The 113,655-nt window shown below is 58.4% G+C and carries 112 protein-coding genes; 51 read left to right on the top strand and 61 right to left on the bottom strand.

The genetic code is table 11. The features are described 5' to 3' along the window. The first annotated feature begins 55 nt into the window (after positions 1–55). Both LU684_RS16150 and LU684_RS16145 read left to right on the top strand, forming a co-directional pair. On the top strand, positions 56–1,885 hold the full coding sequence (locus LU684_RS16150; RefSeq protein ID WP_016487968.1) for an SLC13 family permease: 1,830 nt from the start codon (positions 56–58) through the stop codon (positions 1,883–1,885). A 137-nt stretch (positions 1,886–2,022) separates the two neighbouring features. Beyond that, positions 2,023–3,474 carry a GGDEF domain-containing protein gene (locus LU684_RS16145; RefSeq protein ID WP_095115583.1) on the top strand — a complete coding sequence of 484 codons (1,452 nt, stop codon included), beginning with the start codon at positions 2,023–2,025 and terminating at the stop codon, positions 3,472–3,474. On the opposite strand, the gene LU684_RS16140 is transcribed toward LU684_RS16145, so the two are convergent. Then, complete coding sequence (locus LU684_RS16140; protein ID WP_060517156.1) at positions 3,448–4,209, bottom strand: sulfite exporter TauE/SafE family protein; 762 nt, start codon at positions 4,207–4,209, stop codon at positions 3,448–3,450. The two genes, LU684_RS16145 and LU684_RS16140, sit on opposite strands and share 27 nt — an antisense overlap. Positions 4,210–4,307: 98 nt before the next feature. On the opposite strand from LU684_RS16140, the gene LU684_RS16135 reads away from it, so the two are divergent. Beyond that, the gene (locus LU684_RS16135) at positions 4,308–5,213 is read left to right on the top strand and encodes a LysR family transcriptional regulator (RefSeq protein WP_070086358.1); all 906 of its coding nucleotides are present in this window, start codon (positions 4,308–4,310) and stop codon (positions 5,211–5,213) included. A 131-nt stretch (positions 5,214–5,344) separates the two neighbouring features. Here the strand turns inward: LU684_RS16135 and LU684_RS16130 are convergent, their stop codons facing one another. Beyond that, positions 5,345–5,539, bottom strand: a complete 195-nt coding sequence (locus LU684_RS16130) for a hypothetical protein (protein ID WP_016487972.1) — start codon at positions 5,537–5,539, stop codon at positions 5,345–5,347. Between the two features lie 777 nt (positions 5,540–6,316). On the opposite strand from LU684_RS16130, the gene LU684_RS16125 reads away from it, so the two are divergent. Continuing rightward, complete coding sequence (locus LU684_RS16125) at positions 6,317–6,502, top strand: hypothetical protein (RefSeq protein ID WP_016487973.1); 186 nt, start codon at positions 6,317–6,319, stop codon at positions 6,500–6,502. Between the two features lie 97 nt (positions 6,503–6,599). Here the strand turns inward: LU684_RS16125 and LU684_RS16120 are convergent, their stop codons facing one another. From LU684_RS16120 to nicC, 6 genes are all read right to left on the bottom strand, one after another. Beyond that, entirely contained in the window at positions 6,600–7,892 is a 1,293-nt protein-coding gene (locus LU684_RS16120) for an OprD family porin (RefSeq protein ID WP_016487974.1), read from the bottom strand. A 139-nt stretch (positions 7,893–8,031) separates the two neighbouring features. Beyond that, on the bottom strand, positions 8,032–9,345 hold the full coding sequence (locus tag LU684_RS16115; RefSeq protein WP_016487975.1) for an MFS transporter: 1,314 nt from the start codon (positions 9,343–9,345) through the stop codon (positions 8,032–8,034). 207 nt (positions 9,346–9,552) lie between these two features. After that, positions 9,553–10,194: an N-carbamoylsarcosine amidohydrolase gene (locus LU684_RS16110; RefSeq protein WP_232894819.1), complete on the bottom strand. Its 642-nt coding sequence runs from the start codon at positions 10,192–10,194 to the stop codon at positions 9,553–9,555. 15 nt (positions 10,195–10,209) lie between these two features. Further along, positions 10,210–10,962 carry a maleate cis-trans isomerase family protein gene (locus tag LU684_RS16105; RefSeq protein WP_016487977.1) on the bottom strand — a complete coding sequence of 251 codons (753 nt, stop codon included), beginning with the start codon at positions 10,960–10,962 and terminating at the stop codon, positions 10,210–10,212. A gap of 13 nt (positions 10,963–10,975) precedes the next feature. Beyond that, positions 10,976–11,782 (bottom strand): N-formylmaleamate deformylase, encoded by an 807-nt coding sequence (gene nicD / locus LU684_RS16100; protein WP_060517150.1) that lies wholly within the window; start codon positions 11,780–11,782, stop codon positions 10,976–10,978. Then, positions 11,779–12,927, bottom strand: a complete 1,149-nt coding sequence (gene nicC, locus LU684_RS16095) for a 6-hydroxynicotinate 3-monooxygenase (protein WP_016487979.1) — start codon at positions 12,925–12,927, stop codon at positions 11,779–11,781. The genes nicD and nicC overlap by 4 nt, the downstream gene beginning before the upstream one ends. Before the next feature lie 321 nt (positions 12,928–13,248). Between nicC and LU684_RS16090 the strand changes: the two genes are divergently transcribed. From LU684_RS16090 to LU684_RS16075, 4 genes are all read left to right on the top strand, one after another. Beyond that, entirely contained in the window at positions 13,249–14,301 is a 1,053-nt protein-coding gene (locus LU684_RS16090; protein ID WP_016487980.1) for a 2,5-dihydroxypyridine 5,6-dioxygenase, read from the top strand. Positions 14,302–14,370: 69 nt separating this feature from the next. Then, entirely contained in the window at positions 14,371–14,847 is a 477-nt protein-coding gene (locus LU684_RS16085) for a MarR family winged helix-turn-helix transcriptional regulator (protein WP_016487981.1), read from the top strand. 243 nt (positions 14,848–15,090) lie between these two features. Beyond that, positions 15,091–15,564: a (2Fe-2S)-binding protein gene (locus LU684_RS16080; protein WP_016487982.1), complete on the top strand. Its 474-nt coding sequence runs from the start codon at positions 15,091–15,093 to the stop codon at positions 15,562–15,564. After that, positions 15,561–19,118, top strand: a complete 3,558-nt coding sequence (locus LU684_RS16075; RefSeq protein ID WP_191086759.1) for a molybdopterin cofactor-binding domain-containing protein — start codon at positions 15,561–15,563, stop codon at positions 19,116–19,118. The genes LU684_RS16080 and LU684_RS16075 overlap by 4 nt, the downstream gene beginning before the upstream one ends. A 3-nt stretch (positions 19,119–19,121) precedes the next feature. Here LU684_RS16075 and LU684_RS16070 read toward each other — a convergent pair whose 3' ends face one another. After that, on the bottom strand, positions 19,122–19,760 hold the full coding sequence (locus LU684_RS16070; RefSeq protein ID WP_096426444.1) for a TetR family transcriptional regulator: 639 nt from the start codon (positions 19,758–19,760) through the stop codon (positions 19,122–19,124). A 171-nt stretch (positions 19,761–19,931) separates the two neighbouring features. Continuing rightward, positions 19,932–20,651 (bottom strand): FadR/GntR family transcriptional regulator, encoded by a 720-nt coding sequence (locus LU684_RS16065; protein ID WP_060517146.1) that lies wholly within the window; start codon positions 20,649–20,651, stop codon positions 19,932–19,934. Positions 20,652–20,747: 96 nt separating this feature from the next. Between LU684_RS16065 and LU684_RS16060 the strand changes: the two genes are divergently transcribed. After that, positions 20,748–21,494 carry a FadR/GntR family transcriptional regulator gene (locus LU684_RS16060; protein ID WP_016487986.1) on the top strand — a complete coding sequence of 249 codons (747 nt, stop codon included), beginning with the start codon at positions 20,748–20,750 and terminating at the stop codon, positions 21,492–21,494. A gap of 3 nt (positions 21,495–21,497) precedes the next feature. On the opposite strand, the gene LU684_RS16055 is transcribed toward LU684_RS16060, so the two are convergent. From LU684_RS16055 to LU684_RS16015, 9 genes are all read right to left on the bottom strand, one after another. Then, the gene (locus tag LU684_RS16055) at positions 21,498–23,312 is read right to left on the bottom strand and encodes a glycosyl hydrolase family 28 protein (RefSeq protein WP_232894818.1); all 1,815 of its coding nucleotides are present in this window, start codon (positions 23,310–23,312) and stop codon (positions 21,498–21,500) included. A 63-nt stretch (positions 23,313–23,375) separates the two neighbouring features. After that, entirely contained in the window at positions 23,376–23,744 is a 369-nt protein-coding gene (locus tag LU684_RS16050; protein ID WP_232894817.1) for a 5-carboxymethyl-2-hydroxymuconate Delta-isomerase, read from the bottom strand. A gap of 69 nt (positions 23,745–23,813) precedes the next feature. Continuing rightward, positions 23,814–24,590 (bottom strand): ABC transporter ATP-binding protein, encoded by a 777-nt coding sequence (locus LU684_RS16045; RefSeq protein WP_060517140.1) that lies wholly within the window; start codon positions 24,588–24,590, stop codon positions 23,814–23,816. Positions 24,591–24,600: 10 nt separating this feature from the next. Next, positions 24,601–25,440 carry an ABC transporter ATP-binding protein gene (locus LU684_RS16040; protein WP_031311759.1) on the bottom strand — a complete coding sequence of 280 codons (840 nt, stop codon included), beginning with the start codon at positions 25,438–25,440 and terminating at the stop codon, positions 24,601–24,603. Positions 25,441–25,451: 11 nt separating this feature from the next. Beyond that, the gene (locus LU684_RS16035; RefSeq protein WP_023047280.1) at positions 25,452–26,369 is read right to left on the bottom strand and encodes an ABC transporter permease; all 918 of its coding nucleotides are present in this window, start codon (positions 26,367–26,369) and stop codon (positions 25,452–25,454) included. A gap of 62 nt (positions 26,370–26,431) precedes the next feature. Further along, positions 26,432–28,042, bottom strand: a complete 1,611-nt coding sequence (locus LU684_RS16030; RefSeq protein WP_016487990.1) for an ABC transporter substrate-binding protein — start codon at positions 28,040–28,042, stop codon at positions 26,432–26,434. Between the two features lie 55 nt (positions 28,043–28,097). Continuing rightward, positions 28,098–29,135, bottom strand: coding sequence for an ABC transporter permease (locus tag LU684_RS16025; RefSeq protein ID WP_023047279.1), 1,038 nt, complete (start codon positions 29,133–29,135; stop codon positions 28,098–28,100). A gap of 66 nt (positions 29,136–29,201) precedes the next feature. Beyond that, on the bottom strand, positions 29,202–30,812 hold the full coding sequence (locus LU684_RS16020; RefSeq protein ID WP_019472022.1) for an ABC transporter substrate-binding protein: 1,611 nt from the start codon (positions 30,810–30,812) through the stop codon (positions 29,202–29,204). Between the two features lie 69 nt (positions 30,813–30,881). Continuing rightward, a complete protein-coding gene (locus LU684_RS16015) occupies positions 30,882–32,036 on the bottom strand; it encodes a mandelate racemase family protein (RefSeq protein WP_016487993.1) in 1,155 nt (384 codons plus the stop codon). A gap of 340 nt (positions 32,037–32,376) precedes the next feature. Between LU684_RS16015 and LU684_RS16010 the strand changes: the two genes are divergently transcribed. From LU684_RS16010 to LU684_RS16000, 3 genes are all read left to right on the top strand, one after another. Further along, the gene (locus LU684_RS16010; protein WP_095115599.1) at positions 32,377–33,102 is read left to right on the top strand and encodes an oligogalacturonate-specific porin KdgM family protein; all 726 of its coding nucleotides are present in this window, start codon (positions 32,377–32,379) and stop codon (positions 33,100–33,102) included. Positions 33,103–33,176: 74 nt separating this feature from the next. Continuing rightward, on the top strand, positions 33,177–33,995 hold the full coding sequence (locus tag LU684_RS16005; protein ID WP_232894816.1) for an NAD-dependent epimerase/dehydratase family protein: 819 nt from the start codon (positions 33,177–33,179) through the stop codon (positions 33,993–33,995). A 26-nt stretch (positions 33,996–34,021) separates the two neighbouring features. Continuing rightward, positions 34,022–34,915 (top strand): SMP-30/gluconolactonase/LRE family protein, encoded by an 894-nt coding sequence (locus LU684_RS16000; protein ID WP_060517130.1) that lies wholly within the window; start codon positions 34,022–34,024, stop codon positions 34,913–34,915. Positions 34,916–34,951: 36 nt separating this feature from the next. Here LU684_RS16000 and LU684_RS15995 read toward each other — a convergent pair whose 3' ends face one another. After that, a complete protein-coding gene (locus tag LU684_RS15995; RefSeq protein WP_070086362.1) occupies positions 34,952–36,106 on the bottom strand; it encodes an MFS transporter in 1,155 nt (384 codons plus the stop codon). Positions 36,107–36,387: 281 nt separating this feature from the next. Here LU684_RS15995 and LU684_RS15990 point away from each other — a divergent pair, with 281 nt between their 5' ends. Further along, the gene (locus LU684_RS15990) at positions 36,388–37,605 is read left to right on the top strand and encodes an amidohydrolase family protein (protein WP_023047272.1); all 1,218 of its coding nucleotides are present in this window, start codon (positions 36,388–36,390) and stop codon (positions 37,603–37,605) included. Positions 37,606–37,827: 222 nt separating this feature from the next. Here LU684_RS15990 and LU684_RS15985 read toward each other — a convergent pair whose 3' ends face one another. Together LU684_RS15985 and LU684_RS30745 are read right to left on the bottom strand one after the other, a co-directional pair. Beyond that, on the bottom strand, positions 37,828–38,706 hold the full coding sequence (locus tag LU684_RS15985; RefSeq protein ID WP_016487999.1) for a LysR substrate-binding domain-containing protein: 879 nt from the start codon (positions 38,704–38,706) through the stop codon (positions 37,828–37,830). A 129-nt stretch (positions 38,707–38,835) separates the two neighbouring features. After that, positions 38,836–39,486, bottom strand: a complete 651-nt coding sequence (locus LU684_RS30745; RefSeq protein ID WP_371262284.1) for a methyl-accepting chemotaxis protein — start codon at positions 39,484–39,486, stop codon at positions 38,836–38,838. A gap of 1,903 nt (positions 39,487–41,389) precedes the next feature. On the opposite strand from LU684_RS30745, the gene LU684_RS15975 reads away from it, so the two are divergent. Beyond that, the gene (locus tag LU684_RS15975; RefSeq protein ID WP_016488002.1) at positions 41,390–42,085 is read left to right on the top strand and encodes a 3-oxoacid CoA-transferase subunit A; all 696 of its coding nucleotides are present in this window, start codon (positions 41,390–41,392) and stop codon (positions 42,083–42,085) included. An 8-nt stretch (positions 42,086–42,093) separates the two neighbouring features. Further along, a complete protein-coding gene (locus tag LU684_RS15970) occupies positions 42,094–42,735 on the top strand; it encodes a 3-oxoacid CoA-transferase subunit B (RefSeq protein WP_016488003.1) in 642 nt (213 codons plus the stop codon). A gap of 175 nt (positions 42,736–42,910) precedes the next feature. Here LU684_RS15970 and arfB read toward each other — a convergent pair whose 3' ends face one another. Beyond that, entirely contained in the window at positions 42,911–43,324 is a 414-nt protein-coding gene (arfB, locus tag LU684_RS15965) for an alternative ribosome rescue aminoacyl-tRNA hydrolase ArfB (protein ID WP_023047269.1), read from the bottom strand. Between the two features lie 405 nt (positions 43,325–43,729). Here arfB and LU684_RS15960 point away from each other — a divergent pair, with 405 nt between their 5' ends. Next, complete coding sequence (locus LU684_RS15960) at positions 43,730–43,972, top strand: hypothetical protein (protein ID WP_016488005.1); 243 nt, start codon at positions 43,730–43,732, stop codon at positions 43,970–43,972. A gap of 21 nt (positions 43,973–43,993) precedes the next feature. Then, entirely contained in the window at positions 43,994–44,263 is a 270-nt protein-coding gene (locus tag LU684_RS15955; RefSeq protein WP_016488006.1) for a DUF3077 domain-containing protein, read from the top strand. 1,326 nt (positions 44,264–45,589) lie between these two features. On the opposite strand, the gene LU684_RS15950 is transcribed toward LU684_RS15955, so the two are convergent. After that, entirely contained in the window at positions 45,590–46,942 is a 1,353-nt protein-coding gene (locus LU684_RS15950) for a DUF6602 domain-containing protein (protein WP_190977295.1), read from the bottom strand. A gap of 110 nt (positions 46,943–47,052) precedes the next feature. Between LU684_RS15950 and LU684_RS15945 the strand changes: the two genes are divergently transcribed. Then, entirely contained in the window at positions 47,053–47,199 is a 147-nt protein-coding gene (locus LU684_RS15945; RefSeq protein ID WP_192576893.1) for a hypothetical protein, read from the top strand. A 5-nt stretch (positions 47,200–47,204) separates the two neighbouring features. On the opposite strand, the gene LU684_RS15940 is transcribed toward LU684_RS15945, so the two are convergent. From LU684_RS15940 to LU684_RS15925, 4 genes are all read right to left on the bottom strand, one after another. Beyond that, positions 47,205–49,307, bottom strand: a complete 2,103-nt coding sequence (locus LU684_RS15940; RefSeq protein ID WP_232862071.1) for a hypothetical protein — start codon at positions 49,305–49,307, stop codon at positions 47,205–47,207. A 42-nt stretch (positions 49,308–49,349) separates the two neighbouring features. Further along, a complete protein-coding gene (locus tag LU684_RS15935; RefSeq protein WP_104834363.1) occupies positions 49,350–49,529 on the bottom strand; it encodes a hypothetical protein in 180 nt (59 codons plus the stop codon). 442 nt (positions 49,530–49,971) lie between these two features. Next, the gene (locus LU684_RS15930) at positions 49,972–53,253 is read right to left on the bottom strand and encodes a UvrD-helicase domain-containing protein (RefSeq protein WP_104834362.1); all 3,282 of its coding nucleotides are present in this window, start codon (positions 53,251–53,253) and stop codon (positions 49,972–49,974) included. Continuing rightward, the gene (locus LU684_RS15925; RefSeq protein ID WP_104834361.1) at positions 53,240–54,241 is read right to left on the bottom strand and encodes a hypothetical protein; all 1,002 of its coding nucleotides are present in this window, start codon (positions 54,239–54,241) and stop codon (positions 53,240–53,242) included. The genes LU684_RS15930 and LU684_RS15925 overlap by 14 nt, the downstream gene beginning before the upstream one ends. Positions 54,242–54,438: 197 nt before the next feature. On the opposite strand from LU684_RS15925, the gene LU684_RS15920 reads away from it, so the two are divergent. Then, the gene (locus LU684_RS15920; RefSeq protein ID WP_223849225.1) at positions 54,439–55,479 is read left to right on the top strand and encodes a TauD/TfdA family dioxygenase; all 1,041 of its coding nucleotides are present in this window, start codon (positions 54,439–54,441) and stop codon (positions 55,477–55,479) included. Between the two features lie 141 nt (positions 55,480–55,620). Here the strand turns inward: LU684_RS15920 and LU684_RS15915 are convergent, their stop codons facing one another. The 3 genes from LU684_RS15915 to LU684_RS15905 all read right to left on the bottom strand — a co-directional run bounded on the left by LU684_RS15915 (position 55,621) and on the right by LU684_RS15905 (position 62,226). Further along, positions 55,621–59,148, bottom strand: coding sequence for an NACHT domain-containing protein (locus tag LU684_RS15915; protein WP_104834359.1), 3,528 nt, complete (start codon positions 59,146–59,148; stop codon positions 55,621–55,623). 417 nt (positions 59,149–59,565) lie between these two features. Then, positions 59,566–61,257, bottom strand: a complete 1,692-nt coding sequence (locus tag LU684_RS15910) for a DUF4041 domain-containing protein (protein WP_104834358.1) — start codon at positions 61,255–61,257, stop codon at positions 59,566–59,568. A gap of 186 nt (positions 61,258–61,443) precedes the next feature. Beyond that, positions 61,444–62,226 carry a pentapeptide repeat-containing protein gene (locus LU684_RS15905; protein ID WP_104834357.1) on the bottom strand — a complete coding sequence of 261 codons (783 nt, stop codon included), beginning with the start codon at positions 62,224–62,226 and terminating at the stop codon, positions 61,444–61,446. Positions 62,227–62,651: 425 nt separating this feature from the next. Between LU684_RS15905 and LU684_RS15900 the strand changes: the two genes are divergently transcribed. After that, positions 62,652–63,974, top strand: a complete 1,323-nt coding sequence (locus LU684_RS15900) for a hypothetical protein (RefSeq protein WP_104834356.1) — start codon at positions 62,652–62,654, stop codon at positions 63,972–63,974. Positions 63,975–64,057: 83 nt separating this feature from the next. Here the strand turns inward: LU684_RS15900 and LU684_RS15895 are convergent, their stop codons facing one another. Further along, a complete protein-coding gene (locus LU684_RS15895; RefSeq protein WP_104834355.1) occupies positions 64,058–64,267 on the bottom strand; it encodes a hypothetical protein in 210 nt (69 codons plus the stop codon). Positions 64,268–64,786: 519 nt separating this feature from the next. Here LU684_RS15895 and LU684_RS15890 point away from each other — a divergent pair. The 6 genes from LU684_RS15890 (at position 64,787) to LU684_RS15865 (ending at position 73,356) form a co-directional block, all read left to right on the top strand. After that, positions 64,787–65,182 carry a helix-turn-helix domain-containing protein gene (locus LU684_RS15890; protein WP_104834354.1) on the top strand — a complete coding sequence of 132 codons (396 nt, stop codon included), beginning with the start codon at positions 64,787–64,789 and terminating at the stop codon, positions 65,180–65,182. A gap of 1,738 nt (positions 65,183–66,920) precedes the next feature. Beyond that, the gene (locus tag LU684_RS15885; protein WP_223849224.1) at positions 66,921–68,117 is read left to right on the top strand and encodes a hypothetical protein; all 1,197 of its coding nucleotides are present in this window, start codon (positions 66,921–66,923) and stop codon (positions 68,115–68,117) included. Positions 68,118–68,279: 162 nt separating this feature from the next. Beyond that, complete coding sequence (locus tag LU684_RS15880) at positions 68,280–69,869, top strand: hypothetical protein (protein ID WP_104834352.1); 1,590 nt, start codon at positions 68,280–68,282, stop codon at positions 69,867–69,869. A 510-nt stretch (positions 69,870–70,379) separates the two neighbouring features. After that, the gene (locus LU684_RS15875; protein WP_009684101.1) at positions 70,380–71,867 is read left to right on the top strand and encodes a SulP family inorganic anion transporter; all 1,488 of its coding nucleotides are present in this window, start codon (positions 70,380–70,382) and stop codon (positions 71,865–71,867) included. An 11-nt stretch (positions 71,868–71,878) separates the two neighbouring features. Next, positions 71,879–72,730 (top strand): universal stress protein, encoded by an 852-nt coding sequence (locus LU684_RS15870; protein WP_012316922.1) that lies wholly within the window; start codon positions 71,879–71,881, stop codon positions 72,728–72,730. A gap of 92 nt (positions 72,731–72,822) precedes the next feature. Continuing rightward, positions 72,823–73,356 (top strand): NUDIX hydrolase, encoded by a 534-nt coding sequence (locus LU684_RS15865; protein WP_009684099.1) that lies wholly within the window; start codon positions 72,823–72,825, stop codon positions 73,354–73,356. A 33-nt stretch (positions 73,357–73,389) separates the two neighbouring features. Here the strand turns inward: LU684_RS15865 and tnpC are convergent, their stop codons facing one another. The 5 genes from tnpC to LU684_RS15845 form a co-directional block, all read right to left on the bottom strand. Beyond that, on the bottom strand, positions 73,390–74,925 hold the full coding sequence (gene tnpC, locus LU684_RS15860; protein WP_009684098.1) for an IS66 family transposase: 1,536 nt from the start codon (positions 74,923–74,925) through the stop codon (positions 73,390–73,392). Between the two features lie 61 nt (positions 74,926–74,986). Beyond that, positions 74,987–75,322: an IS66 family insertion sequence element accessory protein TnpB gene (tnpB, locus tag LU684_RS15855; RefSeq protein ID WP_009684097.1), complete on the bottom strand. Its 336-nt coding sequence runs from the start codon at positions 75,320–75,322 to the stop codon at positions 74,987–74,989. Further along, entirely contained in the window at positions 75,319–75,651 is a 333-nt protein-coding gene (gene tnpA / locus LU684_RS30740) for an IS66-like element accessory protein TnpA (protein ID WP_009684096.1), read from the bottom strand. Before tnpA ends, tnpB begins: the two co-directional genes overlap by 4 nt. Positions 75,652–76,072: 421 nt before the next feature. After that, positions 76,073–76,438, bottom strand: coding sequence for a histone-like nucleoid-structuring protein, MvaT/MvaU family (locus LU684_RS15850; RefSeq protein WP_104834351.1), 366 nt, complete (start codon positions 76,436–76,438; stop codon positions 76,073–76,075). A 169-nt stretch (positions 76,439–76,607) separates the two neighbouring features. Continuing rightward, a complete protein-coding gene (locus LU684_RS15845) occupies positions 76,608–77,615 on the bottom strand; it encodes a hypothetical protein (protein WP_054902841.1) in 1,008 nt (335 codons plus the stop codon). Between the two features lie 789 nt (positions 77,616–78,404). On the opposite strand from LU684_RS15845, the gene LU684_RS15840 reads away from it, so the two are divergent. The 5 genes from LU684_RS15840 to LU684_RS15820 all read left to right on the top strand — a co-directional run bounded on the left by LU684_RS15840 (position 78,405) and on the right by LU684_RS15820 (position 84,269). Continuing rightward, complete coding sequence (locus LU684_RS15840; RefSeq protein ID WP_312351934.1) at positions 78,405–79,163, top strand: toll/interleukin-1 receptor domain-containing protein; 759 nt, start codon at positions 78,405–78,407, stop codon at positions 79,161–79,163. 644 nt (positions 79,164–79,807) lie between these two features. Continuing rightward, positions 79,808–80,500, top strand: coding sequence for a DUF421 domain-containing protein (locus LU684_RS15835; protein WP_104834350.1), 693 nt, complete (start codon positions 79,808–79,810; stop codon positions 80,498–80,500). A 247-nt stretch (positions 80,501–80,747) separates the two neighbouring features. Continuing rightward, on the top strand, positions 80,748–81,542 hold the full coding sequence (locus tag LU684_RS15830) for an OBAP family protein (protein WP_104834349.1): 795 nt from the start codon (positions 80,748–80,750) through the stop codon (positions 81,540–81,542). A 675-nt stretch (positions 81,543–82,217) separates the two neighbouring features. Further along, positions 82,218–82,556, top strand: coding sequence for a stress-induced protein (locus tag LU684_RS15825; protein ID WP_104834347.1), 339 nt, complete (start codon positions 82,218–82,220; stop codon positions 82,554–82,556). 576 nt (positions 82,557–83,132) lie between these two features. Next, positions 83,133–84,269, top strand: a complete 1,137-nt coding sequence (locus LU684_RS15820; RefSeq protein ID WP_190977293.1) for a sensor histidine kinase — start codon at positions 83,133–83,135, stop codon at positions 84,267–84,269. A 196-nt stretch (positions 84,270–84,465) separates the two neighbouring features. Here the strand turns inward: LU684_RS15820 and LU684_RS15815 are convergent, their stop codons facing one another. Continuing rightward, complete coding sequence (locus tag LU684_RS15815) at positions 84,466–84,738, bottom strand: PepSY domain-containing protein (RefSeq protein ID WP_054902847.1); 273 nt, start codon at positions 84,736–84,738, stop codon at positions 84,466–84,468. A gap of 58 nt (positions 84,739–84,796) precedes the next feature. Continuing rightward, positions 84,797–85,231 carry an NUDIX domain-containing protein gene (locus LU684_RS15810; RefSeq protein WP_054902848.1) on the bottom strand — a complete coding sequence of 145 codons (435 nt, stop codon included), beginning with the start codon at positions 85,229–85,231 and terminating at the stop codon, positions 84,797–84,799. 257 nt (positions 85,232–85,488) lie between these two features. Between LU684_RS15810 and LU684_RS15805 the strand changes: the two genes are divergently transcribed. Together LU684_RS15805 and LU684_RS15800 are read left to right on the top strand one after the other, a co-directional pair. Then, the gene (locus tag LU684_RS15805) at positions 85,489–85,779 is read left to right on the top strand and encodes a hypothetical protein (RefSeq protein ID WP_054902849.1); all 291 of its coding nucleotides are present in this window, start codon (positions 85,489–85,491) and stop codon (positions 85,777–85,779) included. 12 nt (positions 85,780–85,791) lie between these two features. Further along, positions 85,792–86,019 (top strand): hypothetical protein, encoded by a 228-nt coding sequence (locus tag LU684_RS15800; protein WP_060513156.1) that lies wholly within the window; start codon positions 85,792–85,794, stop codon positions 86,017–86,019. A 35-nt stretch (positions 86,020–86,054) separates the two neighbouring features. Here the strand turns inward: LU684_RS15800 and LU684_RS15795 are convergent, their stop codons facing one another. Beyond that, the gene (locus LU684_RS15795; protein ID WP_054902851.1) at positions 86,055–86,345 is read right to left on the bottom strand and encodes a hypothetical protein; all 291 of its coding nucleotides are present in this window, start codon (positions 86,343–86,345) and stop codon (positions 86,055–86,057) included. A gap of 241 nt (positions 86,346–86,586) precedes the next feature. Here LU684_RS15795 and LU684_RS15790 point away from each other — a divergent pair, with 241 nt between their 5' ends. Together LU684_RS15790 and LU684_RS15785 are read left to right on the top strand one after the other, a co-directional pair. Next, positions 86,587–86,760 carry a hypothetical protein gene (locus tag LU684_RS15790; protein ID WP_156340949.1) on the top strand — a complete coding sequence of 58 codons (174 nt, stop codon included), beginning with the start codon at positions 86,587–86,589 and terminating at the stop codon, positions 86,758–86,760. A gap of 100 nt (positions 86,761–86,860) precedes the next feature. Continuing rightward, positions 86,861–87,700: a CHAD domain-containing protein gene (locus tag LU684_RS15785; protein ID WP_125474431.1), complete on the top strand. Its 840-nt coding sequence runs from the start codon at positions 86,861–86,863 to the stop codon at positions 87,698–87,700. Between the two features lie 10 nt (positions 87,701–87,710). Here the strand turns inward: LU684_RS15785 and LU684_RS15780 are convergent, their stop codons facing one another. Then, positions 87,711–88,100, bottom strand: coding sequence for an NUDIX hydrolase (locus LU684_RS15780; protein WP_104834343.1), 390 nt, complete (start codon positions 88,098–88,100; stop codon positions 87,711–87,713). 216 nt (positions 88,101–88,316) lie between these two features. Between LU684_RS15780 and LU684_RS15775 the strand changes: the two genes are divergently transcribed. Then, the gene (locus LU684_RS15775; RefSeq protein WP_190977292.1) at positions 88,317–88,700 is read left to right on the top strand and encodes an NUDIX domain-containing protein; all 384 of its coding nucleotides are present in this window, start codon (positions 88,317–88,319) and stop codon (positions 88,698–88,700) included. A 126-nt stretch (positions 88,701–88,826) separates the two neighbouring features. Here the strand turns inward: LU684_RS15775 and LU684_RS15770 are convergent, their stop codons facing one another. Then, positions 88,827–89,138: a hypothetical protein gene (locus tag LU684_RS15770; RefSeq protein WP_054902876.1), complete on the bottom strand. Its 312-nt coding sequence runs from the start codon at positions 89,136–89,138 to the stop codon at positions 88,827–88,829. A gap of 280 nt (positions 89,139–89,418) precedes the next feature. On the opposite strand from LU684_RS15770, the gene LU684_RS15765 reads away from it, so the two are divergent. The 3 genes from LU684_RS15765 to LU684_RS15755 are packed head-to-tail and all read left to right on the top strand — an operon-like array spanning position 89,419 to position 92,226. After that, entirely contained in the window at positions 89,419–90,621 is a 1,203-nt protein-coding gene (locus LU684_RS15765) for a zinc-dependent alcohol dehydrogenase (RefSeq protein ID WP_054902855.1), read from the top strand. Positions 90,622–90,634: 13 nt separating this feature from the next. Further along, entirely contained in the window at positions 90,635–90,868 is a 234-nt protein-coding gene (locus LU684_RS15760) for a PLD nuclease N-terminal domain-containing protein (RefSeq protein WP_054902856.1), read from the top strand. A gap of 32 nt (positions 90,869–90,900) precedes the next feature. Beyond that, positions 90,901–92,226 (top strand): SDR family oxidoreductase, encoded by a 1,326-nt coding sequence (locus LU684_RS15755; protein WP_104834341.1) that lies wholly within the window; start codon positions 90,901–90,903, stop codon positions 92,224–92,226. A 51-nt stretch (positions 92,227–92,277) separates the two neighbouring features. Here the strand turns inward: LU684_RS15755 and LU684_RS15750 are convergent, their stop codons facing one another. Then, on the bottom strand, positions 92,278–92,556 hold the full coding sequence (locus tag LU684_RS15750; RefSeq protein WP_104834340.1) for a hypothetical protein: 279 nt from the start codon (positions 92,554–92,556) through the stop codon (positions 92,278–92,280). Between the two features lie 267 nt (positions 92,557–92,823). On the opposite strand from LU684_RS15750, the gene LU684_RS15745 reads away from it, so the two are divergent. Continuing rightward, positions 92,824–93,276, top strand: coding sequence for a response regulator (locus LU684_RS15745; protein WP_104834339.1), 453 nt, complete (start codon positions 92,824–92,826; stop codon positions 93,274–93,276). Between the two features lie 136 nt (positions 93,277–93,412). After that, complete coding sequence (locus tag LU684_RS15740; protein WP_104834338.1) at positions 93,413–93,631, top strand: general stress protein; 219 nt, start codon at positions 93,413–93,415, stop codon at positions 93,629–93,631. Positions 93,632–93,690: 59 nt separating this feature from the next. On the opposite strand, the gene LU684_RS15735 is transcribed toward LU684_RS15740, so the two are convergent. Next, positions 93,691–95,034 (bottom strand): cation:proton antiporter, encoded by a 1,344-nt coding sequence (locus tag LU684_RS15735; RefSeq protein WP_060510444.1) that lies wholly within the window; start codon positions 95,032–95,034, stop codon positions 93,691–93,693. 166 nt (positions 95,035–95,200) lie between these two features. On the opposite strand from LU684_RS15735, the gene LU684_RS15730 reads away from it, so the two are divergent. Then, complete coding sequence (locus tag LU684_RS15730; protein WP_054902862.1) at positions 95,201–95,617, top strand: low affinity iron permease family protein; 417 nt, start codon at positions 95,201–95,203, stop codon at positions 95,615–95,617. Here the strand turns inward: LU684_RS15730 and LU684_RS15725 are convergent. From LU684_RS15725 to LU684_RS15685, 9 genes are all read right to left on the bottom strand, one after another. Further along, on the bottom strand, positions 95,614–96,048 hold the full coding sequence (locus tag LU684_RS15725) for a response regulator (protein WP_054902863.1): 435 nt from the start codon (positions 96,046–96,048) through the stop codon (positions 95,614–95,616). The genes LU684_RS15730 and LU684_RS15725 overlap by 4 nt on opposite strands. A gap of 82 nt (positions 96,049–96,130) precedes the next feature. Then, positions 96,131–96,565 carry a DNA methylase gene (locus LU684_RS15720; RefSeq protein WP_104834337.1) on the bottom strand — a complete coding sequence of 145 codons (435 nt, stop codon included), beginning with the start codon at positions 96,563–96,565 and terminating at the stop codon, positions 96,131–96,133. Beyond that, positions 96,562–96,786, bottom strand: a complete 225-nt coding sequence (locus LU684_RS15715) for a DUF2188 domain-containing protein (RefSeq protein WP_054902865.1) — start codon at positions 96,784–96,786, stop codon at positions 96,562–96,564. The genes LU684_RS15720 and LU684_RS15715 overlap by 4 nt, the downstream gene beginning before the upstream one ends. A gap of 16 nt (positions 96,787–96,802) precedes the next feature. Further along, a complete protein-coding gene (locus tag LU684_RS15710; protein WP_172455977.1) occupies positions 96,803–96,961 on the bottom strand; it encodes a hypothetical protein in 159 nt (52 codons plus the stop codon). Between the two features lie 38 nt (positions 96,962–96,999). Next, positions 97,000–97,293 (bottom strand): DUF6555 family protein, encoded by a 294-nt coding sequence (locus tag LU684_RS15705; RefSeq protein ID WP_060510441.1) that lies wholly within the window; start codon positions 97,291–97,293, stop codon positions 97,000–97,002. Between the two features lie 116 nt (positions 97,294–97,409). After that, on the bottom strand, positions 97,410–98,507 hold the full coding sequence (locus LU684_RS15700; RefSeq protein WP_104834336.1) for a catalase family protein: 1,098 nt from the start codon (positions 98,505–98,507) through the stop codon (positions 97,410–97,412). A gap of 55 nt (positions 98,508–98,562) precedes the next feature. Then, positions 98,563–99,510, bottom strand: coding sequence for an alpha/beta hydrolase (locus tag LU684_RS15695; RefSeq protein WP_223849223.1), 948 nt, complete (start codon positions 99,508–99,510; stop codon positions 98,563–98,565). A 216-nt stretch (positions 99,511–99,726) separates the two neighbouring features. Further along, the gene (locus LU684_RS15690; RefSeq protein ID WP_104834334.1) at positions 99,727–100,800 is read right to left on the bottom strand and encodes a peptidase M42; all 1,074 of its coding nucleotides are present in this window, start codon (positions 100,798–100,800) and stop codon (positions 99,727–99,729) included. A 32-nt stretch (positions 100,801–100,832) separates the two neighbouring features. Then, entirely contained in the window at positions 100,833–101,357 is a 525-nt protein-coding gene (locus LU684_RS15685; RefSeq protein ID WP_054902870.1) for a hypothetical protein, read from the bottom strand. Between the two features lie 196 nt (positions 101,358–101,553). On the opposite strand from LU684_RS15685, the gene LU684_RS15680 reads away from it, so the two are divergent. After that, entirely contained in the window at positions 101,554–102,411 is an 858-nt protein-coding gene (locus LU684_RS15680; RefSeq protein WP_054902871.1) for an SDR family oxidoreductase, read from the top strand. Positions 102,412–102,463: 52 nt separating this feature from the next. Here LU684_RS15680 and LU684_RS15675 read toward each other — a convergent pair whose 3' ends face one another. Next, entirely contained in the window at positions 102,464–102,625 is a 162-nt protein-coding gene (locus tag LU684_RS15675; RefSeq protein WP_172455974.1) for a hypothetical protein, read from the bottom strand. A gap of 153 nt (positions 102,626–102,778) precedes the next feature. On the opposite strand from LU684_RS15675, the gene LU684_RS15670 reads away from it, so the two are divergent. The 3 genes from LU684_RS15670 (at position 102,779) to LU684_RS15660 (ending at position 104,253) form a co-directional block, all read left to right on the top strand. Then, positions 102,779–103,282, top strand: coding sequence for a CinA family protein (locus LU684_RS15670; protein WP_054902872.1), 504 nt, complete (start codon positions 102,779–102,781; stop codon positions 103,280–103,282). Between the two features lie 65 nt (positions 103,283–103,347). Beyond that, positions 103,348–103,800, top strand: coding sequence for a hypothetical protein (locus LU684_RS15665; RefSeq protein ID WP_082422865.1), 453 nt, complete (start codon positions 103,348–103,350; stop codon positions 103,798–103,800). A 9-nt stretch (positions 103,801–103,809) separates the two neighbouring features. Continuing rightward, on the top strand, positions 103,810–104,253 hold the full coding sequence (locus LU684_RS15660) for a DUF421 domain-containing protein (protein ID WP_054902874.1): 444 nt from the start codon (positions 103,810–103,812) through the stop codon (positions 104,251–104,253). A gap of 35 nt (positions 104,254–104,288) precedes the next feature. Here the strand turns inward: LU684_RS15660 and LU684_RS15655 are convergent, their stop codons facing one another. Then, positions 104,289–104,522 carry a hypothetical protein gene (locus LU684_RS15655; RefSeq protein ID WP_232894815.1) on the bottom strand — a complete coding sequence of 78 codons (234 nt, stop codon included), beginning with the start codon at positions 104,520–104,522 and terminating at the stop codon, positions 104,289–104,291. A 248-nt stretch (positions 104,523–104,770) separates the two neighbouring features. Here LU684_RS15655 and LU684_RS15650 point away from each other — a divergent pair, with 248 nt between their 5' ends. The 3 genes from LU684_RS15650 (at position 104,771) to LU684_RS15640 (ending at position 107,410) form a co-directional block, all read left to right on the top strand. Then, complete coding sequence (locus tag LU684_RS15650; RefSeq protein ID WP_082432303.1) at positions 104,771–106,525, top strand: glycoside hydrolase family 15 protein; 1,755 nt, start codon at positions 104,771–104,773, stop codon at positions 106,523–106,525. A gap of 93 nt (positions 106,526–106,618) precedes the next feature. Beyond that, positions 106,619–107,083: a hemerythrin domain-containing protein gene (locus LU684_RS15645; RefSeq protein ID WP_054903765.1), complete on the top strand. Its 465-nt coding sequence runs from the start codon at positions 106,619–106,621 to the stop codon at positions 107,081–107,083. Between the two features lie 78 nt (positions 107,084–107,161). After that, positions 107,162–107,410 carry a hypothetical protein gene (locus LU684_RS15640; protein WP_016711391.1) on the top strand — a complete coding sequence of 83 codons (249 nt, stop codon included), beginning with the start codon at positions 107,162–107,164 and terminating at the stop codon, positions 107,408–107,410. A gap of 91 nt (positions 107,411–107,501) precedes the next feature. Here LU684_RS15640 and LU684_RS15635 read toward each other — a convergent pair whose 3' ends face one another. Then, entirely contained in the window at positions 107,502–108,641 is a 1,140-nt protein-coding gene (locus tag LU684_RS15635) for a glutathione-independent formaldehyde dehydrogenase (protein ID WP_104834333.1), read from the bottom strand. A gap of 178 nt (positions 108,642–108,819) precedes the next feature. Between LU684_RS15635 and LU684_RS15630 the strand changes: the two genes are divergently transcribed. Then, positions 108,820–109,110: a hypothetical protein gene (locus tag LU684_RS15630; protein ID WP_054903766.1), complete on the top strand. Its 291-nt coding sequence runs from the start codon at positions 108,820–108,822 to the stop codon at positions 109,108–109,110. A gap of 422 nt (positions 109,111–109,532) precedes the next feature. On the opposite strand, the gene LU684_RS15625 is transcribed toward LU684_RS15630, so the two are convergent. The 3 genes from LU684_RS15625 to LU684_RS15615 form a co-directional block, all read right to left on the bottom strand. Beyond that, positions 109,533–109,904, bottom strand: coding sequence for a hypothetical protein (locus LU684_RS15625; RefSeq protein WP_104834332.1), 372 nt, complete (start codon positions 109,902–109,904; stop codon positions 109,533–109,535). 86 nt (positions 109,905–109,990) lie between these two features. Further along, on the bottom strand, positions 109,991–110,317 hold the full coding sequence (locus LU684_RS15620) for a hypothetical protein (RefSeq protein WP_104834331.1): 327 nt from the start codon (positions 110,315–110,317) through the stop codon (positions 109,991–109,993). Between the two features lie 2 nt (positions 110,318–110,319). After that, positions 110,320–110,529 carry a hypothetical protein gene (locus LU684_RS15615; RefSeq protein WP_104834330.1) on the bottom strand — a complete coding sequence of 70 codons (210 nt, stop codon included), beginning with the start codon at positions 110,527–110,529 and terminating at the stop codon, positions 110,320–110,322. Between the two features lie 181 nt (positions 110,530–110,710). Here LU684_RS15615 and LU684_RS15610 point away from each other — a divergent pair, with 181 nt between their 5' ends. Next, complete coding sequence (locus LU684_RS15610) at positions 110,711–112,261, top strand: TIGR04141 family sporadically distributed protein (protein WP_104834329.1); 1,551 nt, start codon at positions 110,711–110,713, stop codon at positions 112,259–112,261. A 172-nt stretch (positions 112,262–112,433) separates the two neighbouring features. On the opposite strand, the gene LU684_RS15605 is transcribed toward LU684_RS15610, so the two are convergent. Beyond that, positions 112,434–113,162 carry a hypothetical protein gene (locus tag LU684_RS15605; RefSeq protein ID WP_104834328.1) on the bottom strand — a complete coding sequence of 243 codons (729 nt, stop codon included), beginning with the start codon at positions 113,160–113,162 and terminating at the stop codon, positions 112,434–112,436. 207 nt (positions 113,163–113,369) lie between these two features. Then, on the bottom strand, positions 113,370–113,573 hold the full coding sequence (locus LU684_RS15600) for an MbcA/ParS/Xre antitoxin family protein (protein WP_104834327.1): 204 nt from the start codon (positions 113,571–113,573) through the stop codon (positions 113,370–113,372). Between the last annotated feature and the right edge of the window lie 82 nt (positions 113,574–113,655).

The following is a 113,655-nucleotide window of genomic DNA, read 5'->3' as shown; positions in this document are numbered from 1 at the left end:
GGCACACTGGCTGCTACTGTCTATCGTGCCCCGTGTGAAGGAACACCCCCTCCCCATGAACCAAGATCTGCTCTGGGTCCTCGGCCTGCTGGCCATCGTCGTTACCCTGTTCATCATCAATCGCCCACGCATGGACGTGGTCGCGCTGATGGTGATCCTCGCCCTGCCCCTACTCGGCATCCTCACCGTTGAGCAGGCCCTGGCCGGCTTCAGCGACCCCAACGTGGTACTGATCGCCGCCCTGTTCGTGATCGGCGAAGGCCTGGTGCGCACCGGCATTGCCTACCGCATCGGCGAATGGATGAGCGAGCGGGCCGGCAATAGCGAAACACGTCTGCTGGTGCTGCTGATGGTGGCCGTGGCCGGGCTGGGGTCGATGATGAGCTCCACCGGTGTGGTGGCCATTTTCATCCCGGTAGTGCTGAGCATTGCCGCGCGCCTGCAGCTGTCGCCCAGCCGTCTGATGATGCCACTGGCATTTGCCGGGCTGATCAGTGGCATGCTCAGCCTGGTGGCCACACCGCCCAACGTGGTGGTGCACAGCGAGCTGGTGCGCAATGGCGAAGCGGGCTTCAGTTTCTTCAGCTTTACCCCTTTCGGCCTGGTGGTGCTGGTGCTGGGGATCGGCTACATGCTGCTGACCCGGCACTGGCTGAACGGCGAAGTGCGCAAGGACGGCCGCGTGGAAACCCGCCGGACACTGCTGGACCTGGTGCTGGACTACAAGCTCAACGGCCGTGAACGGCGCCTGCGCATACGCCCTGATTCACCGCTGATCGGCCATACCCTCGGCGAGCTGGAGTTGCGCACCCGGCACGGCGCCAACGTGATCGGCATCGAGCGCCAGCACAAGTTCACCACACGGGTGATCGGCGCCGACTCCAACACCGTACTGCACCAGGGCGATGTGCTGCTGCTCGACCTGTTCGCCAACCGCGACAACCTGCGCAGCCTGTGCCAGACCATGCAACTGGAGCCCCTGCACTTCAAGGCGGCCTATTTCATCGACCAGTCCCAGGAGCTGGGCATGGCCGAGGTCTCGCTGCCGCCGGGCTCGCAGTTGATCGGCAAGAGCGTTCTCGAACTGGCCTTCCGCACCCGCTTCGGCCTCAACGTGGTCGGCCTGCGCCGCGAACAGGCGGCAATCGAAGAGCAACTGGTAGACGAAAAACTGCGCCTTGGCGATACCCTGCTGGTGGTCGGCCCGTGGAAGGCGGTACGCCAGTTGCAAAGCCAGCCCAAAGACTTTCTGGTATTGAGCCTGCCCGCCGAGATCGATCAGGTCGCGCCAGCCCGCACCCGCGCGCCGCAGGCATTGCTTAGCCTGGCGGTAATGGTCGGGCTGATGGTCAGCGGTGCCGTGCCCAATGTCATCGCGGCGCTGATCGGTTGCCTGCTGATGGGGGCCGGCCGCTGTATCGACATGAACAGCGCTTATAAAGCCATTCATTGGCAAAGCCTGGTGCTGATCGTCGGCATGCTGCCATTCGCCCAGGCACTGCAGAAAACCGGTGGCATCGATTTGGCGGTGGGTGGGCTGGTAAGCGTACTGGGTGGTGCCGGCCCCAGTGCCATTCTTGCCTGCCTGTTCGCCGTTACAGCGGTGATCGGCCTGTTCATTTCCAACACGGCCACTGCGGTACTGATGGCACCCGTGGCTGTCAGCACCGCAGCGCAGCTGGGCATGTCGCCCTACCCGTTTGCCATGACCGTGGCGCTGGCCGCATCGGCGGCGTTCATGACACCGGTGTCATCCCCGGTCAACACACTGGTGCTGGGCCCGGGGCAATACCGCTTCGCTGATTTCGTCAAAATTGGCGTGCCCTTCACCGTGCTGGTGATGTTGGTCACCGTCGTGATGGTGCCGTGGTTCTTCGGGCTATGAGAAAAGCGCTATAGACTAAAGGCAATTTGACATTATCTCGACCGATCGCGGCAGATTGACATCAAGTGGCCTGACGAAACACACTGCGGGCTATTGCCCCAGGTGCTTCAAGGCGTTGTCCTGGATTTCGTTTCCGCTTGCCGGTCGAGTTCATGGTTTTTCCAGCCCAATCGCGCTTGTTGCCTTATGTCGTTCTGTTTTGCCTGACCTTTGCCCTCACCCTGGGCGGTATCCTGGCACGCCCGATCGAATCGCTGTCGCTGTTCTGGCCAGTAAATGCTGTGTTGGCCGGCGTGCTGCTGCGCTACCCGCGCCAGGCCACGCTGACCGGCTTCAGCCTGGTCTGGCTGGCCATGGTCGGTGCCGACCTGCTGTGTGGCAGTGCCTGGGTGCCGGCCCTGTGGTTCAACCTGTGCAATCTTGGCGTGGTGGTTACCCTCTGGCAGTTGCTATCGCGTTTGCCGCGGCTGCACCGGCGCATGCGCACCCCGCACGGCGTACTCAGCGTGTTTGCCGCCTGTGCCGCCGCCGCCATGGTGGCGGCCAGCATGGCAGCGGTCATGGCCGCACCTTGGTTCGAGCAATCCCTGCGTGCCACCTGGCTCGCCTGGTTCAGCGAACAGTTTTCGACCAGCGTGCTGGTACTGCCGGTGCTGCTTACAGCACCCTCGGCGCGGGCTTTGGTGCGGGGTGGCGCCCAAGCCATCCGCCTGGCGCCCCTGCTGATGCTGCTGGCCTCGCTGGCGGTCAGCATTGCCTTTGGCGGCCCCGGTGCCATTGCCTTCCCGATTGCCGCCTTGCTGTGGTGTGCGTGGACCTACTCGCCGTTCATGGTTTCGCTGCTGACACTTACCGCTGGCAGTACCTTGATTGTGGCGGTGGCGCAAAACCTCATGCACTTCAGCGTGCCGCAAAGCGAGCCCGGTGTGACCACGCTGATGTCGGCGCGCCTGGGCATTGCGATGCTGGTGCTCGGCCCGCTGGTGGTGGCCTGTGTCAGCCAGGCCAACCGCAGCCTGATGGCGCGCCTGGCGCATCAGGCCACCATCGACCACCTTACCGGCGTGCTCACCCGCAGTGCCTTCACCCGCCGCGCCAACGCATTGCTGGACAGCCGCCAGCAGCATGCCCAGGCGCTGCCGCTAACCCTGATGATGCTGGATATCGACCACTTCAAATCGATCAACGATGCCCATGGCCACGGGGTCGGTGACCAGGTGCTGCGCCAGTTTGCCAGCACCCTGCAGGACCAGTTGCACAACGATGAACTGCTCGCGCGGCTGGGCGGCGAGGAGTTCGTCGTCATCCTCCCGGGGCTTGCGCCTGAACGTGCCAAGTTCACCGCCGAACGCCTGCGCCGTGCCATACAGGACCTGCACGTGGTGCAGGCCGACCAGCGCCTGCAGATCACCGTGAGTATCGGCCTGGCCGGCTGCGACGCCAATATCCCGGCCCCCAGCCTGGACGCGTTGCTGGCAAGTGCCGACCAGGCGCTGTACCGGGCCAAGGCCCATGGCCGCAACCGCGTCGAGCAGGCCGAAGCACAGCGCCAGGAGGCTGAGTCACGCAACCAGCAAGTCCCACGATAGCTTGGCGATCAACACGCACAGCAGTATCAGGAACAGCCCGCGCACAAAGCCTGCGCCCTTGCGTACCGCCAGCCAGGTGCCGGTAAGAGCCCCCAGCACATTGCACGCAGCCATGGGCAGGGCAATGGCATACAGCACGTTGCCCGAGGGCACGAAGAACACCAGCGCCGCCAGGTTGGTGGCAATGTTCACCACCTTGGCCGAGGCCGAAGCGTGCAGGAAGTCCAACGCAAAGAAGCGGATGAACAGAAAGATCAGGAAGCTGCCGGTGCCTGGACCGAACAGGCCATCGTAAAAGCCGATCGCACCGCCGATCAGCACCGCCAGGCATTGCTCCTTGCGGCCGATCTGCGCGGGCTTGTGCAGGGTGCCGAAATCCTTCTTGCAGAAGGTATAGATGGCCATCAGCACGATCAGCACCAGCACTGCCGGGCGCATCACACTGGGCGGTACCAGTGACACCGTGGCAGCCCCAGCGAACGACATGACAAAGGCGCTGAGCGCCGCTGGCACGATAAGCCCCCAATCCAGCGTCACCTTGCGAATGAACGAGCGCGCCGCGAAGGCCGTCCCACAGACCGACGCCAGCTTGTTGGTGCCGAGCAAGGCCGCTGGTTGCGCGGTAGGCAGCACGTTGAACAAGGCCGGGATCTGGATCAACCCCCCGCCCCCCACTGCGGCGTCGATCAGCCCAGCGGCAAAGGCGAACACAGAAAGCACAGCAATATCCATCATGACGCGGTTCCAGGCAGTGAAGACGCCTGCAAGGCTAATCAAAGTGCCGCGCATGTGTTGAAATGCCATATTGCAAAAACTGCAACAAGGAGCAGGCAATGGCATTGGACATGTTGCGGGAAATCCAGGCGTTCGTCAGCGTGGCCCACAAGCGCAGCTTCGTGGCCGCCGCACGTGCACTGGGGCGCTCGCCCAGTGCGGTAACCCGCGCGGTACAAACCCTGGAAGACAACGCCGCCAGCAAGCTGCTCAACCGCAACGCCAACGCCGTAACCCTCACCGAAGCCGGCGAGCGCCTGTTGCCCCATGCCGAACGTTTGCTGGATGTGCAACGTGATGCTGCCGACGCGTTGGCCGCGCTCAGCGGCAGCGCCCAAGGCTGGATACGCTTTGCCGTACCGCAACTGCTGGGTGAACATGTATTGCCACAGGTGCTTGCCGAGTTCTCCCGCTGCCACCCCGGGGTGACCCTGGACATAAAGTACTGCGACGAAACCCTCGACCCGCTGCAAGGCAAGTTCGATTTCGTGGTGCGTGGGGCCTTCCCGCAATCAAGCGAGCTGATCGGCTACCCGCTGTGGGCCTACCAGCGCCACCTGTATGCCAGCCCGGCGTACCTGGCCGTGGCCGGCACGCCACAGCAACCGGAAGACCTCGAAGGGCATGCATTGATCCTGCACACCGCCCCGCGCATCCTCAAGGCCTGGCATTTTTACCGCGACGGCCAGATCACCAGCCTGCGCCCAAGGCCCAGGTTGCGCCTGGACTCAGGTGACGCGGTGTACCACAGCACCCTGGCCGGCGCAGGCATCGCCCGCCTGGCTGCCTGGGTTGGCGAAGCGCAGGTCAGGGCCGGACGGCTGGTGCGCGTGTGCCCGCACTACCGCCTGACTTCCAGCAGCGGCCAGGACCCGCAAATGCATGCCGTGTACCCTGCCGGCGAGCTGCCAGCGCGGGTGCGCGACTTGCTGACGGCGTTGCGCCGCGCCGGCCTCGCCTGCTGAAACAGCCCCCTGAAATGACTGTTCAATTTCTGCTCAATTTAACAGAGACCGCAGCGGGCTTGGCTTTCAGCACTTTATCCACAGACCTACCCACGTTTTTTGTGGACAGATTTCCCAACGCAAAGAACGACTTATCGCACAACCAGCAACGCGGTGTTTGCCAGCTTGACCAGCTCGATCCACTCCGACGTACTGATCACTCCAGCCTGCTCCAACAGCAAGGCATCGCGCAGTGCCTGGTCATAAACCTGCTCATCAAGTGTACCTTCAGCAAGAAAACGGCTACGCCACTCCAGCACGGCTGAAGTGCCTTTCTTGTATTCCATTGATGTATCGACTCCAAGGCAAAATGACCGGCCCGAATGAGCGGCGGCGGGAGACTACACGAGGCTTTTGCACTTGAGAATGACTTGCACCTACCGCTGGTCCAGCAGTGCAGGAAGGGAGAATACTGGCCAATTGGTCAGGGATTGGGCCCGCCACTTGAAATAGACGGGCCGCGGAGGGAAAACGCAGTTGCAGTCAGCTTGGCGGAATGGTGCCAAGAATACCAATCAGAATGGTCAGCAGCAGAAAACCACCCAGGAACAGCGCCAGCTTGCCCATTGGAACCTCTACAGTTTTGATGCGGGAATGGGCTTATTGTCAGGCTTGGGCTGATACGGTTACAGATTCAGGTTTGTGGAAAAAAAGCGGATCAGATGCACTGTGCAGATTCTTCATGGTGCTTATTGCTTAAACTTTCAACGACCGGGGCGGGCAGCGCTTATGAGGTCAGTTGCTGCAGCTTTTGCGCCGATGGTCACTGACCTGCAGGGCGACAATTGCTACATGAGATTTCAAAAAGGACTAAAGGCTCCGATTGCAACCACGCCGGGTGGCCTGCCCCTCGAAGGGTGAATGCACCCAGCTGGGGCGGGAAGTTGAGCGCAATCGGGAGCACATGAATTGAAACGTAGTTTGTAGGATTGTTTACTCTGCGCTGTAGGAAGAATCGCGGCACTGGGAATCACCTGTATGAAACATCAGTTTCTCCAGCAAATCCGAGCTGCTACGGTCCATTTTTCCTACAACGGCACGGAAGCCTACAGCGTGAGAAAAGCATGGACCCGTTCAACACTTCGGCCCTGAAGCTACAGAAAAAATTGCTCGACCTGCGTCTTGAGTGTGACCGCCTGAGAAGTGAGGGCAAAGACCAGGAAGCGGACCGCCTCGCTGGCCCTATTGCACGGATTGAGGCGGCTATCAGGCAGTTGCCGGATAGCCTGAGGCCCGTGACCTTGCAGTGACCGCTGCTGCTCCCACAAAGTATGCCCAGCCTTGCAGGAGCAGCCCTGTCGCGATACAACGCGGCTCCTGCAAAAGCGCGCAGCTCGGGCAATCACTTCAGAACAGTTTGACTGTGTAACTGAGGATCAACCGGTTCTCGTCGATGTCGGTCCGGTAATTGGAGCGCGCCATCACGTTGCGCACCCGTACCCCAAGGCCGGCCAGCGGCCCACTCTGTACCACGTAGGCCAAGTCCAGATCGCGCTCGCGGTCACGCCCTTCATAGCCCAGCCCGGTGTCTACATCCCGCCCCTTCACATAACGCAGGGTCGACGTCAGGCCCGGAAGCCCCAAGGCGACAAAGTTGTAATCATGCCGCACCTGCCACGAGCGTTCGCCCGGCGCGGAAAACTCATAAGTCGGCAGCGTATTACCCATCGGGTTGGTGTTGGCTCCCACCTGGATAAAACCGTCCTCGCCGCCGATCTGCTGGTAGCCCGCGTAAAAGGTATGCCCGCCGGTCTTGGCCGAGAACAGGCTGAACAACGCATGGTTGTCATAATCGCCGGCGATCTTGCGCCCGTCCTCGCGGGCATCGAAGTAGCCGGCGTTCACCCCCAGCGTCCAGTCCCCGACCGGCTCGGCGTGCTTGAAGCTATAAAACCGCTGCTGGTAGACATCCTCCAACTGCGCCTGCCACAGGCCAACGCTGGTGCGGTTATCGTTGAAGGCATAGTCGGCGCCAACGTAGTTGAAGCGATCACTGGTAAAACGCGCCAGCCGCGCCGGGTTGATCGGGTCGTTGACCAGCGCGTACATCTTCTGGCTGTTGGAGGAGTCGCGCAGGCTGGTGGAGCGGAACTGGCCGGCACTCAGTGTCAACCCGGCAAACTCGCGCGACTCCAGCATCGCGCCCTGGTAGGTGGGCGGCAGCAGACGCAAGTCGCTGAACAGCAGCACAGGCAGGTTGGGCATCAACTCGCCCACCTTCAGCTCGGTTTGCGACACCTTGAACTTGATCGCCGCCCCAAGCCGGCTGTATTCGTCCGCCGACTTGCCGCTGTCCAGGCTGGGCAGCAACCCGGACCTGGCATGCGCCGGGCTGCTGTCGAGCTTGAAACCGAGCAGGCCGATAACATCCACACCGATGCCAACGGTGCCCTGGGTATAACCGGAACTGGCATTGAGGATGAAACCCTGCGCCCATTCCTGAGTACGCGACTGGGTGCTGGCACCCTTGATATCGGCATAGTCGCGGCTGAAGAAGTAATTGCGCGCCTGCAGCGTGGCGCGAGCACCTTCGATAAAACCGGCCTCTTCTGCCGAGGCCTCCGCACACAATGCGGCGGCAATACAACCGCCGGCCAGACGCGCAGACGAAGAAAAACGCGGTGCAGTGAAACCTTGCATGGGGCTACTCCTGGATTCGGGCAACAGCAACCCGGCGCGGCGGCCATGTATGGCCACCCACGTGGGGTTGCAGCGAGAGGGGGGGCGGCAGGCGGGCACCCGGCCCGCCTGCCCTGCCGTTGCTTGAAACGCTGGGCCGCTAGCGGTTGACCAGCTTCGCCGGCAAGGCGATGACCAGGAAGCAGCTGAGGATCAGGCACCCGGCAAATACCCACAGGGCAGCGTGCGAGGTCCCGGTAAGGTCGGTGACCACGCCCATCAGTGAGTTGCTCACCAGGCCCGCGATGTTGGCGACCGAACAGGCCAGGGCAAAGCCGGTGGCGGCTGCAGTACCTTTAAGGAAGGTGGCCGGCAGGCTGAAGAACACCGGCACCGCGCCGATGATCGCTGCCGAGGCAATGGCGAACAGCACCACGGTCATCACCAGGTTCTGGCTGAACAAGGTGCTGCTGGCCATGGCAATTGCACCAATGATGAACGGCACGATGATGTGCCAACGGCGCTCACGGTGGCGGTCGGAGCTGGCCCCGATCATCAGCATGCCGGCCAGGGCGGCCAGGCTCGGAATGGCCGTGAGCAAGCCGATGTGGAAGGTGTCGCTGACGCCCGCATCGCGGATGAAGGTCGGCATCCAGAACCCCATGGCGTAGGCACTGAGCAAAATCGAAAAGTCGATGCCCCCCAGCATCCATACCTTCAGGTTGAAAAAGCCGTCACGGAAGCTGTGCTTGCTGTCCTTGCCCTCGGCATCGTCGGCGGCCAGGTCTGCCGCCAGTTGGGCCTTGTCTTCAGCCGACAGCCACTTGGCCTGCTGGAAGTGGTTGGGCAATGCCCAGAATGTGAGGATGCCCAGCAGCACGCTGGGGATCGCCTCCAGCAAAAACAGCCACTGCCAGCCGTGCAGGCCATGCACCTGGTCGAAATTGCCCATGATCCAGCCAGAAATCGGCCCGCCGATCACGCTCGACAATGGCAGCCCGATCATGAACAGGGCAATGATGCGCCCGCGCCGGTAGGTGGGGTACCACATGGTCAGGTAGAACAGCACGCCCGGCAGGAAGCCGGCCTCAGCCGCGCCGAGCAGGAAACGCAGGATGTAGAACTGCGTGGTGGTGCTGACGAACATGGTGCACGCCGACAGCAGGCCCCAGGTGATCATGATGCGGGCGATCCACAGCTTGGCGCCAACGCGCTGCAGGATCAGGTTGCTCGGCACTTCGAAAATGATATAGCCGACGAAGAACAGCCCGGCACCCAGGCCATAGGCCGCTGTGCTGAACTGCAGGTCTTCGAGCATCTGCAGCTTGGCGAAGCCGACATTGATGCGGTCCAGATAAGCTGCGAGGTAGCAGAAGCACAGGAAGGGGATGAGCCTCCAGGTGATCTTGCTGTACAGCGCTTTCGTGCCATGGTCGATGTCACTGTGGACCGTGGTTGCATTCGCAATTGGCATTTCCTGTCTCCTGGCGGGCGACTTTGTGGTTGTTTTAAGGCCAGCAGTGTTCGACGCGCCGGGCACCCCGCGCACTATACGCGGCGTGCCTGGGCAGCGCCTGAAGACCCCGAGTGCTCCTGCGGGGCGACCGCCCGGACAGCAGGCGGTCATGGACGGGCTTCCCGCACCGTTCCTTGATTGTTATGGGTAAGGGCTGCCCGGCACTCAGCCGGCCAGGTGCCTGAGTTGCTGCATGGCGTCCTGCCGGGTGACGACATCGCCGTACTTGCTGTCGATGTCGAACAGGTTGGCTTCATGCGGGTCGTTGTGGCGATCACCGACGCACTCGCGCACCACGATGGTTCGAAACCCGTGCTGCATGGCATCCACCGCACTTGCGCGGATGCAGCCGCTGGTCGAGCAGCCGGCCAGCACCACGGTATCCACGCCTTGAGCATGCAGCAGCGGGGCCAGGCTGGTGGCGAAGAAGGCACTGGCGTACTGCTTGCTCAGCACCACCTCCCCTACCTGTGGCGCAACGGCCTCGCAGAACGCCGCCAGCGGGTTGCCTTCGACCATGTCCTTCATCACCGGCGCCTTGCGCACCCACACGCCGCCGTCAGCAAAATGCGGCGGCTGGTAGCGGATGTTGGTATGCACCACCAGGGTACCGCAGTCGCGGGCCAGCGCCAGCAGGCCGGCGGCCTGCTCGACCGCCGCAACCACGCCCGGGGCGTACAGCGGTGCGCCGGGGGTGGTGTAGCCCTGCATGAAGTCGATCATCAGCAGGGCCGGCTTGCGGCCAAAGCCGATGCGCTGGCCCCACACGCCCTGGTAGTTGTCACGTGCGCTTTGTGCGTCGCTCATGTCCGTCCCCCAATTTCAGTAGGCGCCCGACAGCAGGGCACCGGCGCCCGGCACGACCGGCTCCAGGTCCAGCGCCTTGAGCATGGCGTAGGTGGTGGCGATGGCAGCGGTCACCACCGGCTTGCCGGTTTGCGCCTCAACCTTGGCCACGGCCGGCAGCGATTGCATCTGCACGCAGGCCGAGAGCACCACCACATCGACGCCCTCAAGGTTCATGCCGGCGACGATGCCTGGCAGGTTGGCCGGGTCGTGGCGGGCCACGGCGAGGTTGTCAGGGATTTCCAGCGCGCGCCAGTCCTGCACCTCGAAGCCTTCCTCGCGGATATAGTTCACCACCAGCTCGGTCAACGGCTTCATGTACGGCGCGACGATGGCAATGCGCTTGGCCTTCATCACATGCAAGGCCTCCACCAGCGCCCCGGCGCTGGTGATCACCGGTGCCAGTGCGTCATTGTCGGCGGTAGCCTGCCGCAAGCGCTTTTCCGATTGGCGGTGATAGCCCAGGCCCATGGCCATGATCGCCACCAGGCACGCGTAGCCCAGCACATCGACCTTGGCGTCGGACAGCTCCACGGCGCAGCGGTCGGACTCGGCGTCCATGGCGGCCAGCTCTTCCTTCTTCACCTGCTTCATGCGCATGCGGCTGGAATGGAAGGTGAAGCGCTCGGGGCGGATCGCCTGGCGGGCATTGAGCATCGCCGGGATTTCGGTTTCCATCGTGGTGTTCGAGCTCGGCACGATCTGGCCGATGCGGTATAGCTTGGTCATGTCTCGTGCTCCGTCAGACGAGGGGTTGGTCGAGGAAGTCGCCAAAGGCGGCAAAGAAACCGTCCAGGTCATCCCAAGGGATCATGTGGCCGGCGTTGTCCACGCGCGCGACCTGGATATCCGGCTTGAGCTCGCGAATTTCGGCGATGTCACGGGGCTCGATCACCCCGCCCCGCCCGGCCACCATCAGCAATGCCGGCTGGCGCACTGCGGGCAAGTACTGGTGGATATCCACGTCGTGGAAATCATCGAAGGCCCGCACGATCGCTGGCTCGTAACAGGTGTGCAGCCATTCGGCGCGCAGCGCCAGCTGCTCGTCGCTCCAGGTAGCGCAGAAGGCGCGCATGTCGTCGCCGTTCATGCCCACAGTGGCCTGGCGGATCGAATCCACATACCACGGCAGCTTGCTCGGGTAGGCACGCCGGCCCGGCCCGGACACTGGCGGGTCTACCAGCACCAGCCGCTGCAGCCCCGGTGCTCCCTGGGCCGCCGCGCGAATGGCAAAGCGCGCGCCCATCGAGTGCCCGACCAGGTGGTAACTGTCCAGGCCCAGCGCTGCGGCAAAAGCCGGAATGTCCGCAGCACAGGCGTCGGTGCCGTAGTCCAGTTCGGGGCCGCTTGAAGACAAGCCGCGCCCGCGCACATCCAGCACGTAGGTGTCGAAGTACAACCCAAGGCGCTGGGCGACGAAGCCCCAGGTAATCGCCGGGCTGGTGATGCCCGGCACCAGGATCAACGCGTGGCCCTTGCCGCCATAGCGCAGGTAGTGCTGGCGGATGCCATTGGCGCTGACGTTACCGCCAGCGACGAAGGTGCTCATGCTGCCTCCCCGCTTTTCAGCGCCTGCCCGTACAGGTCGTAACCGTAGACCCAGGCCGGGTCTTCCTGGCTGTAGAGGAAGGTGTTGGCGTTCGACACCGCCTGCACCTGCGATGCCCGCTCCTTGCGGTTGGCCTCATAAAGCGCAAACGCCGTGCGGTGGTCGGACAGCCCGGTCTCTTGCAGGCAACGGGTCAGCATGGCCGCGTCCTCGATGGCCATGCACGCCCCCTGGGCCATGTGTGGCTTCATCGGGTGGCAGGCATCGCCCAGCAACACCAGGCGGCCACGGCTCCACAACGGCAACGGGTTGCGGTTGCGCAGCGGCCACTTGGTAATCGACTCGGTAGCGTCGATCAGCTTCTGCACGGTTGGGTGGTAGCCTTCGAAGGCCGCGCGCATTTCTTCCTGGCTGCTGTCGACGAACGCACCCTGGAAGTCCCACGCCTCATGTGGCACACCGGTGACGAAGTAGTACTCGTCGCGTTTGCCGGTGGTGTAATAGACCATCATGTGGCGGTCCTCGGACCACCATTTGACGCAAGGCTCGAACACATCGGCATGTTGCGCCAGGTTCACGCCACGGATCAGCGCCCGGTGCGCCACCCAGCCGCTGTAGATCGGCGCTTCAGCCCCCAGCAGCTCTTCACGGATCTTCGAGTGAATGCCGTCGGCCCCAATGACGATGTCGGCCACGGTGTGGGTACCGTCAGCAAAGGTCAGGCGTACCTGGTCGCCTTCGTCGACAATCGTTTCCAGGCGCTTGCCGAAGTGCACGGTGCCCGGCTTGATTGCCTCGATCTGCAGGGCATGCAGGTCGCCACGGTGGATGGTGATATAGGCAGCGCCGTACTCGCGCCGGGCAAACTCGCCCAGCGGGATACGCGCCAGGTAATCACCGCTGTTGCCATCGCGGCTGAACCAGAAGTCCGGGTGTGAGCCCATCAGCTCCAGCTTCTGCTCCAGCCCCATGCGGCGGAAGATCTTCATCACATTAGGGCCGATATGAATGCCTGCCCCAAGGCGGGTGAACGCCGGCGCCTGCTCGAACACTTCGACATCGAACCCGGCCTGCTGCAGCAACGTGGCGGCGGCTGCCCCACCCAGACCTGCACCGACGATTGCGATTTTCTGCCTACCCCGCATGGGTATGTCTCCTCTTGTTCTGATGTGTGGCCAGCGGTTCGACCGCCTGACGATTTAGAGCGTATACGCTACAAATCACTTTTGGAAAGAGGCCTGTGAAAATATTTTTAAAACAGCCAGGCGAAAGTACATTCGGCGCCTTGCTACCGAAAATATTGAGCACTGTGTGGATAGGTAACGTTGTGACAGATAACTTGCGCTTGCTGACCGGATGCGCTTACATCTGCAAAAGTAGGGTGTACACACTGTTGTTTTGCACCGAGATGACGCACCTGGCACTGCCATGGTGCACCCCTGTCAACGTCACCCAGGAGAACCCCGATGCCGGTGAGCAATGCACAACTGACCCAGATGTTCGAGCACGTACTGAAGCTGTCTCGTGTGGATGAAACGCAGAGCGTGGCCGTGCTCAAGAGCCACTACTCAGACCCGCGCACGGTCAACGCCGCCATGGAAGCCGCCCAGCGCTTGAAGGCCAAGGTGTATGCCGTAGAGTTGCCAGCGTTCAACCACCCCACCGCCATGGGCAACGACATGACGGCCTACTGTGGCGATACCGCGCTGACCGGCAACCTGGCGGCGCAGCGGGCGCTGGAAGCGGCCGACCTGGTCGTCGACACCATGATGCTGCTGCACTCGCCCGAGCAGGAGCAGATCCTCAAGACTGGCACGCGCATCCTGCTGGCCGTAGAGCCACCCGAGGTGCTGGCACGCATGCTGCCAACCGAAGCCGACAAACACCGGGTGCTGGCCGCCGAAACCCTGCTAAAGCAGGCCCGTAGCATGCATGTGCGGTCCAAGGCTGGCAGCGACTTTCACGCCCCGCTCGGCCAGTACCCGGCCGTGACCGAGTACGGCTATGCTGACGAACCGGGGCGCTGGGATCACTGGCCCAGCGGCTTCCTGTTCACCTGGCCCAACGAGGACAGCGCCGAGGGCACGCTGGTGCTGGACGTGGGCGACATCATCCTGCCATTCAAGAACTACTGCCGCGAGCGCATCACCCTGGAGATCGAAAAAGGCTTTATCACCGGTATCCACGGCGGCTTCGAGGCCGAATACCTGCGCGAATACATGAGGTACTTCAACGACCCCGAGGTATACGGCATCTCACACATCGGCTGGGGCCTGCAGCCGCGCGCGCAGTGGACGGCCATGGGCCTGCACGACCGCAACGACGGCATGTGCATGGACGCCCGTGCGTTCTACGGCAACTTCCTGTTCTCCACCGGCCCCAATACCGAGGTCGGCGGCAAGCGCAAGACCCCATGCCACCTGGATATCCCGCTGCGCAACTGCGATATCTATCTGGATGACAAGGCCGTGGTGCTGGCCGGCGACGTGGTCGCACCAGAGGAGTCGCGGGCGCGATAGTGGTTATACTGGCCGGGCGCTCCGCTATTGGCGGCCGGCCAGCACCTTTCCACCAGCCCAAGCCATCCTATGCCAAAGAAAACCACACCCAGCAGCGCCCCGCTCGACACCACCCCCTATGACGTCACCGAACAGGTCGGCCATTTGCTCCGCAAGGCCTACCAGCGGCACACGGCGATCTTCCAGCAGCAGGCCTGCGACCCGCAGCTTACCTCGATCCAGTTCGTCACCCTGTGCGCCCTGCGTGACCACGGCCCCAGCTCCCAGGCCGAACTGATCAAGGCCACCGCAGTGGACCAGGCCACCATCCGCGGCATCGTCGAGCGCCTGAAAACCCGCGAACTGGTGCAGCTGTCGCCAGACCCGGGCGACCGGCGCAAGGTCATTGTCGAACTCACCGACAGCGGCGCGGCCTTGCTCGACGCAATGATCCCCTGCGCCCGGCAGATCAGCGAATTGAGCATGGGCAGCCTGAATGCCGGCGAACGCGTGGCCATTTTGTACCTGCTGCGCAAGATGATCGACAGCGACGAGAACCTGGGCTGAAATTGGTTGTAACTGCCGCGCTTGCCGTCACAGATACGCGGCCTTCGAGATCGAGCGCCGCGCGGGCGGCGCTCGATTGCCCAGGCGCCGATGATGTTCCGCCATACCCCCCATCACAGCGCTCTGCAAATTCCTCTCTGGCCTGCTTCTTGCTCACTCATTTCATGTAGTGAGTACTTACCGAAAATCTCGCGCCATGTGAGTCCTTTGGTAGCGCAAGCAAGCTCCAGAGATGAGCCAACAATGCAAACAACCATCTCCCTGCGGATCAACGGCCAGCCTGTCGAAGTCAGCGCCATGCCCGACACCCCGCTGCTGCTGATCCTGCGCAACGACCTGTGCCTGAATGGGCCCAAATATGGCTGCGGCCTGGGTGAATGCGGGGCGTGCACGGTGATCATCGACGGCGTGGCCGCGCGCTCGTGCGTCATCCCCCTGGCCGGTGCTGCGGGCCGCGATATCACCACCCTCGAAGGGCTGGGCAGCAAGGCCGCCCCACACCCGGTGCAACAGGCGTTTATCGACGAACAGGCCGCCCAGTGTGGCTACTGCATGAACGGCATGATCATGACCGCCAAGGCCCTGCTCGACCGCATTCCCGCCCCCAGCGACGAACAGATTCGCAACGAACTGTCCGGCAACCTGTGCCGCTGCGGCACCCACGTCGAAATCCTGCGCGCCGTGCGCCGCGCCGCCGACACCCGGAGGAAAGCATGAACCACTCACAACAGGTGCCCAGCCGCGACCAGTTGCTGGCCAAGACGGGTGTCTTGCTGATCGTCGACCAGATCACCCCTCCCTCGGGCCCCGTGGCCAAGGGTGTTACCCCTGTGGTCAAGGCGCGCGAGCTGGCGTTGTTTATCGCTGTCAGCGACGACGGCATGGTCTACGCCTTCAACGGCCACGTCGACCTGGGCACTGGCATCCGTACCTCGCTGGCGCAAATCGTCGCCGAGGAGCTGGACCTGCGCATGGACCAGGTGCACATGGTGCTGGGCGACACCGAGCGGGCCCCCAACCAGGGCGCGACCATTGCCAGCGCCACCCTGCAGATTTCTGCCGTGCCACTGCGCAAGGCGGCCGCCACGGCGCGGCGCTTTCTGTTGCAACAGGCCGCGCAACGGCTTGGCTGCGCGGCCGAAGCGCTGCGCATTGAAAACGGCGCAGTCATTGCCAGCAACGGCAGCACCCTGAGCTTTGCCGAACTGGTGCAAGGCGAAAACCACCAGTTGCCCATTGCCGACGATGCCCCGCTAAAAGCCATCGAGGACTACCGCCTGGTCGGGCGTAGCACCGCACGGGTAGACATCCCCGGCAAGGCCACCGGCGAGCTGACCTATGTGCATGACATGCGCCTGCCCGGCATGCTTCACGGCCGGGTGATCCGCCCGCCCTACGCCGGCCACGACAGTGGCGACTTTGTCGGCAACAGCCTGCTGGCGGTGGATGAATCGTCCATCGCCCATTTGCCCGGCGTGGTGGCCGTGGTCGTCATCCGCGACTTTGTCGGCGTGGTGGCCGAGCGCGAAGAGCAAGCGATCCGCGCAGCCCAGGCGCTGAAAATCAGCTGGAAGCCATTCACAGGCAAGCTGCCCGACCTCAGCGATGTCGCCCAGGCCATCCGCGACAACCCGCGCGTACAACGTACCGTGCTGGACCAGGGCGATGTTGACGGTGGCCTCGCCAATGCCAGCCAGCGCCTGAGCCGCAGCTACCTATGGCCGTACCAGTTGCACGCATCGATCGGCCCGTCGTGCGCGCTGGCCGATTTCACCGACGGGCCGATCCGCGTGTGGTCCGGCACGCAGAACCCGCACCTGCTGCGCGCCGACCTGGCCTGGCTGCTGGCGTGCGACGAAGCCCGCATCGAGATCATTCGCATGGAGGCCGCCGGTTGCTATGGTCGCAACTGCGCCGATGACGTGTGCGCCGATGCGGTGCTGCTGTCGCGGGCGGTACAGCGCCCGGTGCGGGTTCAGCTGACCCGCGAGCAGGAGCACGTGTGGGAGCCCAAGGGCACTGCGCAGTTGATGGAAATCGACGGCGGCCTGAACGCCGATGGCAGCGTGGCCGCCTATGACTTCCAGACCAGCTACCCGTCCAATGGCGCCCCCACCCTGGCCCTGCTGCTGACCGGCGCCGTAGAGCCGGTGCCGGCCCTGTTCGAAATGGGCGACCGCACTTCGATACCGCCTTATGACTACGAACACATGCGCGTCACCATAAACGACATGACGCCACTGGTACGTGCCTCGTGGATGCGTGGCGTGTCGGCCATGCCCAACAGCTTCGCCCACGAGTCGTACATCGATGAGCTGGCCTTTGCCGCTGGCGTCGACCCGGTCGAATACCGCCTCAGGCACCTGTCCGACCCGCGCGCCATCGACCTGGTCAAGGCCACCGCCGAACGCGCCGAATGGCAGCCGCATACCCGCCCCATGCAGGCGCAGGCCGAAGGTGACGTGCTGCGCGGCAGGGGCTTTGCCTACGCGCGCTATATCCATAGCAAGTTCCCAGGGTTTGGCGCGGCCTGGGCGGCATGGGTGGCCGATGTCGCAGTGGACCGGCGCACCGGTGAAGTGGCCGTCACCCGCGTGGTGATCGGCCACGATGCCGGGATGATGGTCAACCCTGAAGGCGTGCGCCATCAGATCCACGGCAACGTCATCCAGTCCACCAGCCGGGTGCTCAAGGAGCAGGTCAGCTTCGAAGAGTCGACCGTGGCCAGCAAGGAATGGGGCGGCTACCCGATCCTGACCTTCCCCGAGCTGCCGGCCATCGACGTGATGATGCTGCCCCGCCAGCACGAGCCGCCGATGGGCAGTGGCGAGTCGGCCTCGGTACCCAGCGCGGCGGCCATCGCCAATGCCATTTTTGACGCCACCGGCATTCGCTTTCGCGAGCTGCCGATCACGGCAGAACGGGTGCGTGCCGCCCTCGATGGCCAACGTCAGGGCCCTGATGCACCAGCGCAGCCCACGCCCAAACGTTCAAAGTGGTGGTTCGGCTCGCTGGCCGGGGTATTCGGCGCTGCATTGGGTGTACTCGCCACCGCCTTGCCCTGGCGCGCCGAAATCGCCCCGGTAACCCCGCCAGGCGCTGGCAGCTGGAGCGCCGCGATGCTCGAGCGCGGGCGCCAGGTGGCCGCGGCCGGTGACTGCGCCGTATGCCATACGGTCAACGGTGGCAACGTCAATGCAGGTGGGCTGGCGATGGAAACGCCGTTCGGCACCCTGTACAGCACCAACATCACGCCCGACCCGCAAACCGGCATCGGCCGCTGGTCGTTCGGCGCCTTCGAGCGGGCCATGCGCGAAGGTATCAGCCGCGACGGTCGGCACCTGTACCCGGCCTTTCCCTACACCTCGTTTCGCAACATCAACGATGCCGACATGCAGGCGCTGTATGCCTACCTGATGTCGCAGACCCCGGTACGCCAGGAAGCACCCGCCAACCAGATGCGCTTCCCGTTCAACCAGCGGCCGCTCATGGCCGGCTGGAATGCGCTGTTTCTGCAACGCGGCGAATACCAGCCCGACCCGCAGCGCAGTGCGCAGTGGAACCGCGGCGCCTACCTGGTCGACGGCCTGGGCCACTGCACAGCCTGCCACTCGCCGCGCAACCTGATGGGGGCGGAAAAAGGCGGCAGCAGCTACCTGGCCGGCGGCATGGTCGATGGCTGGGAAGCCCCGGCCCTGAATGCGCTGGGCAAATCATCCACGCCGTGGAGCGAAGACGAGCTGTTCAGCTACCTGAGCACCGGCTTCTCCGAAAAGCACGGTGTGGCGGCCGGCCCCATGGGCCCGGTGGTCAGCGAACTGGCCACCCTGCCAAAGCGTGACGTGCGTGCCATTGCCCACTACCTCGGCTCGCTCGACGGCGAGCCGCAGGCAGTGGCCACCAAGGCCGCGCCCCAGGTGGACACGCAGGTGTCGCTGAGCAACGGCGAGCGGGTATTCAAAGGCGCGTGCATGGCCTGCCACAGCGATGGGCTGGGGCCGAAGCTGTTTGGCGTCAGCCCGTCGATGGCGGTCAACAGCAACGTCCACAGCGCTCTGCCGGACAACCTGCTGCGCGTGGTGCTGCACGGCATTGCCACCCCGGCCACCCGTGACCTGGGCTACATGCCCGGCTTCAAGGACAGCCTGTCGGACCGCCAGGTCGCCGACCTGGCAGCTTACCTGCGCCAGCGCTTCGCTGCCGACAAGCCGGCCTGGCAAGGGCTGGCGGCCAAGGCCGCGCAGGTGCGCGCCAACCCCGGCAGCCACTGAGCGTCAGCGGCGCAGGCCGCGCAGGGCAAGGTCGCTGATAAACGCCAGCCAGTCGGCCTTGGCCTGTTTGTCGGCCAGGTCCACGGCCAGAAACGAGCTGAGGGTATGGCGGTTGGAATTATAGAAATAGCAGAGCGAGGCAATCATCAGGTAGGCGTGGGTGATGTCGATGTCGTCGCGGAACAGGCCCTTGGCCTGGCCTGCTTCAATGATCGGCCGCAGCACGCCCACCGCTTCGCCGGACAGCGCCTTGAGGTTCTGCGACTTGCGCGCGTGCTGGCCCTGATGCAGGTTTTCGGTGGCGAGAATGGTGACGAATTCGGGGTGCCGCACGTAGTAGTCCCAGATGAACGCCACCAGCTCACGCAGGGCCTGTTCCGGGTCGCCGAGATCGATGCGCAGCTTGGCTTCGGCCTGGTTGAAGCTGGCATAGATGTGCTCCAGCACGCTGATGAACAGCTTTTCCTTGCTGCCGAAGTAGTAATAGATCATCCGGTCGTTGGACTTGGCCAGTGTGGAGATCTGCTCGATGCGCCCACCGGTGAAGCCTTCCTTGCTGAAGACCTTCACCGCAGCCTTGAGAATGTTGTCCCGGGTGCGGTCGGCCTGTTGGGCGCGAACACCGGTTTTGCGAGTTTGCATGTCGGTCCCTGAGGGGGCTGGCCAGATACCCAACACTGCCACAGACGTTGGGCCATTGCGCGGCTTTTTCGGCTGGGCTGACACGATAAACGCGGGGGAGCTGAACATGCGACAGGGCACGGCAACGGGCCAGGGCCGGGGATACGGTGTGGCTGTGCACCGTGCTGCCACCTACGGCTCGGCACCCCGTTCGTCTTGGGTGATGCTTCGCTGGGCGCGTGTCAGGCAGTTGACCAGATGCAGCCGCATGGCAGCACGGGCAGCACCGGCATCCTTGCGGGTGACCGCGGCATGCACTTGCTCGCGCTCCAGCGCCTCCAGTGCCCGCTGCTGGGCATCGCACGCCGGCATGGCCTGCTGCGCCACCGCCAACAAGGTATGCCCAAGGTGGGTCATGGTGTCGATGAAAAAACTGTTGCCCGTGCATTGGGCTATGCGCAGGTGAAACTCGAAGTCGGTTCGCATGCAGGGCGCTGACTGCGTATCAACAGCCTCATCCAGCGCCGCCCGCATGGCAGCCAGTTGCCCTGCGGTAGCACGCTGGGCAGCAATGGCAGCCGCCTCGACCTCCAGGCAAAGCCGCAGCTCGATGATCGCCACCTCGTTGTAAGCATCGCCCATTCCAGGGCTGGTACTCTGGAAGTCACCTGCCGGGATGGCGTCTACAACGAAGGTACCGATACCACGACGGGTTTCGACCAGGCCTTCGGCCTGCAACCGAGAAATGGCTTCACGCACCACGGTACGGCTTACGCCTCGCGCTTTGGTCACAGCTTCTTCGGTGGGCAATTTGCTACCCGCTGGCAATTCACCCGAGCGAATCTGCTGCGACAGGTCATGCACCAGTTGCTGGGCGAGATTCAGGCGTTTTTCCGGGGTGGCGGATGCCATTGTGTGAACCCTTGATAAGCGGAAGACCCCGGAGTATACCCGCAGCCTGGTGCCAAAACGCACTATACTGGCCGCTGTTCAGACGCGAGCACAGCAATGCCAGACCACACCGCCAGCCCCTCTCAACCGCCCCGCCGCCTGGCCGAAGCGCTGGTCGAACGCTTCGCCGAGCGCATGCGCGAAGGCACACTCAAGCGTGGCGACAAGCTGCCCACCGAAGCCACGCTAATCGCAACCGAAGGTGTCAGCCGCTCGGTGATACGCGAGGCTTTATCACGCATGCAGGCCGCGGGCCTGGTCGAGACCCGCCACGGTGTGGGCACCTTCGTGCTGGACATGCCGGCACCGGAGAGCTTCAACGTGGGGCCGGCAACCATCAGCCTGCTGTCCGATGTGCTCGATCTGCTGGAATACCGCCTGAGCCTTGAAGTGCAAGCCGCCGGCATGGCCGCCGAACGGGCCACGCCGCAAGCGCTGGAAGAACTGCATCAAGCACTTGAAGCCTTGATGCAGGGCCCGGAAAAATCCGGCAGCACCACCAACGCTGATTTCCAGTTCCACCTGAAAATTGCCAAGGCCGCAGGCAACCAGTACCTGATCGATATCATGAAGCATCTGGGCACCAAGATGATCCCCCGCACGCGCATGAACTCTGCCTACACCGGCCAGAGCAACCGCAGCACCTACCTGGCCGGTATCAACGCCGAACATCAGCAGATCTACGATGCCATCGCCAGCCGCCAGGTCGATGCGGCGCGCGCTGCCATGTACCTGCACCTGAGCAACAGCCGTACGCGCCTGCGTGAGGCGCAACGGCTACAGGCGTTTTACAGCGAGGCCTGAAAGCTAAGGCGCAGGCTCCACATCCGTGAAGGCCAGCCCTTGGCTGCCCTGTACCTGCCAAGGGTTGGCGCCCCCGGTGTGGGTGAAGCGAAGCCCGACGAAGCGCGAATCTTTCAGGCCATCGATCTTGACCGGGGCCGGCCCGCTGAAACGTACACGCTCGAACACCAGCCCCTGATGCCAGGCGTCATGGCTGCTATCGCCCTTCACCTCGATGGCAGCGGTGCTGGCGTTTTCCACGCTCACATCGCTGACCGTGATGTCACGAAACTGCCCCGCCACCGTCGAGCGCTTGTAGTCGAGCTTGGCATTCGGGTCGTTGTAATCCAGGGTGAAGATGAAGGCCTGTTTTGCGGTATTGCGAATGGCTGAATCACGGAAGGTCACGTGGCGTGCGCCACCGCCCATGAAGTTGGTGCTTTTCATGCGCAAGCCGGTATCTGTGCCGTCCGAAACGTTGTCTTCGGCCAGGATGTTCTGGATCCAGGCGCCGGTGTGGCTGCCCGCCACGATCATTCCATGGCCTTTGCGGAAATAGTTGTTGAAGATCCAGGCATCTTCCTGCGGCTTTTGGTGGACCGCACCCGCACCAGTGCCAGCGGCGAAGTTGACGCAGTCGTCACCGGTGTCGAAGAAGTTGTTGAACACCAGCGCGCCGCGGCTGTTGGCAAACTCGATACCGTCGCCGTTGTTGGCGTCGTAGGTACGGTGCGTGGTGTTGGCCAGCACCACATTCTGCGTTTCCAGGTTCATGATGCCGTGATAGGCCGGGTTGACCACCGTGAAGCCTCCATAGAACACGTTTTCCACATTGCGCAGGGTAATCAGCGACGAGCGCATCTGGCCGTACGCGTCCTTGACATTCATGCCCTCGGCAACCGCCCGCTCTACTTGCGCCTTGGCCAGCACGCCGTCGTGCATGTAGCGGGTGTTGTCGCTGGGCAGGTAGAAGGGCAAGGCTCGCCCGCGCTCGTCGAGCACATCCGGGTTACGCTTCCAGCCATTGCCGTCGATCGTGCCCTTGCCAACGATGCGGATGTTCTCGAAGGCCTGATGCGCCTGCGGGTCGCGCGGCAACGCGTTGATCAGCGAGGCCGGGCGCACGGTGGTGGAATACGGGTACTGGATATAGCCTTCGCGCGGGTAGTCCTCGGCACGCTCGGAGCCCAGCAGGGTAGCGCCCTCGGCGATTTCCAGGGTCATGTTGCTCTTGAGGTAGAGCGCCCCGCTCTTGTACGTGCCGGCAGGCAGCAGCACCTTGCAGCCCTTGCTGCAAGCGTCGATGGCACGCTGGATGGCGGCCGTGTCGAGCGCCTTGCCATCGCCCTTGGCACCGTAGCGCTGCACATTGAACAGTGCCGGTACGGCCGTGGTTCGCTGCACAACCACGGGGCTATCAGCAGACTCCTTGCCTTTGCTATCGACCGAGCGCACGGTGAAGCGATACTCGGTATCGGGCGCAAGCCCCTGGGCGGTGAAGCTGTGAATGGCGATGCGGTGATGGAAGTTCTGCGTGTCCTGCTGGTAGAAGTGGTCGATGTAAGGCTTGGCCGGTGAGACCTGGTCATTGTTGGCGTTGCTGCCACCGAGCAGCTTGCCATTGGCATAGACATGGTAATCGACGATCTCGGCGTGGTCGGCCGGCTTCTCCCAGACCAGGATGATCTGTTGCTCATCGTAGGCCAGCGTCGGCACCTGGAGTTTGGCGGGCGCGTCCAGCGCCAAGAGCGGCAGGCTGCAGCCCATGGCCAGGGCACTTAGCAGTGCACGCGCCAGTGGGTGTTTGCGTGCAGCGACAGCAGGGTGCGCATACGGCATGGTTTTTATCTTCCTTGTTTTTGCCATTGATAACGCCACGCTTGAGCGGCCGAACCGCGTGGCTCAGGCCGTCAACGCGACTTGCTCGAGGTACTGGCTGCGGTTGACGAAGGTCTCCCGGGTCATTTCCCTCACATCCATTGATAGCGCCTCGACCTCGGGCAGCAGGCCGACCAGCGCCGCCACCCCCGCCGAGGCGAGGCTGCGCCGCTGCTCGGCGCTGCGCCCGGCGAACAGGTACAGTGCAACATGCACGAAATCATCCTGCCCGGCGCCGCAGCGGTAATGGCTCAAGGTGTTCAGCCGCGCCTTGATGTCGCCGGGCTTGAACAGCCCACTGGCATCGATGGCGTCGTGCACGGCGGCCAGCAGCGTCTGCTCGCCAACCCGCTCAGCCAAGCTGGCCGGGCAATCGATAATGCAATGAGGCATGGTGGATTCCTTGATCGGCAGCCCTGTGCGCCCTGCCCCGCTGGCTCAGGCGCAAGGCTTGGGAGGGGTTCAGGCAGAGGCGGCGCGCGGCGATTCGGCGCTGAAGTCGCGGCTGGCCTGGACCAGCATGCGGGTGTAGTCATGACGGGCGAGGTCCTGGCTCAACGCTTGGCTGTCGAGGCGCTCGACGATGCGCCCTTGCTGCATCACCGCGACCTTGTCGCACAGGTGGCTGACCACCCCCAGGTCGTGGGTCACCATCAGGTAGGTGAGCTTCTCGCGCTGGCGCAGGTCTGCCAGCAGGTTGAGGATTTCCGCCTGCACCGAGACATCCAGCGCCGAGGTCGGCTCATCCAGCAGTAACACACGCGGCTCGAGGATCAGCGCGCGGGCAATCGCCACACGCTGGCGCTGCCCGCCCGACAACTGGTGCGGATAGCGGTAGCGGAAGCTGTCATTGAGGCCGACCTTGACCAGGATGTCGTTGATCCGGTCGTCGCGATCAGCCATGCCGTGAATGGTCAGCGGCTCGCGCAAGGCTGTGTCGATGGTGTGCCGCGGGTGCAACGAGCCGTAGGGGTCCTGGAAGACCATCTGCACCTTGCGAAAATGCTCCTTGGGCAGCTTGTGCTGCAACGCACCGCCGGCAATGCTCAGCGCCCCGCTCCAGTGCCGGTACTGGCCGGCCAGGCAGCGCAGCACGGTGGTCTTGCCGGAGCCCGACTCGCCGACCAGGCCGAACGACTCGCCGTCCTCGACTATCAGGTCGACGTCGTGCAGCACCTGGTTGAGGGTGGCGCCAACGCCGAAGCTCAGGTTCAGCGATTGTGCTTGGATCATGGACATGTCAGTTACCTCAGCAGGTGAGCCAGAGCGGGTCGCGTTGCAGCACCGGCAAGCGCGGGCGGCGGTTGTCCATGCTCGGCAAGGCCGCCAGCAGGCCACGGGTATACGGGTGTTCGGCATATTGCAGGTCGCACGCGGCGAGCGACTCGACCACCCGCCCGGCGTACATCACCAACACCCGGTCACAGTAGTTGCGCACCAGGTTGAGGTCGTGGCTGACGAAGATCAGCCCCATCTGCTGCTCGACCACCAGCGCTTCGAGCACGTTGAGCACCTGCTGGCGCACCGACACGTCGAGTGCCGAGGTCGGCTCGTCGGCGATGATCACCTCCGGGTTGGTGATGACCATCATGGCGATCATGATGCGCTGGCCCATGCCGCCGCTGACTTCATGCGGGTACAGGTTGTAGACGCGTTTCGGGTCGCGGATATGGACCTTTTCCAGCATCAGCATGACCCGCTCGCGTGCCTCGCTGCGGCTGGCCTTGTGGTGCGCCAGGTACGCCTCGGCGATCTGGTCGCCAACCTTGACCACCGGGTTGAGCGAGTACTTGGGGTCTTGCATGATCATCGAGATGCGCTGGCCACGGATCTTCTGCATGGCCTTTTCGCTGGCGCTGAGCAGGTCGACATCGCCGAACTGCAGGGCCTTGGCGGTGATCTGCGTGCTGCCGGGGTGCAGCTTGAGCAAGCTGCGCCCGACCGTCGACTTGCCCGAGCCGGACTCGCCGACGATGGCCAGTTTTTCCCGGCCAAGGGTGAACGACACATCGCGCACCGCGTGCATTTCTTTCTTGCCGTTGACGAAGCGTACGTTGAGCGCTTCGACGTTGAGTTTGAGCGACGACATAAAGCCTCCAGTTACTCGCTACGCGGATCGAGAATGTCCCGCAGGCCATCGCCCAGCAGGTTGAACGCCAGGCTCACCAGCATGATCGCCGCACCCGGTACCGCCACCAGCCACCAACATTCGAGCATGTAGCGTCGACCGGTGGAGATCATCGCGCCCCACTCCGGCAGCGGTGCCTGTGCGCCAAGGCCGAGGAAGCCCAGCGCCGCGGCGGTGAGGATGATCCCGGCCATGTTCATGGTCAGGCGGATGATCACCGACGACAGGCACATCGGCACAATGTGACGCAGGATGATGCGCGTCGACGAGGCGCCCTGCAGCTCGACCGCGACAACGAAGTCGGCCTTGCGCAGCGACAGGGTTTCAGCCCTTGCCAGCCGTGCGATCGGTGGCCACGAGGTCAGCGCGATAGCGACCACGGCATGCTCCAGGCCAGGGCCAAGGGCAGCGATGAACGCCAGTGCCAGGACCAGGCTGGGGAACGAGATGAAGATGTCGGTGATGCGCATGAACACCGTGTCGACGATGCCGCCGTAGTAGCCCGACACAGTGCCGATGAACAGCCCGATCGGTCCGACGATAACGGTCACCAGGGTAATGATGTAGAGGGTGATGCGTGAGCCGTAGACCAACCGGCTGAAGATGTCGCGGCCGTATTCGTCGGTGCCGAACCAGTGCGCGGCACCGGGGGCCTGCAGGGCATTGGCGAGGTTCTGCACCACCGGGTCATGGGTGGCGATCCACGGGGCAAAGGTGGCAACCACGATCAGCAGCACGGCCACCAGCAGCCCGGCCAGGGTCATGGGGTTGCGCAACAGGTGGCGCAGCACCCGCAGGCTGCTTTTGTAAAAGGCGTCGAGGCTGGAAGCCGGCGTGGTGTCGGCCTGCGGCTTGGCGCTTGCTTGGGTAGAAGACATGTTGGCAATCATCGGCATGTTCTCGGTGTGAAATCATGGCCGCCCGGAGCGCCCGCTGGCGCCCCCGGACAGGTTCAGCGTTGCTTGTAGACGCCCAGGTAACGGGTCGCCTCGGCGTCATCGCCGGTAAAGCCCTTGACGTCCACCGCGCTCACCGCGGTGTCGGTCATCTGCGAGAGCATCATGATCGGCCCGACCTGCTGGTCGTAGCGCTGCTGGGCCTGGTGGTACAGGCTCACGCGCTTGGCGGCGTCACGCTCGACGCCCGCCTGGTCGATCAGCGCATTGAGCTGTTGATCGAAGAACGACGCGCGCCAGCCCTGGAAGTTGGGCAGGCCCGCACTGTCGCTGTTGTCCGGGTTGTAGACAAAGGTGCGCAGGCTGAAGTACGGGTGCGGGTAGCGCTCGGCACCGCGCGCGACGATCATCTCGAAGTTGCGCGCGCGCATCGCGCCATACACCTGGTTGCCGGTGCCGGTGACGATGCTGGCCTTGATCCCGCCTTCGGCGAGCGTCGACTGCATGCGCGCGGCGATGTCGATGAACGGCGGCTCGGACAAGGTCCGGATGGTGGTGGTGAAGCCTTGCGGGTAGCCGGCTTCGGCCAGCAACGCCTTGGCCTTGGCGACATCCATCTTGTAGCCTGGGTCCGGCAGGCGGGCGTCGAGGCCAAGCTGCATCGGCTGCTGGTTGAGCATGCCGTAGTGCGGCATGACTTGCTCGTCGATGCCTTTGTAGTCGATCAGGTTGCGCACTGCTTCGCGGACTTTCTGGTTGGCGAATTCGGGCTGCTTCATGCTCATCGCCACGTAGTACATAGTGCCGCGCTGCAGCGGTTGCACCTGCAGCTTGGGCGAGCGCTCGATGGCCTTGATGTCTGGCGCGGCCATGCCGTAGACCAGGTCGAGGTCACCGCGCTCGAGCATCAGCCTGAGTGATTGCGACTCGGTCATGTGCCGCACCAGCACCCGCTTCATTTTTGCAGGGCCCGCCCAGTAGCCGTCGAAGCGGGTCATCACCAAGGCGTCGTTGGCGCTCCACTTGGTCAGGGTGAACGGGCCGCTGCCGGCCTCGTTGGTGACTAGCCAGGCGGCGCCCAGGTCGCCGTCCTTCTCGTGCTTCAAGGCTTCCTGGCGGTCGACGATGACCGCGCTGGGCGAGATTGCCAGCGAGTCGATCAGCAGCAGCGGGTCGGCGGGCTGTGGCAGCTCGACCACCAGGGTGTGCGGGTCAGTGGCGCGGATCAGCCCCTGAATGTTGTCGACGCTGTAGCCGTAGGCCTTCCAGGTGGTGGCCAGGCCGAAGTTGAGTTTCATCACGCGGTACAGCGACCAGGCCACGTCTTCGGCGGTGAGCGGGTTGCCGGAATGGAACTTGACGTCGCTGCGCAGGTGGAAGGTGACTTGCTTGCCGTCTTCGCTGATCTCCCAGCGTTCGGCCAACTGTGGCAGGTGTTTTTCCGGGTTGCCCTGGTCGCGCTTGACCAGCGTGTCATACAGGTTGGCGTTGACCCCGGAGGCATCCAGGCCCGGGGCGTTGGCCGGGTCGATGGAAAACAGGTTGACCATGCTCATGCCGACGATCAACTGGTCGGCGGGGGTCTTGGCCTGCACGGCGGCCATCGGCCCCAGTGCCAGCATCGCACCCAGCAGGCTCAGGCGCAGGATCGGAAGTACAGTTTTCATGTGGCTGTCCTTGTTTTTATAGTCATGCACTGTGTTCGCGCTGGCCGCGCGGGGCTTAACGGGTCCTTGGGTCGAACACCTTGTACAGGGCGTCGCTGATCAGGTTCAGGGCGACGAAGATCAGCCCGATCACCAGCACACAGCCCATCACCGCGTTCATGTCACCGAGCATCAGGCTGCTGGTCAGGTACTGACCAAAACCGGGCCAGGCAAACACCGTTTCGATCAGTACCGCGCCTTCGAGCAGCGAGCCGTAGGCCAAAGCGACCACCGTCAGCAGCTGCACGAGGATGTTGCGAAACGCATGGCCCCAGACCACCTGGCGGCGCGACAGGCCCTTGACCCGGGCGGTGATGATGTATTCCTGGGACAGCTGTTCGAGCATGAAGCTGCGGGTCATGCGGCTGATGTAGGCGACCGAGTTGAGGCCCAGGATCAGCCCCGGCAGGACGATGTGCCGCAGCGCGCTGGTGAAGGCTTCCCAATCGCCGGCCAGGGCTGTGTCGATCAGCAACAGGCCGGTGATGTCCGGCACCATGCCGTCGTAGGCGAGGTCGATGCGCCCTGCCCCGCCGGCCCAGCCGAGCCAGGCGTAGAACACCAGCAGCCCCATCATGCCGACCCAGAAGATAGGCGTGGAGTAACCGAACAGGGTGATCACCCGTGCCACATGGTCGCCAAGGCGGCCCTGGTTACTGGCCGCGACCACGCCCAGTGGCAAGCCGATGACGATGCCGAAGAGGATCGCCAGGGTGGCCAACTCGATGGTCGCCGGGAACACCCGCTTGATGTCGTCCAGCACCGGGTGGCCGGTCAGCAGGGCGTTGCCGAAATCACCGTGGAGCAGGTCGTTGAGGTACAGCCCGAACTGCACCCAGATCGGCTGGTCCAGGCCCATCGCCCGGTACACCTGGTCGTAGGTAGAGCTGTCGGCGTCCGGACCGACTACGGCCAGCACCGGGTCCAGCGGCATCACCCGGCCAATGAAGAAGGTCAGCGCCAACAGACCGAGCAGGGTCACCAGGACCGTGCTGGCCCGGCGGGCAGTGCCAGACACGCGCGTGCCCAGCACAGAGGCAGTCGAAACTAACATAACAGGCTCCTGAAAATGCGTTCAGCCAACACCGAGGCGTTCGGGGCGCGCACGCCCCGCTCCCGCTCATCGCGACTTGTAGACGTCTTTGTAGCGGGTGGTGGCCGCACTGTGGGTCTGGTAATCCTGAACATCGTGGTAGACCACCACGGTGTCGGTCATCTGCGACACCGGCAGGATCGCGCCGACCTGCGCGTCCAGGGTCTTCTGGATCTGCTGGTACTGGGCCAGTTGCCTGGTCTTGTCAGGCTCGACTTCGGCCTGCTCGATCAGCGCGTTCAACTCGGGGCTGTAGAACGACGTGCGCCAGCCCTGGAAGTTGCTCAGCTTGGCTTCGTCGCGGTTGTCCGGGTTGTACACCAGGGTCCGCAGGCTCGAATGCGGATGACGCTCGGCCCCGCCACCGCCGCGGCCGACCAGGATGTCGAAGCTGCGTTCGCGCATGGCGCCGTAGATCTGGTTGCCGGTGCCGGTGACGATGGTCGCCTGGATGCCGGCCTGGGCCAGGGTCGCCTGCAGGCTGGAGGCGATGTTGATGAATGGCGGCTCGGTGAGCACGCGGATGGTGGTTTTGAAGCCATTCGGGTAACCGGCTTCGGTCAGCAGTTTTTTCGCCTCGGCGACGTTCAGGGTGTAGCCCGGATCGTCCAGCCGTGCCGGCAGGCCGAGCGGCAATGGGCGCTGGTTGAGCTGGCCGTAGTGCGGCATGACGGTCTGGTTGATGCCTTGGTAGTCGATCAGCGAACGCACCGCGCGGCGCACACGGGCGTCATCGTAGGGCTTGTTCTTGACGCTCAGGGCAACGTAGTAGAGGGTCCCGCGCTGCACGGTCTGGGTGCGCACCTTGTCGGACTTCTCCAGGGCTTCGATGTCGGGTGCGGACATGCCCTTGGCCAGGTCCAGGTCACCGCGCTCGACCATCAGGCGCAGCGACTGCGACTCAGTCATGTTGCGCATGACGATGCGCTTGAGCTTGGCCGGGCCACCCCAGTAACCGTCGTAGCGGCTCATCAGGATCACATCGTTGGCGCGCCAGTCATTGAGGATGAACGGGCCGCTTCCGGCGGCGTGTGTAGTCAGCCAGGCGCCGCCCATGTCGTCGCCCTTCTGGTGTTGCTGAACCACTTTGCGGTCGAGGATGAAGGCACTGGGCGAGGTCGCCAGGGTGTTGAGCACCAACATCGGGTCGGTTGGCCGCGGCAGCTCGAGGACAAAGGTGTGCTCGTCGGCGGCGCGCAGGTACTGGGCGGCGTTGCCGGCGGTGAAGCCGTAAGCCTTCCATGTCGAGGCCAGGGCCAGATTGAGCTTGAGCACGCGCTGCAACGACCAGGCGACGTCTTCGGCAGTCAGCGGGTTGCCCGACTGGAAGGTCACGCCGGGGCGCAGCGTGAAGGTCAGGGTCTTGCGGTCGTCGCTGACCTGCCAGCTTTGCGCCAGAGCCGGTACCAGCTGGTCCGGCTGCTTGACGTCCTGCACCAGCAGCATGTCGTAGAGGTTGGCATTGACCTCTGAGACATCCAGGCCGGTGGCGGCGGCCGGGTCGAGCGACAGCAGGTTGATCATGCTCATGCCGACGATCAACTGGTCGGCGGGGGTCTTGGCGAAAGCGGCAGGTACCGACGTCATCGCCAGCGATGCGGCCAGGACCCCCGCCCAGAATTTGGGGAGAACGCTCATGTGAGATAGCCTTTTTATAGTTATTGGACTCTCGGGCGGCACGCACCAAGGCGTGCCGCCATGCACGAATCAGAAGCTCTGCAGCGTGTTGGTCTCGACGTAGTCGAAGTCGATCTCCTCCCCCAGGCCTGGCAGGTCGGAGAGGTGCACGAAGCCGTCTTCATCCATCGGGTCGACCAGGCGCTTGAGGTAGGCCGGTACTTCGTCATAGTTGAGGAACGGGTGCAGCAGGCCGCGCTCGTACCAGGTGCAGTTCTTGATCGCGCCGACCACCGCCAGGTTGGCCGCGCCGTTGCCGTGGATCTCGCAATCCATGCCAAACGCTTCGGCCATGTGCGCGACCTTCAGGCACGGGGCGATACCGCCGACCCCGGCAACGCCGGCGCGCAGGATGTCACAGACATCGTTCTTGACCCAACTGGCGCGGCTCAGGTGTTTGCCACCGAGGCTTTCCGGGCCCAGCACGGGGATGTCCAACTGGGCGGCCAGCCACGCGTAGGACTCGGCCGAGTCTTCCATCATCGGCTCTTCGAACCAGGCGAAATTCAGCTTCTCCAGCGCACGGCCGACGGTCAGCGCTTCGGTGCGGCTGTACCAGTGATAGCCGTCGATCATCAGCGCGATGTCGGGGCCGACCGCTTCACGTACGGCGGCGCAGGCCTTGATGTCCATGCTCACGCTCGGGGCGAACGACACCGGCGGCATCCAGGTGTGCAGCTTGATCGCCTTGTAGCCGCGCTTGACCAGGGTCTCGGCGAAGCGGCCGTATTCTTCAGGGGTCGACAGGCCGCCCGGCAGCTCGTCACCGCACATGGTCGAACCGTAAGCCGGGACCTTGTCGCGGTAGCCACCGATGAGCTTGTGCACCGGCACCTTGAGCTTGCGCCCGGCCCAGTCCCACAGGGCCTGTTCGACCAGTGCCAGGGCGCGGTCGGTGAGCTGGCTTGCGCTGCCGCGTTGCCAGTGCGCCAGGTCGTGCCAGATTTTTTCGCGGTCGAAGGCATTGGCGCCGACCAGCACCTTGCGCACGAAGCCATCCAGCACGTACGGGCGGATCAGCTCGGGAGCGCCGAAGGCGAAGCCTTCGTTGCCGCACTCAGTCTTGATTCGCAGCAAGGCCATCTTGGCCTGGGTCACGTCGCCCGGATGGGCATGGCCGGCGCTGTCTACAGCGCGGCGCGTGGGGTAGGAAAACACCTGGACGTTTACAGCAGTAATGATCATGGACGTCTGAGCCTTCTTATTGGATTTGTGGCGGGTGAGTCACGCTCTGGGGGCAATCCTACGTCATCATACAACATTTGAAAAGCACCACTTCAAACCGACGAAATAGTCGTGAATAGTCTGCTAAACCCCACCATGTGATCCCCATCACAAAGCTCAACAAAAGCCACAACTACTGATTTAGAGCCTTATATCAGAGTGATCAGACAACATTTCAATATTTCGTAGACAGCCCCCTGGTCGTACGATAACTTATTTGAAAAATCACGGAGCGCCCCACCCACCTCATCCCGATCACACGCCTCATCACGTCCTCAACAAAAACAAAAAAAGAGATCGCATGAACAACACACTTCGCCGCCTTATCGCCGCCAGTACCCTCGGCTTGTCGTTCTACGCCTGCGCGGACTCCGCCAGCATCAACTACCGGCATGGGTACACCGAAGACGACAGCATTCACTCCGACCGGATAAAGCTGAGCTACCGCAAGGACAGCGGCCTGGGGTTTGCCGCAGAAATCAAATACAAAACTGCCGGCGACCGCGAAGACGTCGCCTACGACAACATGGTCAACAACGGCCATGAGTTCACCGTGGACTACAACTACAAGATGAGCCCCCGGTCGACCTGGACCCCCGCCTTCCAGATGGACAGTTCCAAGGACGCAACCACCTACAAGTTCGGCTTGAAGTACAACTACAAGCTCAGCGACACCTGGTACGTCGCCACCCGCGTACGCCACGACGCACGCAGCCTCGACCGGGATCAGGTCGACCACAGCAAAGCGGACCGCGCCAAGGACAACCAGAACACCACCCGCCTTGAAGGCTGGCTCGGCTACACCCCCAGCGGCCCGTGGGCATTCGAATACCAGTACATCCACTTCACCACCGACTACATCCGTTACGACAACAAGAAGCAGGACTACGAGCAGAACCTGATCATCAAGTACAAGCTCAACAAACAGTGGGCGCCATTCATGGAAGTGGGTGACATCAAGGTCAACAGCTACACGGACGATCGCCAGGCCCGTTGGCGCCTGGGTATCCAGTACAACTTCCTGTAAGGGCAACCGCCCGACCATGCCGGTGTCGTTGCACCACGGCACCCTCATGCAGTTTCAGCAAAAGGCATCCGACAATGACCACGCCCAACCGCAAACCCTTCAACCGCCTGCTGCTCACCGGCGCCGCCGGCGGGCTCGGGCAAGTGCTTCGCCAAGCACTGCAAGCACACGCCAACATCGTGCGCGTATCAGACATCAGCCCCATGGCAGCGGCTGCGGGCGAGCATGAGCAAGTCATCAACTGCGACCTGGCCGACAAGGCCGGCGTATTGGCCCTGGCCGAGGATGTGGACGCCATCGTGCACCTGGGCGGCATCTCCACCGAGCGTGCCTTCGAAGAGATTCTGCAAGCCAACATCGTCGGCACCTTCCACATCTATGAGGCCGCCCGAAAGCACGGCATCAAGCGCGTGGTGTTCGCCAGCTCGAACCATGTCACCGGCTTTTACCCTCAAGGCGAACAGGTAGATGCGCATTCGCCGCGCCGACCAGACTGCTACTACGGGCTGTCGAAGGCCTACGGCGAAGACCTGGCCACGTTCTACTTCCACCGCTACGGCATCGAAACCGTCAGCCTGCGCATCGGCTCTTCATTCCCCGAACCACGCAATGTGCGCATGCTGTCCACCTGGCTGAGCTACGGCGACCTGGCGCATCTGGTAGATCGCGCATTGCTCGCCGAAAACGTCGGCCATACCGTGGTGTACGGTGTCTCAGCCAACCGCGACCTCTGGTGGAGCAACCGCCACGCCGCACACCTGGACTTCAATCCGAAGGACAGTGCCGAGCGCTTCCGCCCGGCCCTGGAGCAGCAGCCAAAGCCCGCTTCAGATGACCCGACGGCCCACCTGCAAGGTGGCGCCTTCACCGCTGCCGGCCCTTTTGACGACTAAACCCTGATGGAGCGCGTAATTCTTCCATGACAGCCGAACTGATTACCGATGCACGCAATGCCACAGGCGAAAGCCCGGTCTGGCACCCGCAGGAAAATGCCTTGTACTGGGTAGATATACCGGCAGGCCGCCTGCACCGCTGGCAACCAGACGGCCAGACACATCACTGGGCCGCAGACGAAATGCTCGGCTGCATCGTCCGTAGCCAGCAAGGCCACTGGCTTGGGGCCATGGAGAGCGGGATCTTTCACCTCACCCCCCAGGCTGACGGTCGCCTGGTTGCCGACAAGCGCACCAGCGTCGAACACGCGAGGCCCGGCATGCGTTTCAATGACGGACGTTGTGACCGCCAGGGGCGCTTTTGGGCCGGTACGATGCAAACAAACATGGGCGCCGAGCCGGTGGGTGCGCTTTACCGATATGACGCGACGGCGGACGCAACGGTAAAGCCAATGCAAGCACGACTGGACAAGCTGATCGTGCCCAACGGCATGGCGTTCAGCCCGGACGGCAAAACACTGTATGTCTCCGACTCGCACCCCAGCGTTCAGCTGATCTGGGCCTTCGACTACGACATCGACAGCGGCACACCGCACAACCGCCGAATATTCGTCGACATGAACCAGCACCCCGGCCGACCGGACGGGGCTGCGGTAGATGCCGAGGGTTGCTACTGGATTTGCGCGATCGATGCCGGTCAGGTACTGCGCTTTACCCCCGAAGGGAAGCTGGATCGCGCCCTGCCGCTACCGGTAAAGAAACCGACCATGTGCGCATTCGGCGGCCCGCAGCTGGATACGCTGTTCGTGACGTCGATTCGCCCACAAGGCATCGACCTGAGCGACCAGCCCCTGGCCGGCGGCGTGTTCGCGCTCAACCCCGGCGTAAAGGGCTTGCCGGAGCCGATTGCCGGGGGCTGAAGCCTGGGCCGGTATTGGCTGCCACCAGGGGTATGCTCAATAAGCAGCCTTGCTGGGCATCCCCCTGCGACCTGCCCCAAGGCAAGTGACTGCAAAGGCAATCACCAACGCCCCGGTACCCAACAGGAAAATCAGCTGCTGGTTGGAGCCCTCCACCAGCATGGCGATCAGCGCCGGCGTCACCGCTGCCGCCCCCATCAACGTGATGCTGACCAGCGGTGTGAGCTTGCCAGTCGGGTCGTTGGTGGTAATCAGCGCCATGTAGTACGACAACGACAGCACCCAACCAAAGTTGATCAGCAACAACGCAACGAACAGCTGCATTGGCGTGCGGGTATGCCCCGTAAGCATGGCGATGGAAATGAACACCGCCACCAGCCCTACGGCGATCATCAATTGGCGATTGACCCGCGCCCCCAGCAGGCTAGGCAGCCCCGCCCCGGGCAAACCACCCAGGGCCGACAGGCCGAATGCCCAGCCGATATCGACGCCGCTGATGCCCTGGTCTCGCGCCAACTGGTCGATGAAGCCCCATACGCAGTAGATGGCGATCTGCATGAACAGCATGCCCACCAGCGCAGTGCGCCCCGTGCGCGCCGAACCACTCTGGGCAGGTGAGGCTTCGCCACTGGCCAGCAACGCCGCCGGGCGACGCGGTAGCACCAGGCTGGCGCCGCAGATGAGCAAGTACCACAGGCCGAACGCGCACAAGGCGGTCACCGTGCCACTCTGCGCGGCCAGCAGCGGCAACCCTGCGGAAAACAACGAGTACTCGGGCGTTTGCAGCAACAGCATCAACCCGAACGAACGGTCCTGGTTGGGCAAGCGGCCCAGCGTGGACACCGCATAGGCATACACCAGCCCCGCACAGGTGCCGGCCGCCAGGCGCACGATCAGCAGCACGGTGTTGGTGGTGGCAAAGGCGGTCGCGATGCTCAATGCCACGCACAGCGCGCCAACGAACAGGCACAGGCTGCGCCCGCCATGGCGCTTCATCAGCACCGGGCAAAGCAAGGTGCCCAGGGTCATGCCGATCATCTCGACCGACACCACCCAGCCCTGCTGATCGAGTGACAGGCTCAGCTGCTCTGTGACCAAACCCATGAAGATGGGTTGTACGCCACAGACGATGAAGGAAGTACAGGCGATGAAAATCAGCGCGGCACGCAGCAGCTTGGCATCTTGCGTCATGGGGACCCCGACACGGCATTTGTTTTTATTGTGTGTGGCGACCTGCCCGAAGGGCGCCGTAGCTGGCGGCGAGGCGGGTCTCGGTGGCAATCGTGGGCCGACATTGCGGGCTTTGAAAGTTAATTATCGGCATCCACGTCAGTGGGCTTTTTAATACAGGTCAGCATCCCCTGCCTGCATCCAGAAATGCACTGCACCCGATCCTGATAATTAATTGGAGACAGGCCCACATCCCCCCTACCGTGGTACGTCACCCAAGCCTCCGTAAAAAAGGCCCGATCATGAACGACCGTGAGTTCATCAACGCTATCGATGCCGATGGCAAGCCCCTGCACATTGCCGTAACCAACGGCCGCATCACCCACATCGGCCCGCAACGCGCCAGCACCCCAGCCCGTGAAACCATCGACCTCGAAGGCCTGCTGGTGCTGCCAGGCTTTGTCGATGGCCACATTCACCTGGACAAGAGCTTTGTCGGCGACCGCTGGCGACCGCACCAACCCGTGGCCAGCCTGCGCGAGCGCCTGGCCGTGGAAAAACGCGAACTGGCCAGTGCCCCACCCATCGTCGAGCGCGCCGATGCGCTGATGTGCCAAGCTGCCTCGTTCGGCACCCTGGCGATGCGCTGCCACGTGGACGTAGACGCCACCACCGGCCTGACCAACCTGCACGCCATGCTCCAAGCCCGGGACAAGTGGAAAGACCTGCTCGACATCGAGCTGGTGGCCTTCCCTCAGGCCGGTGTGGTGACCTGCCCCGGTACGGCTGAAGTGATGGAAGCGGCCATCCGCGAAGGCGTGCAGGTGGTCGGCGGCATCGACCCCACCACACTGGATGGCGACGCCGACGCCCAACTGGACATCGTGTTCGGTATCGCCGAGCGCCATGGCGTGAAGGTTGATATCCACCTGCACGAACCCGGCGACATCTGCATCGCTCAGCTCCAACGCATCGCTGCGCGCACCCAGGCACTGGGCATGCAAGGCCTGGTGGCGGTCAGCCACGCCTATGGCCTGGGCGACGTATCCGATGCTGTTGTCGACCGCACGGCCGAAGTGCTGGCCGGCGCAGGCATCTCCATCATGACCAACGCCCCCGGCGAACATGCGTTTCCACCCGTACTGCGCCTGCGTGACGGCGGCGTGCGGGTATTTACCGGCAACGACAACATCCAGGACGCCTGGTGGCCCTACGGCAATGGCGACATGCTGCAAAGGGCCATGCTGGTCAGCTACCGCTCGGGCTTCAATACCGATGAGGAGCTGCGGGTTGCGCTGGAAATGGCGACCGAAGCCAGTGCCGGGGTGATGGGCAAGCAGGACTATGGGTTGAAGGTTGGTAACGAGGCCAGCTTCGTTCTGTTCAGGGCACCGAATGCTGCTGCGGCGGTGGCAGCGGCCATTCATGAACGGGTGATCGTGCGCCACGGCGCGTTCTGGGGCAGGCCTGCACAGTTGCAGTTGAAGGCTGCGCAGTTCGCCACGGAAATCCACCGTTAAAACCCCTGGCAGAGCACAGATTTTAAGCCCTGCGCGCCCCCTTGTGGGAGCGGGCAAGCCCGCGAAGCAGGCGGCGCGGTGGATGGCACGGGCTTCGCCCGTGTTCGCGGGCATGCCCGCTCCCACAGTGATCGCGAAAGCTTTCAGATTTGAGCAAGACAGTTGCTCCCACAAAGTACGCGACTCGGTTTCAGACTTTGCACTCTGAGCGAAGGCGCATTCTTACTCCGCCTCAGCCCGCAAGATCCCGATCAGAATTTCAGCCAGCGCCATGACCATAGGGTCCGCCGTAGGCCGATGAAAAATCGCCGCCTCGAACACCTTGATAGGCTTGAACCCCTGCTCCGCCCCGAGCACTCGATGCCCACCCGTCACTACCCGCGACGGCAACAGGCTAACCCCTAACCCGTTAGCCACCGCCTCCTGAATCCCCGCCAGGCTCGAACTGGTAAAAGCGATCCGCCAACTGCGCCCCATTGCCTCGACGGCACCGATCATGTCATCCCGGTACAACCCGCGTGGCGGAAAGGTCACCAGCGGAATCGGGTCCTGGGCAAAACACGGGTACTGCGCACTGTCGATCCATTCGATGCGCTCCGGCTGGCACGCATTGGCCTCACGGCTGTGGCGCCGCTGCTTGATCAGCACCAGGTCCAGCTCGCCACGGTCATAGGTGCTCATCAAGTCCCGGCTAAGCCCTCCGGTAATTTCCAGCTTTACCGTCGGGTTGCGGCGGTTGAACGCCGCCAGCGCCTGCATCGTCTTGCCCGCGACAAAATCGTCCGGCAGGCCGATGCGCACGGTCACCGTCACCCCGCCCGACATGGCTTCGGTCAACTGGCTGCTCACCGCCAGCAGGTGCCGCGCATACCCCAGCAGGGTTTCCCCCGCATCGGTCGGGTGCACCTCGCGGTTACTGCGGTCGAGCAGCTGCTGGCCGACCATTTCCTCCAGCCGGCGCACCTTCTGGCTGACCGTGGACTGGGTGGAGTGCAGGCGCGCGGCAGCGGTGGTGAAACTGCCGCAGTCGGCCACCATGACCACGGTGCGAAGCATGTCCAAGTCATAGATGGCGCGGTTGGGTTTGATGGAGTCTGGCATTTGACGGGTTCAGCTTTCTGGATGGGGCTGGGTACATGATGCCTGAAGCTGGAGTGCATGATGCATTGCCCGAGGGCACGGCATGCCTTGTACGCATGCACGAACCGTTTCGCGCACCCGATCTTGTGCTCAAGCTGCAGCGGCCCCCTTACCCTCACCGCTGACCTCGAACTGCCCTACCAGCTTCTGCAGCTTGCCAGCATCCACCCGCACCTTCTGCGCGCTGCTCTGCAGCACCACCGCGGTCTGCTGCATCTCGCTGGAGGACTGGTTGACCTGCTCGATGGTCTTGCCATATTCCACGCTTCGCCGGTTGAGCTGCTGGATGATGGCGAACATGCTTTCCACGGCCTGGTGCAGTTGGACGTTCTCGGACGAAGCGTCTTCGGCAAGGCGCAGGCTGTTGTCCACGTCCTGTACGCCCTGCTCCATGAAACTGACGGCCTGGCGGGTTTCGCCCTGTAGGCTCTCGACCATGTGGCGAATGTCTTCGGCCGCGCGCGCGGTTCGCGCGGCCAGGCTGCGCACCTCGTCGGCCACCACCGCAAAACCACGACCATGCTCGCCGGCGCGCGCCGCCTCGATGGCGGCATTGAGCGCCAGCAGGTTGGTCTGGTTGGTGATGTCGCTGATCAGCCCGGTGATGTTGTCGATCTCGACCATGCGGCTGTCAAGCCGCTGCACGCTGGATGACGAGCGCGCCACCACATCGCGAATGGACTGGGTGCCTGCCTGCACCGCCAGAAACTGCTCGCGGGCACGGCTGACCACCTCGTCCATGGCCTGCTTCATCTGTTCGGCGCTGACCGACGCCTGCTGCAGTTCGCCAAGCTGCTCCTCCATGATGATCATCATCTGATGCACCGCATCAGCCACATCGGCGGAGCTCACGCTGGCCGCCTGGCTGCGCCCGAGCATCATCTGGTTGGTACTGCCGACCGTGCGGCTGGCCTTGACCACCTGGCCCACCACCGCGTCCAGGCGGTCGATGAAACTGTTGATCCAGCGCGCCATATCGCCGCTCTCGTCATTGCCCAGGGTGCTGGTGTCCAGGCGCTGACGCAGGTTGCCTTCACCCTCGGCGATGGTACGCAGCACGCCGCTCATGCCATTAAGCCTGGCAGCCAGGCGCTTGGGCCCAAATACGCCGAACAACAGCGTGGCGCCGAGCATGCTCAAGCCCAGAACAACATCGTTCAGCCCTTGCGCCAGGCCGGCATAGTGCTGCACCAGGTAGTTGCAGCCGAACAACCCGGCCATGGTCGCCACATAGGGTTTCATCAACCCATGACTCAGCGAGCGGCGGCGGTAGACCTCCTCCAGGTCGGCTTCGCACATCATGCCCCAGCGGTCAGGCGAGCCCGGCAACTGGAACGTTACGCCCTTGCCGACCACTGGTACGTGGCGGTAATCCGAGTAACCCGGGTAGGTCACGAACAGGTTGGCACCACGCCTGATGGTTTCCCTTACCCCAGGGTGCAGTTCGCGCGTGGAGGGGTCGGTGAAGCGCAGTTCCAGTTCGGTATGGCGCTGGACCTGTACGGTGGACCAAGGCGTGTGCACTCCACTTTTGAGGTTTTCGCCGTGGGTGAAGGTGCCGTCCTCGAAGCGCGAGCGCGACAGGGCCGTGCCGGGCTGGATCGCCGGGTCGAAGCGCGACTGCGCCATGAACAGGTAGTTGTCGCCCGACTCGGCGAAAATATGCCCGGCCTCGCGCTGGATCAGGTCACCCAGAACATCGTTGGGTACCCGACCGCACAGGCAGCCAAGGACTTTACCGCCAGCCTTCACCGGCTGGTAGAACATCAGCGTCACTTCGTCGTGGAAGCGTGAAGACGACGGGCCGATGCGCAGGGTCAGCGGGTCGCTGTAAGGGCCATGCAGAAAGGGCGCCTTCAGCCCTTGGGCCAGCGCTGCAGTCTGCTCGATACGTGGCGTACCACGTTGTGGCCAGGTCGAGGTGATGATGCTGCCCGCAGCATCGACGACAAACAACTCGGAAAAGTCTTCGGCCTGCGCCAGTTTGTCCCGCAGCAGCGTGCTATCGGGTTGAGCGAACCCTTGCGCGAGTTGTTCTGCAAGTTCAGCCAAATGCTCCCAGTGCTCGTTCGCCCAGTCATGCAACAAACGCATGCGGGTCTGGGCAATGGCTTCGAAGGTTTGTTCGATCTGCGGATAGCTCGCCCGGTTCAGGCGACATGCCCAGCCCATGCTGAGCTTTCCGGTTTTACCGAACCAGGGCAACCAGCCCTTCTCACTCGATGACAACGCCATCGAACCACTGGAAAGCGACATTATCTTCACCATACGCGACATCGGATGGCAATCTGATAGCAATTCGCACGCCAACGGCGGGAGCGGTGATAAATGGGGAATTCAAGTCATTGAATGCACAGCACTTGTGCAAGAAAGGTTATGCCAGGCCCTGCATGCACCAACGAGGCGCAAACCAGATGAAATCAGGCCCTTGTCCGAAATGTGACAAATAGCCACCAGAACTGCTCGCACATCGCACAACAGTTCGATAATCGCACAAATTCCGCTAAACCCCCTCTACTGTTGCCCTATCTTGCGGCACGCTATAGCGAAAGTCAGCAACCCATTTCAAGCGCTGACAGGCCTGATCGCTTCAACGCGCCGGCCAGCCCGACAACCCTACTCCAGGAACAACCAGGAGCTCGCCTTGATCAACAAAACGTACGAGTCCATCGCCAGCGCGGTGGAAGGGATCACCGACGGTTCGACCATCATGGTCGGTGGCTTCGGCACAGCCGGCATGCCGTCCGAGCTGATCGATGGCCTGATCGCAACCGGTGCCCGCGACCTGACCATTATCAGCAACAACGCCGGTAACGGCGAGATCGGCCTGGCCGCCCTGCTCATGGCGGGCAGCGTGCGCAAGGTGGTCTGCTCGTTCCCGCGCCAGTCCGACTCCTACGTGTTCGACGAACTGTACCGGGCCGGCAAGATCGAACTGGAAGTCGTACCACAAGGTAACCTGGCCGAGCGCATCCGCGCAGCAGGTTCGGGCATTGGTGCGTTTTTCTCGCCGACCGGCTACGGCACCCTGCTGGCCGAAGGCAAGGAAACCCGTGAAATCGACGGCCGCATGTACGTGCTGGAAATGCCGCTGCACGCCGACTTTGCGCTGATCAAGGCGCACAAGGGTGACCGTTGGGGCAACCTGACCTACCGCAAGGCCGCCCGTAACTTCGGCCCGATCATGGCCATGGCTGCCAAGACCGCCATCGCCCAGGTCGACCAGGTTGTCGAACTCGGTGAACTGGACCCGGAACACATCATCACCCCGGGTATCTTCGTCCAGCGCGTGGTTGCCGTTTCCGGTGCTGCCGCTTCTTCGATTGCCAACGCTGTCTGAGGCCTGCCATGACCATCACCAAAAAGCTCTCCCGCACCGAGATGGCCCAGCGCGTGGCCGCAGACATCCAGGAAGGCGCGTACGTAAACCTGGGTATCGGCGCCCCCACCCTGGTGGCCAACTACCTGGGCGACAAGGAAGTCTTCCTGCACAGCGAGAACGGCCTGCTGGGCATGGGCCCAAGCCCTGCGCCGGGCGAGGAAGACGATGACCTGATCAACGCCGGCAAGCAGCACGTGACTCTGCTGACCGGTGGCGCCTTCTTCCACCATGCCGACTCGTTCTCGATGATGCGTGGCGGCCACCTGGACATCGCCGTACTGGGCGCCTTCCAGGTGTCGGTCAAGGGCGACCTGGCCAACTGGCACACCGGCGCCGAAGGCTCGATCCCGGCTGTAGGCGGCGCGATGGACCTGGCCACCGGCGCCCGCCAGGTGTTCGTGATGATGGACCACCTGACCAAGACCGGCGAAAGCAAGCTGGTGTCCGAGTGCACCTACCCGCTGACCGGCATTGCGTGCGTCAGCCGCATCTACACCGACCTGGCCGTACTGGAAGTAACGCCTGAAGGGCTGAAAGTGGTCGAGATTTGTGCGGATATCGACTTTGACGAGTTGCAGAAGCTGAGCGGTGTGCCGCTGATCAAGTGATCTTGCGTGTTGGCTTACGCGGACCTTTGTAGGAGCGGCCTTGTGCCGCGAAGGGGCTGCAAAGCAGCCCCAGCAATAGTTGATGTTACGCCAAAACCCGGGGGCCGCTTTGCAGCCGGACTAGCCACGCTGGCATCGCAGAGCCCAGACTTGCCAGCGACGGTCCGACACCGCCCTAGAAATCCACCTTGCCCCGACCCGCCTTGACAGTGCTCCGCCTGGCTTTCCCTTCAAGCCGGCGGGTCTTCGAGCCGAGGGTCGGTTTGGTGGGGCGGCGTTTCTTTTCGGTCTTGCCGGCAGCGATGATCAACTCGGCAAGACGCGCCAGTGCGTCAGCACGGTTCTGCTCCTGGGTGCGGTATTGCTGGGCCTTGAGGATCAACACACCGTCGCCGGTGATGCGACTGTCACGCAGCGCCAGCAGCCGCTCCTTGTAGAACTCGGGCAATGAAGAGGCCGGGATGTCGAAGCGCAGGTGCACGGCGCTGGACACCTTGTTGACATTCTGCCCACCCGCGCCTTGCGCGCGGATATAGGTCAGTTCGATTTCGGCATCCGGCAGATGCACGTTATTGGAGATGGTCAGCATGGTATGGCCCTTGTCATTGCCGCCATTATCACAGCCTTGGCAGCGCTCCCATAGAACAATGCACGATTCCTTGCTATCCCCACCCAAGATGATGTCTATCTGTGTCGAAAAATCAGAATTTTTCGCTTTCTTGTAGGGCATTTCCCAAAGATACTGATGCCGCCTATTTTCCGTTGCGGGTGCCCTATTGGCGCTCTAGTCTGGGCCGGTCGTTGCTCATCAGCGACACGGCTTTGACAGGCCGTAACGGTATATAGGTTCTGCGGCGCCCTCAATGGCGGCTGCGCGTGGGGCACGCTTGCGTGCGCCGGAACTTCCTATATCCGCCGGTCTGTCAACCCACGCACAGCTGCCACCTAACCTGTTTGACAGCGGGATCGGCGCAGCCTATCTGGAGATATAGGAATGTTAAAGATGGTCCCCGACCCACCCCACACCCTCCACTCCCTCGAAGACACCCTCATCCAAGCTGCGGAATATGCCGTCTGCGCGCTAGCCATTTCGCAACAAGCGATGCTGATGCAGCCCAAGTCACCTGCAGCGGTACTGATGATGGCGACGACCCATGAACTTGAGTCCCTGCGCTCGTTACTTGAGTCCGCATTGATTCAGGCACAGACGCCGAACGAGCCGCGAATGCAGCACTGAGCCGATCCGGGAGATGGACACATGACTACTGACGAATCGACCGAACAAACCACAGTAGGCAAGACCACGTTCTACCAGGGTGAAAACCAGACACACCCACTGTTTCGCATCGAAGCCGGGATTCCCTGCAAAAGCGCTCGGGAGCAATCCTCGGAGCTGATGGGGTACGTGCGGGAGCTGACGATTATCGGGTTGATGGATGAGAAACCGATGATGATCTGGGCTGCTCATTATCTGAGTGCGCTGGCCAAGGCACTGATGGATGATGCCGAGCTGGGCATGATGCGCTGATTGGGTTGACTGGCCGCGCTCTTATAAACCCCAAATACACAAAAGCCCCGAATAAACGGGGCTTTTGCTGAACAATATGGCGGAAGCGTAGAGATTCGACTCTTTATATCAGGAGACCCGGTCTTGCCTATCTTCTAGACGCCCTACGTATCCCGGTGTGAGCGCATTCAAACCCGGCAAAACCGGGGCTTCCAAGCCTTTTTGCAAAACTGCTCAAAAAGATGCAACTCGTTGCACTTTTTCCTCCTAAAGCCCTGCCTCGCCCAGACCAGCATCGCTCATCTTCACAGGACAGCTCAAGCCGCGTCCAAGGGCTACCTTCGAGGTGGCTTCCTCACCTGCCTCGCTGATAAGAGCGTGCCAACAACCCTATCTTGCTCACTCCGATCATGGAAGAGCAGTCAACTGACATCGGTGTTGCCGTGACTTTTCTGTCCATGATGGACGAGTGGCAACCTCTGGCGCAGGATTACGGTAACCACTTGCTCGACAGCTACAGGTTCGCCTATTGCTCGCAGGGCCGGTACTGCGATTAGTGCCAGCTATCGCAATCTCATTGAGTCCCCAGAGAAGCTACGGATGCCTATCGCGAAGGGCTGACAAAAGGGAGCACGCTGATCCCACTCCTGATGGCTGGCGCAACATCTCGCGGCGAGACGCCAAGCAGCGCCAAGTTCAGCTGTATCACCAAGGAGTCGCACCAACACTGCAACATGCAGCTTTGGCTGCCAGGGTCTGACAGCGAAGATATGCTTTACAGAGATAACCTAGGGCATGGGTTGGCATTGACGGATGTACCTATTACTTCAACTTGGGAATGGGAAGCGCCCACAGCCCCTATACATTCCCATTCACCATAGAACCCTAACCAACCATTAAATTCGCACGATTTTATAAGCAGCTTTATTTATGGCCAAAAGCAGCAGGCTTGAGCCGCAGAGTCTTGGCCCATACTATACGCCTCATGAGTGCATACCACGCACTGAGCAGTATAAGAAACTTAACCACGAATCCACCTACCGCTCTCAAATACCTAAACTTGGCAATTAATAAACAGAGTAGCTTATAGACCGCTGCACTCCCCGGTCACTATGGGCGGGGAGTGTTGACAAACCGATGAGCCTTCAATCCGCCCCCTGAAATACTCATACGCTGCTAACAATCATCAGTAGAAATAAGCCCTGCAGCCAAGCTCAACACTGTTAGTCATAACAACCGATCAGCATTGCCTCATACCCCGCCGTAAACCACCAAGCCCACGCCGCCCAGATCCAACGCTGGGCATCATTGCGCTTGGCCTTTTTTATTTCATGATCTTGTCCATCGCTAGCCTACAACAGGAAACAACTGCATCGGCCCAACTTCAAACGGACTGATGCTTATCATCTTGACGGGGTAGCGTAAAGGTACGGTACGCAGTTCAAGCCAGTTCACGAACCTATTACCAGCGTTATCTCCGCAGTAGAAGCTGCCTCTAATTCGCGCTACTGCCCATTTGCCTGCGCTAATTGAAAACACATTATTGGTCTCAAGCACTGCCCGCGCCTCAAATAAAGCTCGCATTGATTGACGGATGTCCGTGATTCCGTATTCACTCATGAACGCGGCAAGTTTGGTCGCGCCAAGAAATTGCGGCCCTTGCTGATGAATCAATCTGAGAAACTCCTTCTCAACTGTTGAGATCTTCAACGGCGCCCAGCTACGTTGACTAGAGCTTCGCTTTGAAATGGGCTCATCGTAGTACTTATGTATCCATCCTGGAGCCGCTCCATCCCGTTCCATTGGTGTGCTGAGCAATAGCGGGAAGTATGGTTCTTCATCCAGATCTTGCCCCCTATCCAACCGGACGTTGAGCAACAACTCCACACGATCGTACAAGAGCTCTAGAATTAGCAGCATTGGATTCACATCACTAGAGCTGAGCCAGTACCACTCCTTTGCCTCTTCGTTCCAACTACCTCGATAGGGCATGCCATTGAGCTTGATGATGGAGTAGCCATCACTGACCATCAGATTGGGCATATTGACAACGCCGTAGCCCGGCACTTCTTCCATACCTTCATAGAGATTGAACAGCCCTTCGCGCAGGCCTTTCTCCGTCTTGTAACCGTTGTAACCAAGGGCGATACGCAGAGGGGTCAGCCAATCCCTGACCAAACTTTGGTAGACTGCGCGTTGGTGGAATGGCAGTTTAGCGTTTTCCTCATAGTGACAAGGCCAATTGCCGAACAGCGTGAGGAACTCTTGGGCAGGCCTGGTGGTATTGAACTCAAGGATACCTTGTGCCTGTTGGCGATCGTAATCCCTCTTCGACAGCTGAAATACCTTTTCAAGCTGGCCATAGGCGTCACGAAGGTCGCGAGAGAAGAGATTTTTCTTCACCTCAAAAACGGCGATAACCTGATCTATCGGGTAGTAGAAATGCTTGGTGTAGAGAATTGGATCACCCTTCCCAATCACCACCATGCAGTCAATCTGCCCCGATTGCTCACTGCCTGATGTGATGATCCCAGACACAACCTTTACCCCATAGCGAGAAAGGTCGATTCGCTCCAACACCTCCGCGGTGAGTCCTTCATACATGTCCCCGATCAGCGTCGGGTGCTTTACCCGTTGGTCATTCAGAAGCGCTTTCTTCTGAACAACGAGTTTCTGGAGAACCTCAGCGAGGACTTTCATTACCCTTTAACTCCCTGTAGGCATCTTTGAATTACAGACAACGTTGATCGTGCGCTTGGAAAGCGATCATCTCAGTCGGCTAATTACTGCCACCCCGATGACGAATGCCCATGGGTTACGGAATGCCTAGCGGCTTGCCGCTTGCATCGGTCAATAGCATTAAGGCCGAGCGAGCAGCGGTGTGCCCGTTCCGTGATGGAGCAGTCGAGACCGACTACCCCACCCAGCCCAACGATGAGCAACAAGGCAACACGTGAGCCGTTCAGAAATCCAGCAGAAGCGGGTGGAATCGCTCTGGGAAGTAGCGTTCGAACCGAGACCTCGCATTCTCCAGCAACTCGTTCGTGTTGAAGTAGTCCGAGCTATAGCGCCCTGACTTGGCGTTGATCAGAAGCCACTGGCCTGGCTCTTCAGCAGTGAAAGCTCCGTCCGGATGCCTGATTTCTCCAGCGATGCGCGCGGGCTTGAACCCCGTAATGCTTGGATGACCTCGAGTGTCATATTCTTCCGCCACAAGCAGATCTCCATCCAAGGAGATTGCCCAAATGAGGTTCGCCACCTCATTAGCGGCAAATCGAGGGAACATCTCCAGCAGGCGCGCACCAGTCGGCTCGTAGAACGTCTTCAGCGTTTCGTTGAGCTTGATCTTACCCCCTTCAAATTCTGTCGGGCGCAGCTTTTTCGGTGCACGTGGTGTGCCGTAGGTCGTATCCAGGTAGCTTTCGCGGCTGCTGGTGTCGATCTTGAGTCGGCGTAGGAAGGACTGATAGAAGTGCCCCATGTTGTTTTCAATCTTGTCCGGATCCTTGCCCCGGAACGCGTCTAGAACGACCTTGGCAAGGTTAATATCCTGAACATAGATCGAAGAAACCGCGTGCCCTTGAGGAATCTCACTGGCATCGAAGAAAACAGTGAACAGAGCAGTGCCCTCATAGCTGAAGACGGCTGACCATTGCAGTCGTGCAAAACTGGTGGTCAAAAACTTCTGCTTATCGTTTTTCCAGCTTTCATAGTCAGCATCTGCCACACGGCTCGTGGAGCCATCATCAGAGACCTCACGCTTCGCCACATGCTTGAGCACTTCCTGGCGAATGCTCGAGATTTCCCTGAGCTTGATGTGGTATTCGATGCATTCGGCTTCTGCACCCATTTTACTTCGAAGCTCGTTGGTGGCCTCGGCACTGATCAGGTTGCAGGTTTCATAGATGTAGTAGAAAGGCAGCCTGGCTTTCTTGTCGCCCGGGACGATGGAAAACAAGGGCACGATGAGTTCGTGTGGTTCTTGCCACTTGTTTTTGGTTTTCATCCGTTGCAGGCCAAGCGCCCACTTCTGGTCACGCTTATCGACAGCCCCCTCAAGCGTATATTGATCCAGCTCGACGAGCTTCGCGCGTGCGAAAGGGCCCAACCGGTCATCGTGTACGTACAAGACTTCTTCACCAGCGTCGACTTTGTAGCCCACGATGCTAATTGCGTGCCCGCCTCGCCCGTAATACTTGCCGTCCGCGCGACCGGTGAATACTTCACCTGTGAGGATGAGCGGCAACGCACTGTTAACGTGAGCCATCACAGATTGCAGGAACTCCTTCCGATCTGGCTTCTCCATGCTTTCGGCGTGGTATCGCAACCCTTCCACGTCCAGAGAGCGCAAAATCTGCTTGTTACTGAGTTGTTTGCTGGGGAAGCTATTCGCCGACCCTTCAACGTGGTTGACCGCATTGATCGTGATTTCGCTACAGGAGGGGATGCTTCGGCTATCACGCCATGCCAACGCATGCAGCGCTGTCCAGATCGCGGTGGTCGCGCAGGCCGCCACAACCTTGTCTTGCTCCTGGAAGGCAATGGATTTTACGGTAAGGGGGATGCCGAACAGGTCGACCTTGTACTCCCGAGCAAGACGACATTTCTTTTTGTCGTTCGTGAAAACGTCGGGAAGAACCCGTAGGCAGGTTTTGCCGATGAAGGTTCGAGGAAGCGGCTTGATCACCATAAAGCCAAGGTAGCTGGCATTGAGGGCACGCATTTGTTTGGGTGCCCGCTTCCCCCCCTCCAGGATCTCAGTGATGCGTCGGTGATCGACGTCCTGGCTGAAAAAATGCAACCGGGCGCATTTGTGACCATCATTGCCGAAGCGCTTCACGTAGTAACGCGAGAAATCCTCCAGGTAGTCCTTGTCTACGTAGTTGTACTCAAGGAGGACGGATTTTGCCTTTTGTGTCCCGGGGAGCTTGCTCAGGTAATTGAAGACGTAGTCGACCTGATCCTTCTCAAAAATGTCCGGAAAATCGTAACCAAAGCATTCCCTGACGAGATTGGTGATCGTCTGCTTCTCAAACGAAGATACTAGATATGAAATCATGGACATAAAAAAAGCAGCCTCAATGGCTGCTTTTTCCTCAGAAAAGGGTTAAAGGCTGCAGGTTTTCGCAAGCAGCTCTTGGCTGACCGCCTTGGAGGCAATGCGTCGCTCAGCATCTTCACCGAACTGCTTCACGCGCGCGTAACTCTCCTGAATCCGGCGTGCCCGGTCAGCAACATCTTCTTCAACACGGCGGTTGGCAAGGTCAATCAGTGCTTTTAGGCTCATGGCGTCTCTCAAGAACAGGCACAGATGCATTGAAGGTAGCAGATGAGCTTCGCAATGCACAATGAAACGATGCAGACAGCATCAAGCTTCAAACCAGCGTCAGAACGAAGCGCCTGCTGGAAGCGCGTGTCACGACGATGAAAATTGCTCGTCGAAACGGGGGCGCATTATACAGACTGTTCGACGATCGCACACCATGGATGCTTCCAATCAGCGGTCGCTTCGTCGCAAAGCAGCAGAAAGCTCACCTTTCAAGCCAGAATATCTGCAGATCAAAGGAAAATTCAAGCGTCAAACTGAGGGCAGCGCCACTTTCTTGCCGCATCAAGGAGGAATCAGCACTGCTTCACCAGTTCACCTGTCAAACCCGCTACAGCGTGAACGAAGCAATTCGGTGGTGAAGTGCTGGACGTCACCGATAGGCGCCGTCCACCAGGCATCATCAAGGCTTTTGAGGACAAACCGCGGCGTAAGCACACATCAGGCAGTGCTCACCTGGTGCCGGAGAACGGTCGGCGCTTCGAAGCTTCTCTGCCGCCTTGTAAACATTTGTCGAACTTACCCTGTCCGACGGGCCGAAGCTTTCCTGTCGGCCACTGGTGAGCGAGTGAAGCGTCATCATGTGGCGTATGGAGCCGCCCAGGTTCGTCATGAGCGGACGCACGTGGCTTGCCGCGTAGGAAACCGACATGCCTGTGCGCAACCAGTGAATCTGCCCCCCGTACTCCTCCAACATCCAGGGAAGCGAGATAGTCAGCCCATTCACGACGGCATCTCGACTCGGGATGTAGGAAGCACCGCTAGCACGCTGAATGTTCACTCCGCGAGAGAACGCCGCCCACCCATCGCCAACCAGGTACTGATCATCCTCCGGCATCGGAAGCGATTTCTCCGTCCAGCCTTTCCAAAACGCATCCTCTATTGGTAAACCGTCTCTGAATGCGTACTCCAGTCCTGCCAGGACACCAGACCGAGCCCGCATGGACAAATCGATTTCCTGCTCTGCGGGAACCATTAGCTCATGTGCGTAATAGAATTGGAGAGGACAGTTCAAGAACGAAGTGAGGGACGCATAGGTCACGCTCCCCACGGCTCCCAATGCTGCGAGCGGCTTGCGCTTCGCCGCTGCAACCGTATTTCCCGATTGCACAGTCACGAACTGGGGGTTCTTCACCACTGCTGGGATATTATGATCTTCGACGCTGGTGTAAAGATTCAGACGTTGCTTGGCTCTGGACAGCGCCACATAGAGCAGATTGTTACGCTCGATGGCCTCTTCTTTGCTGCGTTGCTCAGCAGTACTGTTGAGCACCTCTGGAGGAAGGAGAAGCGCTTTATGGTTCTCTCTTGACCGGGTTACATCAGCTCCGAAGCGCGCTTGATCCACGTTTGCCAAGTGCACCACTGGAAACTCCAACCCTTTGCTCCCGTGGATGGTCATGAGCGTGACGGCATCGATCGCGGCCGCTTCAGGAGGTAAGGTTCGCTCCAGCGAGCGCTGATTGATCCGGCGTCGCAAATCCTCGCGAACCAGGAACTTGTAGAGCGTCGCCTGACTTCCTACTCCATCGCCATTTCGAACGCTGTAGAGGAAAAGCCACAAGGCCAATCGTTCAATCTGTGCCGACGTGGAGTCATCCGTCACATTGGCCAGCCCAAAGCCCCTCTCGAACAGCAGGTCACACACGAAATCCCAGGGCCGGCTACTGCGACTCATACGATCGAGCAGTGCACGCAAATTGCTGACTGCTGCCTCGCCCTGCGCACTTAGACCTACGAGTGACTTACTCAACCACCTGCCGCGCTGGAAGCCGACACCGGTTTTCGACATGGCTATCAACGCTTCGATATCGGCGGTTGGCATGCTCAGATCGGGAATGTTCAACAGACCATAGAGAGCCGCTGGTGAACGTTGAGTCAGCAACTGCATGAGGCAGAGGAACGGCTTCACCTCGGCTCGCAGGTAGAGATCACCGATGTGCAGGACGGGAATCCCTGACTCATCCAGACCTTTGGCCAACAATTCGAGTTGCACGTTGGTGGCACTGATCACACCCTGCTCGCCGTAGGAATAGCCTGCGAGCACAGCCTCGGCGACTTTCTGAGCGACTGTGCTTACAACCGCTGCGGCGCCCCTGCTTTTATATAGAGCAGGCTTCACACCCGTGGCGGGATGGGATGGGTTAACCGCGTCCAGGGGGAGATCCCGCTCAAGCACATGATGAATGCCCGCCTGCTGAACCAAGGCCAAAATTTCGGGTGAGCTACGACGATTGATGTCCAATGAGTAGGGACGGATCGAGTCGTTGGTTCCACTAGCAAACGCCTGCTCAAATCTCAACAGACTTTGTATCGATGCGCCGCGCCAATGGTGAATGGCCTGGCGAATATCGCCAACCACCCATAGGTTTCTCCGCGCCGATCCCAAGCGCTTTACCAACTCAACCATCACATGGTTCACATCCTGATATTCATCGACCAGTACGTGATCGTATTGATCGAGGAATGATGCGACTGGCGCGCGATCCTCCGCAGCCTTTCGAGTTGGCATCACGAGAAGGTCAGCGTAGTCCACCCAGCCATCTCGGCGCATCACCTGCTCGTAAGCCCGATAGATCGTCGCAATGTCTTGTCGCTCGGCAGCAACCACCTCATCGACTGGAGGCAGGTTAGACAGGATGCGAAGGTAGTCATCTGGCGAAACCAGTTCCTCTTTGAGTCGGTGGATGACCTTGAGAATGTCTGGCAGCCAATCGTATGGATTCTGCAGCCTGAAAAAGTGCACCAGCTGAATGTTGGGCAACTCGTTCGCCATCATGCGCACTTGCTGCAGCAGATCTGCGATCTTGATTTGAGGTGTGAGGCCAAAAAGGGTCGCGTGCTTGCGAAGAAACTCCAGGCCAAACGCATGGAATGTACCGGCCCACACATGGGAGGCGTTTGGCACATTGCCAATGGTCAATCGCTCGATCAACTCCTGGGCGGCCTTATTGGTGAACGTCAGCACGAGTATTCGACTCGCTGGAACCCCCTCGTCAATCAGGTGAGCAACGCGGTGAACCAACGTTGTCGTCTTACCGGTACCAGGCCCAGCAACCACGTTGACATAGCGCTCTGGCGCTTCAGCAGCCAGTTGCTGCGCAGTGCTTGGGGTAGACGCGGGTGAAGGTGGTTTCAGAGTCATTTCAGGAAGGAGCAGTGCATCCGCCATCTGCTGCCGAACGAGCTCCCGACTCAGCCCGAAATAAGCACCGATCTTTTTGGCTCGCCACCCTTTCGCCCAGGATTGCTGAACCACCGACCGCGGCAATAGCAACTCTCGCGCGAATACGTTCGCCTTTAACTCTTGTCGCTCCCAAGCGCCATAGCCATCTACGATAGCCGATGCGCCCACGACACTTCCTATCGCTGCGCTGCCTCTAGATGGGATCGGAGCTTGCGGTGAGTCCAGATACCAATGCCCCAGCTCATGGGCGATCAGATAAGCACGCTCGTCAGGTTGGACGTCATCGCGAATCAGGATCGTGCAAATAGATCGCTGCAGCACCCCATCACCACCCCCAAGATCAAAGTGATCCGATGGAACCTCATCAATCGCCAAATTCAGAACGGTCTCGACCCCTGCCAAGAGCTCCGTACTGGTCGGTTCAGACTTCCCGCTAGCAGCGACTAGCGTGGCTCGAACCTGCTGGGCCTTGAGACGCGCGCGATCAAACGGATTCATCCTGTTCCTCGAATGCCAACAATCGCCTTTCTTCCTCTTCTGACAGCCGTAGCGCTTTGACGGCCTCTGTCCAACTGACGGGTTCCGTCAGCTCTCGCGGACTGCCATTAGGAGCCTTGAAAGACTTCTGCGGTGCCAATTCAAAATTCAGAGCCATGGCCGCACTCATGTCACTCACAGGAAGCTTAAGCTCACGAGCTATCCGAGTGAGAAGTGATCCTGGCGCGCGGACAATTCCACCGAGAATCTGGTTTACCAACGACCTGAATCCACCAAGTCCGATCGCCTCTCCTAGGCGTCCAGCGCCCACACCAATGTAGGTGTTGACAACGCCTCGGGCATGATCGATTTGAACGGCATTGGATACCACCGCAACCTTATCGCCCGCGAGCGCGACTTCTGGGCAATGAGAAAGCGCTTCAGCAATGAAGAACCCAACGATTTGAGAAGCAGACTTCCTGTGCTCCTTGGCGGTTAGCTTGATTTCTAGCCCAAACGATCTGTCTAGTCGTGCCATCCATTGCTCAGAATCGCCTGGGTAAGCATTCAATTTTCGCTCGTATTCATCGAGTAGCTTATTGGGGTTTCGCTCTTCAATTGCGGCTTCGAATGCGTCGAACCCTTGCTTGACCAGTTGCCGAATGAGCACCGACTTCTTAACGTCTCTCGCTTGGGCCACGCTTCGAATTTGCTCATGCATCGCGTGACTCGTGGAAACTCCTATCGTCTGCATAGCCTCCTTGGTGGCGTCTGCAGTGACACGTGGCGATTTCGACGCCTTGGGTAACGAAGGGACATAGCATCTTTCCATTGCGATCTCCTTGCTTGCTCGTTCCTGGACAGCAGGGTCATGACCTTCTTGCTTCAAGCACTCGACGATTGCGGGAAAGCTTACTGCCGCTGACAGCTCAGCCATCACTTGTCTAGCAAGGGATTCCGGGGTCTCAGACTCAACCCTCATGCTGCGCCCATCGGGCAATGGCAGCATGCATCGATACTCTCCTGGCCTTCCACTGAAGGAGGCGGCGGTCGAGAGCCAATCAAGGTACTGCGCCCAGATCTTGAGCGGGGCCGAGGTCAAACTGATATCACATTTCATGGTAGGCTTTGTCGTCATGGACGCGGGGTGTAGAGCGATAACATTCCGTATATCAACTTTATATCATTTGGCCAGTAGGGACACAATTGATCGACGCTCATTTTTCCGCCGCTGTCCGCAGCAGTGTGGCTCAGTGGATGCATGCCCATTCACTGGAAGACTGCCAACGTGCTCTTGGAAACCCCGTCGAGCTGGCAAGCGAGCTCACACCCAAGGTGGAGATACTGCTGAGTGAGGCTGGCACGTCGCTCTACTCGCTTCAAAAACATGCCTGGACACACCCTGTGATCCATCTGCGCAGTGTTTTCGACGCCACTGAACTGCCGGAGACCCCTTCTGCTTTCGCGCCAGTGCCTGACGTTGCAGCGACCATTGCGGCTCGTGCGACAGCCATTGTTGCCCTCGCGATGCTGAATGCCCAAACCGTGTCCTACGGCTCCGAGAATGATGGACACCTGTTTGTGAACTTGGTCGTTCTGCCTGGCGACGGCGATTTTGCAACCAAATCCAAAAGTGACATGCGTGGTCACACGGATGGGGTCTACTTCCCCATTCGGGGACAAGTGCATGAGCTTGAAGAACGCTTTGCCCCCTCCCCCGATTTCGTCTGCCTCAGCGGCCTACGCAACCCCGACGGTGTGAGCACGACAGTCATGCCGCTCAGTTCCGTGCTTGCACTCCTCTCCCCTGGGGATGTGGAGGAACTGACCAAACCTCAGTATGTTCTCAGGCCACAGAAAACTTTCAGGCTCGGCTTCAAGAAACTGTTTGGCAACGACAGCAAATTCCTGAAGCCGCTACCAGGCGTCCAGTTACTGTTTGAAGGCGACGATGGCCACTGGATACGGTTTAGCCACAGCGCGGCGGAGACGGAGGATGACGCTTCCCCGGCTGGTCGAGCAATCAGGAACTTTGAAACGGCCTGTCAGGGATGTGTCAACTCTGTCGTGATCGCCCCTGGAGACGTCGTCATCGTTAACAATCGAATCGGCCTACATGGACGCAGTGAGGTTGGAGGGGAAGCTGGCGGCACATCGCGGTGGCTGCTGCGCACCTACGGCCTGGACATTGACTGTGTTGGCGATCATCAGCGCTACAGTGATAGCGTCTTCAAGCTTTATCCCTGACCTCTACCAATCGTGGCACTGCCCCTCAGGGACAGTTCCATGGTACCTGGGAGCTGGGGCGCGACAGAGGGCCTGAGTACTGATGAAAACCAGGCATGCCCCCATGGTAGCGGCCCTATCTGTGGGCTGCCCCATCGGCACCTAGTTACTGATGCTGTCGGACAGCTCAATGATGCTGTGCAGTGGAGTATGGTACACGCTAAGACGCTTGGTCGCCTCACGCCCACCCCAGTGCGCCACTGCCTTTTCAATTCTCTCCCGGTTTAATGAAACACCCTGATTTCGCCAATATTTCAGAAGCTGCGCAGCCGCATTTCCCGTTTCCTTACTTTCAGAGCAGAGGCTCGCTAGCGTGATATCCATGAGTTCAGGAGATGGATGCATTTTGACGGCGAGGAGCAGAGCAAAGATGCTGCTCACATCCCCCGTAGGTTTGTGCTGTAAACGTCGCCAAGCCAGATCTACCAATTCGCCGCTATGGTAACGCTGCGCCAAGCTAAGGACGTGTCGCAGTGAATGACCACTTGACTGCTCGAGCAGTGCTTCGAGCTCGTCATCAGTCATAGGGAAGCGATCGCAGATGCATGCAGCTAATCGGGATAGCCACTCAGAAGGGTGGAGAATCGCCTGCTTGATCTCTGTAAGCTCAAACGGAGGAGCCATGTCTTGAGGCCATGTGAGCTTCGGTATGTCCACGTGGGCCAGAATGTCGAAGATTGAAATGTCACCAGCGGCATGGAGATCAAGCAACTCACAGCACTCCTGCTGCAGCGACTCAAGGTCGACTGGAAGCACCGAGGCTATGTACCGAAGCGTGCTCCTCGCAGTTACATCCTCGCGAGGGCTGCCCCACCTGAAGATGTCGCCAGCTGACATTTCCATATACCCCGAAGCCCTTAAAAAACCAGAGAGCTGAGGGAAAACAGAATCGTGGGCATTGAGCGCGGACGGACAAAAGTCACGGGGTACGAATGCTTGAGCGATGGCACAGATTGCAACCCTAGTGGCGTCGTCGAAGCTTGGATTGACCACACCCCGCGCCACTGTTGCAGCTTCCAATGGTGGTCGATCAAAAGGGGTCGAAAGCGGACTGATCCCGCGGGATTCCAAATGTCGATTGATTTCAAAGATAAAACCAATGTTGAAGAAAACCTTGCTGCTCAGTTCGCGCTCAGCAAAATCTCGTGCTTGTGAATCGGGCTGAACCGAGAGCGCGCCTAATGCGAGACGTCGCAGGAGCTCTAGATCACTTCTGTCTTCCTTATGCTCCCCAAAAATCGACGCCGGATTGAATGGTGGTGAATGACGCGCTAACTCATTCATCGCGGCAACAGACCCAAGATCGCTTTTCCCTGCATTGGCGATCAGAGCCCATGCCACGAGCTTGATAGCAGGATCACTAGACTGCAGACGCCGAGCAGCTTCGGTCTCAATAGTTTCAGCGACCTGGCCTCTGAGATCAGCAAGCGCAACACCGATCGCAAACATGTCGCTGTTACGCTCATCAATTGCGCGGAAGGCTTGATGGATGAGCTTTTTTACGCGTTCGCTGGAGACGACGACCTCCGGCTTGGAGAGCAACGCAAGGGCATGCGGAATCTGATCTGACTGACCACGTGCGTGCCGCTGGAGATGGAGATCAATCAGTTTATCTGCCAGCCCCAAACCGACTCCGAAATTGATGAGCTCATCCTTCTCCGCATGATCGATCGTCGCTTCGATCGTATCCAGCGACTGGTCACTCAGATAACGCGCTGCCACGAACTCACAGAAGGTCTTGTGGATGAACGCAATCAGCGGCGTACCGCCGTGATAGAAGGTTTCGACCAACCCTACGCGCTCCCAATGACTTAACGAGATCCTCACGTAATTTCTGCATGTGAATGCCGTTTTTTCTACAAGGGGAGCCAACCCCTCAGCCACCCGTTCCACCAACTCCTTGGATGATAACAACGGATTTTCGAGCAGGTACCATCCCGTGAAGGCCAAAACCTGAATCGCGATGTCAGTCAGCTCTACGCCGTCAGCTGTTCGTGCCTTGATCGGCGCCTCTTCAAACAGCTTCATCAGCTCCGAGTACAGCTTCACCCGCGTTCCCGGTAGCGCCCGATTTCGCTGGATCAACACGGCCGACATTCCTAACAGCTGCGGGCTTATAGCGAAACCATTTTTGGGCCGATCATGGCTATCATAGTCCTTAGGCAGATCTATGGATTCAGGCTGACGTGGCTCATCCGGTGCTATGGCTTTAAGGAACTTGACCAGATTCTCGCGCCCCTCCTCCACTCTCGGCGGGAGCAGGCTGTAATGCAACCAATCCGACAGCGCATTTGAGGTGTACCCAATGGGTCTGGTCGTGACCACAATTCTCGCGTCCGGATGGCCCACAGAAAATCGGCGAATCTCTTCAGCAATTGCAGCATGATCCTGACCGCATTCGTCCAGCGCATCCAAAAGGACGACCCAACTGAATCGCTTGTCATTAATGACATCGCCGGCAACGATACCTGAGCCGTCAAAAGACCGGGTGATCAACAGATCAGAAAAGGCTTTGCCGGTTTGCATGCCTGCCGCAATCCATTTCAGAGGAGCGGTGAGCACCATAAAGCCATCGAGGGCGTACCGATGCGCGAGCTCCTTGAGCATTGTCGACTTACCCAGACCTGGGCCCGCCACGACCACCGCCCTTTTCCTGAAACGCCCCGTCCACAACGAGTCAAAGACATCGCCTGCCGCCTGGCGTGTACTAACGGTTTGATAGCGCTCCAATGCCGCTAACGCATCGGCGGCCTCATCAAGCTCAAAGGCCCGATGCTCCAGTTGCATGGGCAGCAAGTGTTCGATTGGAATTCTGCGAGGTGCACCGACGATAGCGAAGTCGTTATGAGTATCACAGACCCACTGCGCATAACGACTAAGCAGAGCAGCTGGACTACTGTCATTGCGAAGCTTGATGCCTCGGGTTTTTAGTAACCGCACCAGTTCATGCAACGTCCACCTACCGCGATTTTCGATCAAGCGCATTGCACGGTGGCTCAGAACATCAAACGCAGCTGAGGCATCCTCTTCGTGTGCACAGACCTCTCGGAGTACATCTTTGGCCGCAATGATGTCCCGATCATTCGAGAGAAGCGTATCGATAACCCGGATCCGAAGGGAACGACAGACATTTTCAGCAGGGATATCTTCAGCGGTCAGGCGCGCAAGAAAATCCCCCCCAATTTCAGTAAGTCGATCTACACGCCCTTGCCCAATTCGCTCAAGGTCGTCGGCAAGGTCTTTCTTGATGGTGATGCTCGCATCCGAGGCAACCGCCAAGATTCCGTAGGACAGCTCCTCGTTGTGAATCGCTTTGGCAAGCGCCAACAGGGATATCCATAAGTTGTCGCTACGCGACAAACCTTTTTTTGCCTGTACCTCGATGGCGCAGCCATCTGTCAGCTCAATCCGTAAGTCATCACCCGGGCCTTCGCTTTCAGCCCAGACAGCAACAGGACGGTCATCGCAGACGCCATCAAGCCATCCAAGGGGGGTACCGTGCAGAATATGAGCTCCGACAATGGCAGTCAGCGAAGCCTGGAAATTGGCTCCTCCGCCGAACGCTGCGCCACCGCCTGTCTTCTTAGTCTGCCCCTGTGGTGTGGATTTGAGGCCTTTTGATTCCGTCATTCTCTACTGGCTCAATCGGGTTTCTACATCCCACGCGGCCTGGTAAGCCCAAGTCATCAGCGTGGCGTCAAAAACTAGGTGAGTAGGGTGCCGGGGATCACTCTGCTCCAGCTCTACCTTTAATGCTCATTCTTTCAGGCTGCGCTCCATCCTGGGGAGGCGCCATCCTTTAGTATCAGTTGAGCGAACGCATGTCGGAGAGAGCACGAGCAATGCAACAAGGGATTACCGACAGCTGCGCCCCCAGGCGGCATAGATACCGGCAAAGGCGAACAGCCCGTTGAAAAACGACATGATAATGGTGAAGACCCAGAATAACTTAGCCACTTAACACGCCGGTGTGTGGTGGCCAGAACTTGGCTGGTTGCAATCTGGCCTGGCTGTGTTGCAACAGTCTCCAGCCCGCCCACTCAGATCCTAGGCCGAAGCCAAAGCCTCTTCTTCCGAATGCTCGATAGCAGCCTCCACCTCCAGCTGATGGCGCGTCCACTCAGCAGCGATGGCAGGGTTCTCGATGATCTGCTGCTCGATGCGCTGGGTCTCTTTGAACTCAAGGGCCTTGGCGCTCATCGTCCATTGCGTTTCAACGCCCAACTGCTCCAGCTCCGCGCGGATGGCAGGAAGGCCGATACGGAAGAACTCCTTGCGCGGGTTGACCTTGTTCACCTGCTCCCGAAGGAAGTGACGATGGAGCTGCTTCTCCAGTCCAGGGGCGTCGTCACTGAAGATCATCGCGTGAACGTCGAACTCAAACGGCACGCTTGCATCACCCAGCTCACGCACCCGATCCAGCGGTTCGAGTCGGCGGGTCATGCCAATCTTGAAGACCTCCTCACCGAACGAACCGATATTGGAGATGACGTAAACATGGCCCGCTCGCGTCTGTTGAGCCATGGAAATCGCGCGCTGGTTCTTGTCCTCGGTGGCTTGCAGTTGCTCTTGCAGAAGCGCCAGGCGCGCTTCGAACTCGGCTCGCTCAGCAGCACTAGCTGCAGCAACTTGCTCCTGGGCTTTTTCCAATGCTTTGCGCAAGGTGGCCTCTTCTTTGGCGGCCTCCTTGATCGCCCGCTCGAACTCACGACGCGCCTTCTCTTCCTCGCGAATCTGTTCGCGCAGTTGGCGCTGTTCCTCACGCTCCTGGTCTTTGAGCAGCTTCGCCGTTACCGCCCAACGCAGCTCTTCCAGGCGGGAGTTCATGTATTCATCGGCGATCCGCGCATTGCGGAATGAAGCACCATTGAGGTTGACCAGGGCCGCAGCGTCGCGAATCTCTTGCTCAAGCTTACCGTGGTTATCGGATTTGGAGCGGGAGAGGATGGAGTCGACCTTGCCATTGAAGGCATCCACCACGAATCGCACTGCAGTGTCGCGACGGTTTGCTTCCACATAATCACATGTCGCAGCCCTACCCGCCTTGACCATGAAGCGCGTGTAGTCCCGGGCGGCCTTGAGTTTCTGGCCAGCGTCGGTAAAACCAAACTCTTCTGCGAGGTCATCCAGGAGGTTGTAGGTCGGCACGATGTACGCGTCGCCGTAGCCCTCCACCACGTTCTTCATGGCCTGGGCTGCATCAGCGAAATGCTTGGCTTTGCCCATTGCAGCCAGGGCATCCCCTGCCACCTGCTCAGCACGCGCTTGAGCATCGGCAACAATCTTCGCGGCATCTGCAACGGCTTGCTGCAACCGGGTCTCGGCTTGGTTCACCCTGGACTGGGCGTGATTCAAGATCTGATCCCGCTCAAGCTTCGTTTTGCCTAGGATCTGAGACCTTTCCGCTTCCGCATCTAGAATGGCTTGCTTGAGGCGACTTTCAGCTTCCTGCACCTTTGCCTGTGCTTGCTGCAGGAGTTGGCTCCGTTCCGATCGGGCTTCCCCCAGGATCCTCGCAGCTTCTGCTTCGGCATCGAGGACGCTCCTGAAACGCTCAAGCTCAATGAGCGTCTGATCAAGTTTCGACTTGAACGACGCTGACTCTTCCTCGGTGAGCTTGAGATCGTTTTGCCTGGCTGCCAACTCTATTCTCAGTTGGTCGATTTGGCCCTTGGCCCTGATGCTTTGAACGATGAATGCGAGGGCAGTTATCCCTGCAACTATTGCTAGAAGCTCCATGCGCAGCTATCCATGTCCGTGACAAAACCTGGATCCTACATTGCCAGCATGGCCATCCGCCACCATCCTCGCTTGCGATCCTTCGCACCCTTGTACTCTCTTGATAGAAGGGCTGTAAAAAGGAACCACATCTCGGGATACGGAGCCTCCCTGCTCCAAACTCCTCGGACGATTCGCTCTACTGAGTTAGCAAGGCATCATCCAAGAATCCGTGTCCACATCCCCTGTCACAAAGGGCCCACTGGCTCCAGTGAAACGGCAGCTTGTGATGGTTGTATTTCGCAGATCGGCATTGGTCAGATTGGCCATAAAGAAATCCGAGCCACGCAGATACGCCAGCCGCAGGTCTGCGCCCTCCAGGTTCGCCTTTGCGAATTTGGCCTCAAAGATGTTCGCCCCAGGAAGGATGGTTGGATCCACGTAGAGCGAAATGAATTTGCAACGGCGTAGATCTGCTCCCTCGTAGGAAATGCAGTAACTGCCCCAGACGCCCCACATCACGCTGTCAGGTGCGTAGAGGCCATCCAGGCAGAACATGACAGGGCCGGTACGCTGCAACACGTACCTGAGCACCATGTTGCTGAAGTCAAAACGCTCGAAAGTCACATGATGGTGCGCAGCGGCCTCCGAAACGCTGATGGCGTTCTTGCCTGCATCGACCAACGCAGCCAGCTGCCGCTCGAAGACCAGCGGCTCGTACATGAAATTGACAGGCGCAGGCCAAAGCTTTTGCTTCACGTTGAAATCGCAAAAGCGCTCGAAGAGCCTACTCTCCCGGGAAACCTCGTTGTAATCCAATTTGAGATCGCGAGCGACCAGCTGAAGCCAGTGGCTGTGTTTCAGAGGCCCCTGCCCATAGTGAGCCAGTAAGCCCAGAGCTTCAGGCGTTTCGGGGAGTTTGGGGTCACGCTGGCGACACTTCGCCAAATGGCGCAGGTGCTGCAGGAGAGGAGAAGTCGAGCTTTTCATGGTGGCCAATCCTTCAGGTAAGCAGTGTCCTAGTCCCTGCTACCAAAAGAATGGCTAAAGAAGGGTGAAGCGTCACAGCAACGGTACGATTGTTTTACAGAACTAGGACTGACGGCAGCCGCTCTACCGATGGCTGAATGTGCCCTTCCAGTGGCGAGCTGTCAAGACGGGCTGCACGGCCAGGCTTTGAACACACGCTTGCGTGCCAACCCACCAGAAGGGAAAAACCAAAAGTCACAATATCTTTGGTTTGCACGCTTTCCTAGGTGTCGAGTTTTGCATAAATTGGGGGGGTGTTTTGATCGTCCGCTGGACGAAATGCTGACGACGCGGATACGCCGGAAGGTGGGGCTTCCAGGCAATCCAGAGCGGACAGCACGCCACTGAAGACTGTCTCACCATCAACTCATTTAGGTTGCTTTTACATGGCAGTAAAGCTTGAGTTTCTGACTACAGATCCGGAAGAGATCGAACTGGCCAACCGCTACTGGGCAATGAACGAGCACGGGGAATTCTTGGAAGTTCTGAAAGAGCTTCTCCCGTTTCGAGAGCTTAAGCAGCCCGCGCAACTGGCTAAGTACGTCCGTAAGATATGCATCGCACACGACCTGAACCACGCTTGCAAGTGTGGCAACCTGATGCGGGCAGATGGGCGTTCGGACGTAAAAAAGGTACCCCGCCAGTCCCACTACCCTTGTGAGCAATGCGTTCAGGCGCAGCAGCGGGAGCAGCAAGCTCGCGCGGCTGCCGAAAAGGCCGAGCTGGACGTGCAACTGGCCTCGCACATCGATTGGATGAAACGTAAAACCATCGTCTACCTGGAGCTCGAAGACGATGTGGTACTGCTGCTACGTGCATTGTTTGACGCTGTGGGGCCGCGACTTTGGAACGGCAGCTTCACCCATGAGACTTGCTCGGGCCTGACGCCCTACAACCCTGGTGACTTCATCAACGGGCTGTACGGAAAAGGTGTGCTAGGCGACATACCAGAAGGGACTCGCCCCAACACCTATTTCCTTCACGAGGGAAGACTACGCATCAGGCTGAACCAAGCAAAACTGTTCCTACCGCCAGATGCTGACATGGGCTGCGGTGAGGAAATTTTCGACTTGATGATGGATCGTCAATTCACTAACTCCGAGGCATTGACCAACCTATGGCTCGATTATGCGTGTGACGATGTCACCTGGTACCTGATGGATCAGTGCGACCTTCACAATCGGGAAATTCTCCCTGAGGATTTCGTCAAAATCCAAGACGTCATCCGCCATGGGTTGCGCACGCATAGCGTCGCTCAAATGTGGTACATCATGTGGAAGGTGGCACGTGATGCAGCAGCATTATCCACACGGTCTTACTACAGCGATCACAGAGCTACGGCCACTATTCCTGGCAAGATTCGGAAACAGCTGGAGATCGCTGAGAAGAAAGGGGAACTGAGGAGCGACTGGAATCGACAGCAGGCCCACATCGCTGGCACGTTGGGCATGGTATTTAATGAGCACTTCGGGATCAACGAGTACTCCAGTGGCGCAGCTGTCCTGAAGATGTTTGAACGACTGAGCGGCCGATCTGAATCGGCAGGCGGAATCGAAGGCATCGCAACGGCATTCATGAGAGATACGCTGGACTTGAACACGTCGCTGCCCGCCTTGGAGGCATTCGCCGAAATGATCCGGTCGGGCCTGACAACGGGAGATGCGCTCATCGAGACGGTTCAACGTAACCCCGAGCTCTTTCATAGCTAAGGAAGCGCCGGCATCAATTGATAGGTTGTCATAAACCCTACCATTGCCCCCCTAGAGAAGCCCCCTGGAAGGGGGCATTGGCGCTAATGCAACGTGTCGAAGCGGCGCCCAAGCATCCGCTGCTGAAATTCGTTTACCGTCCTGAACAGCACCTCGGCCTCCAGCCGCATGCGCTCGACGTCTTCATCGGCTAGCTTGGCCTGCTGAGCTTCGTAGTAGCGCTTCATCGCATCAAGGGCCTGGGTCATGAGCGGGTTGGCCGGATCCAGGATGGCAAAAATGTTCCTGTTCATCATTTCTCCTTCGATGCCAGCATCAGCGTCACGTAAAGTGATTGTCACCTGAGCCAGAGGCAACGTCAGCCTACTCATCTGCTCGCATCACCCGACTGATTGCCATCTCGATGCACTCTCCTAGGGTTCAGATCCCTAAGCTTAGTCTTGCCCTCCTAGACCGTGAACTCCCCGTCAGCCCATCCTCGACGCTGCTGCTCCAGCACCGTTCCACAGGGAACCAAGCAAAGCGCTCATTTGCTCGGCGATGCCCATGTCATGCTCCTAGAGAGGATGGAGTACAAATGTTCTCCTTTCGATTTTAGCGGTATACACTGTATACACCAACAGTACCTGGGTGCGTTGAGGCCTTCCGCATTCAGATACCTGGTAGCGCAGAGCTGCAACTCCATGGGTACGAAGTCCTAGGAGAGAGCGCTGCCTGGTCTATCAAGCGCATGCGAATACCACCTCGTTGAGCTTGGGTCGATACGCGGACATCTTGAGGGCACGATATTTCCGTAAGCATAGGTACTGCACATGACGCTGAAAACGTCGTTCGCCACAGTCCTCAAGGCTATTCGAATCAAGCGAAATATTTCGCAACGCGACTTCGGAGACACCAGCCGTACCTACCTCTCTAAGCTTGAAGGAGCCAGGAGCAGCATTACCCTGGACAAGCTTGAGCAGGTCAGTCAGCGATTGGGCCTGTGCCCACTGACATTGATGACGCTTACCCTGAGCGCGGAAACGGGAAAGCCGGCAATTGACCTCATCAATCGCCTTCGCGCAGAGATCGAGGGTCTTGAGCACGACGGAGGTTTGCCAGGACTGGAAATGGCGATGCAAGGCATAACAGCCCGAACGCCCCGCAAGCAGCAGGCCACTCAAAGTTCAACAGCCCAACAAAGAGAGCTCAGTTTTACGACCCCCTGAGGGCCCATTCTTCCCAGCTGAATCAGTCCTAAAGAAAAGTCCTGGCTGAGCCTTGTGCCCAGGGTCAGCAGTATTTCATCCGCATCTCTCGCCCCAGAGGCTAGGCACGTTCGTCAACTCCCTCCTCTTCTACCTGCACGCCCCCAAAAAACCTGATCACGATAATCACCGGCATTCAGCTTCGCTGGGCCTGTCCCATGGCGATGGAGCGATCTTGAGGTGCGTGTTAGCTCGCATGGCGTTGATTTGCGCCTTCAAAGCACAGCAAAGCTCAAACCAAGTGCCCGACACTCGCCGAAATCATGTACAGATCTCGACGTGCTTCAGCAGGTCGATGATCACTGCGGACTGAGATTTGAAGGGGCCACGTGGGCAAATGGCAGCGGCAGGGTCGACCCGAGGAATAGAGACGCGGGCCGCAAAAACACCCAAATGGATTGTTTAGCGGCTAAAAATTTAGTTTTTGGGCGCTAATCATTTGCCTTTTCTCCCCTTAAAACCTCTCAAAATTGACTTGAACATCTTAGATTTGAATGCCCCAAGGGCTACGCCGCATTTGCAAAAAAGTAATTTATCGATCAAGTCGTCACCCCGGCGGCGACGACCATCACACGTACAATCCAATAAAATCAATACTTTACAGTAGACATGTCCTCATTTCGAAGGTGACGCACCATAAAAAACTTAAATTTTTTCGCCCTCGATAAAAAGGAAATCTCCAAGACGCTTGGATGAAAACTAACTTTTCAAATCCGATTTTCACACACCCATTTGAATAGATGAAAATATTTTTCAGGCGTCCACAATGATCGTTGGCTGAAATACGGAAGCCAAAAATGCTTGAGCAAAGAAAGGCGAAATCCAACTCCAGGCCTTGCAAACAAAGGCCTAGGGCCAGCTGATCAAGACAGCAATTTTAGTGACACTAATCGTGTAGGCTCTCCACAAAAAGTGGATATATCCGGCGCGCCGTCGCCCGGGCACTTCACATCCAAACAAAACACTTGCACGCCCCGATTTTCCCTCGCTAGGATATTGCTCAAGCAGGGAGTAGCCAGCTAGAGCAAAACCAAAGGCAACACTCAAACCCTGATGTAAGCGAATGGCAAAAATTAAATTCTGCAAATCAGTTTCAACATGACACTTACTGAAAGCCACACCTGACCAGATGCAAACCATGCTTACACTAATCGGTACTACGCCGCCGGAAATAACGCTCAAAAGCCCTATGCCCTATGCCCTATGCCCTATGCCCTATGCCCTATGGTTCACAGGAATCCGACCGCATCCTTGATGCAAACATCGGGAGCGGAACATTGAATATAATTCATACAGCTAAGAGCCAACGACGCACCAGCATGCAACATGCCAAATAAAATCTACACCTTATAGCAAATACAAAGCACCCGCACTTTAGATAAGCCGATCCATGAGCACACATACATAGCCCATAGACAGTGCAATATTTCTACATCTGCAATCTCTGACCAAAATTACAAGCTTATCAAGCTTAATACAAACTCCTCACATACGTGAGCAGCGTTTGACTGTGGGCGAGTCATATTCTCTGCCCATCTCTTAGGAAACTTTAATTTTCATTCATATAACGCGCTGGTAGGCGCGTCACACCCGTCAGCGGAAGCCGGACACGGCACTACTTCCATATCGATTTGCAAAGGCCATGTTCTGATCTGGCTCCAGCAACGAAGACGGGTGGCGTTGCGGAGTGGAGAGAAACATGAGCAAGCCTCCTGCATTACCCCCGACTACCCTGCGCGGTATCAAGCGCAAGGCGAAAACCCTTAGCCGTGAGCTGAACATCCCTCACAGCGAAGCATTGGAAATGGCTTCTCGGCTGTCCGGCTACCAGAACCTCCAACACGCCAGGCGTGCACTGAAGACTCACCCTGACGTCATGCCTGCATCACCAAAGATCACTCCCGAGCAAAACACCCCTGCTGACAACACACGCGCTGAAGGAGCACGTATGGGCATCAAAATGAACACTGCAAATGATCAGAACGGCGCTGAATGGTGCGCTGATACCTATCAAAAGGGGATGGGAGCGGAACCCCTAGAGTGCTCTCACTGTGGGACGGCGGTAACCTTCAATATGCCGCACACTCGGGAGATGTACGATAAACCTGTTCTGGTACCGGGGTATTTCCGGCTATTGCCCAAAGGCGCCCATGCAGCGAATTGCCCATTCGGCGTGGATGACGAGGTCAATAAGCTCGCAAAGTCTTCCGAAGGTCTCATCGAGAGCATCCAGCAGGACAAGTATCGGATGCGCCTGGTCATGATAAAAGAAGCCCTTGAGGGTGGCACTCCGAAAAAACCAGAACCCGATGGGACAAGGGCACAAACGGGGCGCACCTACACCTCAAACCCTGGACTGCTCCCCGCCTACATCAACTCAGCCTCGCGAGCACTGAAGCTTCGCGCCATGTGCGAAAGCAATCGAGACATCGAGCAGCACCTGGAGCTGATTTTTGAAGGCAATGTGAAGGTGAGTTGGGATCAGTTTTACTTCGATCCGGCCAGGCATATGGAGGCATATCACGCAATCTCGCAGAACATTACTCAGCATCCAATTGCGTTGGAAGGCCAAGTGAAAAGCATTCGGACAGAGATCAAAGGTGATGCCGCAAAGAATGTAATGAACCTCCAGATGAACCCGTTCCGCATGGACGCTAATGACGCCAATAATGGAATCGGGTTGGAGGTCAGTATTTGGTCGCCCCAGGCATCCTGGTTCAGAGGGATTAACCCAGGTGATAAGGTGGTGGTACTAGGCATGTGGAAAATTAACCCGGGATCAGCATTGCCGGCCCCCATTCAGGGTGGACGTTTCATGACGCTCACTAAACGCCGACTCAATCTGAACCTGATTTTGAAAGCCCAGATCACGAAGGTAGAGTCTGCACTGGCCTAACTGATCCGGTGCTGATCCCAAAACTGCAATGGGTAATGCCCTTGGGCGTTACCCATTGCATGGGTTCCGGCAACCCGTCGGTTGCCGGAAAGCCCACGCGGGAGAACGCGTTGATCGCGCCCCTGCTGATATCATCACCCCAACTCAAAATGAGGGACGACTGTGAGTGATATAGGGACAAGCGGCGAGCTCCATTTCATGGCGCTTTGCGCAGGTGACGGCATCACCGTAAACAAATCTCAAACGGACAAAAATGGCTGGGATGTCCTGATCGAGATTGACCAACTTCCGACGGCGCTTACACAGCAGACGCTGCATGAGCCCGTGATCACAGGGACGGTGCAGATAAAATCGACACGTTCCAGGTCTCTCAAAGTGAGCGTGACGCTGTCCAACCTCCGGAAAATGGCGACCAGTTCACTGCCGGCGTTCTATTTGTTGATGGACTTTACTCAAGGGCCGGTGCCCTCCAGAGCATTTCTGCGGCATGTGGATGAGCCTTTGATCCGGCAAATTCTGGAAAGGGTCAACACGCACCTGGTAGCAGGAAAGGGTGAAAAGCTTCACAAGCTCACGATGGTTGTCGATTTTTCAATCGGCCAAGAAATCGCCCTCAATGGCTCAGCCAGTTTGAGGTCTGAATTTTTACGAATCGTAGGTTCGTCGCAGGCGCGCTATACCGATGATAAACAACGCTTCCTGAAAAGCGTCGGCTATGAGGATGGCAGCCATCTGATGCGCTTCAACCTAGTAGGGCATGAAAACCTGCAAGCGATGATAAACGCCACCCTCGGCAGAGGAGGCCCCATCGAGCTGCAAGACATGCAGATTTTCTCGAAACGCTTCGGATTGGAAGATCCCAGCAGTCGTCATCACGCCCCAGTAGGTACATTGGTCATTGAGCCCTCCGCTCCTAACGCTTTAGGCACGCTAACATTGCGCAGTGGTGCTACCGGGGAAAGCGTCCAAGTAGACGCAGCGGCCTATGTCAGTCCTCTACACTCAATGCTGCCGCTGAGTGCATTTCAGATTCGTGTCGACTGCGGCTTGTTTGAGTGGTATGTCAAAGCAGACGGATCGGGGGCTAAATTCGCATCCACCCTGGATCCTGAGGCTCCTGTCCCATTGGAAAATCTCTGCACCTATTTGCAAGTCATTGACTTGATGGCCAAGCCCCAAGGGCTTTCGATAGAGATGGATTTCAATGGCGCAAGATCCCAATTCACAGTGACAGGTGGGCCAGGGTTCCCAGGTTTCCCAGACGTCCTGCAAGTGGCGGAGGCCTTACTCAAAACAAAAGTGGCGTTTAGAGACCGTGGCCAACTGGAGGTTAGCGTTGCAGAGCTGATTCAGAGCTCGCAAGTGATTCAGCCATTCATCGCCTTACTTAATAAGGAGATTTCCGCTTGGCTAAAGTTCTCCGTTGACGGCAAAACAGAGCCTTTCGAATGTGTCTGCCTAGCGCCCCTTGAGTTGTCTATCGGTGAAAAGCACTATCTCACTATCCTGGCGGTCACCGGTAAAACAAATCTCCTACCCGATGGGCGATTCTCAATCGCCACAACAAATTTTGACACAATTTACAAGACCGTCCTCCGGACTCATGAGCGGACTGCAGACGCTACCCTTATGCAATTGCAGAGGGTGGTTGATGAGTACACTCACTCATTGCCTATTGTCAGCCTTTTCTCAACGATTGATGCAGATGGACTTAATCAACCCCTCGCTACCTCACGCCTGCGCTCCACCTAAGGGATTACGCATTTCGATATCTGAGCCATCGAAATCAGCAAAGCGCCCCTCAAGTTCACCGTTTGGAGGGCTCTCAGTCCACTCCGTCGTAACCGTCTGGCCAACTCACCCCTCAGCACACAGACCAGCTCGGACAAGAACGGGTGGAAAACAAAGCCTTGCCCGCAGGTATACCCATTGAATAAGCCTGTATCTGACGTAGGTCATGCAGAGCCTGCCAGCGGGTCGCAATCGACGATGGCTTCATTGTATACTTCGGCTCCGCATACCCCTTGAGCTACAGGAACATCAGCATGACTGTACTCCAAACGATCTACTGGCAGCCTACGCCGCCTTAGCGCTACGCCCCCTCGCAACAACCTGCTTCCGCTAGCCTCGCTCGCGGGTGCTCACTGCTGTACGCCTGGTTTTACACCTTAAGCACACAGCAAAAAATCCTCAAAATTTGAATTTGTATCGATTCGCTCGCCACTCCCTTGGCGTGCGCGATGCTTTGCCTTGGATATTTATATGCTGCAAAAACTTAGACAAACGTGGTTTTCCAACGTCCGTGCCGACGTGCTCGCGGGGCTGGTGGTCGCACTCGCGCTGATCCCGGAAGCCATCGCCTTTTCCATCATCGCCGGGGTAGATCCCAAAGTCGGTCTCTACGCCTCCTTCTGTATCTGTGCTGTCATCGCCTTTGTCGGCGGGCGCCCCGGAATGATCTCGGCGGCGACAGGCGCCATGGCACTGCTGATGGTTACGCTGGTAAAAGAGCATGGACTCCAGTACCTGCTGGCCGCGACGCTACTATGTGGCGTACTTCAAATCCTTGCCGGCTACCTGAAGCTCGGCTCGTTGATGCGCTTTGTTTCACGCTCGGTAGTCACCGGCTTCGTAAACGCATTAGCGATTCTGATTTTTATGGCGCAATTGCCTGAGCTGACCAATGTCACCTGGCATGTCTATGCCATGACCGCTGCGGGCCTGGGAATCATCTACCTGTTCCCGTATGTACCGAAAATCGGCAAGGTGATTCCCTCTCCATTGGTGTGCATTCTGACGCTGACTGCCATCGCCATTTACCTCGGTTTGGATATCCGCACCGTCGGTGACATGGGCCAACTGCCTGATACGCTCCCGATCTTCCTCTGGCCTGAAGTTCCGCTGAATTTTGAAACCCTGCGCATCATTTTCCCGTACTCGGCTGCGTTGGCAGTAGTGGGTCTACTCGAATCAATGATGACCGCGACCATCGTCGACGACCTTACCGACACCACCAGCAACAAAAACCGCGAGTGCAAAGGCCAGGGTGTGGCCAACATCGCTGCCGGCATGCTTGGCGGCATGGCAGGTTGCGCCATGATCGGCCAGTCGATCATCAACGTGAAATCTGGTGGCCGCACCCGTCTCTCGACATTGTGTGCCGGCGTTTTCCTGCTGCTGATGGTGGTATTTCTTGGCGAGTGGCTCTCCAAAATCCCTATGGCGGCACTCGTGGCTGTGATGATCATGGTGTCCATCGGCACCTTTAGCTGGGATTCCTTGCGTAATCTGAAAGAGCATCCGCTGTCGACCAACCTCGTCATGGTGGCGACCGTCGTGGTCGTCGTGGCCACTCACAATCTGGCTTACGGCGTACTGGTAGGTGTGCTGCTGGCCTCCCTGTTCTTCGCAAACAAGGTCGGGCACTACCTGGATATCAAGAGCACTCTTGAAGAGACGAAATCGCATCGGACTTACCGCGTCGTGGGCCAGGTGTTCTTTAGCTCTGCGGACAAGTTCACTGAGGTTTTTGACTTCAAGGAGGCGCTCAACAAGGTCACCATCGATCTCACACAGGCGCATTTCTGGGATATCACCGCCGTCGCAGCGCTGGATAAGGTCGTGATCAAGTTCCGACGCGAAGGCGCTGAGGTTGAAGTGCTCGGTCTCAATGAAGCCAGCGCGACAATCGTTGACCGCTTCGGCGTGCATGACAAACCCGGTGCCATCGACAAGCTCATGAGCCACTAAGGAGAACGACAATGACCCGCGTAATGGCATGCATTGATAACTCACAATCCTCATTGGCGGTCTGCGATTACGCAGCATGGGCCTCGCAACGACTCAGCGCTCCCCTGACCTTGCTTCATGTGCTGGATAAGGAGAAATATCCTGCATCCGCTGACCTCAGCGGCAATATCGGTCTCGGTAGCAGAGAACATCTGCTGGAAGAGTTGGCCATGCTGGATGCGCAGCGGGCAAAACTGGCGTTGGAGCATGGGCAGCACATGCTTGAAAAAGCTCGCGAGCGAACAGTTCACTCTGGCGCCATGTCACCTGATATGAAGCAGCGCCATGGCCATCTCGTCGAGAGCCTGAGCGATCTCCAAGACGATATTCGGTTACTGGTGATTGGAAGAGTCGGTGAGGACAGCACGCGCAGTGCCCAAAGTCTTGGCAGCCAGATTGAAGCGATAGTCCGAACTATCCACCGCCCCACCCTGATTACAACCAGCCATTTCAGGAAACCTGAAACGGTCATGGTGGCATTTGACGGCAGCGCAACAGGCCACAAGACCTTACAGATGCTTGCTTCAAGCCCGCTGTGCGAAGGCCTGCCAATTCATATCGTCATGGTTGGAACGGATTCTGAAGACAACCAGAACGCGCTGGAGAAGGCACGAACCACGCTTGCGTCTTCCGGCTCGCTGGTGCATTCCGAGATCCGCCCAGGCGAAGTAGAGTCCACACTGCATGCGTATCAGGCAGAGCACGGCATTGACCTCTTGGTCATGGGGGCGTACGGGCACTCACGCATCAGGCAGTTTCTGATAGGCAGCACGACCACGACGATGCTGCGTACATCCACTGTACCCTTATTGCTGCTTCGCTGAGCCAGTTCCACTGGCCACAGTATTTCCAGAACTGAGGAAATACCGTGGCCACCCTGGACGATGACTAACTGATCTTGCCGCTACGAGACCACATGCAACTCATAACTGAAATTGTTCACCCCGAGCTGAAATCCAAGCAGGGCAGAGTATTCCGTCGACATGCAGCTCGCGGCATCGTGATGCGGGGTGAACAGATCCTGTTGCTGTTCACCGAGCGCTATAACGATTTCAGCTTTCCTGGAGGCGGCCTTGATGGTGACGAGGACATTGTCGCAGGCCTGAAGCGTGAGCTTGAGGAAGAGACTGGTGCTCGTGAAATACAGGTGCTCCAGCACTACGGTTACATCGAGGAGTACCGGCCCTACCAAAAGCCACAGTACGATCTGATGCACATGACCTCGCATTTTTATCAATGCGAAGTAGCGCCCCAGCTAGAGCCGGTGAGAATGGAAAGCCACGAAATCGCTAATGGTATGCGGCCTGTCTGGATCAACCTGCATGAAGCCATCGCACACAATGAAGCCGTCATGCAGCGTCACGAGTCTTCGATGGGGCAGTCAATTCTGCGCGAAACCTACATGCTGAGAAAAGTCGCTTCCGAATTGTTGATGCCAATCAGCCTTTGAGCTGACTATTTGGCGAAGTCCACTTAGCCTGCCTCAGGCAAGCATCCAATGCTGCGGGAGTAATTGCGTGATTTCGCTCGCCCGCTGTGTCGGAAGCCGCATCAGTACATCCTTGAGATAGGCATACGGATCGTGCCCATTCATACGCGCCGACTGGATCAGGCTCATGATTGCCGCCGCCCTTTTTCCACTGCGCAGCGACCCGGCAAATAACCAGTTCGAGCGCCCAAGCGCCCACGGCCGGATCAAATTCTCGATCTGGTTATTGTCGATGGGCACAGCACCATCTTCCAGGTAGCGCGTCAGCGCTACCCAGCGTTTAAGGCTGTAATCCAGGGCCTTGGCCGTGGCCGAACCCTCGGGCACAAGTTCGCGTTGGGCCAACATCCACTCATGCAGTTTTTCAGCGATGGGCACCGCTGTTTCCTGACGTAATCGCCAGCGGGCTTCGTCGCTCATTTCCTTGGCGTGTCGCTCGACTTCATACAACCCGCCAATCGAGTGAAGCGCCTGCTCCGCCAACTGGCTTTTATTGGCTGCATGCAGGTCGAAGAATTTGCGGCGTGCATGGGCCATGCAGCCGATTTCGGTGATGCCCAGCTCGAAGCTGGCCTTGTAGCCGGCGAAGTCATCGCAGACCAGCTTACCGTTCCACGTGCCCAGGAAGTTACGCGCATGTTCGCCGGCACGGCTGGGGCTGAAGTCGTAGACCACGGCCTTTAGGGCCGAGAAAGGCGTGGTGCTATAGGCCCACACGTAAGCGCGGTGGGTTTTCTTTTCGCCTGGTGCGAGCATCTGAACCGGGGTCTCATCGGCGTGGATCACGCCCTGGGCCAACACATGCTCACGCAGCGCATCGACCAGAGGCTGGAGCTGCACACCGGTCTGTCCGATCCATTGCGCCAGTGTCGAACGGGCGATGGGCAGTCCGGCCCGACCAAAAATCTTCTCCTGCCGGTACAGCGGTAAATGGTCGGCGAACTTCGCCACCATCACGTGGGCCAAAAGGCCTGCGGTCGGGATGCCCTTGTCGATCACTTGGGCCGGTACAGGCGCCTGGATCAGTGTTTCACACTGACGGCACGTCCATTTTCCACGCACATGCCGCTCAACTGTGAACACGCCCGGAGTGTAATCGAGCTTCTCGCTGACGTCTTCGCCGATTCGCTGAAGCTGGCAGCCGCACACGCACTGAGTATTCTCTGGTTCGTGACGGATCACGGTTCGCGGAAACTGCGGCGGCAGTGGTGCACGCTTGGGCTTATGACGTGGCTCGGCCGGTGCGGCCGGCGGATTGGCTGCCTTCAGCTCGGCTTCGATAGCTGCGATATCGGTATCGAGCAGATCATCAAGCAGACTGCCTTGGTCGGGGCTCAGTTGCTCGCTGCGCTTGGCGAACTTGTGTCGCTTGAGGATGGCGATTTCATGAGCCAGTTGCTCGTTGACCGTTTCGAGGCGTTGGATTTTCTGGCTCATGGAGTCGACCTGGGACAGCAACTGCATAGCCTGTTCGGCCAAGCCGCGCAGCTGTTCCGGTGTCATCTGGTCGAGATTGGGCGAGGAAGTCATGCCGCTGATTGTGTCAGAGCAGGTCGTCAACAGCGATAAACCGATGGGCTAATGGCAGGGGCTAAAGCACTGTGATCGCGCTGCCTGCGCCGACCCGCTGCCACGGCAAACCCAGTACCAAGGCTTGAAGTTGCTCGTTATCGAGTTCGACTTCCGATCCGTGACGGATGCCGGGCCAATGAAACTTGCCTTGGTTCAATCGTCGCGCTGCCAGCCAAATGCCCACACCGTCATGCACCAAGACTTTCATTCGGTTGGCACGGCGATTAGCGAAGAGGTATGCGCAGTGCGGCTTCGCCACACCGAACACCGCGATCACCCTGGCCAGCGCGGTCTCGGTACCGGCGCGCATGTCCATAGGCTCGGTGGCAAGCCAGATGGCATCGATCCGAATCATTCCAACAGGTCTCGCAGAAAGGTGGCACAGGCGACAGCGCTTTCGGTCGGCCAGTTCACTTTGACGGTGCCACGCGGGTGCTGGATTTCAATGCAGATACTTGATGAAGCTGCCTGCGAATGTCCTCCGGCTAGCGGCAAGGGCACTGGAATGAAAGCAGGTTGCAGCGCCATAGTTTTGTTCGTGAGTACCCTAATCCATTTATGTACGAGGTTCGCGTTAAGGCTGTGCTTCTGCGCGACGCTGGCAATCGATGCGCCGGGCTGGGCGCACTCTTGGACAACTTGGGCCTTGAAGGATTTTGAATAGGAACGGCGTTGTGACTGCATGGAAAGACCCGCTTAAAAGGCTAGAAATGGTGTCCACTTAAATTAGGTGGACACCATCGCCTTTGGCGTCGGGGTCAGGAAGGTGAGTTGGCCGGACGGTTACACTCCGTCTCGCCCATCACTGCTCCGGGTGTCCTCCAGAATGCTCTTGAAGGCACCTGCCTGCTCTGGATGCATGCCCGCTGACTGCAAGTGCTGAACGAGAAACTTCCGCGCCGTGGCATCCCCTGGGGTTAGAATCAGGTCACAGTAGTGAAGACCCTTACTGGGCCTCTACAAGCTATGCCCTGAAATCGTCCATGTATTAAGATCAGTCCATGTGAGCCAAAAGGCTTATTAGCTATTCTGCCCAAGGCTAACCACGCTTACAAAAAAGCCGCTCAGTGAGCGGCTTGAAGGCATCTCAGCCCAATAGAAAGGATTATCGGGCTACCCAGCCTTCAACCTCATCGGCACCGTACTGGGCTTTCCACTCTTTCAACAGCTTGTGATTGCCGCCTTTTGTCTCGATTATCTCCCCGTTATGCGGGTTCTTGTACTGCTTAACTTGGCGTGCACGACGCGGTGATTTTTCTGCCACAGCCGGGGCGCTGCGACGACCAGCTTGGGGATCCAAAAGGTTGATGATATCCCGCAGGCTGAAGCCGTATTTGTTCAGCAAATCACGAAGCTTTTCTTCAAATTCGATTTCTTTCTTCAGCTCGGTGCTGCCCTTCATCGCCTCGAGCTCAGCGAGCTGCGCGGCCAGGGTCTGCTCAAGCTTTCGGAATTCTGCCAAACGAGACATATGTAGTCCTCAGGTATTTAAAAAAGTGCTTACAGGTTAACCCAAATGTGGAGCTGGGCCTAATGAATTTGATGCTGCAATGTGGAGTTAGTTCACCACAACAGCACTTGCAGGCTCAGCAGCAATATAAGGAAACTATATCCATCTCACTAATTAAGCCTGTGCTGCTTCACACACCTACCTGAGCAAAGCGCTGCGCGTCTAAGGACGTTACCGCCGAGAAGCCAGCACCCTTTTTAAAGCTCATATTGTGAACAAAGTTTTTCATCGCATCTGAAGGGTCGATGGCTTCGAGGTTAAGACCTTCGACAGTGGCACGGGAGAATGCAACGCTGAGGATCGGCTGATCCTCCATGTGCCCGGTAGAGCTGTTCAGCACGTTATCCATCGCCGTAACGATGACGAGGTCGTCCGGCAAGATGGCCAGCAGCTCGCGGCCTACCCGCAGTGCGCAACTGCACACGTAATCCTGGTGGAGTTCGTTGAAGCGGCCTGCAGGCATCGCCTTGGTCGACAGTTTTCCGCTTTTGAGCAGCGATTTGATCTCGGTGGGAATGACGTGCGAGCCGTGAATAGCCAGCTTTGCTTCCAGCACGCCTCCCTCATGAACGATCATCTGTATGGATGAGCCAAGGTGCGAAATTTCCTCGAACGACTCGAACGCCTCGATAGCGTCGAGCTTTGCCTGGCGATCGCCATCAAGAATCCGCAGGGCAATGTCCCGCTCCTCCGACCAATCAGAATGCTGAGTCTTCCATTCTTCAAACTGCGCCTGGAACAGCCGTTCATCTTCAGTTGCGGCAGTGGCGATTTTCGCGATGAGGGCCGCACGCTGACGGCTTTCCAACTTAAACAGCTTGGCCCAGAAGTTTGGACGATAAGTCGCCGAGGCCTGCATAGCGGCCTGTTCAAGGGCCCCGCTTTTCACGGGCGGCTTAGGCTCAGGCTTGGACAGAATCTTCTTCCATTTGACCGGCTCAGCGCATTCCTTATGCATCGAGAGCAGGATATCAATGTGGTTCTCATACACCTCGACTTCGTAGGCCGCCTGTTCGAGGGCCTCCATTCTCGCGAACTCTTTCTGCCGCTTCTCCAGCTCACGTTGGCGGCGATGCGCATTACGTTCTGCTCGCCTCGCAGACGCTTGCAGAGATCGAACTGTCCCTTTCCACCCCATCACAATGCTCCTTACCGGCTTCGTGATGGCACATTAACATAGCCGCTATCACAACTTGAACTGGCTGCATCATTTGATCCCGTCTCGCCCCTAGCGAACATGATTCCTCCACGGGACTGCAGGTTATTCAGGCGAAAGAGGTAGGCCAAAGACGAGGTGGAGTGCTACTTCGAGATACAACACATCGGCCCCTGATCCAGCATGTGGCCTGATCATCTATTACTCAGGGAGATGGGTACCAGTGAAGCTCACAACGCGGGTATCTCACGGTCTTCGTCCACGGCCACAGGCTTTGGGAATTGAGCGTGACCATCGCTCCCGTTTGGGAGCTTTGGATAGAAAGAGGTAAATGATGACCGCTAGCCTACGACGCGTTGCTGGCGGTGAACTCAGAGTTGATTTTTGTGGGAGCGGGCTTGCCCAGCGAACACGGGCGTAGCCCGTGCCAGCTACCTCCAATGCATGGGCCGGCCGCTTCGCGGGACAAGCCCACTCCCACATAATTACTGGCAACTGCACTGGCACCCCTGGGTCGAAAACAGCCAGTGGTGACCGACCGCAATCGATTCTTTGCAGCCGTTCGAGGTATCTACGAAACCGAGTTCAATTCAGCCACACAAGCCCACTCGAAAGTTCCTTCCATAGTTTCCGCTGCTTGCCAGCGATCCACGTTTCGCTATACCCCAAAAGGGTTGCATGGCACGTTGATATCAGTAATCCTTCAGTTTAGGCGCTTCAAACTGGCATGATTTTCTAGCGCTGAACCTATGGGATTGTCCCGCTAATGCCATGACTGAGGCAGGGCACGTACAAGGCGCACATTGCGTTTGGGGAGTCAGAATCGATATGGCGACATGCACCGCACCTAGTAAGGGTCACCGCTCCGCAAGCGCGGCAGCAAATTGTCCTGCGTGTAGAAATCGCTATGGGGGCTATGGAGCACGCTCATATTCCTCCACCTCATACTCTTCTCCGTCATCATCCTCTTCATCTGGTGGGGGTGGGGGGCGCACGTCACGTGCTTTGCCCAGTGGAGTTCCGGAAATCTATCGTCGTCCGCTATCTGAGGTACCAAGCCTAGTCCGCAGCGAGGTTCCAACTCCGGCGCAGTCGAACGGGCAAACCTATGACGTGTTCATATCTCATGCATCTGAGGACAAGGACGAGTTTGTCAGGCCATTGGCCAATGCGTTGATTGCAGTTGGGCTCAAGGTATGGTTTGACGAAATGACACTTCGTATCGGGGACAGCTTGCGTCAAAAAATTGATAAAGGCTTGGTTAATAGCCGCGTTGGACTTGTGGTTCTGTCCCCAGCGTTTATCAAGAAGGGATGGACGAATTACGAATTGGACGGGATCGTTACCCGCTCGGTTTCTGGCGAACAGATATTGCTGCCGATTTGGCACAACATCACCAAGCAGCAGGTGATGGATTTCAGTTCTTCGATCGCGGACAAGGTGGCGCGCAGCACCGCGGTGCACACCATTGATGAGATCGCTGCTGAGATCGCCGATTTGCTAAAGTCTAATGACGCCCAAGCATCCTAACATCAAGCGTCCACACAGCATGCCTGGAGATAATCGGGCATGCCCATCCGCTGTTGCCTGCCCTTGGGACATCCCGGCAGGCTAATCGCCTTCTCCTCCCCAGGGGGGCCGCCAGATTCAAGGTGTCGACAGCAATGCCAATGGATGCCTACGGATTCAACTTCGCCATTGGAGTACCGAAACACCAGCCATTCTTGTGCCAAGCCACTTGCAGGCTGCTCAGATGCAGATAGTGACAATGACCTCGGACAAAACCAGGTATTGATGATTGGCGGCTCAGAACAGTGTGGTCGCGAAGACATCATCGTCGCAATCTGAGCTCGGCGAGTCTACGGACATGTTGAGCACTTATGAAATAGCTACTTTCAGTGAATCCCAGCTCAGTTGCCCAAACTGCAACTCACCCCCCAATAATTGGGAGCTTCGTCCAAGGGCGAAGATCTGCTGCCACATAGATATGGGCGCAGTCCCGAAGCGCGCGTCCATCTAACCGCACGTCACCCAGCTACTATGGAATCCAAAGCCTTGCACCAATCAACGTATGGCAAAAGGTCTACTGATCTCGCCGACACCGCCGCACGAACCAAGATCGATAATTGCGGGTCAGTCTGTAACGGGAGATTGCAACTGGCGGGGTACAGCGAATGGTTTCATTTGATCTACAAAGGATGCTCATTGGCGAGTTCCCGCTGACCTTCCTCTTGGAGGTCGCCCTTCGTGTTTCAGCGGCGTTTCTAGCCGTGTTCTTCTTTTTGAAATTCAGTGGTCGACGCGGAATCAGGCAGCTGTCCCGATTCGAGCTCGTGGTGATCCTCACCTTGGGCTCAGCCGCAGGCGATGTGACTTTTTATGAAGATGTACCCCTCCTCCCGGTCGCATTGGTTTTCCTTACGCTCTTGCTGCTCTATCGCGGAACCGTCTACATGATGAGGCGCAGCAAAACATGCGAGGCCTGGATCGATGGACTGCCCATCACGGTCGTAAAGGACGGAATGTACGAGATCCATTCGCTGCGGAATTTGAACATCTCGTCCAACGAGCTCTTCATGGAGCTGCGCCAACAAGGCGTGGAGCATCTCGGCCAAGTTCGACTCGGCCTATTGGAAACCGATGGCGATCTCAGTCTGTATTTCTATGGGCAAGATGACACCCGGCCAGGGCTGTCGGTGCTGCCAGTCGAACATCGCCCAGAATACCTGGCCCCGCCGAACGCGGGCCTACATTGTTGCGTCAGCTGCGGCTTCCCAACCTTCCATGAACCTCAAGACTCTGTCGTGTGTGAACGCTGCGGACATAACGTCTGGTCACCTGCATTGGATACCGTGCGCAACCGCTAGACCTAATCCACTTAAATAGCGCGGGGGTTGGACAGGCACCGTCTTCACTGACGGATTTATTCACGCCCTTTTCACATGCTATGTGGGAGCGTTAGCTATCCCTACGTGTGATAGAAGCTCCCTTGCCCGCCTAGCAGCGGGCTTTCTTTTGCCCGCAATTCCTCATCGACTCGGGCCATTCGTCCGTTGGGCTGTCCGCTTCATCGGCCAAGGCTGTCCTCTAAGGACATCAGCCAGAGGCTTCCTCATGCGACAGCTATTCCAATCGATAACTCTTCCCCTTGCCTGCACTCTGCTGTGGGCATGCGCCGCTCCCGAAACGAAGTCTCCTGTGGAGGCACCAGGCCGGCCAGAGTCGGCAAAAACCCAGTTGCTGGAAACCGGCGCCGCGACGCTGCAGTCCAAGCCGCCCATTGAGGCCATCAACGCCTACCTGGATGGATTTCACTTCTACAACGGCCATCAGGACGTGCAAATGGAAGCGCACCACTACTGCTCCATCCTCAACGAGGATGTCATTCAGTGTGTGATATTCGACGGCAATACCAAGGGTGCGAAGATCATGGGCGTCGAGTACATCATCGACGAGAAGCTGTTTGCCGGATTACCAATCAAGGAGAAGGCGATGTGGCACAGTCATGGCTACGAGGTCGCGTCTGGGCAGCTGATCGCCCCAGGCATCCCTGCTCCTGCTGAACATGCCTTGATGGAGCGACTGGCGCACACTTATGGGAAGACATGGCACACCTGGCACACCGATCAGGATAAATCGCTGCCTGTAGGTGTGCCGCAATTGATGATGGGCTTTACCGCTGATGGCCAGGCTGATCCGGAGATGGTCGAACAGCGCAATCGGCGCCTGGGAGTGGATGCTGCGAAAACGAAAGCCGAGCGGGCCGACATTCGTATTCCTGATGCTGATCCCCAGGCGGATGGCTGGCAGCACGGTAACGTCATTCAAATCACCGATCCAACCGGTGCCCATGTACATCGCTCTTCAACAGCTACACCATCCACTAGGAATAGCCGATCCAGCCAATAGCCGCCTCCATCAGCTTTGTGTGGATGGGGCCTCGGGCGTGTCCCCCTTTCGGGGGAGCGGCTGTCGTGTACCGCACCCTGGCGAGCCAGGGTCACGGCCCTACCGGGCTTCCATCCTCACGCCTAAGCCCATCCATGGGCTGCGCGCTCCGCTTGCTAGTTGCCGACACTCAAATGCCCGGCCTAGTCCTTGTCTCAAAGTGAACGATCAGCACACCGCGACACTCCATGTACCGCATCGTGTTTAGTGATCAGCACGGCGAGGGAAGGATCCTGATCAACATCCATGGAGAGGAAAACTGTGAGCGTCACCTTGAGATGTCTCAAATGCGGCGGGCAAGACCTTGTAATACCACGGAGGTTGAACAAGAAGGCTATCCTCACGTGCCGAGGGTGTGCCGCCATTGCCAATTATGGCGATCTGATGGAGGCAGAAGGTAGACGGCTCATTGCCGACATCAGGCAGCGCCTACCTCTCTTGGAAGCCGGATAATCGCGTACCGAGCGCGGACAACTGCACAAGCTATGCAGCAATCTTTATTACACGATTCGTTGCGCTTCACGATCTTTCGCGCACCCGGTCAGCGAATACGAAAGTAAAGGGAGCCTCCCGAATTCGCCAAACATCTCAACAGAACACACAGGCTCTCTGTGTGAACACACGAGGTGCGAGATCATGGCAAACGATCAAGAAAAAACCGGTCAGCAAGGTGGCACCACTCAAAACAATCCTGACGGCTTCGAGAATGATCCACACCGACCATCTGAGCCTGGTCAAAGAGGTGGACAGTTGTCGGAGAGCGAATCCGACCTTCCACGAGATTTGCATCAAGGTGGTCAGGATTTAGGCGGTGGGTACCAAAGCGACCACCAGGGCGCAGTTGGTGCAGCTCATCGAGGCGGCATGGGAGGTCATACCACGGGGCCCAAGTCTGACAATGGCGAAAGCGAAATTGACGAAGCTTCGCAAGCGGTGCAGGACGAAGACAGCGGCATGACTGAAGACAACCGGTAAGGTTGTTTAGGGCCAGGGGAGCTGGAAGCCCTGGCCTTGCTCATGGCCCCGCTCTATTTGCAGTAAACAGTACAGAGCTCATTAACTCGTGTCGTGAAGCTTTGGCTCATCATCCCCATGACAGGTCGACCGGGGCGCTCGCCAGACGCATCGTTCCCATCGTCCATGGATTGCCCTCCCATCAGCTTCTCACTCGCCACTAGCTGAGCAGCCCGAACAGGTCACCACTAATCTCATTACGCTGGCTGAGGTCGAGCAACAGCACCTCCGCTTTGCTGTAGCGGAAACCCTCCCGGTAAATCCGCCCCCTCATGCGCAGCCTTTGTCAGCAAAAGCGTATCGCCTGTTGGACAAAGCAGTTCGACGAGGATGCCTCTGGGCAACCCAGAGCTGAACTGCCGAGATTATCAGCGTGCTCAATTCCTTTGGCGAGTGACAGCAGTCGCCCCGTAGCGGACGCTTGCTTTAGTATCAAATCAGTCGCGTTGCGCTGGAAGTCACCAACCAGATGCCCGGGAGCTACGCTTCTACAGACTCAACGGAAAAGATACGCGATTAGGACGGAGGGCAGGCTGCATGCGGTTGTCGACATTCATCACTCAGCACATGGGCAGCATCCTGCAGGCTTGGGAGGAATTCGCTCGTACCGTTGAATTACCTCGCGAAGCGCTTAGTGACAAGGGCTTAAGAAATCATGCCGCCTTTATCCTCCAAGCCGTGGCTCGCGATATGGATACACCACAGAGCTTGCAGCAGGAGATCGATAAATCGCAGGGTTTAGGCCCAACTCTTGTGGGCGAAAGCGCTGCTGAGACTCATGCCGTACTTCGCCTTCTGGATGGTTTTACCCTCGATCAGATGGTATCCGAGTACAGAGCCCTCAGATCCAGCGTGCTCAGGCTTTGGCTTTCACAGGAAGCATCACTCGATCAAGCGGATCGTGTACCCGAAATAATCCGTTTCAACGAAGCTATCGATCAGGCTCTTGTAGAGTCCATCGCATCCTATGGCAAGGCTGTCGATACCACACGCAAAATGGTGCTGGGGGTACTGGGTCACGATCTTCGATCACCACTAACGGCCATTAAAATGGGAGCGGCGCTGCTTACCAGAGCCAAGCAGTGGGGAGACCGTGAACAGAGCTTGGCGGTGCAGATCGATACGAGTGCCGAACGTGCCAATCAGTTGGTAAACGATCTACTGGATCTCGCCAGATGCAACCTGGGCCTGGGCATCACGGTGCAACGTCAGGATATCGATCTGACTTCGTTGTGTGCCAGGGTTGTACAAGAGGTCTGCTTCGCCCATCCACAGATTAACGTTGTTTTCGAACGTACCGATGCACTGCCGGCGAGCGTCGATCCGCTACGCATGAGCCAGGTGATATCCAATCTGATGGTAAATGCCATACGACACGGGGATGTTGAGCGGCCGATTCGAGTAGGTGCTAGCTGCGTTGAGAACATGGCCGTAATTGAGGTACACAACTGGGGAAAACCAATCTCTGCCGACCAGATCACCTACCTATTTGATCCTGAAGCACGCTTAACACGCGCAAGTCGTGCTGACGGTGAGCAGAGCCAAGGTCTAGGGCTAGGGTTGTTCATAGCCAAGGAAATCACGGCCAGCCATGCCGGCAGCATTCAAGTCGTATCTAGCCCTGAGCAAGGCACGACTTTTCGAGTGAGCTTTCCGAGACAGCCATCGACATAATCCCTGTTATTAGAACGAGCGAAAAGCTTGCTCTTTGACCTTGGGGAGAAACCTCAAGGTTAGCTGGGTCGATAGCCGCCGCTTGCTTCCGTTGCCAGGAGACTGGCCCAGAAACGCCGAAATCCGTTTGGGATGACTAACGAAAAAAAGCCCGCGCCTTAGGCACGGGCCGCTCAGAGAGCAACACCCGCCCTGATCAGTTATCCAGCTCGTCTTTGATAATCTTGCCGTCGTGCGGATCAACCTGGAACTCGTATTGCTTGCCATCAGCCTTGATACCCTCGCCTTCCCAGTGACCATCGTCAGCTTCGATCTTGGTAATCTGGGTGTAGCCTGCGCCTTTCAAGGTGGCCTCAGCCTGATCCTTGTTCACCTTCCAGTCAGCACCGGGCGTATCAGCCCATGCAGAAGTAGCCCCCATAGCACCAACCAACGCCAGGCCAGTGAACACTCGTGTCATCGCTTTCATCACTAACTTCCTTTTTTCATGACAGTTAACGATCCGACCCGAACGCTGATCTTGACGTTCAGTTTGTGTTGAAAGACGAGACTGATTCCGGGCACCCATCATGGTGAACGAGCTCCTGCAGGTCTCGTGAAAGCAAAGCAGCGGCTGTGGGTTTCAGCATGGTTGAACTCAGCTCCTCCCAACAAATCCACTTACAATGAACGATGCCTCTGCCAAGCGCGACGCAGCAACCGTCGGGTACGTCAGTCGTAAAAATATGGTGGAGAACATTGCCTACCTCGACGGTGCCCACAGCGTTCAAGCCTGAGCAATGAAGCGCCAGCGCCTTCCAAAGCTCACGGGCAGCGGCAACGATTGGCGCTTCGCCGGTCGCGAGCACGCCGCTTGGAAACTTCCATTTAGCCCCCTTCCTGCGGACAAGCAGAACCTTGTCATTTCGTAAGCAGATGATCGTGGCCTTAGCTCTGACTGGGCGATGCGTAGTGACGCTCATAAGGGATCGCACCTAGAGAATGGGCGACATCCTTAACGCGAAAATGATCATCCATGATCTGATGATCCATGGCTGAATGCAGAGTTCCGAATTGACGGTTTTCCATGCGAAGAAGCATGAAGTCTCTGAATTCCCACCGGTCACATGATCATGAGTGAGTCAAAGACATGCACTGGAATGTCCTGAAATGATTGAAACCACCGATCTAGACGAAACGGACTAAGCTCGCTTGAAGGAGAGGTAATCAGGAGGCAAGGATGCGACATCGAGGAGCAGTATTTTGGGCTTGGGCAGATCCAGCTCTACAGCACCATTCCCACGAGGAAGAGCTAGATGATGGAGCCAAGCTCGATGTTCAGGTTCGGCTCTCCCGTACTGGCGACACGCAGTTGTTCATCGGGATCTACGAGCGCTCGGGCTTGGCCAGGATTGAAGAAGCCTATGCAAAACGGCCTGGTGAATCGGTAACTCGGGCCATGGCGTGGGGCGCGGGCAGGGGTCGTGCGCTGGCTCTATCCGCCCTGGAACGAAAGCAGCACATGGGGTAGGAGGACGAGACAATGGCTGATCAGCTAGCCCAATTGGACGCTGAGATCGCGTTCTTGGATCAGATAGCTGCGGAGCTAGAGCGCCAGGTTGGGCCTAGCCCTGTCACTCGCACTCTGGTCATCGCCTGGCTGACCGAGTGGGTGAAAAAGCCGGGCGCATTGAAACCCGACTCACCACACCTGCCTCAATCTCTCAAAGCGGCTTATACCGCCTGGATTCATCAAGAAGTGGATCACTGAGAAAAAATTGCGACCCTCGGCTACCAGCACATTGTTTAAGCAAGCCGTTGCGAAGGCTGGTTTCGCTCGGTGGCGAGGCACCTCGCACGGCCAACCCCCCAGGCCAAGGCACGCGTCATCGACTCTCCTGGACGCGTGTCGAAGGCTTCTTCATGCAGTGCCATACCACTGCCGGCATACACGCCTATGAACATTTGAGTGCTGCCCGTTCGCGACAACCGCACTTGGATATCCATCGTCGTGCCGTCGTCCAGCGTCTCATCGTGAGTTCGGTGATGAAGCGTCGGGTCTGACCATTTCCAAAAAATGTCACCGCGTATGCGCATGCCGCTCTCCTACGACTTTAGTATTAGACAGATGTCATCCCACCATAGCCCACAGCGGCTCTCATGCATCCAAATGGCCGGCAAATCCATTCATAATCAGACGGTTGGAGTTGTTACAGCGTTTTGCCGAACTGATGATAATCGATGAAACCTGCATGCTAGAGCGGCCCTGGCGATTTTCCTGCTGATCTATTTACGTTACCCTCCGCGCCGCCAAAACAACACCAAGGAGATGGCGGGCATGAAGATCGATATCCAGGTCGACGAACACGGATCAGGCTGCAAAGTAATCATTGACGGCCATCCAGTTTCGTTCGCGAATGCAGTTGAAGCTGAGGCCTATGTTGCTCGTCTGCAAGAGCGGCTGCAGGCCGCTCAACATGCCTTCGTAACATCTGCAGAAGCTTCAGCCTGAGCAGCCACCGAACCAAAATCTATACTCGCCCATCACATCTGATGTGTAAGCGATACGGTGAGTGGTTCAGCACCCGTACTTCATCAAGGGGGAGGACGAGATGGCGTTTGTTGACCTGTACGTTGCCGAGTTTGTAGAGCTCGAAGTGACGCTTATGAATGCCAGAGAACGCCTTCTGGCTTCGACCGATGACGAGGCGTTACATGACATGCGGATCGCCGTCAGACGTATCCGAAGCTTACTGATCCCCGTCCGCAAGCTCGAAGGCGTGGAGCGCTTGAAAGCAGCTGCCGCCGAGGTAGGTCGACTTACTACTCCCACCAGAGATCTTGAGGTCATGGCGGGAGAGCTGGATACACGTGGACTGACCGAAGCCGCCCAGGCCCGAAGAAGTCGATTGCCTGATCAGTACAAAGCTATCGCGAAGAGTCAGGAGCTCAACGAACTGTTCGCCGCCCTCGATCTCTGGCCGGCAACTTTCAGATCCTCTTCTGCTGGGCATGACGATAAAGCGCTGCGTGGGGCGGTGATGAAGTCACTGACCAAGCTGCTGGACAAGGTACATATCGCGGTAGATGACAAGCATCACGACCGCCATGAGTTGCGGATCCTGATCAAGCGGGCTCGCTATCTCACCGAAGCCTTTCAAGAGTTGTCGCCGCTCTCCCCTGAAGCTGCGAAATCGCTGAAGAAAGTTCAGGGTGCCTTGGGCTCATGGCACGACCACCACCAATGGTGCCTGCGTGTCCACGAAGAGCCTGATCTTCAACCTCTCGAAAGTCTCTGGGCAGAGTCGTCGGAGAAAGAACTGGCGCAGGCTGAGGCCGAACTGAAAAAGCTGAAGCAGCTGCTTCCGGCCATCTCGAAGAAGGCCCAGACGCAGAAGAATGAAGCGGACGCCGAAGCGCGCAAGCGCTCGGGATTTGAAACAAACGGTTAACGTGGCCTGATCAGGCGCAGCGTTTCAGGATGGTTTTGATCGGGCGCCTTACTCGACGCTTCGGTACATCCCTAGCCTTGATCCAACGACAAGCTTCGATCTCGTTTCGAGGGCGTGGTTTATCGTCTGCCTTGCGGGCTTCGAACAGGTAATGGATCACCTTGTCTTCCCGGTACATCGTGAGGTAACGGAGCTCGTCGAATGCGAGACCAGTTTCTTCGGCCATCTCCCGCATAGCCGCCTCATGCGGCGTCTCGTCTCGCTCGACTCGGCCACCAGGTAGGTTCCACTTGGCGTTGCGCTTGCGAACGAACAAGACTTCACCATCCTTGCGATAGATGATGGTGGCGCGCAGCTTGATGCCTTTGCGTTTCGCTGTTGCAGTGTCCATTGCCTTCATGCGCTGCCCTTAACGTTGGCTGGCCTAGATCCGGCAGGTTCCTTGCCGAGAATAAATCTTCCGTGTGTCGGTTAGATGACCGGTGTAACGAGGGCAACGTTCAAGTTATCGGCGCCGAAGCGTGTAATGCCCTGCTCAGGTAAGTCGAACGCCTTTCGACGCATCAAGTGAACTTCACCAGATCATGAGAGCCTTCCGTCAAAGGGAGGACAAGTGATGAGCCCATCGAGAGAACTTCATTCCACCGTCATCTGCCTGCAGGCAGGGAAGGTATTGCTTGTACGCAAGGAGGCACCTCAGTGGTCACTCCCTGGCGGGAAAATCGATCCTGGCGAAACGCAGCTTGAAGCGGCACGTCGTGAACTACGGGAAGAAACGTGCCTAGAACTGACTGACGCTCAGTTTTTGGGGCATCACGTGCTCCAAGAGGAAGAGCACTGGCTGTACCGAATGGCCGTTCCGGCCAGCATGATGCCTCGACCTTCGCACGAGATAGTGGAGTGTCGCTGGTTCTCGATCCAGGAAATCACCAAAACCTCAGTCAAGCCAACCAACGTAGATCTGCTAAGACGAGAAGGAATAATCACCGCTAACGAATAGCCTGAATCAGCCAAGGAGCTTGATGTTCAATAGGCAGCAGCACTGATGAGTATCGATCAGAAAACTTGCCCGTCCCAAGAAAAGTATCGGTACGAGGAGAAATTTTCTGGTTTTGGCTGGGCTTGCCTACTCCCCCATCGTACTGAATGGCGGTCGCTTAATGCCTTTCCTATTTGGCTCATTGGCAATGCTTTTGGCCCGTCCTATCCCCCAAGCCAGCGCACGATTCATCGATTCGCCCGGCATGGCAGCAAATGCCTCTTCGTGAAGGGGCATTCCACTCGCGGCATAAACCCCGATAAAAACCTGGGTGGCTCCGGTTCGTGACAACCTCGTCTGGACTTCTATAGCGGTTCCGTCGTCCAGCGTTTCATCATAACTGCGGTGGGCAAGCGCGGGGTCAGCCCATTTCCAGAAGACATCACCACGTATTCGCATGCCAGCCCCCTTTAGCTTTAAAGCGGAACGGTTGAAGCCCCCGGGCTTGGGATTCTCACAGCTAGCCCTTGCGAACAGCCGATTATGATGGATGGCCACCGATTCGTCCCAGCAGCTCCATTTAGATCGCTCTGATATCGATGTGATCCGATTGGTTCAGCCAACTTTCGGATAGGCAGCGAATCAGTACCGCCTGCCTTGTTGGTCTGAACTTTGCTGTCCGCCATGGCTTCCCCTGCATACCGATCACGAAATTACGCGGCTGCAGGAGCTGACATTCATGAGAGCACTGACCTACCACGGAGCACACGACGTCAGGGTCGATAACGTTCCTGACCCGATCATCGAGCAAGAAGACGACATCATCCTCAGGGTCACCGCCACAGCCATTTGCGGTTCCGACTTGCACCTTTACCGAGGCAAAATCCCAGAAACCGAAGCCGGCGATATCTTCGGCCATGAGTTCATGGGCATCGTCGAGGACACCGGGAATGCCGTCACCAATCTCCAGATCGGCGACCGCGTGGTGATTCCCTTTGTGATCGCTTGCGGCAACTGCTTCTTCTGTCAGCACGATCTGTTCGCTGCCTGCGAAACCACCAATACGGGGCGGGGCTCGATCATCAACAAGAAGGGCATTCCCCCGGGCGCCGCGCTGTTCGGATACAGCCATCTCTATGGCGGTATCCCTGGCGGCCAAGCGGATTACGTGAGGGTGCCCAAAGGTAACGTCGGCCCGTTCAAAGTGCCCACCGACCTGGCCGATGACAAGGTGCTGTTCCTCTCGGACATTCTGCCCACCGCTTGGCAGGCGGTCATCAATGCCGAGATTGGCCAGGGTTCATCGCTGGCGATCTATGGTGCCGGGCCGGTGGGCTTGCTAAGCGCCGCCTGTGCGCGAATGCTCGGGGCACAGACCATCTTCATGGTCGATGACAACGACTACCGCCTGGCCTACGCCCGCGAGGCTTACGGCGTCATACCGATCAATTTCGAGCAAGACGACGATCCCGCCGACAGCATCATCCGCCAGACACCAGGCATGCGCGGCGTCGATGCAGTGATTGATGCGGTCGGTTTCGAGGCAAAGGGCAGCACTGCCGAAACGGTGATGACGGCGCTGAAAATCGAAGGCAGCAGTGGCAAGGCGCTGCGCCAGAGCATTGCTGCAGTGCGTCGCGGCGGCGTTGTCAGTGTGCCGGGTGTGTACGCCGGCTTCATCCACGCCTTCATGTTCGGCGACGCCTTCGACAAAGGCCTCACGTTCAAGATGGGCCAGACCCACGTGCAGAAATACTTGCCTGAACTTCTTGAACACATCGAGGCGGGACGCCTGCAACCGGAACTCATCGTCACCCACCGCCTAGCACTCGAAGAAGCGGCCATGGGCTACAAGATGTTCGACCAGAAGCAGGACAACTGTCGCAAAGTCATCCTGGTGCCGGGCGCTGCACCGGGCACCTTGGGCCCTGACTACGTGTAGAGGAGACAAGATCATGAATGAGGTCGCCAGCTACTTCTGGATTGCCGTCGCGGCAATCCTTTTACTCATCGATCTGTGGGCCATTGTCAGCGTGTTCAGAAGCGACAAGTCAGATGCAGTCAAAGCGGCCTGGGCCCTGCTGATCGTCGCGCTACCGTTAATTGGCCTAGGTATCTGGGGCGTTGCTGGCCCGCGCGGTATCAAGCGCGGTACCGGGCCCACTTCCGACGAGCACAGCAAAGGCTGACATTTCCGAGCTCCACTTACAGGGGTTTCAATATGATCGATCAAGCGACAGGGATGAAATCAGGCGAACGCTATCGCGTGGAAAACGTGGAGCGCGCTCATCAGTTTCCAGGCTTCTTTCAAGACGGGAAGTATTATCTCGGCCCTGAACTTCTCACCGCCGTGGGCTGGCTCGAAGGTACACGCTTCATCTACGACAGCCTGGATGCTGAAGGTGAGCCCGTATTTCCAAACCGAGCGGCAGGCACGGTCGAAGGGCTGACGTTGACCCTGGTCGATGGCACCTCCCTTGAGCTCTCGCGGATCGAGGCCAGCGACCCCATTGCACCCCTTGACCCCAGCGCCTCGGCTACGAAACGAGAAGCGCCTGACCGTGGCGCTCCGCTCAGAGGGCCTCTGCGCGGCAAGGTCGTGGTCATCACCGGCGCATCCAGCGGCATAGGCCGAGCCGCCGCGCATGCCTTTGCGTGCAAAGGTGCTCGCCTTGTACTCGCCGCACGCGATGAAGAGGCGTTGTTCGACGTGCTGGATGAATGCACCGATTGCGGTACGGATGCCATAGCGATCACGACCGACGTCACCCACAGCGACCAGGTTCAAGCGCTTGCCGCTCAGGCCGCAGACTTTGGACAGGGACGGATCGATATCTGGGTCAACAATGCCGGGGTCGGCGCGGTCGGCAATTTCGAAGAAACGCCGTTGGAGGCGCACGAGCAGGTCATCCAGACTGACCTGATCGGTTACCTGCGAGGGGCCTACGTCGCCCTTCCCTTCTTCAAGGCACAGGGCAGCGGCATTCTGATCAACACGCTGTCGCTGGGCAGCTGGGTGGCACAGCCCTACGCCGCCGCGTACTCGGCGAGCAAGTTCGGCTTGCGCGGACTGACCGAGGCATTGCGGGGCGAATTGACTGAGTTTCCCAACATCCATGTGTGCGATATCTATCCAGCCGTCATGGACACACCAGGCTTCCGAGACGGCGGTAACTACACCGGGCATGCGCTGACACCGCCAGGCCCCGTATACGATCCCGAAATGGTGGCGAAGGCTATGGTGGCCTGCGCAATCTCGCCTCGTGCTCACACCACGGTTGGCGCTGCGGCGCGCCTCGCGCATTTGGCCAGCTACCTGATACCAGGCCTGCCTCTGTTGTCAGGAAGGCTGACGCGCTGGGGGATAAATCGCAGTCCCATAGCCGAAGCATCATCAGGCAACCTCTTTGAGCCTCCGAGTGGCAGGAGGGGTATCAACGGAGGTTGGAGGAAGCCAAAAGATAAAACGCCCCTGCTGATCGGCGCAGCGGCGCTGGGAATCCTTGTGGGTTTTACATTCACACATTCACGACGCAGGGATAGATAGAGAAAGTCTGCTTACAGAGGAATGAGCGTGGTTGCGAGATCACGTTCGATCCTACTCTGCTGACGAGCTTGTGGGATTAACCGGGCGATAGTCCTTCCCTGCTACCGCTCTCAGGTAAGCAGCGTCAGCCTCCAGACGAAGATCGCGCCATTCCTGCCAGGAGACAATTCCTCGACGATCCATCTCATCGGCCTGGCGGAGCAATTCCTCGTGATAGTCGTCCGGCGAGTCCATGCGCAATGCCCTGTCTTCAAGCACCCGATACCAAACTGCCAAACAATTGAGCTTCAGCAATTGGGCGGCGGAGAGGTTTTTCTCGAACGTTCGCATCAGGAGGCCTCACACGCTGATGAAGGGTTGAGTCACGAAGATTGCAGAGGTTCAGCAGAGCGGTGCCAGCGGCATGGATGCGTCCAGAGGGTCGCCCCCGCTATAGATACGCTCACGGATGCGAATTGATGGCACTGACTCAAGTTGGAGTGAATTTCTTGAACGCTGGCGATGTCGTAGTGATGGCGCGCTGCTACGTCTTGCTGGATGAAAGCAAGCAGACCTGGATGTCCCTCCCTTCCTGCAGCCGCATGTCCGAGTACCCGTATGAAAGAGCTGCTTTCCGCTGCGAAGATAATTCGCCCAACTGTTCTCATCGTTGAGGACGAACCCATGATTCGAGAGCTTTTGACCCTGTACCTGGAAGAATGGGGGGCCATGGTGACAGCGATGGCGACTGCCGATGACGGCAATGAGGCGTTGAGGAAGCAAGATTGGACGCTGCTGATAACGGATGTACAAACGCCAGGTTTACTCAATGGGGTTGATCTTGCCTGGATGGCAAGCCAGCAAAAACCTCAGACGCGCATCATTGTCATGAGCGGATACTACGAATTTGCAGGGAGAGTGTTGCCGCCAGGTGCGGAGTTCCTTCCTAAGCCGTGGCCAATAACCCAGCTCCAGGAACTGCTCTGCGCTCAGCTTAACCACGCCGACGGGGCTGGAAGGTCGACGTCTGCCAAGCTTGATCCTTTCCAAACGTTCGCGAACAAAGCTTAAGGACGCCACACACGCCTGCACCGGTTCTTTCGCGCAACCCGTCGGCCTCGGCTAAAACCCACGGAGTAAACACCCCGCGCCCCGACGTCCGAGTTGAACACAGACTTTCCTGTGTGACGACATGAGGTGAAAGATCATGGCTAACAACCAAACCAATCGTGGCCATCAAGGTGGCACTGCTCAGAACAATCCTGGCAATTTTGCCAATGATCACGAGAAGGCGTCGGAGGCAGGTCGCAAAGGCGGGCAGAGTTCAGGCGGCAATTTTGCCAACGACCGTGAGCGTGCCTCCGAAGCGGGCCGTAAAGGCGGGCAAAACAGCCACGGCGGCGGTCGCGGTAGCGAAAACCGCTAACTGGCGGTGATCCAGTGCCAGGGCAATAGCTGCCCTGGCACTTTTCTCCTGAACGGCCATCAGGAAACCCTTTCCTTCCACGCTTCGTATCTGGCAAGAAGCGGCTGGACACTCAACCCATGCAGCAGAATACTCAACGCCACCACTGACAGCACCAGGTTGATGCTCTGCGCGGCCAACGTGGGAAGCAGCCCATGATTGAGGGCATAGAACAGGTAGTAGAAGCTACCGATACCTCGGATACCAAACCACCCCAAAAGCCCACGCTGGCGGATATCCAGCACTCCCCGAGCCGGAAACAGCAGGATACTGATGGGGCGAATGACAAAAAACAAAGCGCCGGCCACCAGCACTGCCCGCCAGTCCCAATGCTCAATGAGCACTACCCCGAGCAGGGTCACCAGAAACACTTCCATTGCCCGTTCGATCAGGCTACCGAAAGCCAGCATGTCACCCAACATGATCCCCGCTGCTACCTGCGAGTCGTCGAGCCCTTTCAAATCGCCTTTGACGGCTAGCTCCGGCGCCACGTGCTGGTGACCCACCACAGGCTGTACCAGATGTTCAGCAGCCGGTTCTTCTGGGCTATTGGCGGTCTGCACCTCCGCCTGCCGTAAACCGAGGCCCGCAGCGAACACCGCGAGGAACCCATAGGCCTGTATCGACTCGGCGCTCACGTATGCCAACGCAATCAGGGCAAGGGCCAGATAGTCATTGGGCGAGACGGTGCTGTCGTCGTTGCGCAGACGCAAGAACAGCGTGAGCTTGCCCAGGCCGCGCCCCATCCAGTAGCCAAGCAACAGGCCTGCGATTACTGCCCACAGCATGTCCTTGAACAACCAGTCACTGAACCAGGCCTGGCCATTGTCCTGTTGCAGGAACAGTCCAAGCATGACGAAGGGAAACGCCACGCCGTCGTTAAGCCCTGCCTCACCCGACAAGCTGAAACGGACAAGATCATCGTCTTGGGCATCAACCACCTGCACCAGAGTTGCGAGCACGGGGTCAGTGGGTGCGAGGATCGCCCCGATTAGTAGCGAGACTCCCCACCCCAAGTTCAGGCCGTGATGCAGCACCAGCGTTACCCCACCGATGCAGATCAACATCACTGGCCCTGCTAGAAAAAAGGCGCTGCACCAACGGCGGTTGTGCAAGGGCAGGCGCAATTTCAAACCACTGAAGAACAGCGAAAACAACACCGCGACTTCTGTAAGGTGCTCCATCCATCCGCTCGACTTGCTCACGTCCAGCTGAAGAAAACCTAGCCCCGATGTACCCAGGCCGATACCCAGGGCAAGGCACACTACAGACGAGGTCACAGGGATCCAGCGCAGGTAGGAGGATGAGAGTGCGAGCAGCAGCAAGACTGCGCCCAGCGTGGCGAACCAGACGATGAAGGTCATCTGCGCAGAAGCCTTGGGAAAGTTTTCGAGTATTTTTTTGACTTTCCGGCACGCCACGTCGTTCCGCTGCGCTTAGTGGGTTCACCCAATACCTGAGGTAAATGTAAAAAAAGATTTCAGCGCTCCGCTGCGGTCAAACCCTATGGATCGCAATGGAGATGACGTCATGAAATTCGCCCAGTTCTGCCAATGGCTCGCCAACCACGCCGGTAAACCGAGCACCTTTTTGATCGCCGTGGTGTTGATCGCCATGTGGGCTGCATCTGGGCCCTGGTTTCACTACAACGATACCTGGCAACTTATCGTCAACACGTCGACCACCATCATCACATTCCTGATGGTTTTCCTGATTCAGAACACCCAGAACCGGGATAACGACATCATCCACGTGAAGCTCGACGAACTGATCCGCGCTACGAAATCTGCGGAGCAGTCGGTATTGGATCTCGAAGCGCTCGATAACCGGGAAATCCATAAACTTCGCAAGGAATATCAGGCGATGGGCAGCGAATGTGATCCCCACCATCAGGCGCCTGCTGAGCATCACACGGACGATGGTGCTCGGGATAACCTGCAGCGCTAGAGTCCTTGTTGGTCGAGCGGCGGGAGAGTTGAAGGTAAATTTGCAGGGTGAAGCGCCTGGCTAATAGCTTGAGCGAGCTCGTCTATCGACCACGGTTTGAAGAGGTAGGTAACGGGTGGCGTCACCTGAGAAGCATCAAGCTGGTAGCCAGAAGTCAGAATGGCGGGTAGTCCAGGCCACCTTTCGTGTGCCATGGAGATGAACTCCATACCTTTGATGCTTCCCGGAACACCATGGTCGACAACGATCAACGAGCAGTCGCTCTTAAGTCCCATCAAGTGAATCAAGGCATCTTCTGAGTTATCGAACGCATCGCAGGTGGCGCCCAACTCGATCAGGATGTCCACCAACAGGGTCTGAAGCGTTGGATCGTCTTCTACCACAATTACCGTCTTACCTGACAGCGACAAACCCTCGATGTCGAGCTTCATCACCTGCTCCAGTCCATGGTTAGATTTTCGAGTGTTTCACTCATCCGGACATGCGTCGATGGGGGCTAAAGGCCACCCATGCTCAATGGCCTTCCAACTTCGTCAAATGGGCCAAGCCTTCACGCATGAAAATCTCCACGGTCTTTGGGCCTACGCCCTCGAAACTCAGTAGCCAGCGCTTGAATCCCTCAGCATTTGATTCTTCCTGCAGTGCCTCAAGTTGAGCAGCAAGTTCCACTTCTACCTTGTTGCCAAGATCATGCAGTCGTCGGGCAGTGGATTCATCGTAGCGCGCATAGCCGGCCTGCCCGAGCAGTCTGACCAGTGTGGAATGAGAAGTCTGGGCAAGCTTAATCGGCGTACCCAGGCCCTGCTGATCGACAAGCATCCGGTACGCCTGCACTGCTACGGTGGCGCGGATGCGCTTCCCCATGAGAAAGCTGGCCAACAACCATCTGAACACGCCAAGGGCATCCGTGACCTCAATGCCGAGGTCACAGGCAGTTCTAGTCTTCAACCTTTACTACGGCGCGGATCAGCAGATCGTGGGTAGGTGCGTTCCTCTTCGATAGTGCCATCCGCTTTATGGATCTTCACCGACGCCGTCTTGCCATCAAAGAAATCCGCAAGGGCGCTGACGAGCTCGTGCTTCGTCGACGCTCGTTTGGAGGCGCGTTCAGCACCGGCTTCCTTCAATTCCCATCCTTCTGATGTCGGGCTGAGGTGGTAATTGTCCATCGTGTGCTCCTCTTGGTTAAATGGCTTCGCCGTCATCCTGGATGTCTTCCTCTGCCTCGGCTGCCTCCGTTGCATCAGCGTCATTGAGTGGCGGCGACGTGGGCTTTTCCGGATCGTTAATGAAGGGCACGTCGCTTGGCCCTTTTTCTTCGGAGCCTTCGGTTTTCGGCTGCATGGCAATACCTCAAAGCAGATGGATCGGGGCGCCGGGCTTCAAGTACCTTCAGCAACCCCCGAGAATTTTTTGACATCGATAGGTTGCGCTACGAATTCAGGGCCATCGCCGGCGAGCCGCCACTTCACCTTAGCGATGCCATAGCGCTCGGCCATCGGTCGACTGACCAACTTGATTTTCTGCTGACTGAATCTTGGGATGATGCCAACGCCGGCATCGCAACTGGCCCAGTGCCAAGCCACGGCGTTGTCCATTTTCTCCAAGCGGATGATGAACGTCCGATGGTCACCGTGCAGGTCATACTCGATTACGTACAATTGAAGTGCTGGCACAAGATCCGCTCCCTAGTTCATACGCTATTGAGCAAGCCGTAGAAGAGATAATTCCATTGGATTGCCAGGGGGCATGCACATCGCTCATGGATGGAAAATGTGCCAACTGCGTAAATTCAACGCGGTTCGTGAATCGGGCACCCATTGTGCGTAGCGCGAAACTGCGCTGACATTTCGTATGAGGGCCTGCGCACCCGCATGATGCCTCCCAGGGGACGATGCGCAGCCAACCCATGCCAGGGGCTGAATGCCATGCCATCATCGATGTCGCGTACCTTTTCATCATCCCAGGCGGCCTGCGGTTCGACCTCTACCCTGGCAACTGTCACGTAGGGGCTCAACGCTTCCGACCATTTCACTGATGCGTCCTCGATGGGCATCTTCTCGATGTCAGTGGCCAGCTGCACACGCAGCTCCCAGATGCCGCCGTTCTGCCTGAAAAACGCCTCTACGGCATGGCGAAGCCCGTCCGGGTCGCCCTTCAGCTCCACTTTGAGATCAGTCAACTCGGTTAGCGAGGGCGACACAGGAACAATGGCCAGCTTGGCGTAATAAGGGCCGTAGAGGATCGGCACCACCGTGGTGAAGGTCTCGCCCAGAATATGCGTCTGGGGATGGCCACCGAGGCTCTTCAGCGTAGCGCTTTCGCCGCCCACCGATTCGACCAGCGATTCCACTCCCCGCAGTGCGGCTGACAGTGCCTTCTTCATGCCTGGTGCCTTGTCCGTCGTCTTCGCGAGCATCTTCAGCGTTTTCAGGAACGCCTTGGGCGTTGCCGAGGTGAAGGCTTTGGCATTCTCGGTGACGAAGTCCTGGGTCACCTGCCCCTCACTGCCAGGTAGGCGGGAGCCTTCGACACCCACGATCTTCAGTGCCAAGCCCCTCGGGGTCGATACCTTGTCATCGAGCACATCCCCTGGGTTGGTGGAAAACCGCAGAAAGGCCGGCAGCGTAGCGGGCTTGGCAAAGGCACCTTGTGCCAGTTCCGCTGGCAGTCCTTCGAGGATGGTCACTTTCCCGCGCAGCAATCCGTGTCCCTTGGCATGGACACTGCGGTTGGCGTGGCCGTTGTCCTTGAACGTGGTTTCCATGATCTGCCGTAGGGTTTCAGCCAGCTCCCTGCTCGTCTCGGCTTCGTCATCCGGAATTTGCTCGAAAGAGGGCTGGAAGCGCAGCGGCATAATTGCAACGGGTGTATCCGGTTGGTTATTCATCAGGATTCTCCGGCTGCCTCAAGGGCACTGATTGGCGTTAACGCATGCTTGCGCTCTATTTGGCGAGGTCAGTTTTCAGGCGCTGACCCGCATAGGCCTGTGCGTCCTCAGCCTTCTTCACGACGGCGGCAGTGCCGAAGAACTCGTGCGTCACGCCGTCGTAGACTTTGCGATCTACCGCCACACCTGCTGTGCGTAGCGCCTGCTCCAACTGGGCGCCATCGTCGCGCAGCGGATCGATTTCCGCGTTGATGATGGTCACCGGAGGCAAGCCATGCAGGTCAGCCTTGACGAGGTTGATACGTGGATCCTGGACATCGGCAGGCGAACTGGTGACTTGGCCGATGAACCACAGCATCATCAGACGATTCAGCGGCATGGCATCGGCGTACTTGAGGTAGGAAGCGGTATCGGTGCTCGACTGCGCAACCGGATACACCGAAAGGACGTGTTTCGGTGCTGTCAGGCCAGCATCTCGGGCGCCCATTGCAGTAGCGACGGCGAGGTTGCCGCCTGCGCTTTCGCCGGCCAATGCCAGGCGCTCTGGATCCCCGCCAACGGAGGCGGCGTTTCTTGCCAGCCAACGGTAAGCCGCCAGGGCATCGTCATGCGCAGCGGGGAATTTGTGCTCAGGAGCCAAGCGGTAATCGACCGATACCACCACGGCATCGGCTTGCTTGGCCAACCCGCGTGCGCCGCCATCGTAAACTTTCCGATCTGCTATCACCCAACCGCCGCCGTGGAAGAACAGCACCGCTGGGTGAGGGCCATTGCCTGGCGGCGTATACACCGTGGCCGGCATGGAGCCTGACGGGCTGGGTATCGAGATTTCCCGCGTGGTGACGCCGGGCACCAATGACTCGGGGCTCGAACTGCGTTTCTGATCTTCCAGCACGCCCTTCACAGCATCGGCCATGGTCGGCTGCTGACGGGCCTCCTGAGGCGTGGTCTTCTCGATGGCCTTGGCATCGAAGCTGGCAAACTTGTTCAGCAGCTTCTGCATGTCGGAATCCGTGCGCAAAAGACTTTTGGTGCCACTCACAGCAAGCTCGGAGACCGAGCGCTTTTCAGGATCGCGGGCGCACCCGCCCAGCGCTATCGAGACCCCCAAGACCGAAACCGCAGCCACCCAATGGCACTTTTGCATAGGACACTCCCAAGGCGAGGGCGAAGGTTTCTTCGCCTGTCTTAAGCTCAGGGCGCCCTACTCCAATGGCGTTCAGCCAGTTCTTGAAATGTCGGACAGATGGGCATCCAGCATGAATTCGACCAGTGTTGCGGCGCAGGCCGTAATCCCCTCCAGAAGCACCATTTCGAAGCCATGGGTATTCTCGGTCGGTATAGCAATGCAACCAGCCCGGGCATCGATCCCGGCGCTCATCACCGCGCTTGCATCGGATGCAAAATCGACGAGCAATGCCGACTGGGGCTTAAAGCCGGCCTTTAGGCCAGCGGCGATCAGGCCCTGCACCACGGTGCGGCTGTAGTATCCCTTCTGGTCGCCGGTATTGATGATCGGGTTGGCCGAAAGCTCCGTGCCATATTCCTCAAGTACAGGGCCGACCTCGACAGCGATTGTAGTGTCGCCGGGCAGTCGGGAAGCTGCGTACATGGCGCCGGCATTCGACTCTTCCTCCAGCGTCGTAAGCACGAACCAAACGTCCTGCTTCAGTTTTTCTCGCCGTTCACTCAGCAGCTTCGCACAGAGAATGACAGCGCTCAGCGGAGCTCGGTCGTCGAGGAAGTGAGCGGCAATACAGTCATGTACCTTGAAGGGCTTACGCCAGTGCTGACTGAGCACGACTCGAGTACCAGGCCGAACGCCAAGTTGCTGGAGATCCGACTGGCTCTTGCGCGTGACGATATAGACATCTTTCCACTGAACATTTCCTGCCAGCACGTCTCTTCCATTCGAAGTACGACCGCTGTTGTGCATGGAACCGTAGGACAAAACACCCGGCAGGATGTGTTCATCGCCCAGGATATCGACAGGGCAGACACCGAAGCTTATCGGTTGCGAACCACCTAGAGCGAGCACCTCCAGGGTGCCGTTCTCCAGCACATTTTTGACGATCATCGCGATCTCATCGAGGTGGGCCATAACGCGTATGGCTGCCTCTGGGCTACCAGTGCGGCCCCCACGAATCACCCCCACCACATTGCCAGCAGGGTCGATGTGCGTGTCATCACAGAATAGGCGCAGCTCGCGCAGACAAATGGCCCGTACTTCATCTTCTTGTCCGCCCGGCCCTCGGGCGTTGAGGAGCTCGGTCAGTAATGCCTCAGTCGTCAAAACGTTACCTCCATGTTTGCACGCAAACGTGTTCAGGCCAGTTGGATGTAAACCGAGTAGCTACCCAATAACACCCAGAACACCAGAAAGATCCACGGCGTCCGTAGCGAGAACAGCAATGACTTTCGATGCCCTGCACGCGAGGTTTCCGCCTCACAGAACAGCGGCGACTCGTCGTAAGCCAACCCCATCAATGGCTCGCTGCGCAGCAGGTGGCTCTGCTTGAACTGCCAGTGATCGATGATGTTGTACGCCGCCCGGATGCCAGGCCAGGCGTTGAGCGAACTCAGTACCCCGAGCAAGGCGAGGAACGCGGGCACGATGAGGGTGAACATCTCGCCCCACCCTTGATTGAGGTTTCCCATGGATGAGACGAAAGCGATGACCAGGAATGACTGCGCCGCCAGGTAGGCATCCGTACGGTTGGCCAGGATGCTGGTTTCGTACTGGATCTCACGCCGGTAAAAATCCAGACGCTCCTTGGGAGAGCCAAACATCCTGGCATTGTGCTCGCTGATCTCGTGCTCAGGGGTCGCTGGGGTAATGATTCGAGACACTCGCTACTCCGGGAATTGGGCTCCGAGCGAAGAGATGAGACTGGAGCTGAGTCCGGTAGAACAGGCGATGGGGCATGGAATTCAATTGGATTGATATTCCGCACCGCTCGTCGTACCAACCGCAGATTGAAACCAACACGCGCAGGCCAGGCTTTTCGAACCGGTATGAACGTTCTCAACTGCAGGAGCTTCTACCATGCGCGACTTCCCTACCCCACCCTTCCCTTCGCAGCCTCAAAATGTCCCCGGCTCACAACGCAAGATGGAGCCTTACCCGGATTGTGGTGAGCAGTCGTATACCGGCCACAATCGACTCGAAGGCAAGATTGCCCTTATCACCGGAGCAGACAGCGGCATCGGGCGGGCAGTGGCGATTGCCTATGCCCGTGAAGGCGCCGACGTCGCTATCGCTTATCTGAATGAGCATGACGACGCGCAAGAAACCGCGCGCTGGGTTGAGTCCGCAGGCCGTCAATGCCTGTTGTTGCCCGGAGACCTGGCGCAGAAACAGCACTGCTACGACATCGTCGAAAAGACCGTCAGCCAGTTCGGGCGTATCGACATCCTGGTCAACAACGCGGCGTTCCAGATGTCCCACGAGACCTTGGAAGAGATCGACGATGATGAATGGGTGAAAACCTTCGATACCAACATCACCGCCATCTTCCGGATTTGCCAGGCGGCCCTGCCTTCCATGCCCAAGGGCAGTTCGATCATCAATACGAGCTCGGTCAATTCCGACGATCCATCCCCCAGCCTGCTGGCCTACGCCACGACCAAGGGGGCCATTGCCAACTTCACTGCTGGCCTGGCTCAGCTGCTAGGCAAGAAAGGCATTCGGGTCAACAGCGTTGCGCCAGGGCCTATCTGGACGCCTCTAATTCCTTCCACCATGCCAGATGAAGCGGTCAAGAACTTCGGTTCGAAAACACCACTGGGACGTCCTGGTCAACCGGTGGAGGTCGCGCCGATCTACGTGCTGCTGGGCTCCGACGAGGCCAGTTATATAAGTGGCTCACGTTACGCAGTGACTGGGGGCAAACCGATCCTTTAGCGAAAAGAGGCTCGCCGAGTTGGCGAGCCTCAAACCGTTTTGCGTGGCAGTTTCAGCGTTTGTGCTGATCGTGATCACGGGCCGTTTTTTGCGCTGTCGAGTCATGTGATGTGCCGGTGGATCCATCCGGACGATGAGCATCGTTGTCTCGCTCCTCTTCCCCATGCGGCCTTGTCTGCGCACCTTCTTTTTGCCTGTCGCTCACTTTCTGCATGTTGCTCTCCTCCCATTGCCTTTGAACAAGGGAAGCCAATCCACGGGGCAAAGTTCAGGTCAGTGACACTTCAGGAGATGGGCGGGCAACAGGGGCGATGAACCAATTACCCCAGGCTCGCGTCCACCGCAAAACAAGCGAGTCGATTCTGGAATGGAAAACGACCCTGTACTGGCCGCCCTCGGCTATCTCAAAAACAACAAACTGATTTTGACCACCGCAGAATCGTGCACTGCGGGCTGCATGGTGGCTTTGTTGGCCGCGGTACCGGGTACAGGAGAGGTGCTGGAAAGCGGCTACGTCGTCTACTCACCCAGCGCCAAGAAACGCCTGCTGGGGGTCAGCGCCGAAACCATCGAACGATACGGCCTGACCAGCGAAGCAGTAGCTTGGGAAATGGCCTTGGGCGCCTTGAGAGACAGCGATGCAAATGTTGTGATCGCCACCACCGGGGTAGCCGGGCCGGCGCCCGAATCCGGGATACCACCGGGGACGATGTGCTTTGCGTGGGCTTTCGCCGGCGAGCCAAATGCCGTTTTCACGCGCACTCAACGTTTCTTCGGCGAGCGGTCTGAGGTCATGCGCCAAGGTGCCCTGTTCGGGTTGACCCGGCTTTCCTACTATCACCAGCGCTGGTTACGCGGTGAGCGCGCCTGAGGGCTGTGGTCATGTCGGAAGATGAATTGGTATCCAGACGTCACCCTGTTCAAGAAAATATGCCGATGCAGCAGCGCGTCTGGCGCTTCGAGCGCGTGGGGTGGTACGTGCTCGTGGCCATCGTATTGCTTGCCTTGGCAGGCCTCTTCGGTAATGGCCCGCTGAGCGATGCCGAGGTGGTGAGCCAGGATGGCCGGGTACGGGTCGAGTACCAGCGCCTCAGCCGAAGTGGCACGACAGACAGCCTTTTCATCACCGTTCAGGGTATCTCCGGTCAGCCGGTGGAGGTGCAACTTGAGGGATCGTTGCTTCGTAACGCCAGTATCGAGACGTTGCAACCGCAGCCGCAACTGTCGATGTCCCATGGCCAGGCCATGCTGTTCCAACTGGGTACTGGGCAAGATGGCTTGGCCACCTTGTACCTGACCCTTAGAAGTGATCACGTGGGCACTCTGGAGGGTAGCGTCAGGGCTGGCCCCCAAAGCGCCGTTCACTTTTCCACATTTCTTTACCCCTAGGAGTGCGTCATGGATTCTATCCTCCGCGCAGCCGGGATGTACGTCGCCCTCATGCTGCTGTTTCGCGTAGCCGGGCGGCGCTCACTGGCCGACCTGACGACTTTCGACTTCGTCTTGCTACTGATCATTGGGGAAGCCACCCAGCAGGCACTTCTGGGCGAGGATTTTTCATTCACCAATGCCATGCTGGTGATTGCCACGCTGATCGTTTTGGACGTCGGCCTTTCGCTCGCGAAGCTCAACTCCAAGCCCTTGGCCAGGTTTCTGGATGGGCACGCTACCCTGGTTGTTGAGAATGGACGTTTTCTGCATCACCGCATGCGTCGGGCACGCCTCACGGAGGACGATATCCTTGAGTCAGCGCGGGACAGCCAAGGCATCGAGAACATAGAGCATGTCAAGTTCGCCATCGTCGAACGCAATGGAAAGATTTCGATCATTCCTGCTGAGTGAGACACCAGGTAGCCAGTGGTAGAGCCCAGGCCCGATTAAAGTGCCAATATCGCCTGGCTATGGTCGATGGTAGGGATGGGCATCAATTCGCGCCGAGATACCAGCCAGGCCCGCATCCGCTCGGTATCAAAAATCTGACCCTCTTCCATCATCACCAGAATGAGCGCCAGGGACATTCGGTAACAGCCGCATTGAGAACAGTGTCGCTCTTCCCAGCCACTGGTGCATTCGACGGACTCAGCTTGCCCCGCGCAAATCAGACAACTCATGTAAGCCCCCTTTTGTTCTTGTTCCCTGCAGGGTAAATGCGAGGGGACGAAGCGCCCTTTTGTCTCGCTTTACATGAGATATCCATGCCAATCCTAAATTCCCTCTATTTGGGCGGCGCTCACACAAGACGAACCAGACGCCAGATAGCCCTGTCGGAATCAGAACACGTGATCTCGAAGGCATACCGATGGAAAGAGAACCGGTAGAAGCTCAACAGGGTGCACCTCAGCGTGATGAGGGTGGATGGTTGCCCCTGGAGCAGTATGGTGCGCTCGGCGATGGGCGCTCTGTGGCACTGATTGGTCTGGACGGTTCCATCGACTGGTGGTGTGTGCCGCACATGGATTCACCTCCCCTATTCGACAAGCTGCTGGCCCCTCAGACTGGAGGCTTCTTTTCCATTACCCCTAGCGAGGCATTCGTTGCTGAGCGCCGCTACCTGGCAGACAGCAACGTCCTTGAGACAATCTTCATTACCAGTCAGGGTCGTGCCCGGCTGACGGAATCCTTGAACAGTGGCCCTGCTGGACGCCTGCCTTGGGCCGAACTCGCCAGACGCATCGAAGGTATCGAGGGTAAGGTCGACTTCGACATCGCCATCGACTTCGGAACCCAAGCCGACACGGTAAGCCCCTACGTGGCGCCGAATGACAATGCCTGCGTTTTTCATGCGGGCCGAATACTCGGCATGTTCCTGCACGACCATCAGGTGCACATCGAACGCAAGGATGACATGGGCGTGCGTGCTGTCCTTAGCCTTGCAGCAGGACAACGCTCAGTGGTCGCAATCATCGCAGGACGAGATGAGCCCCTGGTGGTGCCCCCATTGGCCTTGATCGATGAACGCATCGACGGCTCGCATCGGGAGTGGTGCCAATGGTCGAAGGGGCTGGTCTACGACGGCCCGTACCAGACCCAGGTCATCAGAAATGCGCTGGCCCTCAAGCTGCTGCTGTCCTCTCCAAGTGGCTCGATCATGGCGGCAGCGACCTCATCCCTTCCCGAACGGATTGGCGGCAGCAAAAACTACGATTACCGCTTCGCCTGGATACGCGACGCTGGCTACACCATCGAAGCATTTCTGGGCATCGGCGCGCAGCCAGAAGCAAAAGCTGCATTCACTTGGCTGCTGCGCCGGCTGGATGAACATGGGCCACGGGTGTTTTATACCCTCGATGGTGCAATCGGTGATTGCGTGCGCCCGGTCGACCTGCCTGGCTACAAGAACTCCCCTCCAGTCGTCGGCAATGATGCCCGCGACCAACTTCAACACGGCGTCTTCGGCGATATCTTCGAAACAGCGCGCTGTTTCATTGACAGCGGCAATATTCTTGATTCCCCGAGCGCCATGCTCCTCTCAGGCCTTGCCGACCAATGCGCAGACTGTTGGCGTCAGCAGGACGCCGGTATCTGGGAGTTGCCGGAAAAACAGCATTACACGATGTCTAAAATCAGCTGTTGGCAAGCCTTGAGCCGGGCCATCGAATTGGCCGATGGCGGTCACCTTCCCACTACATGCCGGGAACGCTGGGATCGCGAGCGACAGCGCATCCAGCAATGGATCGAGGCGCACTGCTGGAGCGAAGAGCGTCAGGCATACCTGTTCTATCCAGGCAGCGACCGACTGGACGCTTCACTGGCACTGGCCGTCAGGTTCGGTTACCCCAGCCAGGAACGTCTACGCAGCACGCTGGAAGCCATTGATCATGATCTGGGGGCCGGCGCTTTCCATTATCGCTACACCGATGCACAGGAAGAGGAAGGTTGCTTCCTGGCCTGCACATTCTGGCTTATCGAAGCCTGGGCCATTCTGGATAACCAGGATCGCGCCGAAGCCGCCTATGCAGACGCTTTGCAAGGGCTGTCACACGGTGTAGGCATCTACTCGGAGATGATCGATCCGCAGACTGGACAATATCTGGGAAACCTTCCGCAGGGCCTGACTCACCTGGCAGCCCTCAAGGCCGCAATGGCCATCGGGGGCTGCCATCCCGAACGATGACGCCAGACATCATCTGCGTTGAACCGTCTCGCTTGGCGGCCACTCAACCACAGGCAAGTTTTCCATTCTTTCAATCCGTGATGAGGTAACGCCATGAACGCTATCGACTTACTGATTCAAGACCACAAGTTGGTAAAGAAGCTGCTCGAAGAGCTGTCGACCACCACCGAGCGAGCAGTGAAAAAACGGGCCGATCTACTCCACAGGATCGAGCAGGAGCTGCAGATTCACACCGCGCTCGAAGAAGAAATTCTCTATCCGGCCATCAAGGAAGCGGGTGGCAAGGAAGAAGCGAAGATGTACTACGAGGCCAAGGAAGAACACCGGACTGTTGACTCCCTCGTCCTACCCGACCTCCTGCATACCGAAACCGGCACCGTCGAATTCGCCGGGCGGGTCAAGGTCATGAAAGAGTTGTTGGAGCATCACATCGAGGAAGAAGAAGGCGAGCTGTTCCCCACGGCGAAGAAGCTGCTCAGCAAGGACATCCTTGAGGAGCTGGGGCGAACCATGGAAATGCAGAAAAAGATGCTCAAGGGCGAGAAGCGAGCGGCTTAGTCAAGCGATCACCTGCCAGCGCTCAGAACGCTGGCAGGTGATTAGTTTCAGATATCCCATCATCAGTTGGAAAGTTTCATGGAATATTGGATCGGGTTACTTGAATGGCCTGCCATGGTGATGACCGTACTGGCAGCCTGGTGCATCGGTTCGCGCCGTCCGGGTAGAAGGAAGATAGGATTCTGCTGTTTCATCGCAAGCAACGTGCTGTGGGCTGTGTGGGGCTGGCAAGCACAAGCCTGGGCTCTGATCATCCTGCAGTTTTGCCTTTGCGCCATGAATCTGCGAGGGTGGCGGAAGAACACACAACTGGAAATTGCCGGGTGATAACGCCCTGACAAGCCGGTGAGGCTAGCTTCTAAAGCATGCAGGTCTCCCTTCTCGCCAAGCTTCCTTCCCTGGAAGCAGTGAGAGCGGATCACGCAGCAGGCTTGAGCACCACTTTCGTCCAACCATCATCCCGCGCATCGAAATGCTTGTAGGCATCTGGGCCTTCGGCCAATTTCAAACGATGGGAAATGATCTGCGAGGGCTTGGCGCGCCCATGATGGATGAGCTCTGCCAGGCGGCGATTGTAGGCCTTCACATTCGCCTGGCCTGTCCGGATCTGCTGGCCCTTGAACCAGAACGCACCGAAGTCGAAGGCCATCTTGCCTTCCTTCGCCAGTTCGTTTTTCGCTCCAGGATCTTCTGGCACGAACACACCAACCACGCCAATGCCGCCTGTGGCCTTGGTTGAAGCGACCAGGTTGTTCATGGTGAGGTAGTTCGCTTCATGGCCATGCTTGTCGCAGCACTGGTAGCCCACGCACTCACATCCCCGGTCGGTGCCTTTGCCATGGGTCAGGTTCATGATCTCTTCCACGGCCTTCTGCTCGACTGCGTTGATTGGGGTTGCCCCCAGCTGCGCGGCAAGTTGCAGACGATCCGGTTGGTTGTCGATGACGAACACCTGAGATGCACCTTTGATGATTGCCGAATGGGCGGCCATCAGGCCGACAGGCCCTGCGCCGTAAATCGCAATGCTTTCACCCGGTAGCAAACCGGCAAGCTCTGTTGCATGCCAACCTGTAGGGAAGATATCCGAGAGCATGACGTAGTCATCCTCACGCTCTTGGGCATCTTCCGGTAGTACCAGGCAGTTGAAATCCGCATAAGGCACGCGCAGCAATTCGGCCTGCCCGCCCTGATACGGGCCCATCTCGGCAAAACCGTAAGCGGCGCCCGCAGCACCAGGATTCGCTGTAAGGCAGAACCCAGTGAGGCCTTTTTCACAGTTCTCACAGAATCCACAGCCAATATTGAAGGGTAAGCAGACATGGTCACCGACTTTGACCCTGTCGACCCCTGCCCCCACCTCGATCACCTCACCGAGATTTTCGTGACCAAAGACTCTCCCGGCTTCAAACGAGGTGCGGCCCTCGTACATGTGCAAATCAGAACCGCAGATGTTGGTCGTGGTAATGCGTACCAGCACGTCCGTAGGCTTTTCAATTTTTGCGTCTGGTACATCCTTGACCGCGACGTCACGTGGGCCGTTGTACACGATGGCTTTCATGCTGAACTCCCAAAGTCAGGGGCGACGGAAATGCGCCCTACCTTTTTCAGGTAATCGCTGAGCCTCAGGTGTTCACCACAGTCTGTCGCAGCTCGGATCGGTGGTACTAATCATCGTTGCTCTATGATTTCGCGTCCTTGTATGTAGCGAATGAGGAAGACCTAATGAGGAGGCAAGGATGCGACATCGTGGAGCGGTATTTTGGGCTTGTGCAGATCCAGCTCTGCAGCTCCATTCCCATGTGGAGGAACTAGATGACGGAGCCAAGCTCGATGTTCAGGTTCGGCTTTCCCGCACAGGGGACACCCAGTTGTTCATCGGGATCTACGAGCGCTCGGGCTTGGCTAGGATTGAGGAAGCCTATGCAAAAAGGCCTGGTGAATACGTAACTAGGGCCATGGCGCGGGGCGCTGGCCGGGGTCGTGCCCTGGCTCTATCCGCCCAAGAACCGAAGCAGCACGTGGGGTAGGAGGACGAGACAATGGCTGATCAGCTAGCCCAGTTGGACGCTGAAGATCGCGTTCCTAGATCAGGTAGCTGCCGAACTGGAGCGCCAGGTTGGGCCCAGCCCTGTCACTCGAACTTTGGTCATCGCCTGGCTCACCGAGTGGGTGAAGAAATCGGGCGAATTGAAACCCGATTCCCCACAACTGCCTCAATCTCTCAAAGCGGCTTATGTCACCTGGACTCATCAAGCCGTGGATCGCTGAGAGGAAATTGCTACCCACGGCTTCCAGCTGCTTGTTCAAGCAAGCCGTTGCGAAGGCTGGTTGCGCTCGGTAGCGAGGCACCTCGCACGTCCCCCCCAGACCAAGGCACGCGTCATCGACTCTCCTGGACGCGTGTCGAAGGCTTCTTCATGCAGTGCCATACCGCTGCCGGCATACACGCCTAGACGCCAAGGTCATGTGCCAGCAAGTCCTCGACAAGCAATTCCGAAGCAATTGCGTTCGCCACTAACCGCCGCTGAAGGCCTCGATGAACATACCGTCGCAACCGCGAGCGAATCTCGATATGCCAGCCCTGATCGAAGAACCGGACATCCCGGCGTTCGCTGGCTTTCAACGCCATTAACAAGGCGGCGTAACCGTGTGTACTCAGACATTCTGGGGTTACGCGAGCGACAGCATCCATCCCAGGACTGCGTGTATAGCGATCAAGAAGGTCACTGAGGATGGCAGGCAGATCCGCGCCATAGGCCGCCACAGCGGCCTCCCAGACGAGACGCTCAGTATCCCGGGCCGCTGGGTAATTCCACTCCATGAATGACAAACCGTGCTTACTCGATAACCGGGCTGATCATCAATATATCGAGTAAGGACTGAGCGTGCACTGGTGCATAGCGCCCGCTAGGCTCCAGGTTTCAAAGCTTGGTACCAGCTATGGTAAGGCGAGTGGGTGACCAGCTTGCGGTTGTAATCGGGCGCACCATCGCTCCACCAAACTGGCCCGCGCTCACCCAAGGCCACTTTCGCCTGGTCAACCTGTTGCCTGGCTCTCAGAAGCTGATCAGGATCATTGGCTGCCTTTGCCAGTTTCACTGCACGTCGAGCATCCATCAATGCGTCGACCAGTTGCTGCCGGCGCTCAACGGTGAGCGTGGGATCACTGCATCTCCATAGGCGCCCCCTCACCACGAAATAGCGGCCATCGGGAGTTTGAGGGTGCTCGGCCATGCTCAGTGGCGAACCAGGGCTTGATGCCCCAACGCTGCGAGCTGGTAGTCGCTGACGGCCTGGAACAGCTGTTCTGCTGCCAATCTTAACCGCTCGACTTCACAATCAGGCTCGCCTGCGTCTTGGGCTTGGTGATAGCGCTTCATGGCCTCAACGGCTTCTTGCACAATGGGATCGTCGGGCATGAGCATCGAGTACAAATTTCGCTTCATTTGCGCTCCTCGTGCATTGCATGAGTGATACAACAGGGTAGCGCGTACGGGTGCTGCACACCCTAATTTCATGATCCCCACCTTGGCCAAAGTAGGTGGCCTAGCGCGTCGTTTACCTGGCTTGACGGGGACAGTGGCAGATGCCAATTTAACATCAAGGCGAGGGGTCAAGGAGTGATGCGTGAAGATCACAATCAATGTGTTCTTGCTCAAGGAAGGGCGAACCATCCAGGACGCGCTTTCCGACGAGGTGAACCTACGACCAATCGCGCTCGCGTTAGGTGATGTTGAATGCCTCTTCTATCACCAGAAAAACCCTTCCCATCCAAAGTGGACGCAGCTCTTCGGCGCAGTTCCAGAAGTAGCGGGCCTTGATCTGACCGGCAGATCGCTCAAAGCGCTGCTCGTCCTGGCAATTAGAGGCAGGGTTTTTTGCTTCACTTTTGGCCATGCCAGGCACCTGATTGATCCTCTCGCGATTGAGCGCTACTTCGGGCTACGCACCGCGCTCAGCCTTACGGATCCACTGCTGATCAAGTCTGTGGAGAAATCCAACATTGACCGCACTCCGTTACGCTCAAAGGCGCAGTCGTCGAGGCTGTTGTCGATAACCGAATTCGACTTCAAGTTCGATTCGGAGATCCTCAAGTCGCTGACCGGGATCGTGGAGAACGATCAAGATGAAGGCGAGTACGTCAGCGGCTCGGACTCATTGGCCTTACATTCCGACGTCAAGCTTGAAGACTTCCCAGAAATCGCGCTTCGTTTGTTGACGGCTTACGAAGATGATCACTGCAAGGAAAAATATCCCTGGATGGACTTCATCGTCCCGGTGCGAGATGCGGCACTCGAAGGACATTTAGATCGTGTGCTCGTGGAAGCGATGAATGCCGAGCGGTTTGACTGCGTCCGCGCAGCTGCACCTGAAATGCTCGGAAATGATGTCAGCGGCTTTAGCTATGTCAAACGTAGTGCGCGTTCGCACAATGGCCCAGTGATCTCATTTGACCTGGATCTTAGACAAGCGCTGCTCGCCAAGCACTTACTGGGCGGCGTCACCCGCCCAGCGCTGGATTCTGAGCGCATCTACCTCTACGGGGCTGACGAGCAACGACTTGCCACCTGGCCTTTGTACATGTGTCTTGAGGCGGAGATTGAGCACGAAGGCAAAATCTACCTACTCAGCGAAGGTGACTGGTATCAGATCGATCGCGACTATACCGAGCAAGTGAATCGCTTTTTTGAGGCTGCAACTCCGTGCAACCTGGAGTTCCCCCCCTACCGCACTGACCACGAAGGCGCCTACCTGAGGCGCATTGCCGATAACGTAAATTTCTATCTGCTCGACCAGAAGCTGGTAAGACTTACAGGCGCAGGCGGCCCGTTCGAGTTCTGTGATTTGCTCACACCGGATCACCACATCATCCACGTCAAAAAGTACTCGTCGTCTAGCGTGCTCAGCCACCTCTTCTCTCAGGCTTACGTGTCTGCTGAGGCTCTGATCAACTCCCCGGACGTTGTTACCCAGGTGAACGCACACCTCGCAGATCTGGGAGGGTTCCAATTCGCTTTCAACCCAGGCTCACAGCCGCGCAACAAAATCGTGTTCGCCATCATGCAACCCAATACAGAGCTGCACATGCCATTTTTCTCGAAGGTGAACTTCAGGCAATTTGCACAAAGGCTTGGTGCGATGGGCTACCAGGTCGAGGTGTGCCGAATTGGCAATTAACTCGCTGACGTTTACCCAAAACAACGCCTAGGGCTCACCGAGAGCGAAGCAGGCAAGCTATACATTGGCAAAGCGGAGGAACGCGCGGCATCCTGGGGACACAGGTGCGCTCTGCGATCACCACCCTCTTGTGCCCAGAGATCGATAATAGAGCCTAGTGAGTGGCCACCTTTCAATTAGATCCGACGTCTTTTGCCGAACAGGAAGTCGCAGAGTTTTCCAAAGCATTACCCAGCTCATGGAGCGCATCTCGCAACCGTCGATCCTCCTGAGCATCGTCAGACAACGACTGAAACTGGCGGACATGCCTTTGTAAAGTCTCTACATGCTTCACGCTGAGCTCTAGCTTAACTATCACAGGGGGTTGACTTTTTAACTCAGCGACTTGCTCGAAAAAAATAGGAATCACACGAATTCCACTGAACCCCGCAGAACTCGGAAATCCAAGTAAATATCCATGACACACACCACCTTGAACTACAGCCACCATTAACAACTGATTTGACTCTCTGTGCTCTTGCATGACCCACGCCTCAAAATATCCTTGAGAGTCAGTCAAGTCGGCAACGAAAGCATTCAGCTCTCCAATCGTCGCAGGCCATACGTTAGGTGTCCACACCACATCATCGGAGATAGGAACTAACAAGCAGCGCCCTTCCCTCAAGCCCTCAAGAGCCCGACTGTAACGATAAGCGACAGGGAACGGATCGATTTCGTCCAACGGCGCGAAGAACAGCGAGCAACTCATTTGCTTACCGTGCGAAAATTCGGCGGCAATCCGAATTTCCGTGGGCTTGTCTATCTGGGGAAGTTCAACGGGCGCACAGTCAAACACCGCGGCCTCTTTTATTTGCCGATGACACAGACAAAACTGGGCCCACTCAATATATTTAGCCTTCATGCTGCCCCTTAAAATAGGATGAGCACGCTAGTTTCAATGACAAATCGCGCAACACAATAAAACTCGTTGCGAATCCTAAGTAATACTTCCGCCTCATCACACTACCAGGTGGGCTCCATTTTAATGCCACATGCAAACACCATTTAGAGGGTGGGTTCTCCTGTAGCTAGAGACCGTAGGTCAACCAGGCCAACGGCTATGCGTCGATCAGCAGACATACCCGTGATCTATCCGGTCGAGCAAAGTCTTCACCCTCAGGTATCCAGCCTCATCGCGGGCAAGCTCCAACGCAGCAACATCACCGAATTCGGCCAAGGGCCGAATCAACCAGGTGTCGGCCTTGGCTTTGCTGCCAAACACCTGCTCGGCCTGACGTCGAATCAACTCCTCAAAATTCATTCCCGTCTTCATGACTCGGCGGCCTCAGGTTCCAAGTGCAACAGTCAGTTGATAATGTTGAGCCGATTGGTTGCCAGCAGTTGCAGATGATCCG

Origin of the sequence: Pseudomonas sp. NMI542_15, assembly GCF_021283425.1 — a bacterium.
Classification (GTDB): domain Bacteria; phylum Pseudomonadota; class Gammaproteobacteria; order Pseudomonadales; family Pseudomonadaceae; genus Aquipseudomonas; species Aquipseudomonas fortuita.
Note: the sequence above shows the minus strand (reverse complement) of the source record. Positions and strands in the feature narration are given on the sequence as shown.

Coding starts and splice junctions, on each gene's coding strand:
- LU684_RS16125 (WP_016487973.1), top strand. CDS start 6,317: ATGGACCCGTTCAACACTTCGGCCCTGAAGCTACAGAAAAAATTGCTC.
- LU684_RS15950 (WP_190977295.1), bottom strand. CDS start 46,942: ATGAAAGTCCTCGCTGAGGTTCTCCAGAAACTCGTTGTTCAGAAGAAA.
- LU684_RS15960 (WP_016488005.1), top strand. CDS start 43,730: ATGTTAAAGATGGTCCCCGACCCACCCCACACCCTCCACTCCCTCGAA.
- LU684_RS15850 (WP_104834351.1), bottom strand. CDS start 76,438: ATGTCTCGTTTGGCAGAATTCCGAAAGCTTGAGCAGACCCTGGCCGCG.
- LU684_RS15605 (WP_104834328.1), bottom strand. CDS start 113,162: ATGAAGGCTAAATATATTGAGTGGGCCCAGTTTTGTCTGTGTCATCGG.
- LU684_RS15800 (WP_060513156.1), top strand. CDS start 85,792: ATGGCTGATCAGCTAGCCCAATTGGACGCTGAGATCGCGTTCTTGGAT.
- LU684_RS16070 (WP_096426444.1), bottom strand. CDS start 19,760: ATGCAAACTCGCAAAACCGGTGTTCGCGCCCAACAGGCCGACCGCACC.
- LU684_RS15665 (WP_082422865.1), top strand. CDS start 103,348: ATGCAGCAGCGCGTCTGGCGCTTCGAGCGCGTGGGGTGGTACGTGCTC.
- LU684_RS15865 (WP_009684099.1), top strand. CDS start 72,823: ATGCAACTCATAACTGAAATTGTTCACCCCGAGCTGAAATCCAAGCAG.
- LU684_RS15820 (WP_190977293.1), top strand. CDS start 83,133: ATGCGGTTGTCGACATTCATCACTCAGCACATGGGCAGCATCCTGCAG.
- LU684_RS15795 (WP_054902851.1), bottom strand. CDS start 86,345: ATGCGCATACGCGGTGACATTTTTTGGAAATGGTCAGACCCGACGCTT.
- nicC (WP_016487979.1), bottom strand. CDS start 12,927: ATGCGGGGTAGGCAGAAAATCGCAATCGTCGGTGCAGGTCTGGGTGGG.
- LU684_RS15760 (WP_054902856.1), top strand. CDS start 90,635: ATGAATGAGGTCGCCAGCTACTTCTGGATTGCCGTCGCGGCAATCCTT.
- LU684_RS16000 (WP_060517130.1), top strand. CDS start 34,022: ATGACAGCCGAACTGATTACCGATGCACGCAATGCCACAGGCGAAAGC.
- LU684_RS15840 (WP_312351934.1), top strand. CDS start 78,405: ATGACTGAGGCAGGGCACGTACAAGGCGCACATTGCGTTTGGGGAGTC.
- LU684_RS15615 (WP_104834330.1), bottom strand. CDS start 110,529: ATGAAGCGAAATTTGTACTCGATGCTCATGCCCGACGATCCCATTGTG.
- LU684_RS16005 (WP_232894816.1), top strand. CDS start 33,177: ATGACCACGCCCAACCGCAAACCCTTCAACCGCCTGCTGCTCACCGGC.
- LU684_RS15635 (WP_104834333.1), bottom strand. CDS start 108,641: ATGAAAGCCATCGTGTACAACGGCCCACGTGACGTCGCGGTCAAGGAT.
- LU684_RS15700 (WP_104834336.1), bottom strand. CDS start 98,507: ATGAATAACCAACCGGATACACCCGTTGCAATTATGCCGCTGCGCTTC.
- LU684_RS15825 (WP_104834347.1), top strand. CDS start 82,218: ATGGCAAACGATCAAGAAAAAACCGGTCAGCAAGGTGGCACCACTCAA.
- arfB (WP_023047269.1), bottom strand. CDS start 43,324: ATGCTGACCATCTCCAATAACGTGCATCTGCCGGATGCCGAAATCGAA.
- LU684_RS16060 (WP_016487986.1), top strand. CDS start 20,748: ATGCCAGACCACACCGCCAGCCCCTCTCAACCGCCCCGCCGCCTGGCC.
- LU684_RS15925 (WP_104834361.1), bottom strand. CDS start 54,241: ATGCTGCCATTGCCCGATGGGCGCAGCATGAGGGTTGAGTCTGAGACC.
- LU684_RS15805 (WP_054902849.1), top strand. CDS start 85,489: ATGCGACATCGAGGAGCAGTATTTTGGGCTTGGGCAGATCCAGCTCTA.
- LU684_RS15640 (WP_016711391.1), top strand. CDS start 107,162: ATGGAATATTGGATCGGGTTACTTGAATGGCCTGCCATGGTGATGACC.
- LU684_RS16020 (WP_019472022.1), bottom strand. CDS start 30,812: ATGAGCGTTCTCCCCAAATTCTGGGCGGGGGTCCTGGCCGCATCGCTG.
- LU684_RS15730 (WP_054902862.1), top strand. CDS start 95,201: ATGAAATTCGCCCAGTTCTGCCAATGGCTCGCCAACCACGCCGGTAAA.
- LU684_RS15770 (WP_054902876.1), bottom strand. CDS start 89,138: ATGCGAATACGTGGTGATGTCTTCTGGAAATGGGCTGACCCCGCGCTT.
- LU684_RS16120 (WP_016487974.1), bottom strand. CDS start 7,892: ATGCAAGGTTTCACTGCACCGCGTTTTTCTTCGTCTGCGCGTCTGGCC.
- LU684_RS15990 (WP_023047272.1), top strand. CDS start 36,388: ATGAACGACCGTGAGTTCATCAACGCTATCGATGCCGATGGCAAGCCC.
- LU684_RS15995 (WP_070086362.1), bottom strand. CDS start 36,106: ATGACGCAAGATGCCAAGCTGCTGCGTGCCGCGCTGATTTTCATCGCC.
- LU684_RS16035 (WP_023047280.1), bottom strand. CDS start 26,369: ATGATTGCCAACATGTCTTCTACCCAAGCAAGCGCCAAGCCGCAGGCC.
- LU684_RS15940 (WP_232862071.1), bottom strand. CDS start 49,307: ATGTCCATGATTTCATATCTAGTATCTTCGTTTGAGAAGCAGACGATC.
- LU684_RS15875 (WP_009684101.1), top strand. CDS start 70,380: ATGCTGCAAAAACTTAGACAAACGTGGTTTTCCAACGTCCGTGCCGAC.
- LU684_RS15935 (WP_104834363.1), bottom strand. CDS start 49,529: ATGAGCCTAAAAGCACTGATTGACCTTGCCAACCGCCGTGTTGAAGAA.
- LU684_RS15620 (WP_104834331.1), bottom strand. CDS start 110,317: ATGGCCGAGCACCCTCAAACTCCCGATGGCCGCTATTTCGTGGTGAGG.
- tnpB (WP_009684097.1), bottom strand. CDS start 75,322: ATGATTCGGATCGATGCCATCTGGCTTGCCACCGAGCCTATGGACATG.
- LU684_RS15775 (WP_190977292.1), top strand. CDS start 88,317: ATGAGCCCATCGAGAGAACTTCATTCCACCGTCATCTGCCTGCAGGCA.
- LU684_RS15740 (WP_104834338.1), top strand. CDS start 93,413: ATGGCTAACAACCAAACCAATCGTGGCCATCAAGGTGGCACTGCTCAG.
- LU684_RS16140 (WP_060517156.1), bottom strand. CDS start 4,209: ATGATGGATATTGCTGTGCTTTCTGTGTTCGCCTTTGCCGCTGGGCTG.
- LU684_RS16065 (WP_060517146.1), bottom strand. CDS start 20,651: ATGGCATCCGCCACCCCGGAAAAACGCCTGAATCTCGCCCAGCAACTG.
- LU684_RS15830 (WP_104834349.1), top strand. CDS start 80,748: ATGCGACAGCTATTCCAATCGATAACTCTTCCCCTTGCCTGCACTCTG.
- LU684_RS16030 (WP_016487990.1), bottom strand. CDS start 28,042: ATGAAAACTGTACTTCCGATCCTGCGCCTGAGCCTGCTGGGTGCGATG.
- LU684_RS16085 (WP_016487981.1), top strand. CDS start 14,371: ATGCCAAAGAAAACCACACCCAGCAGCGCCCCGCTCGACACCACCCCC.
- LU684_RS16050 (WP_232894817.1), bottom strand. CDS start 23,744: ATGCCTCATTGCATTATCGATTGCCCGGCCAGCTTGGCTGAGCGGGTT.
- LU684_RS15735 (WP_060510444.1), bottom strand. CDS start 95,034: ATGACCTTCATCGTCTGGTTCGCCACGCTGGGCGCAGTCTTGCTGCTG.
- LU684_RS15645 (WP_054903765.1), top strand. CDS start 106,619: ATGAACGCTATCGACTTACTGATTCAAGACCACAAGTTGGTAAAGAAG.
- LU684_RS16080 (WP_016487982.1), top strand. CDS start 15,091: ATGCAAACAACCATCTCCCTGCGGATCAACGGCCAGCCTGTCGAAGTC.
- LU684_RS15885 (WP_223849224.1), top strand. CDS start 66,921: ATGAGCAAGCCTCCTGCATTACCCCCGACTACCCTGCGCGGTATCAAG.
- LU684_RS15695 (WP_223849223.1), bottom strand. CDS start 99,510: ATGCAGAAGCTGCTGAACAAGTTTGCCAGCTTCGATGCCAAGGCCATC.
- LU684_RS16105 (WP_016487977.1), bottom strand. CDS start 10,962: ATGACCAAGCTATACCGCATCGGCCAGATCGTGCCGAGCTCGAACACC.
- LU684_RS15755 (WP_104834341.1), top strand. CDS start 90,901: ATGATCGATCAAGCGACAGGGATGAAATCAGGCGAACGCTATCGCGTG.
- LU684_RS30745 (WP_371262284.1), bottom strand. CDS start 39,486: ATGGACGAGGTGGTCAGCCGTGCCCGCGAGCAGTTTCTGGCGGTGCAG.
- LU684_RS15710 (WP_172455977.1), bottom strand. CDS start 96,961: ATGCAGCCGAAAACCGAAGGCTCCGAAGAAAAAGGGCCAAGCGACGTG.
- LU684_RS15765 (WP_054902855.1), top strand. CDS start 89,419: ATGAGAGCACTGACCTACCACGGAGCACACGACGTCAGGGTCGATAAC.
- LU684_RS16045 (WP_060517140.1), bottom strand. CDS start 24,590: ATGTCCATGATCCAAGCACAATCGCTGAACCTGAGCTTCGGCGTTGGC.
- LU684_RS16110 (WP_232894819.1), bottom strand. CDS start 10,194: ATGAGCGACGCACAAAGCGCACGTGACAACTACCAGGGCGTGTGGGGC.
- LU684_RS15835 (WP_104834350.1), top strand. CDS start 79,808: ATGGTTTCATTTGATCTACAAAGGATGCTCATTGGCGAGTTCCCGCTG.
- LU684_RS16055 (WP_232894818.1), bottom strand. CDS start 23,312: ATGCCGTATGCGCACCCTGCTGTCGCTGCACGCAAACACCCACTGGCG.
- LU684_RS15955 (WP_016488006.1), top strand. CDS start 43,994: ATGACTACTGACGAATCGACCGAACAAACCACAGTAGGCAAGACCACG.
- LU684_RS15655 (WP_232894815.1), bottom strand. CDS start 104,522: ATGAGTTGTCTGATTTGCGCGGGGCAAGCTGAGTCCGTCGAATGCACC.
- LU684_RS15780 (WP_104834343.1), bottom strand. CDS start 88,100: ATGAAGGCAATGGACACTGCAACAGCGAAACGCAAAGGCATCAAGCTG.
- LU684_RS15715 (WP_054902865.1), bottom strand. CDS start 96,786: ATGGACAATTACCACCTCAGCCCGACATCAGAAGGATGGGAATTGAAG.
- LU684_RS15750 (WP_104834340.1), bottom strand. CDS start 92,556: ATGCGAACGTTCGAGAAAAACCTCTCCGCCGCCCAATTGCTGAAGCTC.
- LU684_RS15725 (WP_054902863.1), bottom strand. CDS start 96,048: ATGAAGCTCGACATCGAGGGTTTGTCGCTGTCAGGTAAGACGGTAATT.
- LU684_RS15790 (WP_156340949.1), top strand. CDS start 86,587: ATGAAGATCGATATCCAGGTCGACGAACACGGATCAGGCTGCAAAGTA.
- LU684_RS16115 (WP_016487975.1), bottom strand. CDS start 9,345: ATGCCAATTGCGAATGCAACCACGGTCCACAGTGACATCGACCATGGC.
- LU684_RS16025 (WP_023047279.1), bottom strand. CDS start 29,135: ATGTTAGTTTCGACTGCCTCTGTGCTGGGCACGCGCGTGTCTGGCACT.
- LU684_RS15680 (WP_054902871.1), top strand. CDS start 101,554: ATGCGCGACTTCCCTACCCCACCCTTCCCTTCGCAGCCTCAAAATGTC.
- LU684_RS16130 (WP_016487972.1), bottom strand. CDS start 5,539: ATGGAATACAAGAAAGGCACTTCAGCCGTGCTGGAGTGGCGTAGCCGT.
- LU684_RS15985 (WP_016487999.1), bottom strand. CDS start 38,706: ATGCCAGACTCCATCAAACCCAACCGCGCCATCTATGACTTGGACATG.
- LU684_RS15630 (WP_054903766.1), top strand. CDS start 108,820: ATGCGACATCGTGGAGCGGTATTTTGGGCTTGTGCAGATCCAGCTCTG.
- LU684_RS15600 (WP_104834327.1), bottom strand. CDS start 113,573: ATGAAGACGGGAATGAATTTTGAGGAGTTGATTCGACGTCAGGCCGAG.
- LU684_RS16135 (WP_070086358.1), top strand. CDS start 4,308: ATGGCATTGGACATGTTGCGGGAAATCCAGGCGTTCGTCAGCGTGGCC.
- LU684_RS15785 (WP_125474431.1), top strand. CDS start 86,861: ATGGCGTTTGTTGACCTGTACGTTGCCGAGTTTGTAGAGCTCGAAGTG.
- LU684_RS15870 (WP_012316922.1), top strand. CDS start 71,879: ATGACCCGCGTAATGGCATGCATTGATAACTCACAATCCTCATTGGCG.
- LU684_RS15845 (WP_054902841.1), bottom strand. CDS start 77,615: ATGGGGTGGAAAGGGACAGTTCGATCTCTGCAAGCGTCTGCGAGGCGA.
- LU684_RS15895 (WP_104834355.1), bottom strand. CDS start 64,267: ATGAACAGGAACATTTTTGCCATCCTGGATCCGGCCAACCCGCTCATG.
- LU684_RS15745 (WP_104834339.1), top strand. CDS start 92,824: ATGAAAGAGCTGCTTTCCGCTGCGAAGATAATTCGCCCAACTGTTCTC.
- LU684_RS15815 (WP_054902847.1), bottom strand. CDS start 84,738: ATGAAAGCGATGACACGAGTGTTCACTGGCCTGGCGTTGGTTGGTGCT.
- LU684_RS15675 (WP_172455974.1), bottom strand. CDS start 102,625: ATGCAGAAAGTGAGCGACAGGCAAAAAGAAGGTGCGCAGACAAGGCCG.
- LU684_RS15910 (WP_104834358.1), bottom strand. CDS start 61,257: ATGGAGCTTCTAGCAATAGTTGCAGGGATAACTGCCCTCGCATTCATC.
- LU684_RS15945 (WP_192576893.1), top strand. CDS start 47,053: ATGGGTTACGGAATGCCTAGCGGCTTGCCGCTTGCATCGGTCAATAGC.
- LU684_RS16075 (WP_191086759.1), top strand. CDS start 15,561: ATGAACCACTCACAACAGGTGCCCAGCCGCGACCAGTTGCTGGCCAAG.
- LU684_RS16015 (WP_016487993.1), bottom strand. CDS start 32,036: ATGATCATTACTGCTGTAAACGTCCAGGTGTTTTCCTACCCCACGCGC.
- LU684_RS15970 (WP_016488003.1), top strand. CDS start 42,094: ATGACCATCACCAAAAAGCTCTCCCGCACCGAGATGGCCCAGCGCGTG.
- LU684_RS15915 (WP_104834359.1), bottom strand. CDS start 59,148: ATGACGGAATCAAAAGGCCTCAAATCCACACCACAGGGGCAGACTAAG.
- LU684_RS16090 (WP_016487980.1), top strand. CDS start 13,249: ATGCCGGTGAGCAATGCACAACTGACCCAGATGTTCGAGCACGTACTG.
- LU684_RS15625 (WP_104834332.1), bottom strand. CDS start 109,904: ATGGAGTGGAATTACCCAGCGGCCCGGGATACTGAGCGTCTCGTCTGG.
- LU684_RS16040 (WP_031311759.1), bottom strand. CDS start 25,440: ATGTCGTCGCTCAAACTCAACGTCGAAGCGCTCAACGTACGCTTCGTC.
- LU684_RS16150 (WP_016487968.1), top strand. CDS start 56: ATGAACCAAGATCTGCTCTGGGTCCTCGGCCTGCTGGCCATCGTCGTT.
- LU684_RS15660 (WP_054902874.1), top strand. CDS start 103,810: ATGGATTCTATCCTCCGCGCAGCCGGGATGTACGTCGCCCTCATGCTG.
- LU684_RS16010 (WP_095115599.1), top strand. CDS start 32,377: ATGAACAACACACTTCGCCGCCTTATCGCCGCCAGTACCCTCGGCTTG.
- tnpC (WP_009684098.1), bottom strand. CDS start 74,925: ATGACTTCCTCGCCCAATCTCGACCAGATGACACCGGAACAGCTGCGC.
- LU684_RS15810 (WP_054902848.1), bottom strand. CDS start 85,231: ATGAGCGTCACTACGCATCGCCCAGTCAGAGCTAAGGCCACGATCATC.
- nicD (WP_060517150.1), bottom strand. CDS start 11,782: ATGAGCACCTTCGTCGCTGGCGGTAACGTCAGCGCCAATGGCATCCGC.
- LU684_RS15670 (WP_054902872.1), top strand. CDS start 102,779: ATGGAAAACGACCCTGTACTGGCCGCCCTCGGCTATCTCAAAAACAAC.
- LU684_RS15930 (WP_104834362.1), bottom strand. CDS start 53,253: ATGAATCCGTTTGATCGCGCGCGTCTCAAGGCCCAGCAGGTTCGAGCC.
- LU684_RS15905 (WP_104834357.1), bottom strand. CDS start 62,226: ATGAAAAGCTCGACTTCTCCTCTCCTGCAGCACCTGCGCCATTTGGCG.
- tnpA (WP_009684096.1), bottom strand. CDS start 75,651: ATGCAGTCACAACGCCGTTCCTATTCAAAATCCTTCAAGGCCCAAGTT.
- LU684_RS15900 (WP_104834356.1), top strand. CDS start 62,652: ATGGCAGTAAAGCTTGAGTTTCTGACTACAGATCCGGAAGAGATCGAA.
- LU684_RS15890 (WP_104834354.1), top strand. CDS start 64,787: ATGACGCTGAAAACGTCGTTCGCCACAGTCCTCAAGGCTATTCGAATC.